Origin of the sequence: Pseudotenacibaculum sp. MALMAid0570, from assembly GCF_040151415.1 — a bacterium.
In the GTDB taxonomy this organism is placed as follows: domain Bacteria; phylum Bacteroidota; class Bacteroidia; order Flavobacteriales; family Flavobacteriaceae; genus Polaribacter.
This window is the reverse complement of sequence record NZ_JBDKWF010000043.1, coordinates 1-115,343: the sequence shown is the minus strand read 5'-3', so window position 1 is coordinate 115,343 and position 115,343 is coordinate 1. Positions and strand designations below refer to the sequence as shown.

Annotated in this window: 86 protein-coding genes and 1 tRNA gene (1 of these 87 running past the window's edge); 48 read left to right on the top strand and 39 right to left on the bottom strand. The window is 32.6% G+C overall.

Annotated elements, in window-relative coordinates; translation table 11 throughout:
* The 13 genes from AAON49_RS01955 to AAON49_RS01895 all read left to right on the top strand — a co-directional run.
* Window positions 1-818 carry the 3' portion of a carboxypeptidase-like regulatory domain-containing protein gene (locus AAON49_RS01955; protein ID WP_349552238.1) on the top strand. Its footprint begins 49 nt before the window's first position, so only the last 818 of its 867 coding nucleotides appear in the window; its start codon lies off the left edge, out of view; its stop codon occupies window positions 816-818.
* A gap of 98 nt (window positions 819-916) precedes the next feature.
* On the top strand, window positions 917-2,962 hold the full coding sequence (locus AAON49_RS01950; protein ID WP_349552236.1) for a TonB-dependent receptor domain-containing protein: 2,046 nt from the start codon (window positions 917-919) through the stop codon (window positions 2,960-2,962).
* 10 nt (window positions 2,963-2,972) lie between these two features.
* Window positions 2,973-4,559, top strand: a complete 1,587-nt coding sequence (locus tag AAON49_RS01945) for a RagB/SusD family nutrient uptake outer membrane protein (RefSeq protein WP_349552234.1) — start codon at window positions 2,973-2,975, stop codon at window positions 4,557-4,559.
* Window positions 4,560-4,668: 109 nt separating this feature from the next.
* Window positions 4,669-6,615 (top strand): glucosamine-6-phosphate deaminase, encoded by a 1,947-nt coding sequence (gene nagB, locus AAON49_RS01940; RefSeq protein ID WP_502942882.1) that lies wholly within the window; start codon window positions 4,669-4,671, stop codon window positions 6,613-6,615.
* 3 nt (window positions 6,616-6,618) lie between these two features.
* On the top strand, window positions 6,619-8,661 hold the full coding sequence (locus AAON49_RS01935; protein WP_349552233.1) for a beta-N-acetylhexosaminidase: 2,043 nt from the start codon (window positions 6,619-6,621) through the stop codon (window positions 8,659-8,661).
* Window positions 8,662-8,676: 15 nt separating this feature from the next.
* Window positions 8,677-9,240, top strand: a complete 564-nt coding sequence (locus AAON49_RS01930; protein WP_349552232.1) for a LacI family DNA-binding transcriptional regulator — start codon at window positions 8,677-8,679, stop codon at window positions 9,238-9,240.
* 31 nt (window positions 9,241-9,271) lie between these two features.
* Window positions 9,272-12,544 carry a VCBS repeat-containing protein gene (locus AAON49_RS01925; RefSeq protein ID WP_349552231.1) on the top strand — a complete coding sequence of 1,091 codons (3,273 nt, stop codon included), beginning with the start codon at window positions 9,272-9,274 and terminating at the stop codon, window positions 12,542-12,544.
* A 548-nt stretch (window positions 12,545-13,092) separates the two neighbouring features.
* Window positions 13,093-14,550: a type III PLP-dependent enzyme domain-containing protein gene (locus AAON49_RS01920; protein ID WP_349552230.1), complete on the top strand. Its 1,458-nt coding sequence runs from the start codon at window positions 13,093-13,095 to the stop codon at window positions 14,548-14,550.
* Between the two features lie 14 nt (window positions 14,551-14,564).
* Window positions 14,565-15,503 (top strand): agmatinase, encoded by a 939-nt coding sequence (gene speB / locus AAON49_RS01915; protein ID WP_349552228.1) that lies wholly within the window; start codon window positions 14,565-14,567, stop codon window positions 15,501-15,503.
* The gene (locus tag AAON49_RS01910; RefSeq protein WP_349552226.1) at window positions 15,490-16,470 is read left to right on the top strand and encodes a deoxyhypusine synthase family protein; all 981 of its coding nucleotides are present in this window, start codon (window positions 15,490-15,492) and stop codon (window positions 16,468-16,470) included. Before speB ends, AAON49_RS01910 begins: the two co-directional genes overlap by 14 nt.
* A 4-nt stretch (window positions 16,471-16,474) precedes the next feature.
* The gene (locus AAON49_RS01905) at window positions 16,475-16,762 is read left to right on the top strand and encodes a hypothetical protein (RefSeq protein WP_349552225.1); all 288 of its coding nucleotides are present in this window, start codon (window positions 16,475-16,477) and stop codon (window positions 16,760-16,762) included.
* Between the two features lie 18 nt (window positions 16,763-16,780).
* Window positions 16,781-17,194, top strand: coding sequence for a VOC family protein (locus tag AAON49_RS01900; RefSeq protein ID WP_349552224.1), 414 nt, complete (start codon window positions 16,781-16,783; stop codon window positions 17,192-17,194).
* Between the two features lie 26 nt (window positions 17,195-17,220).
* The gene (locus tag AAON49_RS01895) at window positions 17,221-17,481 is read left to right on the top strand and encodes a hypothetical protein (protein ID WP_349552223.1); all 261 of its coding nucleotides are present in this window, start codon (window positions 17,221-17,223) and stop codon (window positions 17,479-17,481) included.
* A 187-nt stretch (window positions 17,482-17,668) separates the two neighbouring features.
* Here the strand turns inward: AAON49_RS01895 and AAON49_RS01890 are convergent.
* A tRNA-Met gene (locus AAON49_RS01890) sits at window positions 17,669-17,742 on the bottom strand.
* Between the two features lie 142 nt (window positions 17,743-17,884).
* Between AAON49_RS01890 and AAON49_RS01885 the strand changes: the two genes are divergently transcribed.
* Both AAON49_RS01885 and AAON49_RS01880 read left to right on the top strand, forming a co-directional pair.
* Window positions 17,885-18,265, top strand: a complete 381-nt coding sequence (locus AAON49_RS01885; RefSeq protein WP_349552222.1) for an START-like domain-containing protein — start codon at window positions 17,885-17,887, stop codon at window positions 18,263-18,265.
* Window positions 18,266-18,361: 96 nt separating this feature from the next.
* Entirely contained in the window at window positions 18,362-19,195 is an 834-nt protein-coding gene (locus tag AAON49_RS01880) for an aminotransferase class IV (protein WP_349552221.1), read from the top strand.
* Here the strand turns inward: AAON49_RS01880 and AAON49_RS01875 are convergent, their stop codons facing one another.
* From AAON49_RS01875 to AAON49_RS01855, 5 genes are all read right to left on the bottom strand, one after another.
* Window positions 19,196-19,753, bottom strand: coding sequence for a YqgE/AlgH family protein (locus tag AAON49_RS01875; RefSeq protein ID WP_349552220.1), 558 nt, complete (start codon window positions 19,751-19,753; stop codon window positions 19,196-19,198). It abuts the gene before it with no gap.
* 87 nt (window positions 19,754-19,840) lie between these two features.
* A complete protein-coding gene (locus tag AAON49_RS01870) occupies window positions 19,841-20,113 on the bottom strand; it encodes an HU family DNA-binding protein (RefSeq protein WP_349552219.1) in 273 nt (90 codons plus the stop codon).
* A 186-nt stretch (window positions 20,114-20,299) separates the two neighbouring features.
* The gene (gene fmt / locus AAON49_RS01865; protein WP_349552218.1) at window positions 20,300-21,244 is read right to left on the bottom strand and encodes a methionyl-tRNA formyltransferase; all 945 of its coding nucleotides are present in this window, start codon (window positions 21,242-21,244) and stop codon (window positions 20,300-20,302) included.
* Window positions 21,241-23,130, bottom strand: a complete 1,890-nt coding sequence (locus tag AAON49_RS01860) for a RecQ family ATP-dependent DNA helicase (protein WP_349552217.1) — start codon at window positions 23,128-23,130, stop codon at window positions 21,241-21,243. Before AAON49_RS01860 ends, fmt begins: the two co-directional genes overlap by 4 nt.
* Window positions 23,127-23,669 (bottom strand): AAA family ATPase, encoded by a 543-nt coding sequence (locus AAON49_RS01855; protein ID WP_349552216.1) that lies wholly within the window; start codon window positions 23,667-23,669, stop codon window positions 23,127-23,129. The genes AAON49_RS01860 and AAON49_RS01855 overlap by 4 nt, the downstream gene beginning before the upstream one ends.
* Window positions 23,670-23,756: 87 nt before the next feature.
* On the opposite strand from AAON49_RS01855, the gene AAON49_RS01850 reads away from it, so the two are divergent.
* Genes AAON49_RS01850 through AAON49_RS01830 form a run of 5 tightly spaced genes read left to right on the top strand, consistent with a single transcriptional unit; the run spans window position 23,757 to window position 28,790 of the window.
* Entirely contained in the window at window positions 23,757-24,038 is a 282-nt protein-coding gene (locus tag AAON49_RS01850; protein ID WP_349552215.1) for a DUF493 family protein, read from the top strand.
* Between the two features lie 4 nt (window positions 24,039-24,042).
* Complete coding sequence (locus AAON49_RS01845) at window positions 24,043-25,656, top strand: peptidylprolyl isomerase (protein ID WP_349552213.1); 1,614 nt, start codon at window positions 24,043-24,045, stop codon at window positions 25,654-25,656.
* Entirely contained in the window at window positions 25,653-26,498 is an 846-nt protein-coding gene (locus AAON49_RS01840) for a hypothetical protein (RefSeq protein WP_349552211.1), read from the top strand. The genes AAON49_RS01845 and AAON49_RS01840 overlap by 4 nt, the downstream gene beginning before the upstream one ends.
* Before the next feature lie 49 nt (window positions 26,499-26,547).
* Entirely contained in the window at window positions 26,548-27,837 is a 1,290-nt protein-coding gene (locus tag AAON49_RS01835) for a peptidylprolyl isomerase (RefSeq protein WP_349552210.1), read from the top strand.
* Window positions 27,837-28,790, top strand: a complete 954-nt coding sequence (locus AAON49_RS01830) for an AAA family ATPase (RefSeq protein ID WP_349552209.1) — start codon at window positions 27,837-27,839, stop codon at window positions 28,788-28,790. The genes AAON49_RS01835 and AAON49_RS01830 overlap by 1 nt, the downstream gene beginning before the upstream one ends.
* On the opposite strand, the gene AAON49_RS01825 is transcribed toward AAON49_RS01830, so the two are convergent.
* Genes AAON49_RS01825 through AAON49_RS01815 form a run of 3 tightly spaced genes read right to left on the bottom strand, consistent with a single transcriptional unit; the run spans window position 28,787 to window position 30,856 of the window.
* Window positions 28,787-29,326 carry an RsmD family RNA methyltransferase gene (locus AAON49_RS01825; RefSeq protein ID WP_349552207.1) on the bottom strand — a complete coding sequence of 180 codons (540 nt, stop codon included), beginning with the start codon at window positions 29,324-29,326 and terminating at the stop codon, window positions 28,787-28,789. The genes AAON49_RS01830 and AAON49_RS01825 overlap by 4 nt on opposite strands.
* Window positions 29,323-30,138: a DUF3822 family protein gene (locus tag AAON49_RS01820; protein WP_349552206.1), complete on the bottom strand. Its 816-nt coding sequence runs from the start codon at window positions 30,136-30,138 to the stop codon at window positions 29,323-29,325. Before AAON49_RS01820 ends, AAON49_RS01825 begins: the two co-directional genes overlap by 4 nt.
* Window positions 30,116-30,856, bottom strand: coding sequence for a hypothetical protein (locus AAON49_RS01815; RefSeq protein WP_349552204.1), 741 nt, complete (start codon window positions 30,854-30,856; stop codon window positions 30,116-30,118). The genes AAON49_RS01820 and AAON49_RS01815 overlap by 23 nt, the downstream gene beginning before the upstream one ends.
* A gap of 105 nt (window positions 30,857-30,961) precedes the next feature.
* Here AAON49_RS01815 and AAON49_RS01810 point away from each other — a divergent pair, with 105 nt between their 5' ends.
* Window positions 30,962-32,386, top strand: a complete 1,425-nt coding sequence (locus tag AAON49_RS01810; RefSeq protein WP_349552202.1) for an ATP-dependent DNA helicase — start codon at window positions 30,962-30,964, stop codon at window positions 32,384-32,386.
* Here the strand turns inward: AAON49_RS01810 and AAON49_RS01805 are convergent.
* The gene (locus AAON49_RS01805; protein WP_349552201.1) at window positions 32,383-33,330 is read right to left on the bottom strand and encodes a lipid A deacylase LpxR family protein; all 948 of its coding nucleotides are present in this window, start codon (window positions 33,328-33,330) and stop codon (window positions 32,383-32,385) included. The genes AAON49_RS01810 and AAON49_RS01805 overlap by 4 nt on opposite strands.
* Window positions 33,331-33,439: 109 nt before the next feature.
* On the opposite strand from AAON49_RS01805, the gene ppk2 (AAON49_RS01800) reads away from it, so the two are divergent.
* Complete coding sequence (ppk2, locus tag AAON49_RS01800; RefSeq protein WP_502942884.1) at window positions 33,440-34,282, top strand: polyphosphate kinase 2; 843 nt, start codon at window positions 33,440-33,442, stop codon at window positions 34,280-34,282.
* A gap of 1 nt (window position 34,283) precedes the next feature.
* Window positions 34,284-35,069 (top strand): polyphosphate kinase 2, encoded by a 786-nt coding sequence (gene ppk2 / locus AAON49_RS01795; protein WP_349552198.1) that lies wholly within the window; start codon window positions 34,284-34,286, stop codon window positions 35,067-35,069.
* Here the strand turns inward: ppk2 (AAON49_RS01795) and AAON49_RS01790 are convergent.
* On the bottom strand, window positions 35,066-35,701 hold the full coding sequence (locus AAON49_RS01790; RefSeq protein ID WP_349552197.1) for a low molecular weight phosphatase family protein: 636 nt from the start codon (window positions 35,699-35,701) through the stop codon (window positions 35,066-35,068). The two genes, ppk2 (AAON49_RS01795) and AAON49_RS01790, sit on opposite strands and share 4 nt — an antisense overlap.
* 64 nt (window positions 35,702-35,765) lie before the next feature.
* Between AAON49_RS01790 and AAON49_RS01785 the strand changes: the two genes are divergently transcribed.
* Window positions 35,766-36,314, top strand: a complete 549-nt coding sequence (locus AAON49_RS01785; RefSeq protein ID WP_349552195.1) for a DUF8465 domain-containing protein — start codon at window positions 35,766-35,768, stop codon at window positions 36,312-36,314.
* A 16-nt stretch (window positions 36,315-36,330) separates the two neighbouring features.
* Window positions 36,331-37,464, top strand: a complete 1,134-nt coding sequence (locus AAON49_RS01780; protein WP_349552193.1) for a cysteine desulfurase family protein — start codon at window positions 36,331-36,333, stop codon at window positions 37,462-37,464.
* 37 nt (window positions 37,465-37,501) lie between these two features.
* Here the strand turns inward: AAON49_RS01780 and AAON49_RS01775 are convergent, their stop codons facing one another.
* Window positions 37,502-43,843: a DUF8202 domain-containing protein gene (locus tag AAON49_RS01775; RefSeq protein ID WP_349552192.1), complete on the bottom strand. Its 6,342-nt coding sequence runs from the start codon at window positions 43,841-43,843 to the stop codon at window positions 37,502-37,504.
* 89 nt (window positions 43,844-43,932) lie between these two features.
* Between AAON49_RS01775 and AAON49_RS01770 the strand changes: the two genes are divergently transcribed.
* The 16 genes from AAON49_RS01770 (at window position 43,933) to AAON49_RS01695 (ending at window position 65,779) form a co-directional block, all read left to right on the top strand.
* A complete protein-coding gene (locus AAON49_RS01770; RefSeq protein ID WP_349552190.1) occupies window positions 43,933-46,587 on the top strand; it encodes an alpha-2-macroglobulin family protein in 2,655 nt (884 codons plus the stop codon).
* A 69-nt stretch (window positions 46,588-46,656) separates the two neighbouring features.
* Window positions 46,657-49,005 carry a penicillin-binding protein 1C gene (gene pbpC, locus AAON49_RS01765; RefSeq protein WP_349552189.1) on the top strand — a complete coding sequence of 783 codons (2,349 nt, stop codon included), beginning with the start codon at window positions 46,657-46,659 and terminating at the stop codon, window positions 49,003-49,005.
* Between the two features lie 415 nt (window positions 49,006-49,420).
* Complete coding sequence (locus AAON49_RS01760) at window positions 49,421-50,998, top strand: NADP-dependent glyceraldehyde-3-phosphate dehydrogenase (protein ID WP_349552187.1); 1,578 nt, start codon at window positions 49,421-49,423, stop codon at window positions 50,996-50,998.
* 414 nt (window positions 50,999-51,412) lie between these two features.
* On the top strand, window positions 51,413-52,033 hold the full coding sequence (locus tag AAON49_RS01755; RefSeq protein ID WP_349552186.1) for a GNAT family N-acetyltransferase: 621 nt from the start codon (window positions 51,413-51,415) through the stop codon (window positions 52,031-52,033).
* Complete coding sequence (locus AAON49_RS01750) at window positions 52,030-53,211, top strand: argininosuccinate synthase (RefSeq protein ID WP_349552184.1); 1,182 nt, start codon at window positions 52,030-52,032, stop codon at window positions 53,209-53,211. Before AAON49_RS01755 ends, AAON49_RS01750 begins: the two co-directional genes overlap by 4 nt.
* On the top strand, window positions 53,208-54,188 hold the full coding sequence (gene argC / locus AAON49_RS01745; protein ID WP_349552182.1) for an N-acetyl-gamma-glutamyl-phosphate reductase: 981 nt from the start codon (window positions 53,208-53,210) through the stop codon (window positions 54,186-54,188). The genes AAON49_RS01750 and argC overlap by 4 nt, the downstream gene beginning before the upstream one ends.
* A gap of 11 nt (window positions 54,189-54,199) precedes the next feature.
* A complete protein-coding gene (gene proC / locus AAON49_RS01740) occupies window positions 54,200-55,000 on the top strand; it encodes a pyrroline-5-carboxylate reductase (protein WP_349552180.1) in 801 nt (266 codons plus the stop codon).
* Window positions 54,997-56,124 (top strand): aspartate aminotransferase family protein, encoded by a 1,128-nt coding sequence (locus AAON49_RS01735; protein WP_349552179.1) that lies wholly within the window; start codon window positions 54,997-54,999, stop codon window positions 56,122-56,124. Before proC ends, AAON49_RS01735 begins: the two co-directional genes overlap by 4 nt.
* The gene (locus AAON49_RS01730; protein ID WP_349552178.1) at window positions 56,121-57,074 is read left to right on the top strand and encodes a Rossmann-fold NAD(P)-binding domain-containing protein; all 954 of its coding nucleotides are present in this window, start codon (window positions 56,121-56,123) and stop codon (window positions 57,072-57,074) included. The genes AAON49_RS01735 and AAON49_RS01730 overlap by 4 nt, the downstream gene beginning before the upstream one ends.
* On the top strand, window positions 57,067-57,849 hold the full coding sequence (argB, locus tag AAON49_RS01725) for an acetylglutamate kinase (RefSeq protein WP_349552177.1): 783 nt from the start codon (window positions 57,067-57,069) through the stop codon (window positions 57,847-57,849). Before AAON49_RS01730 ends, argB begins: the two co-directional genes overlap by 8 nt.
* Window positions 57,846-58,913 carry a M20 family metallo-hydrolase gene (locus tag AAON49_RS01720; RefSeq protein ID WP_349552176.1) on the top strand — a complete coding sequence of 356 codons (1,068 nt, stop codon included), beginning with the start codon at window positions 57,846-57,848 and terminating at the stop codon, window positions 58,911-58,913. Before argB ends, AAON49_RS01720 begins: the two co-directional genes overlap by 4 nt.
* Window positions 58,914-58,928: 15 nt before the next feature.
* Window positions 58,929-60,203, top strand: a complete 1,275-nt coding sequence (gene argH, locus AAON49_RS01715) for an argininosuccinate lyase (protein WP_349552175.1) — start codon at window positions 58,929-58,931, stop codon at window positions 60,201-60,203.
* 353 nt (window positions 60,204-60,556) lie between these two features.
* Window positions 60,557-62,998, top strand: a complete 2,442-nt coding sequence (gene thrA / locus AAON49_RS01710) for a bifunctional aspartate kinase/homoserine dehydrogenase I (protein ID WP_349552174.1) — start codon at window positions 60,557-60,559, stop codon at window positions 62,996-62,998.
* A gap of 10 nt (window positions 62,999-63,008) precedes the next feature.
* On the top strand, window positions 63,009-63,929 hold the full coding sequence (locus tag AAON49_RS01705; protein ID WP_349552172.1) for a homoserine kinase: 921 nt from the start codon (window positions 63,009-63,011) through the stop codon (window positions 63,927-63,929).
* A gap of 166 nt (window positions 63,930-64,095) precedes the next feature.
* Window positions 64,096-65,382, top strand: coding sequence for a threonine synthase (gene thrC, locus AAON49_RS01700; RefSeq protein ID WP_349552171.1), 1,287 nt, complete (start codon window positions 64,096-64,098; stop codon window positions 65,380-65,382).
* 124 nt (window positions 65,383-65,506) lie between these two features.
* Window positions 65,507-65,779 carry an STAS domain-containing protein gene (locus tag AAON49_RS01695; protein WP_349552170.1) on the top strand — a complete coding sequence of 91 codons (273 nt, stop codon included), beginning with the start codon at window positions 65,507-65,509 and terminating at the stop codon, window positions 65,777-65,779.
* Here the strand turns inward: AAON49_RS01695 and AAON49_RS01690 are convergent.
* The 4 genes from AAON49_RS01690 to AAON49_RS01675 form a co-directional block, all read right to left on the bottom strand.
* The gene (locus tag AAON49_RS01690; RefSeq protein WP_349552169.1) at window positions 65,776-66,822 is read right to left on the bottom strand and encodes a nucleoid-associated protein; all 1,047 of its coding nucleotides are present in this window, start codon (window positions 66,820-66,822) and stop codon (window positions 65,776-65,778) included. The genes AAON49_RS01695 and AAON49_RS01690 overlap by 4 nt on opposite strands.
* Window positions 66,823-66,916: 94 nt before the next feature.
* On the bottom strand, window positions 66,917-68,257 hold the full coding sequence (locus AAON49_RS01685; RefSeq protein ID WP_349552168.1) for a phosphatidylserine decarboxylase: 1,341 nt from the start codon (window positions 68,255-68,257) through the stop codon (window positions 66,917-66,919).
* A 427-nt stretch (window positions 68,258-68,684) separates the two neighbouring features.
* Window positions 68,685-70,406 (bottom strand): helix-turn-helix transcriptional regulator, encoded by a 1,722-nt coding sequence (locus AAON49_RS01680; RefSeq protein ID WP_349552167.1) that lies wholly within the window; start codon window positions 70,404-70,406, stop codon window positions 68,685-68,687.
* Window positions 70,407-70,471: 65 nt separating this feature from the next.
* On the bottom strand, window positions 70,472-73,576 hold the full coding sequence (locus tag AAON49_RS01675) for a M60 family metallopeptidase (protein ID WP_349552165.1): 3,105 nt from the start codon (window positions 73,574-73,576) through the stop codon (window positions 70,472-70,474).
* Between the two features lie 249 nt (window positions 73,577-73,825).
* On the opposite strand from AAON49_RS01675, the gene AAON49_RS01670 reads away from it, so the two are divergent.
* Together AAON49_RS01670 and AAON49_RS01665 are read left to right on the top strand one after the other, a co-directional pair.
* Window positions 73,826-76,147 (top strand): T9SS type A sorting domain-containing protein, encoded by a 2,322-nt coding sequence (locus AAON49_RS01670; protein WP_349552163.1) that lies wholly within the window; start codon window positions 73,826-73,828, stop codon window positions 76,145-76,147.
* Window positions 76,144-78,108 (top strand): amidohydrolase family protein, encoded by a 1,965-nt coding sequence (locus AAON49_RS01665; protein ID WP_349552162.1) that lies wholly within the window; start codon window positions 76,144-76,146, stop codon window positions 78,106-78,108. The genes AAON49_RS01670 and AAON49_RS01665 overlap by 4 nt, the downstream gene beginning before the upstream one ends.
* Before the next feature lie 229 nt (window positions 78,109-78,337).
* Here the strand turns inward: AAON49_RS01665 and mnmE are convergent, their stop codons facing one another.
* On the bottom strand, window positions 78,338-79,729 hold the full coding sequence (gene mnmE / locus AAON49_RS01660) for a tRNA uridine-5-carboxymethylaminomethyl(34) synthesis GTPase MnmE (protein WP_349552161.1): 1,392 nt from the start codon (window positions 79,727-79,729) through the stop codon (window positions 78,338-78,340).
* Between the two features lie 97 nt (window positions 79,730-79,826).
* Here mnmE and AAON49_RS01655 point away from each other — a divergent pair, with 97 nt between their 5' ends.
* Complete coding sequence (locus AAON49_RS01655; protein WP_349552160.1) at window positions 79,827-80,162, top strand: DUF4870 domain-containing protein; 336 nt, start codon at window positions 79,827-79,829, stop codon at window positions 80,160-80,162.
* 47 nt (window positions 80,163-80,209) lie between these two features.
* Here AAON49_RS01655 and AAON49_RS01650 read toward each other — a convergent pair whose 3' ends face one another.
* Window positions 80,210-80,647, bottom strand: a complete 438-nt coding sequence (locus AAON49_RS01650) for a DUF4268 domain-containing protein (RefSeq protein ID WP_349552158.1) — start codon at window positions 80,645-80,647, stop codon at window positions 80,210-80,212.
* A complete protein-coding gene (locus AAON49_RS01645; protein WP_349552157.1) occupies window positions 80,647-81,228 on the bottom strand; it encodes a MiaE family protein in 582 nt (193 codons plus the stop codon). Before AAON49_RS01645 ends, AAON49_RS01650 begins: the two co-directional genes overlap by 1 nt.
* Window positions 81,229-81,359: 131 nt before the next feature.
* Between AAON49_RS01645 and AAON49_RS01640 the strand changes: the two genes are divergently transcribed.
* Window positions 81,360-83,177, top strand: coding sequence for a cation:proton antiporter (locus tag AAON49_RS01640; RefSeq protein ID WP_349552155.1), 1,818 nt, complete (start codon window positions 81,360-81,362; stop codon window positions 83,175-83,177).
* A 1-nt stretch (window position 83,178) separates the two neighbouring features.
* On the opposite strand, the gene dnaX is transcribed toward AAON49_RS01640, so the two are convergent.
* Window positions 83,179-84,870 (bottom strand): DNA polymerase III subunit gamma/tau, encoded by a 1,692-nt coding sequence (gene dnaX, locus AAON49_RS01635; protein ID WP_349552154.1) that lies wholly within the window; start codon window positions 84,868-84,870, stop codon window positions 83,179-83,181.
* A gap of 141 nt (window positions 84,871-85,011) precedes the next feature.
* Here dnaX and msrA point away from each other — a divergent pair, with 141 nt between their 5' ends.
* Window positions 85,012-85,662 (top strand): peptide-methionine (S)-S-oxide reductase MsrA, encoded by a 651-nt coding sequence (gene msrA / locus AAON49_RS01630; RefSeq protein ID WP_349552153.1) that lies wholly within the window; start codon window positions 85,012-85,014, stop codon window positions 85,660-85,662.
* 197 nt (window positions 85,663-85,859) lie between these two features.
* Here msrA and AAON49_RS01625 read toward each other — a convergent pair whose 3' ends face one another.
* The 7 genes from AAON49_RS01625 to purL form a co-directional block, all read right to left on the bottom strand.
* Window positions 85,860-86,549 (bottom strand): nitroreductase family protein, encoded by a 690-nt coding sequence (locus AAON49_RS01625; RefSeq protein WP_349552152.1) that lies wholly within the window; start codon window positions 86,547-86,549, stop codon window positions 85,860-85,862.
* Between the two features lie 153 nt (window positions 86,550-86,702).
* Complete coding sequence (locus AAON49_RS01620; RefSeq protein WP_349552151.1) at window positions 86,703-87,530, bottom strand: hypothetical protein; 828 nt, start codon at window positions 87,528-87,530, stop codon at window positions 86,703-86,705.
* A gap of 204 nt (window positions 87,531-87,734) precedes the next feature.
* On the bottom strand, window positions 87,735-88,745 hold the full coding sequence (locus tag AAON49_RS01615) for an alpha/beta hydrolase (RefSeq protein ID WP_349552150.1): 1,011 nt from the start codon (window positions 88,743-88,745) through the stop codon (window positions 87,735-87,737).
* Window positions 88,746-89,025: 280 nt separating this feature from the next.
* Window positions 89,026-90,801, bottom strand: coding sequence for an AMP-dependent synthetase/ligase (locus tag AAON49_RS01610; RefSeq protein ID WP_349552148.1), 1,776 nt, complete (start codon window positions 90,799-90,801; stop codon window positions 89,026-89,028).
* 85 nt (window positions 90,802-90,886) lie between these two features.
* Entirely contained in the window at window positions 90,887-92,647 is a 1,761-nt protein-coding gene (locus AAON49_RS01605) for an AMP-dependent synthetase/ligase (protein ID WP_349552147.1), read from the bottom strand.
* 159 nt (window positions 92,648-92,806) lie between these two features.
* A complete protein-coding gene (locus tag AAON49_RS01600; protein WP_349552145.1) occupies window positions 92,807-93,595 on the bottom strand; it encodes a pentapeptide repeat-containing protein in 789 nt (262 codons plus the stop codon).
* A gap of 91 nt (window positions 93,596-93,686) precedes the next feature.
* Window positions 93,687-97,349: a phosphoribosylformylglycinamidine synthase gene (gene purL, locus AAON49_RS01595; RefSeq protein ID WP_349552144.1), complete on the bottom strand. Its 3,663-nt coding sequence runs from the start codon at window positions 97,347-97,349 to the stop codon at window positions 93,687-93,689.
* A gap of 184 nt (window positions 97,350-97,533) precedes the next feature.
* On the opposite strand from purL, the gene AAON49_RS01590 reads away from it, so the two are divergent.
* Window positions 97,534-98,952, top strand: a complete 1,419-nt coding sequence (locus tag AAON49_RS01590; RefSeq protein ID WP_349552143.1) for a cytochrome c peroxidase — start codon at window positions 97,534-97,536, stop codon at window positions 98,950-98,952.
* A 30-nt stretch (window positions 98,953-98,982) separates the two neighbouring features.
* Here the strand turns inward: AAON49_RS01590 and AAON49_RS01585 are convergent, their stop codons facing one another.
* The 7 genes from AAON49_RS01585 to AAON49_RS01555 form a co-directional block, all read right to left on the bottom strand.
* On the bottom strand, window positions 98,983-101,115 hold the full coding sequence (locus tag AAON49_RS01585; RefSeq protein WP_349552141.1) for an endonuclease: 2,133 nt from the start codon (window positions 101,113-101,115) through the stop codon (window positions 98,983-98,985).
* A 116-nt stretch (window positions 101,116-101,231) separates the two neighbouring features.
* Window positions 101,232-102,443 carry an RsmB/NOP family class I SAM-dependent RNA methyltransferase gene (locus tag AAON49_RS01580; protein ID WP_349552140.1) on the bottom strand — a complete coding sequence of 404 codons (1,212 nt, stop codon included), beginning with the start codon at window positions 102,441-102,443 and terminating at the stop codon, window positions 101,232-101,234.
* Between the two features lie 50 nt (window positions 102,444-102,493).
* Complete coding sequence (locus AAON49_RS01575; protein ID WP_349552139.1) at window positions 102,494-105,481, bottom strand: hypothetical protein; 2,988 nt, start codon at window positions 105,479-105,481, stop codon at window positions 102,494-102,496.
* A gap of 3 nt (window positions 105,482-105,484) precedes the next feature.
* On the bottom strand, window positions 105,485-106,105 hold the full coding sequence (locus AAON49_RS01570; protein ID WP_349552138.1) for a hypothetical protein: 621 nt from the start codon (window positions 106,103-106,105) through the stop codon (window positions 105,485-105,487).
* Window positions 106,106-106,180: 75 nt separating this feature from the next.
* Window positions 106,181-106,966 carry a hypothetical protein gene (locus AAON49_RS01565; RefSeq protein WP_349552137.1) on the bottom strand — a complete coding sequence of 262 codons (786 nt, stop codon included), beginning with the start codon at window positions 106,964-106,966 and terminating at the stop codon, window positions 106,181-106,183.
* Between the two features lie 35 nt (window positions 106,967-107,001).
* On the bottom strand, window positions 107,002-107,442 hold the full coding sequence (locus AAON49_RS01560; protein WP_349552136.1) for a hypothetical protein: 441 nt from the start codon (window positions 107,440-107,442) through the stop codon (window positions 107,002-107,004).
* Window positions 107,443-107,592: 150 nt separating this feature from the next.
* Window positions 107,593-107,868: a hypothetical protein gene (locus AAON49_RS01555; protein ID WP_349552135.1), complete on the bottom strand. Its 276-nt coding sequence runs from the start codon at window positions 107,866-107,868 to the stop codon at window positions 107,593-107,595.
* A 112-nt stretch (window positions 107,869-107,980) separates the two neighbouring features.
* Here AAON49_RS01555 and recG point away from each other — a divergent pair, with 112 nt between their 5' ends.
* The gene (recG, locus tag AAON49_RS01550) at window positions 107,981-110,077 is read left to right on the top strand and encodes an ATP-dependent DNA helicase RecG (protein WP_349552133.1); all 2,097 of its coding nucleotides are present in this window, start codon (window positions 107,981-107,983) and stop codon (window positions 110,075-110,077) included.
* On the opposite strand, the gene AAON49_RS01545 is transcribed toward recG, so the two are convergent.
* The 5 genes from AAON49_RS01545 to AAON49_RS01525 all read right to left on the bottom strand — a co-directional run.
* Window positions 110,074-110,502, bottom strand: coding sequence for a hypothetical protein (locus AAON49_RS01545; protein WP_349552132.1), 429 nt, complete (start codon window positions 110,500-110,502; stop codon window positions 110,074-110,076). The genes recG and AAON49_RS01545 overlap by 4 nt on opposite strands.
* An 11-nt stretch (window positions 110,503-110,513) precedes the next feature.
* Window positions 110,514-111,062, bottom strand: a complete 549-nt coding sequence (locus tag AAON49_RS01540; protein ID WP_349552275.1) for a DNA-3-methyladenine glycosylase I — start codon at window positions 111,060-111,062, stop codon at window positions 110,514-110,516.
* Between the two features lie 111 nt (window positions 111,063-111,173).
* Window positions 111,174-112,277: a DUF2911 domain-containing protein gene (locus AAON49_RS01535; protein WP_349552131.1), complete on the bottom strand. Its 1,104-nt coding sequence runs from the start codon at window positions 112,275-112,277 to the stop codon at window positions 111,174-111,176.
* Between the two features lie 100 nt (window positions 112,278-112,377).
* Window positions 112,378-113,583 carry a TlpA family protein disulfide reductase gene (locus AAON49_RS01530; RefSeq protein ID WP_349552129.1) on the bottom strand — a complete coding sequence of 402 codons (1,206 nt, stop codon included), beginning with the start codon at window positions 113,581-113,583 and terminating at the stop codon, window positions 112,378-112,380.
* A 101-nt stretch (window positions 113,584-113,684) separates the two neighbouring features.
* A partial coding sequence (locus AAON49_RS01525) for a fibronectin type III domain-containing protein (protein ID WP_349552128.1) occupies window positions 113,685-115,343 on the bottom strand: 1,659 nt, incomplete at its 5' end.

The window sequence follows — 115,343 nt, the reverse complement described above, 5'->3', positions numbered from 1 at the left end:
CATTTAACGGAATAGCTCAGGAGAAAAGCATTTCAGGTACAGTAACATCCAAATCGGATGGAGAAACTTTACCTGGTGTTACTGTTTCTGTACAAGGTACAAAGAGAGGAACACAGACAGATTTTGATGGTAAATATACAATTAAGGCATCTGAAGGTGAAGTCTTAGTTTTTTCATTTGTTGGTATGAAAACAGTATCTATTACTGTTGGAAATTCTAATACTATAGATGTAGCATTAGAAGAAGACGCAGAAAGACTAGACGAAATTGTTGTGACTGCACTTGGTATTAGAAAAACAAGAAAGTCGCTTACCTATGCAGCCCAAGATATTGACTCAGACGAAATCAATAAAGTAAAACAAACCAATCCACTAAACAGTTTATCAGGTAAGGTTTCTGGGGTAGTTATCAATAGAAGTGCTTCTGGAGCTGGAGGTTCTGTGAAAGTTACTTTAAGAGGAAACAACTCTTTTGGAAACAACCAACCTTTATATGTTGTAGACGGAGTGCCATTATCTAACCCAACTGCAGGACAACCTACAGATACTTTCGGAAGTATTAGTGGAGGAAATGTAGATGGTGGTGATGCATTATCACTTATCAACCCTGATGATGTAGAAAGCATTACAGTATTAAAAGGAGCTTCTGCTTCTGCATTATATGGTAGTGCAGGTTTAAATGGTGTAATCTTAATTACAACAAAAAGGGGAAGAGAAGGAAACTTTAAAGTAAACTTTTCTTCTAACCTAACTGTAGACAGTGCAGCATACTATTTAGATTTAAATAGTGAGCTCAGCAGAATGTTGATGATTTCCTAGATTCAGGAGTTACCAACATCAATTCACTGTCATTATCAGGAGGAACAGACAAAGCACAAACGTATTTTTCATACTCGAACAGCTTTGCAAGCGGTATCATGCCAACAAATAAGTTAAATCAACACACAATCAACTTGAGAGAAACTGCACAATTTTTTGATGACAGATTAAAAGTAAATGCAAGTGTGATGGCATCAACTCAGAAGATTGAAAACAGACCAGTATCTGGATTGTACTTCAATCCATTAGTTGGTATTTACGGATTTGATTCGCCAGGTGAAACTTTATCTGACTACTCAGTTTTTGAAGAGTTAGACCTTAATAGAAATATTATGAGTCAAAGATGGTACAGAGCAACTTCTGATATCGAGCAAAACCCATACTGGATTCTAAATCGTAACCCGAACGAAACAACCAATAGAAAGTTAGTAGCTTCATTAAACTTGAATTTCAAAGTAAATGATTGGTTATCTATTCAAACTAGAGGAACTTACGATCAATCATTCTTAGGGTTTGAGAGTAAAATATATGCAACTACCGAAGCTACATTAGCGCCTTTAAATGGTAGATATATTGTAAATGAGCAAGATATCACACAATTATATGGAGATATTATTGCAACAATTAACAAAGATTTCTCTGAAGAAATTTCTTTCAATGCAAATATTGGAGCAAGTGTAACTAGAAACAATGCAGAATTATTTAACGCAGATTCTGGAACAAATGGAGGATTGCAATTTGCAAACGTATTCTCATATCAAAACTTTAACGCAAACGCATCTGTAGCATTTACTCAATCTAGTTTAAAGAACAGAACAAACTCTTTATTCTTTAGCGCTACTGTTGGATTTAATGATAAGTTTTTTGTTGATGTTACTGCTCGTAATGACTGGACATCAACATTACCAGAAGGTAATAATTCATTCTTTTATCCATCTATTGGTGTAACAGGAATGTTAAGCGAATTATTAGAATTAGGAGACAATGTTTCTTTTGCTAAGGTAAGAGCTTCTTACGCAGAGGTAGGAAACGGATTTGCTTCTGATGCTATAGCTCCAAACAGACAGATTTTATTTGGAGGAGGAATTAGCCCAACAGATCCTATTAGACCTTTCCCAGGAACTATTCCAGAACCAGAAAGACAACGCTCTTTTGAAATTGGAACAGAATGGAAATTCTTAGATAATAGAATAGGGTTCGACTTTGGATACTATCGTACAAGTACAATCAATCAATACTTCCCTTTCCCAACATCAGCAGCTATTATTGGAGCATCTAGTGCAGGGCTTAATTCAGGAGATATTGTAAATAGTGGTATTGAAGGAACAATCTTTGCGATTCCAGTTCAAAAAGATGATTTCAAATGGACTACCAATGTAAACTTTGCAGCAAACAGTAACAAAATTGAAAGTATCTATAACGGTACTGTAGCAGACGGATTGATAGAACCTTCTTTCTTTGTTGTTTCTGCGAAAGGAGTAAATACATTTGGATCATACTTAGTTGAAGGCGGTTCATTTGGAGATATTTATGCACAAGTAGTTAGAAGAAATGATGCTGGATTGCCAATAGTTGATGGAGGAGCGCTTTTACAAGACGATACTAATTTAGTAGATGGATTAACAAAAGTTGGAAACGCTAACCCAGACTTTACAATTGGTTGGAATAACTCTTTTGAATACAAGAACTTTACATTAGACTTCCTAATTGATGGTAAGTTTGGTGGAAAAACAGTAAGCATGACAGAAGGAATTGTAGAAGGATTAAGTAACAATACAGCTAGAGAAACAGCAAATGGTTCTATTTCGGTTGTAGATTTATCAGGAAATCCTTCAACATTAACTGCTCAAGAATATTATGGTTTAGCAGGAGGTAGAAACGGATTTACCGGAGAATATGTATATAGTGCAACAAATATACGTTTGGCAGAAATAGCTTTAGGATATAGGTTTCCATTATCGGAAAATTCATTCTTCTCGTCTGTTAGCGCTTCTTTAGTAGGAAGTAATTTATTTTTCTTCTATAAAGACGCCCCACACGATCCTAATATTGCATTAAGTACAGGAAATGCATTGCAAGGTGTAGATGTTTTAGGTCTTCCTTCTACAAGAAGCACTGGATTGAATATCAAATTAACATTCTAAAAATTTATTCATGAAAAATATTAATAAGATAATCACATATTTAATCGTAATAGGATTAGTAAGTTCATCTTGTAGTAATGGATTAGACGACTTAAATAATAATACAAGAAATATTACACAAGATCAGTTAGAAGTAGATTTTCAACATGTAGGATCTTTATATAAACCTATTTTTGAAAGTATTTATCAATATTCGCCAGCATGGTCATATCAGCTACAACAGAATTTAAATGCTGATGTATACTCAGGGTATTTAACAAACCCTAGACCTTTTATTGCAGGAGCAAATAATACAACTTACAATTTAGTAAGTGGATGGAATAACTTCATTTGGTCTGTACCTTACTCTAACGTGATGAATAATGTAAAATCTATCACAGATTTAACAGGAACAGATTTCCCAACATTAAATGCAGTTGCTTTAATCTTAAAAGTTTCAGCAATGCACAGAGTTTCAGATGTTTTCGGACCTATAGTTTATACAAACTTTGGAGACCTTTCTAATGCAGGAGTTTATGACTCACAACAAGCTGCTTATGATGCATTCTTTGCAGATTTAGATACAGCAGTTGATGCATTAATGGCCGACATCAATAGTCAAAGATTTACTGCTTTTGATTTGTCTTACGGAGGAAACTATACCAAATGGGTACGACTAGCAAACTCATTACGTTTACGCTTAGCAATTAGAATTTCTAAAGTAGATCCAGCGAAAGCAAAATTAGAAGGAGAAAAAGCATTGTCTCAATCTTTAGGAGTTATGACTGCTAATGACGATGGTTTCTTTGTAAATGGTTCTTTAGATCATCCATTACAAACCATTGATAACTCATGGGGTGATATTAGAATGAATGCCTCTATGGAATCTATTCTAGTTGGATATTCTGACCCTAGAGGAAGTGTATTCTTTGACAATTCTAGTGCAACTGGAGATTTGAAAGGAGTTAGAAATGGATTGCCATTATTACCTGGATATTCAGATGAGTTAGCGCAAAAAGCAGATTATATTAATTATTCTGCATTAAATGATGGAATTCACACTCCAAGAGTTCAACTAATGACAGCCTCTGAAGTTGCATTCTTAAAAGCAGAAGCTGCCTTAAGAGGATGGGCTGGCGCTGGAGGTGCACAAGCAAATTATGAACAAGGAATTATGTTATCATTTGATCAACACGGTGCTAGTGGAGCTGCAGCTTACATTGCAGACAATACTTCAACACCAAATGATTATATAGATACATTTAACCCAGCAAACAATATTGTAGCAGCTAGTAACATTACAATTGCTTGGGATGCTGCCGCTACTAATGAAGAAAAATTAGAAAGAATCATTACGCAAAAATGGATTGCAATGTTCCCAGAAGGACAAGAAGCATGGAGTGAATTTAGACGTACTGGTTACCCTAAAATCTTTCCAGTAGTTAGCAATCAAAGTGGAGGTACAATAGATACCAACATTCAAATTAGAAGAATACCTTTTGTAGATAGTGAACTTTCAACCAACGCTGCAGGAGTTGCTGGAGCAGTCAGTTTACTTGGAGGTCCAGATAATGGTGGAACGCGTGTATGGTGGGATACTGGAGGACCTAACTTCTAAAAAGAAGAAAATAAAATAGATTAAATTTTTTGTAGTGTAGTTTTTGAGTTATTAAAATAAACGAGAAATGTAAAAGTTTCTCGTTTATTTCACCAAACCCTAAAGATAAATGAGTGTCGCATTAAAATCAAGTAATATCATTACTATGAATACTAGGAATATTGCCTATAGTCCAGCAGGAAAATTCGAAGAAACTAGGTTTGAAAAGATACATAATGTCATCTTTAAAAGTTCAAACGAAGCCTCTATAATCGTAGCACATGAAATAGCAGAACTAATTCAATTAAAACAACAGGAAGATAAGTTTTGCGTGCTAGGTTTAGCAACAGGATCTTCGCCAATCAAGGTATATGAAGAATTGGTAAGATTACACAAAGAGGAAGGTTTAAGTTTCGAGAATGTGATTAGCTTCAATTTAGATGAATATTTACCTATGCAAAAGGAAAATATTCAGAGTTATCATTACTTCATGCATGAACATCTTTTCAATCATATTGATATCCTTCCTGAAAATATTCATATTCCAGATGGTACAATTGAAAATGAAGATGTATATCAATATTGTGTAGACTATGAATTACAAATAAAAGAAGCAGGAGGCTTAGATTTTCAACTTTTAGGTATTGGTAGAACTGGCCATGTAGGATTTAATGAACCTGGATCTCACCTTAACTCAGGTACTCGAAGTATTACATTAGACCATCTTACAAGAGCAGATGCTGCTCCTTCGTTCTTAGGAATTGAAAATGTCCCAAGGAAAGCAATTACTATGGGAGTGGCGACAGTAATGTCTGCTAAAAGAATAGTATTGTTAGGATGGGGCCAACATAAAGCTCAAATTATTAAAGAAACTATAGAAGGAGAAATCTCCTCTCTAGTTCCCGCTACATATCTTCAATATCACAAAAACACAACTTTTATTCTAGACAACGAAGCAGGTTCAGAGTTAACTAGAAATAAAACACCATGGTTAGTTGGACCCTGCATTTGGACTAAGGAGTTAAAAAGCAAAGCAATTGTTTGGTTATGTGAACTGACTAAAAAATCTATCCTTAAACTAACAGATAAAGATTATAACGATAATGGAATGTCTAGCTTGTTAGCACAAGAGGGAAGAGCTTATGACTTAAATATAGAAATGTTTAATAAACTACAGCATACAATTACAGGTTGGCCAGGAGGAAAACCTAATGCTGACGATGAGAACAGACCCGAAAGAGCAGAGCCAGCTAGAAAAAGAGTTATCATTTTTAGTCCTCATCCGGATGATGATGTTATATCTATGGGAGGTACTTTTGATCGATTAGTAGAGCAAGGTCACGAAGTTCATATCGCTTACCAAACCTCTGGAAATATTGCTGTTTCAGACGAAGAAGCTTTAAAATTCGCAGAAGTAAATAGTCAACTTAATTGTTCCGATTCTATAGAAAAGATTATTAAAGACCTTAAAAACAAAGAAAAAAATAGTGTTGATACTCTAGAGGTTAGAAAATTAAAAGGGTTGATAAGAAGAAGTGAGTCTTTTGCAGCAACAAGATATTTTAATGTACCCGATAATCGTGTGCACTTTTTAGACCTACCATTTTACGAAACAGGAACTATAAAGAAAAATAAGCTTTCAGAGAAAGATGTTGAAATTATGTGTGACTTGATAGAAACAATAAAACCCCATCAAGTATATGCTGCTGGAGATTTAGCAGATCCACATGGTACTCATAAAGTATGTTTAGATGCTCTTTTTGCAGGACTTGAAAAACTTAAAAATGAGTCTTATATGGACGATTGTTGGGTTTGGTTATACAGAGGAGCTTGGCATGAGTGGGAAACTTACGAAATAGAAATGGCAGTTCCTATGAGTCCAGATCAAGTACTCAAGAAAAGACACGCTATTTTTTATCACCAATCTCAAAAAGACGGAGTGATGTTTCAAGGAGATGATAACAGAGAATTTTGGGTAAGAGCTGAAGATAGAAATAGATTAACAGCTGAAAAATACAACAAATTAGGCTTAGCAGATTATGCTGCAATTGAAGCTTTTAAACGTCACCACTTTTAATTTATGACATTGATTAAAAAAACTTTTTTAACGGTATTGCTTTTTATTTCTTGCTCAATTTTGGCACAGTCCAATCTTAAGGAGAAATATAATTTAATGCCTTGGCCACAAGAGATTAAAGAAAATCAAGAAAAATTTAAGATTACTCCAGATTTTACAATCTCTGTTGAAGGAAAAAGTAAAAGAGTAATCAATGCAACAACTAATTTCTTGAGAAGATTATCTGGAAGAACCGGTGTTTTTATTGATGAAGGTTTTGCCTTTGAAAAAGGACAGATAAAATCTCCATCATTAGAAATAAAATTCGATAAAGAAATAAAATTAGGGCTTAACAAAGACGAGTCTTATAGCCTTGATATAACCAACCAAAAGATATCTATTACAGCAAAGACAGATGTTGGAGCTTTAAGAGCTTTAGAAACACTACTCCAATTAGTAGATTATAATACAGAGAGCTTTTATTTTTCTGGTGTACTTATAAAAGACAATCCAAGATTTGTTTGGAGAGGTTTAATGATTGACGTAGCCAGACATTTTCAACCCATTGCAGTAATTAAAAGAAACCTTGATGCGATGGCATCGGTAAAAATGAATGTTTTTCATTGGCATTTAACAGACGATCAAGGATTCAGAATCTACTCAAAAACCTATCCTAATTTGCACAAATTAGGATCAGATGGTTTGTACTATACTCATGCTCAGATTAAAGATGTTATAGAATATGCAAATCTTAGAGGAATTAGAGTAATCCCAGAAATAGATGTACCCGGGCATGCTTCTGCTTTTTTAACGGCGTACCCTGAAATTGGTAGTAAAGAAACTTCTTATCAAATAGAACGTTATGCAGGAATTTTCGATCCAACTTTAGATCCAACAAACGACAAAACCTATGAATTCTTAGACAATTTGTTTAAAGAAATAACACCCTTATTTCCAGATGAATATTTTCATATTGGTGGTGATGAAAATGAAGGAAAACATTGGGATGCAAATCAAAAAATTCAAGAATTTAAGAAACAACACAACTTAAAAACTAATCACGATTTACAAACCTACTTTAATATCAAGTTAGAAAAGATTTTAAAGAAGTATAATAAAAAATTAATGGGTTGGGATGAAATTATGACACCCAATATGCCTACAACAGCTGTTATCCATTCTTGGAGAGGAGAAAATGAAGGACTATCTAAAGGAGGAACACTTATTGAAGCAGCAAGAAAAGGATACAACACTGTTTTATCTAATGGTTTTTATATCGATAGAATGCAACCTGTAGAAGAGCATTATTTAGTAGAACCCATTGGAGATGAAAAACTTTCTAAAGAAGAAAGAAAAAGGATCTTAGGAGGTGAAGCTACTATGTGGAGTGAACTTGTAACGCCGCTTACAATAGATTCTAGAATTTGGCCACGAACTGCGGCTATTGCCGAAAGGTTTTGGTCTTCAAAAAATGTGAGAGATGTTAACAACATGCAAAAAAGACTCAAAGTTGTAAGCTATCAATTAGAAGAGTTAGGCATTACTCATTTAAAAAATAAAGATGCAATTCTAAGAAATATCACAAGAAATCAAAATACAAACGCCCTAAAAATATTATCTAATATTAGCGAACCTTTAAAGATTTATACCAGAAACAAAGGCGGAACAGAATATAAATCATTTTCTCCTTTTACACTTTTTGCAGATGCATGTACTTCAGATGCAGAAGATGGAATAAGCTTTAAAAAAGTTGTAGACAGATATATAAAAGATCAAAATAGCAAGAGTAAAGAAGAATTGATTCTTTATTTCAACAAATGGAAGGAGGGTTTTAAAGAGTTTAAGAAACTTGATATGTCCCCTGTTCTTACACAAATAGAACCTTCCTATTCCTATCTGGCTGAATTTTCTAAAATAATTAGTTTAGTTCTAGAAGACGGTTATTCTAAAAGCAAAGAAGCTTCTCTAAATAAGATAGTAAAGAAGTTACAAGAACCTTTTGTAGATGTAGAATTAATAATTGTATCAGATTTAGACAGATTATTAGAGTTTTTTAGAAAGAAATAATAGATTAAGTGTACAATGACTTTAAAGGAGCTATCAAAAATATCTGGATATTCAATTTCAACGATTTCAAAAGCAATTAATGATAGCTATGAAATAAGCTCTTCTACTAAGAAGAAAATTCTTAGAATAGTAAAAAAGCACAATTATAAACCCAATTTTTTTGCCTTAAACCTTAAGAAGAAAGAGAACTTTATAATCGGAGTTATTCTGCCAGATTTTAAAGATGAATACTTTTTAAACGCTCTTATTGGAATTACTGAAGAATCGTCAAGATTGAATCATAGAATTATGGTTTATCAATCCTGTAATGATTCTGCTAAAGAAAAAGAATACATCAAACTTCTGTACAATAATGTTGTAGACGGATTAATCTTCTCGCCAATAGATTATAAAAGCGATTTTAATAAAAATAAGAATCTGTCTATACTTCATAAAAACGATTATCCAATTATAACCATCAACAAAAGAGAGCTCGGGTCCAGTAATGAACAGCTGAAAGGACACTATACAGGAAGAAATTCGGTGCAGGAACTCTTGGAGAAAATAAATAATAAAAACTCAGCTCTTTTGGCTTCATAATTATTGCTTATATTCAAAAACTGTACTATTTATGATGAGATATTTTACAATAGCAATTTTTATAGGAATGTTTTTGTCTTGTAAGTCAGATGAAACAATTCAATCTAAAAAACCAGTACAATTATTTTCTTCAATACAAAGCTCTTACTCTAATATTCATTTTAAAAATGAAGTCAAAGAAGATCTTTACTTCAATTTTCTAAATTATCCATACATCTATAATGGAGGAGGAGTAGCCGTAGGTGATATCAATAATGATGGGTTAGAAGATATTTATTTCACTGCCAACCAAGGAAACAATAAGTTATATATAAACAAAGGAAATTTTCAGTTTGAAGATATCACAGATTCAGCCGCAGTAAACGACGCACAAGGTTGGTCTACTGGAGTTACAATCATAGACATCAATAATGATGGCTGGTTAGATATTTATGTATGTAAATCAGGATCATTACAAAGTCATGAACAACGTAAAAATAAGCTGTATATCAATCAAAAGAACAATACTTTTAAAGAAAGTGCTAAAGAATACGGATTAGATTTTTACGGTTTTTCTATTCAGTCATACTTTTTTGATATGGATAATGATGGCGATTTAGACCTTTATTTAGTGAATCACAGAGTAGACTTTAGAAATAACATCACTTTAGACCTCGATAGAGATAAAAAAATAGAAGATTACGGATCAGATCAGTTGTATCGAAACGACTCAGGAAAGTATACCAATATTACTAATGCTTCAGGGGTAGCAAATAAAGCTTGGGGATTATCAGCTTCTATTGGAGATTTTAACAATGATGGGTGGCAAGATATTTTTGTTGCTAACGATTTCTTTCATGGCGATTTTTTATACATCAATCAAAAAGACGGAACCTTTAAAGATCAATCATTACAGTCATTTAAACATTTATCTAACAGTAGTATGGGCTCAGATTATGAAGATGTAAATAATGACCTTCAACCCGATTTGATTGTATTAGATATGCTAGCTGAAGACCATATTAGAGCTAAAAATAACATGGCAGCTATGAATACCAATAGTTTTAATATGATGGTAGATGCTGGATATCATTATCAATACATGTCTAATATGCTGCAATTGAATAATGGAGACGGAACGTATAGCGAAATAGGACAATTAGCAGGAATAGCTAAAACCGATTGGAGTTGGGCTCCTTTGATTGCCGATTTTGATAATGATGGTCACAAAGATGTTTTTATTACCAACGGTATAGAACACGATCTTTCCAATCAAGATTTTAGAAATCAAATGCGAGCTAACATTATGAATCGTAAAAAAGTGACTCTGGAAGAAGCCATTAAAATGATGCCTTCAACTAAGCTTAGCAATTATATTTTTAAGAATAATCAAGATTTAACCTTTACAAACACTACCAAAGAATGGGGGTTGGATAGAAAAGTGAATTCTAATGGAACAGCCTATGCCGATTTAGACAACGATGGCGATTTAGATTTGATTGTAAATAATCAATCAGAAAAAGCTAGTGTATATAAAAATAATGCTAAAAACAATACACTTTCTATTTCTTTAAAAGGACCAAGCTCTAATGTTGGAGGAATAGGAACAAAAGTTTATGTATATACAAAAGGAACCCAACAATTTAAAGAGTTTCATTTAGGTAGAGGATATCAATCTTCTGTAACACACAAACTTCATTTTGGATTAGGAACAAATCAAACCGTTGATAGTATTAAAGTTGTTTGGCCAGATCTTCGAATTGAACAACTAGAAAATAGTAAGGCTAATGCAACAATTGTTTTCAATTACAAAAACTCTTATGCTAAGAAGAGTACGATAGCAAAAACCACATCCTTTTTTAAAGAGATAGTACCCAAAAGTTTGGGAATTTCATACAAGCAAAAAGAAAATGAGTTCAACGATTTTGATTTACAACTTCTTTTGCCTCAAAAACAATCGGAAATAACTTCTGCTATTGCAGTGGCAGATATTAATAATGATGGATTAGATGATTTCTTTGCGGGAAATGCAAAGAATGCAAGAGCATCATTATATGTACAAAAACCAAATGGAACATTTGTTGAAACCAATCAGAAACTTTTCGAAAAAGAAAAGAAATATGAAGATACAAATGCATTGTTTTTTGATGCAGATGGCGATTCAGATATCGATTTGTTTGTAAGCTCCGGAGGTTATGAAGTTACTAAAGATGATTCGTTATTAGAAGACAGGATTTATATTAATGACGGAAAAGGAAACTTCACGAGGTCAAACAAATTTCCTAAGATATATTCTAACACAAAAGCAGTAGCAGTAACTGATTACGACAAAGACGGAGACATAGATATATTTATTGGAGGTAGAGTTACACACGGAAAATATCCATTAAATGACCCATCTTTTTTATTAGAGAATCAGAACGGAAAATTTATAAACGTAACTAGAGAAAATATAAATGGAATAGAAGATGTAAATCTAATCAATGATGCTGTTTTTTCAGATTATGATAATGATGGAGATGATGATTTACTTGTAGTTGGAGAATGGATGCCTTTAAATGTTTTTGAGAATATCAATGGAAAATTCATCAAAAAAGAAGTGTCTAAAGATCAAGAATACGGATGGTATCAAACAATAAAAGAAATAGATATAGATAATGATGGAGATAAGGATTATCTTTTAGGAAACTGGGGAACAAATAATAAATTTCATCCTACGAAGAAAAAACCATTACATGTATATGCAGATTATTTAGATCAAAACAATTCCTACGATATTGTTTTAAGTAAAGTTTCTAAAACAGGAAGTTTAATTCCAGTTAGAGGAAAACAATGTTCTTCAGAGCAAACACCTTTTCTAAAGAATAAAATAGGCACCTATAACGAATTTGCAACATCTACATTAAAGGATATTTATGGAGAAGATAAGTTGAAAAATGCGAATCATTTTATTGCAACTGACTTTACTACAGTAGTTAAAGAGAATTTAGGAAACGGACAGTTTAAAACTATTACACTTCCAAACCAAGCACAATTGAGTCCAACTTTAGCATTTGAGACATATGATTTTAATAACGATGGATTGCAAGATATTTTTGGAGTAGGTAACATATACGATGCAGAAGTAGAAACAATTCGCTATGACGCTTCTAAAGGATATGTTCTTTTCAATGGAGAAAACAAAGCATTTACCTTTTTAAATGACAAAAATTACTTTAATAATGCTGAAGCAAAAGCTATTAAAAAGATACAAATAGGAAGCAAAACTCATTTCATCATCTTAAATAAAAACAGTGAGTTGAAGATTTTAAAGACAAACTATTAAGAACGATTTAGGATAAAAAATAGATTTCAAGTTCTTTAATGTTATAACATGCGCAATTGATTTTTATAGAGCTATTTACTTATTATAATATATCCTAAATTAAAAAAGCAGAGTTTAAAACTCTGCTTTTCTTTTGTATCGAAGTAGTGATTTGTTTGGTTTATGAACTTGTTTTTTTCTATTAAATCATAAATGACTGATAATAAGATTTTAATGAAATAGAAAAAAGTCATTCAGAATTCACAAAAAAACTTTTTGTATTTAAAAATACATTACATTTGATTTATTGTTAAGTAAGTAAAATGTTATGTTTTTCTTATTTCGTTAGCAAATATCTTTGGAAGAGTGGTATTTGTGAAGTATTTGGGAAATACGCCGAAAAAATTAAGTTTTCTTCCAATACACATTTATCTAGTGTACTCCAGATCATACGACTTCGAGGAGTATACTTAGAATTACGCATTTAGTTTTTATTTCATTATCAATGATTTAGGATAACACATGATGTTAGCCTAAAAGTTACTATATCTAGTTTTAAATAAAATGAAATGAACACTAAATACATTGACTTGATTCATCAGACGTTTGATTTTCCACAAAAAGAATTTCAGACAAAGAATCACACGTTATGGTTTCATGGAGTTGATCTCATGAAGCTAGTTTATGAGTATGGAACTCCCTTGAAGTTTACATACTTGCCAAAAATATCTGAAAACATAGAAAGAGCTAAAAAGTGGTTTTCTTCTGCATTTGAAAAACACAGTTATGAGGGAAAATATTTTTATAGTTACTGCACTAAAAGCTCACATTTTAAATATGTATTGAATGAAGCTTTAAAGAATGATATTCAAATTGAAACATCTTCTGCGTTTGACTTAGATATTGTAAGCACTCTTATAAAATCTGGAAAAATAAAAGATTCAGATTATATATTGTGCAACGGATTTAAAAAAGAAGATTATTTAAGTCGTATCACAAAAATCATAAATTCTGGCCATAAAAATTGCATACCAATACTAGATAACTATCAAGAACTTGGACTACTAAAATCTGTTATCAATGATGAGTTTCAAATAGGAATCCGTATTGCCTCGGAAGAAGAACCAAAGTTTGAATTTTACACCAGCAGATTAGGAATTGGGTATAAAAACATTCTTTCTTACTATCAAAGAGAAATCCATGATAATGAAAAAGTGAAACTAAAGATGTTACATTTTTTTATCAATACAGGAATAAGGGATAATGCATACTACTGGAATGAGCTTACGAAATGCTTGAATGTATATGTACAGCTGAAGAAAATTTGTCCAACATTAGATAGCTTGAATATAGGAGGTGGATTTCCTATTAAAACAACGCTAGGATTTGATTATGATTATCAATACATGATTAATGAAATAACTGGTCTTATTAAAAAGAAATGTGTAGAAGCCAAAGTTCCTGTTCCTAATATTTTTACTGAGTTTGGAAGCTTTACGGTAGGTGAAGCTGGTGGTGCTATCTATAAGGTACTATATCAAAAAGAGCAAAATGATAGAGAACGATGGAATATGATTGATTCATCTTTTATTACAACACTTCCTGATACCTGGGCTATTAATAAACGTTTCATTATGCTTCCTATTAATCGTTGGGAAGATGAATATGAGCGAGTTTTATTAGGAGGACTTACTTGCGATAGTGATGACTACTATAATTCTGAACAACATGTAAATGCTATTTATTTGCCCAAATACAGTAATCAAAAACCTTTATATATAGGTTTTTTTAATACAGGTGCTTATCAAGAAACTATTGGTGGTTATGGAGGGTTACAACATTGTTTAATCCCAAATCCAAAACATATTTTAATACAAAAAAATAAACAAGGAGAAATTACAACTAGACTATTTAAAGAACAACAAACAAGTGAGGAATTACTCTCAATATTAGGATATGAAATGAGCCAAGAAGATTTTATCGATATAAATTCTGTTAGGCGAATTTCAACTGATTTAAACAAGTAATAAATTATTGACAGATGAAAACAACAAAAACCTTTGCTGGAGTATCTCAGGATTACGCGAGGAAAGATCAATCTAAGATAGTATTAATCCCAGTGCCTTTTGATCAAACCACTACATGGCAAAAAGGAACAGATTATGGACCAACTGCATTTTTAAAAGCAGCCGAAAATATGGAATTGTATGATATCGAAACAAATTCGGAGGTATACAAAAATGGAATCTTTATAGCAGAATCTATTGAGGAAGATACCTCAATAGATATGATTAATACAGTTCACTCCAAGGTTAAGAATTTTATTAATAAAAAGAAGTTTGTCACCTTATTTGGAGGAGAACATTCGATCTCAATAGGAAGCATTAGAGCTTTCAATGAATGCTTCGAAAATTTGAGTGTTTTACAAATAGATGCTCATGCAGATTTAAGAAAAGAATATGAAGGAAATCCGTATAGTCATGCTTGTGCAATGCATGATGCCAACCAAACAACTAACTTGGTTCAGGTTGGTATTCGCAGTATGGATATTTCTGAGCGTGACGAAATGAATGAAGATAACGTCTTTTTTGCTCATGAAATGGCAACAAATGAATATTGGATGGATGATGTTTTAGAACAGTTAACCGATACTGTTTATATCACATTTGATTTAGATGCTTTAGATCCGTCAATAATGCCATCAACAGGCACTCCAGAACCAGGAGGCTTGTTTTATTATGAAACCTTAGAGTTTTTGAAAAAAGTATTTGAGAATAAAAATGTAGTTGGGTTTGATATAGTAGAATTATGTCCGAATAAATTAGACAAATCTTCTGATTTTTTAGCTGCTAAACTGTATTACAAAATGTTGAGCTATAAATTTCTTTTGCAAGATGAAGTTGAAGAAATAGAAGAAGAAATAGAAAGCCCGTTTAGCAAGTTGTCAAAATTTAAAGATTACGATCATGGTGAATACTAATCAAAAGCCTATATCAGAGTTTTTAGAAAAACACTTTCTTCATTTTAATGCTGCTAGTTTATTGGACGCTGCTAAAGGATATGAAAATCAGTTGGATAAAGGAGCTAAAATGTTGATATCAATGGCTGGGGCTATGAGTACAGCTGAAATAGGAAAAACCTTTGCAGAAATCATAAGAAAAGATATGGTGCATATTATTTCATGCACTGGAGCAAATCTTGAAGAAGACATTATGAATCTCGTTGCTCATTCTCATTATAAGAGAATTCCCAATTATAGAGATTTAACCCCTTCAGATGAGTGGGAATTACTTTTAAAAGGGTTAAACAGAGTAACTGATACTTGCATTCCAGAAGAAGAAGCTTTTAGGAGATTGCAAAAGCATATTTATAAAATTTGGAAGAATGCTGAGGAAAATGGAGAGAGGTTATTTCCTCATGAATTTATGTATCGTCTGTTATTATCAGGAGTGTTAGAACAATACTATGAAATAGATATTAAAAACTCTTGGATGTATGCTGCTGCTCGGAAAAATTTACCGATGGTAGTTCCAGGTTGGGAAGATAGCACAATGGGTAACATATTTGCTTCTTATGTGATTAAGGGACAATTGAAAGCAAATACCATGAAATCAGGAATAGAATACATGACATTCTTAGCAGATTGGTATAATAATAATTCTGATAATGGAATTGGATTCTTTCAAATTGGAGGAGGAATTGCAGGAGATTTTCCAATATGTGTGGTTCCAATGTTATATCAAGATTTAGAACAAACCGAAACTCCATTTTGGAGTTATTTCTGTCAAATTTCAGATTCAACAACAAGTTATGGTTCATATTCTGGGGCAGTACCTAATGAAAAAATTACTTGGGGTAAACTCGATATTGATACTCCTAAATATATTATAGAGAGCGATGCAACAATTGTTGCACCGTTGATTTTTGCTTACTTATTAAATATGTAAAAAGATGAAAAGAGTTATAGTAGATTACCAAAAATTGACTACAGAAGTACTAGACTTGCTGGTGGAAAAGTTCCCTCATGGATATGATTATGATGATATCATGACTTTTCAAAACACTAAAGGAGAAACTGTTAAAGCCGTTGAAGTAAGAACAGATGATACAATCTATTTGGTGAAAATAGGTTTGAAATTAGAACAAAAAATGGAAGATTATTCTGATGAAGAAATAGATGACGATGACTCCGTTACTAAAGAAATTTCCAATGACGATGGTTTTCCAGATGAATATTAATAATAAAATAATTGAAAGATGAATCCAGTTTTCCACTTATCACTTCCATGCAAAGATATGGAGGCAACCAAAAAATTTTATATTGATGACCTAGGATTTAAGCATGGGAGAAACTCTTCTCAATGGCTTGATGTAGATGTGTTCAATCACCAAATAACCTTTGTTTTATTTGATAAATTTTGGATGAACAGTCCTACTTATAAATTAGACGCGAGTATTCTTCCAATGTTCCATTATGGAATTATCCTTGAAGAAGAAGCTTGGGAAGAGATGTATGATAAAGTCAATCATTGGACATTAGATATTACTCCTAAAAAAACATTCTTTAAAGACAAAAATGGTGAGCATCACTCTTTTTTTATCAAAGACCCAAATGATTATACATTAGAGTTTAAAACATTTGTAGATAATGATTCTGTCTTTTTGATCTGAAGATTTATGAATTAAAAAAATCAATTATGAGATATTTTGAATCTAGAGAACGGGTAACTACTGAAGGAACTTTTATTACATATGCGTATGGTTATTATAGTTTTGAGATTGATGATGGAGAAATATTAGCATTTGATGAGATTGATAAGTTACTTTTAGATAAGTATGATTTAAAATCAGATCAGTTAAATGGTCAGAAATTTGAGATATTTTACAGTATCATCATAGATGATATGGATGATGAAGATTTTGTAATTCTTCGATTAGATGATTTAATCATTAAATAATCTCTAGAATTACAATTATTAATCAATTTGTTCGTGCCCGATAGTATTAATACTGTCGGGTTTTGTTTGTATTAAACTAACAATAAGATGTTCTTTAGTTGCTAAAATTTTTTTTAGCTTCTGCTGCCTAATAAAATTATTGTCTTTGAATAAAAAAAGCAGAGTTTAAAACTCTGCTTTTCTTTTGTAGCGAAGGGGGGACTTGAACCCCCGACCTCAGGGTTATGAATCCTGCGCTCTAACCACCTGAGCTACCTCGCCGTGATTAAGGCTGCAAATATAACCCATTTTTACAGTTTAACAAGTTGAGAGTTTAATTTTTTTTAACTGGAATTATTACCTATATTGTGAGAATTAAGTCAAAGGATAAAACCGGCTTTATTCAACACTAACCAAAGAAAAAATGGATAAGATTAAGTTTGAAATAGAATTCCCAATTCACGCTTCTCCCAGTATGCTATATCAATATTTTGCAACTCCTTCAGGATTAGAAGAATGGTTTGCAGATAGAGTTAATTCTAGAGGTAAAGTAATATCTTTTTTATGGGACGATTCTGAAGAAGAAGCTACTATTTTGGTGAGAAAAAATGATGAAAAAGCTCGTTATAAATGGTTGGAAAGCGAAGATGATGAAAGCTATTTTGAATTTAGAATTCAAGTAGATGACATTACCAAAGATGTATCTCTTATAATAACAGACTTTGCAGAAGAAGATGAGGTTGAAGAATCTAAAATGTTGTGGGAGAATCAAATAGATACTCTTAAACATCGTATAGGAGCATAATATAAAAATAGAAAACAAAAAGCCTTAGGATTATCCTAAGGCTTTTTTGTTTTTATTCATTTCTTTTCCAGTAAATTTGCTCATATTTTATCACTTATGTTAAACTATAATGGAGAATTACTTGCTTTTAATGAGGTAAAGATCACACCTAATAACAGAGCATTTAATTATGGAGATTCTATTTTTGAGACTATAAAGATTCTCAACGGAAAAGTTGTTTTTTGGGAAGATCATTATTTTAGATTAATGGCTTCTATGAGAATGCTAAGAATGAAAATCCCTATCGAATTTACTTTAGAGTTCTTAGAAAAAGAAATTGTAAAAACAATAGAATCATTAGAGCAAAAAAATAACTTAAGAGCTAGACTTACCATTTTTAGAAAAGATGGAGGTTTTTATACACCTAACTCTAATGAAGTAGATTATCTAATAGAGGTAAAAGAAATCAAAAGTCAATTAAAAGATAGCTACAGTTTAGATCTGTATAAAGATTTCTATGTAAACTCTGGTTATTTATCTACAGTAAAATCTAATAATAAGTTGATCAATACTTTAGCAAGTATTTATGCCAATGAGAACGACTTAGATAATTGTATTCTTTTAAATGAAAGAAAAGGAGTAGTGGAGGTAACCAATGCAAATATTTTCTTAATAAAAGACGATGTAGTAAAAACTCCTTCACTTGAAGAAGGATGCTTAAGAGGCATTATGAGGAAAAAGGTTATTGAAATGTTATCTAAAAATGAAGAGTTTACTCTTGAAGAAACCTCAATTACACCTTTTGAAATTCAGAAAGCCGATGAAGTTTTTATTACGAATTCTATTCTAGGTATACAACCAGTTACCAACTATAGAAAAAAAGTTTTTAAAACTGATATTTCTATGAAATTACAAGCTAGCCTAAAAATAATGGAAATTACTGGAAAGTAGTTAGTTTAAGTGAATATCACTAGGTGCGTTAGCCCAAATTTTGTATTCACCACCTTTTTGCATCAATTTATTTTTCCAAAGCGATTCGTTGTCTACAGAAAAAATGTTTTCAAAATCATTTTCTGAAACAAACCATGAATTATTTAATAATTCACCTTCAAGTTGATTGGTTCCCCATCCTGAGTACCCAAGAAAAAATCGAATGTCAGTACTGTGAATTTTGTTCTCTGTAAGTAAAACTTTTAGAGAATCAAAGTTTCCTCCCCAATAAATATTATCACTTACTTGAATACTGTCGGGAATTAATTCAGGAATCTTATGAATAAAATACAAATTGTCTTGTTCAACAGGTCCTCCTTGATATACGGTGAAAGAACAATCAATTTCAGGAATAATATCTTTAATGGTAAATTTCAAAGGTCTGTTCAATATAAAACCTACAGAGCTATTCGTATTATGTTCAGTTAATAATATGATAGATCTGTTAAAAGAGTCATCATTCAAAATAGATGGCTCAGCTATTAATAAGCTTCCTTTATATGGCTTCAACTCAGACAATTAATTTTTTTATTAAATGTATAGTAAATTTTGGAAATAAAAAAACTCCCTGAAAAGGGAGCTTTTTATATTCTGTTTGGATTAGTTTTAGTTTACAGCATTGCTTAATCCAGCTCCAGCTTTAAACTTTGCTACATTTTTAGCAGCAATCTTAATTTCTGCACCAGTCTGTGGATTTCTACCGCTTCTAGCAGCTCTCTTAGATACAGAGAAAGTACCCCATCCTACTAAAGCAACTTTACCACCTTTCTTTAAAGTAGAAGTTACGTTTGAAGTAAATGATTCTAAAGCCGCTTTTGCTGCTGCTTTTGAAATTCCTGCGTCTGCAGCCATAGCATCGATTAAATCTGATTTGTTCATAATAAAATAGAATTTTAAATTAATTGATATTTTTTTTGCTTAAAAGCTTAACAAATATAGACGGATTAAGGGTTCATGCAAGTTTGACCCTCTAAAAAAGACCTATTTGTTAATAAAACACATCAAATTGTTAATAAAGCCAGTGTTTTTTTATTGAAAACTGCCAATCCTTTACTATCAAAGGCTTCAGAGCATTTTTGCTTCAGGTTGAAAAGTATAACCATTTAGCAAGCTTCTTGCATCCATTTTTTTCTTCCCAGAAAGCTTCAATTCTTCTAAATAAATGTAACCACCATTTACAGCAACTTTTATTTCTCTTTTAGAAGTAATAATGCTTTTAATACTATCTCTATGGGTAATTATTTCTTTTCTAATGGCATAAATTTTTAACGAAACTTTTTCGTTTCCATTAATCATTTCTGACCAAGCCGCAGGAAATGGATTCAAACCTCTTATATGATTGTAGATATGATCTATTGAATCTTCCCAGTTAATCTTACAATTCTCTGAGTTTAATTTTGGAGCTATTTTGGTTTCAGACTCAGGTTGTTTTATGGTAGTAACTACACCTTTATTAATAAGAGAAATGGTTTCTGATACAGTTTCTGCTCCAAGCATCATTAAAGTATCGTGAAGTTCACCAACAGTTTCATCTTCTCTTATAGTTACTTCTTTCTTCATAATTATCTCTCCAGTATCTATTTTCTCATCAATAAAGAAGGTGGTAACTCCTGTTTTCTTTTCTCCTTTAATAATAGCCCAATGTATAGGAGCTGCTCCTCTATAATCTGGTAGTAAAGAAGCATGAAGATTAAAAGTTCCATATTTTGGAAGACTCCAAACTACTTTAGGCAGCATTCTAAAAGCAACTACCACTTGAAGGTTGGCATTTAAAGATTGTAACTCATTAATAAAATGACTGTCTTTTAGGTTTGTGGGTTGCATAACGTGCAAACCTTTAGTAATAGCATATTTTTTTACAGCAGACTCGTTTAATTTTCTTCCTCTTCCCGCTGGTTTGTCTGGTGCAGTAATTACTCCAACTACATTATAGCCATCTTCAACTATTCTTTCTAAGATTGCTACAGCAAAATCAGGCGTTCCCATAAAAACAATGCGCAAATCTTTCATTTTAAAAATAGTTTATTGTCATTAGTAATCCCTAAAACATCTTTGTGTAAAAGATTTCGCAAATGTATTAAAATCGCATCTTCATTAGCTTCTAAATGTTCCATAATTTCTAATTGAGATAATTCTTTAGATTCATTTAATAATTGAACAATTTCTTTTGAAAAATCTTTAGAAGCTGTTTTTTTTCGTTGAAGACAAACATCACATATTCCACATTCTTTACCCGAAGCTTCATCAAAATAGGCTAGAATTTGTTGACTTCTACATATCTGATCATTTTGTACAAAACGAATCAAATCCTCAGCTTTTTTTATTTGCTGCTCAAGATACATTTTAATGCTTTTTGCATATCTATTAATAGTTGTGTCATCTTCCCTAGGCATGAGAAAAAATAGTTCTTGATTTTTACTAACGCCTTTGTATTTGATAATTTCTTGGGAATTTAAATCTGACAAAACTTTCTTTATATTGTTAGATGTAGTCCCTAGTTTTTTTGCCAGAATAAATTCACTTACCTTAACTTCTTGATGAAAAATATTACCATGGCTTCTTAATAAAAGTTCAATAAGAGATTGAGTCAGTTGATGCGAACTCTTATAGGATATTAATTGTTTACTGGAAATAATAATCTGTATGGTAGATTTATGATCGAATTGTTGAGTTACGTCTATAATACCATGATTCTTTAGAATATGTAAAATTCGAGTTGTTTTTCTAGACTGTAGTTTATAGCGTTCACAAAACTCTTGAAAATTAAAATCGAAAGAAGTTTCAACGAGTTCACCTTTAGCTATTTGAAAAAATTGAAACAGATTTTTATGAACCCGCTTTATTTCTTTCAAGTTAGGAATATTATCAACAGTTGTTCTTTTAAAAGCTAGTACATCATTTTCGTTTTGCAAAACAACCGAGAAAGCTTTTTTACCATCTCTACCGCCTCTTCCAGCTTCTTGTATATAATTTTCAATACTATAAGGGAGATCCATATGAACAACAACTCTAACATTAGGTTTGTCAATACCCATACCAAATGCATTGGTAGCAACCATAATTGGTTTTTGTTCACTCATCCAAGAATTGAAGGAATTTAATTTGTCTTCTGTAGACATTCCTCCATGATACCATGTGCTTTGATATCCTTTTTCATTTAATTGATTGGACAGGTCTTCGGTTTTTCTCCTAGAACTTACGTATATAATAATAGGAGAAGTATTTTTTTTTAAAATTTGTTCAAGCCTTAACAACTTGTTTTCTTTTGTAAATATTTGGTAGGCTAGATGATTTCTAAAAAACGATTTTTTAAAAACCGCAGTCTCTTTTAGATCTAGGTTATTAATAATGTCATCAATAACTTTATTTGTAGCAGTAGCAGTTAAAGCAATTATAGGTGTATCAGGAAAATAACTTCTAATATTTTTTATTTTTCTATAAGAAGGCCTAAAGTCATGGCCCCATTCTGAAATGCAGTGAGCTTCATCAACAGCTATGCAACTAATATCTAATTCTTGAATCTTTTGTAAGATGATAGAAGATTCTAAACGCTCGGGTGATACATACAAGAATTTACTTTTTCCATATTTTAAATTATCAAACAAAGAAACGATTTCATCATGCTCTAGTTTGTTTTGTAATGCAATAGCATTAATTCCTTTTTTCTTCAGACTCTCAACCTGATCTCCCATTAAAGAGATTAAAGGAGAAATAACTAAACAAATACCTTTACTAATGATACCAGGTATTTGGTAGCAAAGAGATTTTCCGCCACCAGTTGGTAGCAAAGCAATAGTATCTTTCTTACTTAAAACAGAATGAATAATTGCTTCTTGCGGGTCTCTAAAAGAGTCATATCCCCAATATTCTTTTAAAATATCTTTGAGGTTGTTCATACATTCAATTTAAGCCAATTGAGAATGAAGTTAACTCGTTCATCAACAGATCCGAAAGGAACACTTACAATAGTATAACCAAGTTCTCGATATGCATTCTGTAAGAACAAATCGATTTTTGTAGACTCTTCAAAACTTTCATATCGTTCATTGTCTGAGGTATAAATTTCTCTCCAAGGACTAAATAGAAAAACATGATCATATTTGTATTGTAGACATTTTTCTTTAAAATATTCTGGATAGGCTTCTTTAGTATATTCCATATACGCATATACATCAGGTAATCCTCTGTCAAAGAATACTTGTTGAGTATTTATTTTCTCTGCTTCAAGATATTGTCTTTCTCTACCTTCTAACAACATTTTACTAAAAAGAATAGGTTCTGTTAAAAAAAGTTGTTGAATTCCTTTTTTTTGAGCCTCTATGGTGACTTCTCTAGATACTTCAGGCATACAATGAAACCCTCTTTTCTCGAGTTCATTTAAAACAGTAGACTTTCCAGTTCCTGGACCTCCAATAAGAACAATTTTTTTCTGCATGAAACAAAAATATACTATTAATTTATTATAAAAATATAATGACGTAATTTTGTAGCCATTTCAAAATTAATCTTCTAAAAGACAAGAATGAAAGATAGAGAAGGTTTTTACAAAAAACTTAAATTGCAATTAGATGAAACAACAAAATTTCCAGCAGATTATTTGTATAAGTTTATTGTTTCTTCTGAAGGAAATAAAGTAGAGGAAGTTCAAGCTATATTTGATAACAAAGGAGCTGTTATCAATACAAAAAAATCAAAAACTGGAAAATATATAAGTATTTCAATAGTTATTAAATTATCTAGTTCTGATGAGGTTATTTCTTATTATAAGGAAGCTGAAAAAGTAGAAGGAATTATATCATTATAAGCATATGAAAAAACAGGTTTTATTTTTTTTAATACTCATTGTTACTGTCAATGTATTTGGTCAAAAAGATGATCAAACATTGGTAACAATTAATGGAGAAAAAGTAACAGTAGCGGATTTTAAAAAAGTTTATGAGAAAAATTTAAACGCCATTGATAATGAAGAAGGAAAAGATGTTTCTAATAACCTTGAATTATATATAAGTTATAAGTTAAAAGTTAATGAAGCTTATAAGCTTAAACTAGATACTTTAAAGTCCTATAAAAGAGAAATTCAAACCTATAGAAATCAATTAACAGCTCCATATTTACAAGATAAAGAGTTTTTAGATGAGCTGATTAAAGAAGCTTATTATCGTACTAAAAACGAAATAAGAGCAAGCCACATCTTAGTAAGATTACCAAGGTCTTATAAACCAGAAGATACGCTTAAAGCTTATAATACAATTATAGAAGCCAGAAAAAGAATTCTTAATGGAGAACCTTTTGAGAAAGTTGCAAAAGAAATATCTGATGATAAATCTGCTTTAACCAATGGAGGAGATTTAGGGTATTTCTATGCATTTAGAATGATATATGATTTTGAAGATGTTGCTTACAATACAAAGCTTGGAGAGATATCTATGCCTTTTAAAACCCAATATGGGTATCACATCGTTAAAAAAACAGAAACTAGACTTTCTAAAGGAGAAAGAGAAGTTGCTCATATATTAATTAATGATACTACTTCTGTAGGTAAAAAGAAGATAGATGAAGTTTATTCTAAGTTAAAAGAAGGGAAGAGTTTCAAGGATTTAGCAAAAGAATATTCTGATGACAGAAACTCAAAGAATAAAGGTGGAGTTTTATCTAAATTTGGAACAGGAAGAATGGTAAAACCTTTTGATGAAGCTTCTTTCGGATTGGCTAAAGTAAATGATTTCAGCAAGCCTTTTAAAACCAGATTTGGATGGCATATTGTAAAGCTGATTAAAGAATACCCAATACTTTCTTATGAAGAAATGGAAAAAGAAATAAGAGATAAAGTAAAAAGAAATGGCAGGGTAAAACTTTCAGATAGAGCAGTAGTAAATCGTTTGAGGTCAGAATATAAAATAGTAGAGGTTGAAGAAGCTAAGAACATCTTAAATCGAAAAGATATAAGATTAATGCCGAAAGATTCTTTACAAGAAACCATTCTAAAAATCAACGAAAAATCTATAAAACAAGAAGAGTTTGTGTCCTATACAATGAATAGAAGGCATTTATCTCTACAGGCACTTTTTGAAAACTTTATTGATCAAGAAGTTTTAACCTACTTTAAAGATAATTTAAAGAACACAAATCCAGAATTTGCATCAGTTTTAAAAGAATATGAAGATGGCTTGTTGTTGTTTGAATTAATGGAAAGAAAAATTTGGAAGAAATCAAACGATACAATAGCTCTCAAAGAGTATTTTGATAAGAATAAAGAAAAATACGAAGCTAAAGATCTAACCAAGGTGAAAGGAAAAGTAATGAATGATTATCAGAACTTCCTAGAAAAAGAATGGATTGATAAGTTAAGAAGTGAAAGCACTGTTAAGATTCATAAAAAAGTTTTGAAAAAACTGATTAAATATTATAGAAAAGAATCTTGAAAAAGTATCTAGTAATATTATCAATATTCCTGCTAGTTTCTTGTGAGTATCTTGGATTAGAAAAAAAAGAAGATACAACTAGGAAACCCATAGCTAGTGTATACAATCAGAATTTATATAAAGAAGATATCATAGATCTTTTACCTAAGAGTATTGCAAAAGAAGATAGCTTAGTTCTAGTTAGAAGCATCATTAATAGTTGGGCTACTAAACAACTATTGCTCAGAAGAGCAGAAGAAAACAATTCTAAAAATGATAATTCTGAGATAAATAAATTAGTAAAAGAGTATAGACAAGCATTGCTTATAAACGGCTATAAAGAAAGATTGGTAAAACAACAATTAGATACCGTTGTAAATGACCAAGAGATTACAGATTATTACGCAATAAATAATAATAATTTCAAGCTCAATGAAGAATTAATAAAGCTAAGATATATTCATTTTTCTAGCGACTTAATAGATAAAAAAGATATTGTTAAATTGTTTAGAAATGGATCTTTAGAGGATTTAGAAGAGTTAGAAACAAAGCAGTTAAGTTTTAAATCGATGATGCTAAACGATTCTATTTGGACTCCTTTAGAAAATGTTTTGTTAAAAACTACATTTTCAAGAGAAAATTTGTTAAAAAAAACAAAATTCCTCCAAAAAGAAGATTCATTAGGGTTATATTTGGTCGCGGTAAAAGATGTTTTAAAAAGGAACGATATTGCTCCTAAGAGTTATATAGAACCTACAATAAAACAAATGATTTTACACCAGAGAAAACTTCAATTGATAAGAGATATAGAAAAAATAATAGTAAAAGATGCAGTTCAGAATAAAAGTTTTAAGATTCATTAGTATAACATTGTTCGCTTTGTTATCAACCTTTTCGATTCAAGCTCAGAAAGTGAAAATCGACGGAGTAGGAGTAGTTGTTGGTAAGAATATAGTATTAGACTCTGATATAGCTAAGTTTAAGCTTGAATTAGAGAATAGTAGTGAAGGAAAAATTAAAATTTCAGATTGCGAAATGTTAGAGCAATTGATGTTGCAAAAATTATTAGCACATCATGCTGTTATTGATAGTGTTGTTGTTTCTGATGCTGAGGTAAACGGACAAGTTGAAAGAAACATTCAATATTTTAGTCAAGAATATGGCGGACAAGATAAAGTTGTTGAGGCATACGGTTTTAACGATATTGACGATCTTAAGAAAGAGTTGTTTAAAATAGAAAAAGAGAATGCGCTTATTCGTAGAGAACAACAAAAAATCACTGAAAATATAGATGTAACTCCAGAAGAGGTTAGGATTTACTACAATGGCTTAAAAGAAAAAGGAGAACTTCCTGAGTTTCCAGCTGAAATTCAATTAGCACAATTAATTATTTATGCAGAGCCAGATCAAAAAGAAATTGATAGGATTGTAAACAAGCTAAATCAAATCAAAAAAGAAATTGAAGAAGGAGCTAGTTTCAGAATGAAAGCCATCATCAATTCAGATGATCCAGGAGTAACACAAAACGGAGGAAAATACACAGTAACAAAGAATAGCAACTTTATCAAAGAATTTAAAGAAGTAGCTTTCTCATTGGATGTTGGGCAAGTTTCTGAACCTTTCAAATCTATTTTTGGATATCATATTATTCAATTACATGAAATAAGAGGAGAACAAAGAGTAGCTTCACATGTATTGATGCAACCTGTAATTCCTCAAGAAAAACTAGACGCTACTAAGAGAAAGTTACAGCAAATCAAAGATGAAATTACATTAGGAAAGATGACTTTTGAAGAAGCTGTAAAGAAACATTCAGAAGATAAAGATACCAAGAACAATGGTGGTTTATTAGTGAATGAATTTACAGGAGAATCTACCTTCGATCTAACAAGAATGGATCCTGCTTTGTATGCAAGAGTTAGTAATTTACAAAAAGGAGAAATCACCGATATTTTCTATGACGAAACTAGAGAAGGAGAGAAGATGTACAAGATGATTTTAATGAAGGAAAGAACTAATACTCACATTGCAGATTTAGTTGATGACTACGTAAAAGTTCAAAGCCTAGCTTTACAAAAGAAAAAACAAGAGACTATTGCAAAATGGTCTAAAGAAAAAATAGGAGATACTTATATTAAAATTAGCAAGGATTTTCAAAAATGTACTTTTGAAAAAAATTGGAAAAAAGATAGTTCTAACTAATGTCTGATGTTGCTGCAATAGACAACATGGTTGTCAAATTTCAAAGTTTAAAATCAGAAATAGCGAAAGTTATTATAGGGCAAGAACAAGCCGTTAACTATGTTTTACTTTCTGTTTTTTGTGGAGGACATTCTTTGTTAATTGGTGTGCCAGGCTTAGCAAAAACACTTCTTGTAAATACTGTATCTGATGCTTTAGGTCTCAACTTTAAGAGAATTCAGTTTACTCCAGATCTAATGCCTTCTGATATTTTGGGAAGTGAAATATTAGATAAAGAGCGACAATTTACTTTTATCAAAGGACCTATTTTTTCTAATATTATTCTTGCAGACGAAATCAATAGAACACCACCAAAAACACAGGCGGCTTTACTAGAGGCAATGCAGGAAAAATCTGTAACTATTGCTGGTCATCTCTACAAATTAGATGCGCCATTTTTGGTTTTGGCTACTCAAAACCCAATTGAACAAGAAGGAACCTATCCTTTGCCTGAGGCTCAATTAGATAGATTTATGTTTTCTATCAATCTTGAGTATCCTAGTTTTCAAGAAGAAGTTGAGGTTGTAAAGAGTACAACTTCTAATGAATTAGCAAAAGCTAATGCTATTTTTTCAGCAAATGATATTCTAGAAATTCAACAATTAATTCGAAAAGTACCTGTTGCTGATAACGTAATCGAATACGCAGTAAACCTAGTAGGAAATACAAGGCCTAAGAATCCTAAGTCTCCAGAAATGGTACAAAAATACTTAGATTGGGGTGCAGGACCGAGAGCTTCTCAGAACTTAATTTTAGGAGCGAAAGCACATGCAGCTATTCACGGAAAATATTCACCAGATATTGAGGATGTAAAAGCAGTAGCTATTCCTATTCTATCTCACAGAATTGTAAAGAATTACAAAGCTGAAGCAGAAAACATAACTGTTTCAGATATTATTACTTCGTTACTTTAAGGGGCTTCAAAAAAACTAAAGGTACTTCCACCATACTTTTTAGCATAACTAAACTGTTCGTGTTCGGATAAATCCATGTGTTTAGAATGCTCTATAATGAGTATCCCATCATCATTCAATAGTCCTTTTTCAAAAGTAAGATTCACAATTTTTAAAAAATCTTCTACTTCCAGTCCGTAAGGAGGATCTGCAAAGATTACATCGGCTGTTAAATTGGTTTTCTCTAAGAATTTATATACATCACTTTTGTATGGATGAATAGGTAAATCTAGCTCTTTAGCGGTTTTATGAATGAATTTAACACAACCAAAATTACCATCAATAGCATAGATATCTTGAGTTCCTCTAGAGGCAAATTCATATGCTATATTTCCAGTTCCAGAAAAAAGGTCGATGACAGAAATAGCGTCAAAATAATACAGATTGTTTAAGATATTGAAAAGAGATTCTTTAGCCATATCTGTTGTAGGTCTTACAGGTAGATTTTTAGGAGCAGTAATTCTCCTTCCTTTTAATTTTCCTGAAATAATTCTCATCCTAGCAATATGAAATTTGAATGATTTTCTATCTCTTTACCATCTGCTATTAAAGAGTTGGTAGTTATAAAGTTTAGATTTCTTACGTATTTATAAACAATTTTGTAGAGATCAGATTCTTTGTTGATGTTTCCCATAAAAGTAATAGGAGTCTTATCTGGGTCTAGTTTTAATTGTTCAAAAGCAAATAAGATATAGTAAATAAAATCTTCTTTGCTATTGTATTCGTAAGAGTTGTAAAGAACAAGTTTTTTGTTCTCCACAACAACTAGGTCAAATGAACTCTTACCTACATTGATGTAAAAATTAAAGCCCTCTTTACCAGAAGTTTTAAGAAGTTTTTCAACTAAAATAGTTGTATGATGCTTGTATTCAAAAGAACCAAAATTTTGAAAGAGAAAGTTGTTGATGTTTACATACGGCACATATACATTTTTTATGTGCTGCTGTTCTAAATCATCAAAAGCAACAAAGTCGGTTCTAATTGTTTTAATATTAAATTTAAGGTAGTCTTTTAAGGCTTCTTCTTTAAAATATTCATTAGGAACAAAGCTATTTAAGTTATTCTCATGAATAACTAAAACAGATTCAAAATCGTCTTGTAAATCCGCGTTACTTTCAAAAATATGTTGAATTTTTTCTAGAATAATTTCTGGAGAAGATAGCTTTTCTTCAAAATCATAGGAAGAGAAATGATAAATCTTATCCTCATAATTAGAAATACAAAAAGAAAATCCATCCAAACTGAATTGGATGGATAATTTTCTTTTAGAAATATTGTCTATAGATCTAGTTATCTTTTTTTGCTGCATTCCCTTTATCGTAAGAAGGAGGCCAGTTACCACCAGTTGTAACTTCTGTTAAAGATCCTACAGAGATGTATTCTCCTTTAATCTCATCAGTAGTTACGGCTTCTAATTCTTGTTTTATTAATGAAGCATCCATTCCTTTTAAAATATCAGCTTTCCCTGTCTTAGCTTCAAATACTGGAACTTCTAATCCTTGAACTTTTTCTACTTTACCAATTTCAAGTTCAAATTCTTTTCCATCAACTCCAGGAACAATAAACATGTTCTTATAGTCTCTATCTTTAAAATCGTCTAAAATTGGTTCATAACCAATAGTGTCTTTTACTCGTTTTTCTACGTCAACCATAACAGGTTGCCATTTAGAACCTTTATTTACTTTCACTACAGTATCACGAGTTTCTACGATGGCTCTTTGAGCAGTATCAATAAAACGAATTAAGGCTGCTTTATCTTTAGTATAATCACCATTTACTTCATAATATGCTACTTCAGCATCTCTGATGATTTTTAAATTTTTAATAACCTGAGCAAAACGCTTAGTTTTCTTCTTATCAAAATTAATTGGCTTCATTACACCGTCATAAATTTTATAAACTAAGAAAACAGCTGCAATTAACAACACTAGCGAAGCTACCCATCTTAACTTAAGAGGTAAAAATTTAACTATTACATAAGATAGAGCAATTGCTACTACTATGGCTAAAAGAATAAGTACGATCATTTTTTATATTTATATAATTCTACACTTCTCGCAAATCTACAATTTTTTTTTAACGATAAAAATTTTTGAATACAATTCGGTGTATCTTTAACGTTTTAATTTTTTATGCTTAAAAACGCAACTGATTTTCACAAGGAATTAATCCAAAAGTTCCCATACGATCCTACTTCAAAACAGCAAGAATTATTCCATTTGTTGGTAGACTTTATTTTTTCTAAAGACAACCAATCTATTTTCTTATTAAAGGGATATGCCGGTACAGGAAAAACTACCACTATTAGTACCTTAGTGAACAATCTTTGGAGAACCGGAAAAAAAGCCGTTTTATTAGCCCCTACAGGTAGGGCAGCAAAAGTAATCTCAGGCTACTCAAAGAGGCAAGCATTAACAATTCATAAGAAAATTTATTTCCCTAAAAAGCAACAGAATGGTTCTGTAGATTTTGTTTTACAACCTAATAAGCATACAAATACAATCTTTATTGTAGATGAAGCTTCTATGATTCCGGATAGACCACAGAACTCTAAGCTATTTGAAAACGGTTCTTTGTTAGACGATTTAATTTCTTACGTATACTCAGGTCATCAGTGTAAGTTGGTTTTGATTGGAGATACAGCACAATTACCTCCAGTAAAATTATCGGTTAGTCCAGCTCTTGAGCAAGATCGTCTTGAGATAGATTATCATAAGAACGTAAAAGAAATCGAATTGAATGAGGTTACTCGTCAACATGAAAACTCAGGAATATTAGCCAATGCTACTTTGTTAAGAATGTTGATAGAGAATGATGCTAATCATTTTCAATTTCATCTCGATTTCCCAGATGTTGTTAGACTTATTGACGGCTACGATATTCAAGACGCAATTACAACTTCTTATGATAATGATGGAGTAGAGGATACCGCGTTTATAGTAAGATCTAATAAACGAGCAAACCAATACAATCAACAGATAAGAACTAAAATAAGAGGTCAGGAAAATGAAATCTCTACAGGCGATTATGTAATGATTGTTAAGAATAATTACTATTGGTTAAAAGATTCCTCTGCTGCAGGTTTTATTGCTAATGGCGATACTTGCGAGGTGATGCGGATTTATGCGATTAAAGAACTATACGGATTTCGTTTTGCTGAAGTTCAAATTAGAATGATTGATTATCCAGATCAAAAACCATTTGATACTGTTCTTATTTTAGATACGCTTACCAGTGAAACTCCTTCGTTAAGTTATGAAGAGTCTAACAAACTTTATGAAGCTGTTAAAGAAGATTATGCTGATGAGAAATCTAAATACAAGCAATTACTTGCCATCAAAAAGAATAAATACTTTAATGCGCTTCAAGTAAAGTTTTCTTATGCAATTACTTGTCACAAGTCACAAGGAGGTCAGTGGAATACTATTTTTATTGAACAACCTTATTTACCAGAAGGAGTCTCTAAAGAATATTTGCGATGGCTATATACAGCTGTTACCAGAGCTAAAGAAAGATTATACTTAATAGGTTTTAAAGATGAGTATTTTGAAAGCTAGTTAAACAAATAGCTAAAGAAAATTTGCCCATAATCATTTCCTTTGTCTCTTCTTAGATTATTGAGTTTGTTGCTATGATAGTGGTATGCATATCCAAAATTACATCTATTGGATGTAAACTTCAATCCCAATTCTAAATCAAAACGTAAAGATTTAGGTTTATAAGTTACTGGGCTATTTGAATTAAATAGACTTCCTTGAATTGTAGCATCGTATGCCACAATAGTAAGAGAAGTTTTATAGTACAAAAAAGATTCTATACCTCGTTGAAAAGAAGTTTGATCGTTATTAAGATGTGTATTAAAAGCCAGAGAATTATCTATAGGCTGTAATTCTTTAAACCCTATACGCCCAATAAAACCACCAGTAACCTCGTTGAAAATAGTTCCTATTCTCAGTTTACTCATGAAATTGATGTCGTAATGTTTCGAATCATCAATATCTAGAGCCTTTATATATTCTGTATCAAAATTAAGCGCCAAGGTATTTCTAATCTGATATTTCCATCCAAAAGGTCTTCTGAAGTTATAAATATCATGAATGAAGTTTTGTAAGTTTTCACCTAAAGCATCTTCTCCTAAAACTCCTAACTGAAGATTTGTTTTTAAGATAGATTGAGTTTTATAAGCTCTAATAACTCCAATATTAGCATACAAATAACCAGCAAATGGCCTATCATGTTCGGCAAGTGTTGTTACCGTAGATTTATAAGGAGTATATATCTCATGACCTATCTGTATTTCAAATATCTTTTTGCTAAGCTCACCTTTATTAGATGATAAATATCTGTAAGTTAGAAATAAACCATTAGTATAGTATTGGTCTTTTACAGTTGAGACATAAAGGTCATTATCTGTTACTAAACTAAATTCTTTTGAGAATTTTTGTTGTGAGATTAAAGAAGAAGTAACAAAGAAAAATAGCAGAAATATTTTTACCCTCATAGTCAGCAAATATAGGATATGTTAATAAAACAAGAAGTTGTAAAATGTGTTAAAAAAAAGTAATATTTTTAAGCCTCTCTTAAATTTAAAAATGACCAACTCAAAACCTATGTTAAATTCCGATGATTTTTTAAACTCATCAACAGATAGCGATCTGATTTCTATCTTACAGAAAAAAGGAATTCCACATCAAAAGATTGTAGATACTTTAGCCTATGAGAAACAGTTAAGGCATTTGCAAATCGAGCTTGTTAAACTTCAGCAATGGGTTTTAAAAGAGAACAAAAGAGTTGCTATTATTTTTGAAGGGAGAGATGCCGCTGGTAAAGGAGGAAATATCCGAAGGTTTATGGAACATCTAAACCCAAGATCTTCAAGGTTAGTAGCTTTAAATAAACCAACAAACGTAGAAAGGGGACAATGGTATTTTCAACGATATATCAAAGAATTGCCTAATCCAGGTGAAATTGTGTTTTTTGATAGAAGTTGGTACAATAGAGCTGTTGTAGAACCAGTTATGGGATTTTGCACCGACAAAGAATATAAAGAATTCTTAGTTCAAGTTCCAGAATTTGAGCACATGCTTTATGAAGATGGTTTGATTATCATTAAGTTTTGGCTTTCCATCTCTAAAGAAGAACAATTAAGAAGATTTGATGCTAGAAACGCCAACCCATTAAAACGATGGAAGTTTAGTCCAGTTGATAAAAAAGGACAGGAACTTTGGGATAAATACACACACTATAAAGAAGAGATGTTTAGTAAAACTCACACATCTTATTGTCCTTGGATGATTATCAAAACCAATAATAAGAAAGTTGCGAGATTAGAAGCTATGCGATACGTATTGTCTAAGTTTAATTACGAAGGAAAGAACGAGGCATTAACAACATTAACACCAGACCCTAATGTAGTAATGCGTTATTACAGATCTGCATTTCAGATAGATTAATATGGATAGAGAACTAACACCTTTAGAGCTTAAAAAACTTAACTCTAACAAAGCATTAATAGCCTTACTTTCTAGAAAGCAATTGAATGTAGAGAGAGCTTTGCGTTATATAGATTATGAGCGTAAGCTTAAAAAATTGCAAACTGAAGTTATTAAGTTACAAACATGGGCTATTGAAAATAATGAACGTATTGTAATCATTTTTGAAGGGAGAGATGCAGCTGGAAAAGGAGGAGCAATACGAAGAATTACAGAAAGAATTAACCCACGACATATAAGAATTGTTGCACTTCCAAAACCTAGTGAAGATGAACAAACTCAATGGTATTTTCAGCGTTATATTCAACAATTACCTAAAGCAGGAGAAATAGTGTTCTTTAATCGTAGCTGGTATAATAGAGCTGTTGTAGAACCCGTAAATGGATTTTGTACTCAAGAGGAATATGAAATATTTATGACTCAAGTAAACGATTTTGAACGAATGATTCTTGATTCTGGAATTCATTTAGTTAAAATATACATGTCTATCTCCAAAAAAGAGCAAGCAAAACGTTTCGATGAAATTAAAAATGATCCTCTAAAACAATGGAAAATGTCTCCTGTAGATGAAAAAGCTCAAGAGCTTTGGGATGAGTATACCAAATACAAAGACAGTATGTTTGAAAAAACAAATACAGAAAATTCACCTTGGAAAGTTATCAAAGCCAATAGAAAAACAGAAGCAAGAGTGAACGCTATAAATCACATCTTGAAGAGAATACCTTATAATAAGGATATTGAAATCTAACTTATCAAAGATTTAACTCTATCAAAAATAAAATAGATCTCAGAAGCTACTTCTTTATTAGTCTTTAAATAAGCATCGTCTTGTTCTAAAGTATTATCAGCATATTTTGGGTCTGTATAAGGAAGATGAAACCTATGAATAGCCTCTGCTATAAAAGGACAATTCTCATCCGCACTATTACAAGTAGTAACTGCTATATAAGGAGCTTTATTTGTAGGATTATCAAAGATTTTAGAAAACCCTAGAATACAATCTTGCGCTTTGTCAAAATAAATTTCATAAACAGGATTTTGATGAGAAAACTCTTTCACATTAAAAATAAACCCAGTTTGTTTTAGTGTTTGTACCGTATTTCTATGAAAAGCGGTTACCTCAGTTCCACCAGAGTAGGCGTTTATATTTAAATCAAAGTATTTAGAAGCAAAGTACGTCCAAACTTGCCCCAATTGACTTCTTCTGGAATTGTGTGTGCAAATAAAATTCACACTTACATTCTGATTACTAGATTGATAAACTTCTGCAATTTTATCAGCAATATTTATCAATAAATCTTTTCTATCTTCATTTAATGAAAGTTTCTTATGACTACTTTCAAAGAAATCTTGAACCTTCGTGGGATCAGTTTTGATCATCTTATTACTTTTGTTGCAAAGTTATAACTTAGTTATAAATTAAGATATTAAGTAAAGGTTAAGAATGCGTTTTGAGATTGGAGCTAAAGTAGCAGTTATTGATGATGTTTTAAAAGGAATCGTAACGTCTGTTAATGGCGATACTATTTATGTGAAAGATTCTGAAGGAATGATTTATCAATTCCACTCTGATGAATTGGTGATGATTAAAGAAGATCAAAGAGAACTAACAAAGTATTCAGATATTAACAACCCTCTTTTTAAAGATAAAAAAAGCGAGAGAAAAAAAGAAAAGACGCACTTTAAAAAACAAAATAGTAACGTTGTTTTTGAAGTAGATTTACATATCAATCAACTGGTTGATAATGTAAAAGGAATGGATAATTATAGCATGCTTTCTTTACAAATTGAAACTGCTAAACGAAAACTAGAATATGCAATAGCCAATAGATTTTCAAAAGTGATCTTTATTCATGGAGTAGGAGAAGGAGTTTTGAAAAGTGAATTGCAATACTTATTAAAGAAATACCCTGTTGATTTTTATGATGCTTCATATCAAAAATACGGGCTAGGAGCAACTGAAGTTTATATTTTCCAAAATTCTAAGTCTTAATTAATACTTTTGCAAGATGAAAAATGTTTATTTAGACAATGCAGCAACAACACCTATAGATCCTGAAGTGATTCAGGTGATGCATGAGTCTATGCAAGAAAATTTTGGAAACCCGTCTTCAACACATCAGTTTGGAAGAAAGGCTAAGAATACTGTTGAAAACGCCAGAAAGAATATTGCTAAAATATTTAATGTAACTGCTTCAGAAATCATTTTTACTGCTGGAGGTACTGAGGCTGATAATTTAATTCTTCACAATGCAGTAGTTAATTTAGATGTAACTAGAATTATTACGTCTAAAATAGAACATCATGCTGTAATTCATACTGCTGAATTTCTTGAAAAAGAATACAACGTAGAAATTGATTATGTAGATGTAGATAATTGTGGTACACCTAACTTACATCATTTAAAACAGCTGTTACAAAGTTCAGAGAAAAAAACGTTGGTTAGCTTAATGTATATCAACAATGAAATTGGCACAATTTTACCTTTAGGAGAAGTTTCAAAAATCTGCATAGAACATAATGCATTATTTCACTCAGATACTGTTCAAGCTATAGGACATTATGAAATTGATTTACAATTAACTCCTGTAGACTTTATAACTGCAAGCGCACATAAGTTTCATGGCCCCAAAGGAGTAGGTTTTGCTTATTTTAAGAAAGGGTACGGCATTCAGCCAATGTTGCATGGAGGAGATCAAGAAAAAGGAGCTAGGTCAAGTACAGAAAATGTACATAGCATTTTAGGGATGGAAAAAGCGTTGTTATTAGCTTCAGCCTCTCTTGAAGAAGATAAAAAATACATGAATGAGCTTAAGAGTTATTTTATGATTGAACTCAATAAAATAAATTCTAAAATTCGATTTAATGGTAAATCATCTAATCTAGATGAAAGTAGTTGTACTATTTTAAATGTGTTACTACCTATAAAAAATGAAATGCTATTATTTAGTTTAGATCTACATGGAATAGCAGTTTCAGGAGGAAGTGCTTGCCAAAGTGGAAGCAATGTAGGCTCACATGTTTTGCATGAAATTCTCAGTGATGAAGATCAAGAATTTACTTCAGTTCGTTTTTCTTTTAGTAGAAAAACATCAAAAGAAGAAATAGACTATACACTACAAAAATTAAAAGAGTTGCTATAAGCAACTCTTTTAATTTCAAAGTATTTTAATTGTTTATTTAATCTACCACAACTTTCTTAGTTATCTCTCCTTTGTCAGTAGTGACTTTTACAATGTAAATTGCAGTAGGAGCTATTACATCAAGAGTTTGAACAGTACTATTATCAAGGTTATTCCAAGTTTTAATTGGTTGCCCAAGAATGTTAAACAACTCCACTTTTTTGATAACAGAATTATTATTGTTTCGGATAATAATTTGATCTGTAGTATTGTTCATAAACACATTGAAATCTTGTAAGAAAGGAATATCATCATTACTTAAGGCTGTACCTCCAAATAATAAAATGAAACGATCTGTATAGGTTCCTTTAGGAAGATCTAACTCTATAGGATTTTCTAAGTTGTACAATAATCCAGTAACAAGATCGCCAAGATAGATATTGTATCCATCCATATTTTCTTTCTCATCAATCATTATAGAGATAGGATCATCACTTTGTATTTGAATTCCAAGAGGAACTTGTAGTTCAGCACTTAAAGCACCCACACCTGCAATAATAAGGTTAGAATCAATTTCTTCAAAATCCCAGAACATGTCAGTTGGTTGCAAGTCGAAAGTTTGACTATCAAAACCACTTTCATATTCAAATGTGTTTCCTTGTTTAAAGTTGATACCTAATTGTCTATGCACAGCAAAGTTTTCAAATCCAGCAACAGGAGGTAGTAAATTACCATTATCAGGGTCAAAACGTATTCCATTGTCTATATAGTCCATTCCTAGTTTAAAATTAGGAAGAGTGACTTGACTGTTTCTAAAGAATACATTGTTTGTATTAGCCTCCCTTTGAGAGTTTTGGAATGTTAGTGTTCCTCCTTTGTTAGCCGGAGCAGAAACAAAGAATCCTTGTCCTACAGCTATGTATTGAGGAGGAGCCGTATAGGTTCCTTCACCTAGACCTGCAGTTCCATCGGTTACAGAGTTTGCAGCCACACCCATTGCAGAGTTACGTTGAGAATATCCACCAATATATCCAAATCTACCGTGACCTTCTACTTGTGAATCTGTAGTACTTTCACCTTGGTGTTCCCAGAAGTATAATGTTCCGTCAATTACAGCATCATTGTCTGTAATGAATTGCTGTGTATTTATCACACTAGGATATGGATTTCCAAGTAGTGAAGTAGTACCAGGGGTTAACACTTTGGTGTAGTCTCCGTCATTTGGAGACCCCATAAATGTAAAGTTCTGAGGAGCTCTTCCTGTACTTTTCATGATAAATCCTTCTGCAATATTTACATTTCCTGTACTTAATCTTTGCGACCAGTCATTTCTATCTACACCATTAAAGTATGCATATATCCACCAAGTAGCAATGGTAATAGGATTTGTAGGAGCACTATTCAAAGAAGAAATTGCACCGTTCCAGTTTTGCCAATTAATTGCTTGAGTTGTTGAATTTTCAGAAGTAGGTGTTGTTCCATCAAACATTACCGTTGAGGTAGAGTAGGTGGTGTTTCCTAAAGCTGCTACTACAGGAGAAGACCAATAACTATATCTATAGACGCTTGGTACATTACTTTCTTGATCTCTGTAGATAACCCCATTTCCTTGCACATTAGAAAGTCCTGTGTGTGATTGTACTAATTGAGCATCACCAATCAATCTGATTTCACCATCTAAGATAAAGTCTTGATTGAATTCGATAAATAGATCATTGTTGATAACAAGCTTCGAATTCGCTTTTACCCATAAACACTCTACATTAGCACTAGCAGTCATTACTGCATTAGTTCCTGAAGTTTCAGCATCAATTACCAATACCTTACCGCCATCAATTCCACCACCAATTGCATCTATAGCAGGGGCGTTTGAGGTTCCAGCACCACCAGTCCAAGCATTAGCATCACCATTCCAGAAGATTCCCAGCACTTCAGAATAGGTGAAGTATTTAGTACCATCAAAATCAAAAGTAGCTACATAATGAGCAACGCCATTGATAGTTCTAGTAGATACAGGAATGTGTTTTACATTGGATGTAAAGTCTGCATCGTCTGCAATTTTAAGGACAATTACTTCAGTAGTAGGAGTAGTTAGAGCTGCATCAATTGTCGACTGCACAGCTGCAATTTCAACAGAACCTACAGAACCTGTTTCCACAATTTTCCATTCTCTATCGAGTTGTAGTTCACTTTCACAAAGTAATGTTACTGCAGAAGTATTTGTATTGTTAACAGTAACTCCATTATGACCCCACATTAAGAATGAGGCGTCACCATTAAAGCTATTGCTATTACTTCCGTTATTAGCAGCAATAGAGCTTAATCCAATAGTTACCACAGAACTAGAATTGATAGAACGAGATTGTTTTTGATTTAAGAACTTTCCATCATCACGACCAATACCGGCTACATCATTATGATAGGTACTATTGTCAGATTCATTCCAAACAATTACATCTGGAGAACCATCAATTACATAATCACCTTCATCAATGGTAGCATCATTATCAGTTTGATTAAGAGTAATACCATACTTGATTGCTAAATACGATTGTATTTTTTGTTGCTCTGCACTGGTGGGTGCTGTATTAAAGACCATGATCTCAGCAATCTGACCGTCAAAGAAATTAGCACCAGAAGCATCAGAACCAATAAAAGAAGAACTATTGTTAGATGTAAACTGAACGCCAGCTCCTGTATTGTTGGTTGCTAATTGCAATCCATCTCTATAGATGGCTTTGTTGGTTCCTGATGGAGTAGAGGTTCCAGAAGAAGAACCACCATTCCAAATATTGAATACGTTTGCTGTACCTCCCCAAGCAGTTGTTAAGGTAGTACCAGTGGCATTATCCAATGAGAGTAAACTACCAGTAGTAGGAACTTCTAACTCTACATTTCCACCAGTTACAGCATTGGAAAATGCATGAGATGCATTTGTTGCCGAGTTAGATTCTGTTACAGCATAAATCCATATATGATCATAATTTGTAGCATTACCTAGAACACCACCACCAGTAATTTCAAGATCTTGACTTGAAGCTTCGGTAAACTGGATGGTAGGATTAAAGTTTAATCCATCTGTAGCTACGCCATCACCTAATTTGGCAGGCCCCGTACCTGTATTAGTGGCATTGAATCCACTTCCAGATTGATCGGCCCAGTTGGTTACTTCTGCGACTCCAGTCACACCAATATCTGCACGTAACCAAAGAATGTTTCCAGAAACTGAAGGAGGAGATCTATCATCATCGATATCACGATAGTCAACATCATTATATCCAGCTGCATCTGGCTGAACACTATCTGCAATGTTTACATCAGTATCAATATCTGGAAGATCTGTAGCTGGATTATTGACATCATCATTTACATCAGCGTCATTTAAGACACCTTCAAAAGCATCATCATATCCATCACCATCCGTATCGGTTCCTGTAAGAGTATTTGCATTTCCATTTTCGTTGATATCTAGAGTTCCATCACCATCCGAATCTGTATCTAAATAATCTGGATTTGCATCTGTATTGTTTCCAGTAATATTATCTGTATTCACAGCCACTAATCCAACAGAAGCTCCTGTAGAGATATCACTAGTATTACTGTCATAGTTGTCGTCTAATCCATCGCCATCGGCATCTGTAATTCCAGCACCAGAACCAGAAGGGGCAATATACCCAACAGTTAATTGCGCTTCTACGTTATCTGGAATACCATCATCGTCGGAATCAATATCTAATCGGTTAGGTATACCATCAAAATCACCGTCTCCTACTGCATCTTCATTGATATCGAGAATTCCATCGTTATCATCATCAATATCTACATCATCACCAACACCATCGCCATCGGTATCAATAAATATGACATCATCTCTATAGTCTACATCGCCAGTAGTAGCACCATCTCCATCCGCATCTAAGAGATCGCTAACGGGCGTGTTAATTTCGTCGTTTACATCGTAGGCTTCTCCTGCCGTAGCATCAGAACCTTCCCAATTGTCTAATAAACCATCACCATCGGCATCAGCAGCTCCACCACCGTTTTGGGTAATACCGTTTTCATCAGCATCATTGGTTGTGTCGTTGTCTGAATCAGTGTCTCTATAATCTGGTTCGTCTGTTCCGTCATGGTTATTTGGAGTTAAACCAACTGCGGTAAATGTATCATTGTTTTCGTATTCAGTATCTACACCATTCAACCCAACCGTTCCAGATGGAGCGGTATATCCTGTTGTAGTTTGTGCTTCTACATTATCTGGAATGCCATCATCATCTGTATCAATGTCTAAATAATCTGGAGTGGTATCTGTTGCTGTGGTTACATGAGGAGTTAGTCCTGTAGCGCTAGGAGTATCGTTATTTTCATAAATACTAAATAATCCATTTGCCCCAACTGCGGCTGCAATTCCAGTTGTTGGAGGTGCTTGGAAAGAACCAGTAGCTTGTGCCTCTACATTGTCTAAAATTCCATCACCGTCTGAATCCATGTCCAGTGAGTTAGGAATTCCATCGCCATCAAAATCGGCTACTTCTCCTTCTACAGTATCTAAGATTCCATCATTATCATCATCAATATCTATGGTGTCTACAATTCCATCACCGTCAGTATCGGTTCCTGCAAGTGTATCTCTATAATCTACATCCCCAGTTGTGGTAGCATCCGCATCCGCATCAATTAATCCAGAAGTAGAAGGTGAGGTAATTCCGTCATTAACAACAAAACCATCATTATTTGTTCCTCCTTCATAGCCATCATCTAATCCATCACCATCAGTATCTGTTCCAACCCAAGTAGGGACTCCTGTTCTACCTTCGGCATCATCATTGGTTCCATCTCCATCGGCATCTGTATCTCTATAGTCAGGTTCAGCATCACCATCAGTATTGATGAGTGTAGTAGATAAACCAGTATTAGCAAAAGAGTCATTAAAATCATATGCACTATCTAAACCATTGGCTCCAGGAACTCCGTTAGGAGCAGTATATCCTGTTGTGGTTTGCGCTTCTATATTATCTGGGATTCCGTCATTATCAGAATCGATATCTAAATGATCTGGAATGGTATCTGAATTGGTTAAACTTCCATCAGTATTAATCCATTCTGATTGCAATATTCCATTTGAGTTCGCTGCTCCTCCTAAATCATCATCATAAGCGTCATCTAAACCATCACCATCAGAGTCAGTTCCTAATTTTGCTACATAACCAGCAGTTGATTGAGCTTCGTAATTATCAATAATTCCATCATTATCTGAATCGATGTCTAAATAATCTGGAATACCATCACTATCTGTATCTGTATTTACAAAATCACAGGTACTAAAGGCAGCATACTCAAGGTAATCCATATTAATTCTACCACCAGCTCTTGTAGGCATACTAATTCTGATATGAGTTGCATCAGTTGCTAGAGTATATGTTACTGTGTGAATTGTAACATTTCCACTTCCTGTAAAATCTTGATCTCCTGCAGGAGTCATGTTATAGGTTACATTCCAGTCATTAGAAGTATTATTACCAGAAGCATCAGATTGTTGGAAAAGAAGTTGCTTATCGGCAGTATTTGAAGCTGTAGTTGTTACAGTAATTACTGTTCCTGCTGGTACAATAGCGTCTCCAGCTCTTAACTGAAGTACTAAGACATCATTTGTGTTATTCATTCTAGCACCATTTCCACCATTTTGAATTCCATCCAAAATTTCTGTTTCTCTATTCACACCTACATCAACAGTAATTGCATTGGCACCACCTGCTGGGGTATTGACTGAATTACATTCTTCTGTGTCTATAATTCCATCATCATCATCATCTATATCTACAGTGTCAGGGATTTTATCTCCATCAGAATCCAACCCTGTTACATCATCTCTGAAGTCTACGTCACCTCCAGAATTCACATCAGCATCAACATCAGGAAGATCTGTAGAAGGAGTATTTATATTATCATTAACATCATAATTTACATTGTCTGCATCAAAGTTATTATCCAATCCATCACCATCAGTATCTGAACCACTTAACACATTTCCTTCACCGTTTTCTTCAATATCAGGAGTTCCATCATTATCAGAATCACTATCTCGGTAGTCAGGTTCATCTGTTATGTCTGTATTGGTAATCGTAATTCCAGTAGGTGTATATGTATCTACATTTTCATAGGCAGAGTCTACACCGTTTTCACCTACATTTCCAGTAGGAGTTGTATAACCTAGAGTAGTTTGTGCTTCTACATTGTCTGGGATTCCGTCATTATCTGAATCGATATCTAAGTAATCTGCGCCTCCGTTACTATCAGTGTTTTCAGGGCTATTTGCTGCAACTCCACTATCTGTAGAAGTTTCATAGATATCATAGACCTTATAAAACAAAGACAATTGATACAGGAAATGACGGTAAAGCACATTTTGATATTCAGATTCCTAAAGAAGACAGAGGAAGGTATTTAATTCGTGTTATCGATCCATCAAGTGGTCATGCCACAGGAAGAACATTGTATTTCTATGATAATTGGTGGGAAAACTCACCTACAGATGATAAAGAAGCAGCCAAAATGCTCATCTTTAATTCTGATAAGAAAAGTTATCAAGTTGGAGAAACAGCTAAAATTACCTTTCCATCTGCGCATGTGGCCAAAGCACTAATAAGCTTAGAGAATGTGAGTGAAGTGATTCAGCATCAATGGGTGAATACACAAAAAGGAAAAACAATAGTAGAAATTCCTATTACAAAAAAGATGACACCTAACTTTTTTGTTAATATCTCTTTACTACAACCACATTCCAAAGTAGAGAATGACCTTCCTATACGTTTATACGGAACCATTCCTATAAAGGTTGAAGACCCTAATACCAGATTAGAACCAGTAATCTTAATGCCAAAATCTGTTGAGCCAGAAAAAGAATTTGAGATCATAGTTTCTGAAAAACAAAATAAATCAATGACTTATACACTGGCAATTGTAGAAGAAGGCCTGTTAGATCTCACTAGATTCAAAACTCCTAATCCTTACAATACGTTTTATGCTAGAGAAGCTTTGGGAGTCAGAACTTGGGATATTTATGACGATGTGATCGGAGCATATTCTGGAAGTATAGATCAAGTTTTTGCCATAGGTGGTGACGGTACTTCTTCAGCTGCTAAAAATAGAAAAGCCAATCGATTTAAACCTGTGGTAAAATACTTAGGACCTTTTACACTCAATTCAGGACAAAGAAAGCATAAGGTTACTTTACCTAATTATATAGGAGCAGTAAGAACAATGATAGTTGCTGGAAATGGAACAAAAGAAGCTTATGGTAATGCAGAAAAATCGGTAACTGTGAAAAAACCATTAATGGTATTGGCAACACTACCAAGAAAATTAAGTCCAGGTGAACAGGTAACCTTACCTGTAACAGTTTTTGCAACTGACAATCAAATTAAAAATGTGTCAGTACAATTACAGTTAAGTGACGGAATAGAGATTCTTGGAAAAAAAGAAGCATTGCTCGCATTTAATAAAACGGGAGAGCAAATGGCTTATTTTAAATTAGATGTTAGCAAAGCTAGTGGGATTAAAAACATCAATGTTATTGCCAAATCTGGATTGAAAACAGCTAAATACAATGTAGAAATTGATGTAGAAAACCCAAATCCCATTACTTCAAAGTTGATCAATAAAACGATAGGTTCAAATGAAGAAATTACCATTGACTTTAATACGTTTGGAGTTTCAGGAACTAACAGTGCTATAGTTCAAATAGCGTCAGTTCCGCCAGTAAATTTTGATGGAAGATTAGAATACTTAATACAGTATCCTCATGGATGTGTAGAACAAACTACCTCAAGCGTTTTTCCTCAGTTGTATATGAATGATCTTTTTGACCTTAGTAGTAAGAAAAAAGCTCAAATAGAACGAAATATCAAAAAAGGAGTAGAAAGATTAGGACATTTTCAAAGACCTAATGGTGGCATGAGTTATTGGATTGGTGAAACAGATTCAAATGATTGGGGTTCTAGTTATGCCGGTCATTTCATGATAGAGGCCGAGAAAAAAGGATATGTATTACCATTCTCATTCAAATCTAATTGGGTACGCTATCAAAAAGAAGCAGCAAGAAACTGGAAACCCAGTTATGATGGTTATAGCGACTTAAATCAAGCTTATAGGTTATATACTTTAGCATTATCTGGAAACCCAGATTTAGGTGCAATGAACCGTTTGCGCGAGTATGATAGAATTTCCAATGATGCAAAATGGAGATTGGCGGCAGCTTATGCATTAGTAGGTCAAAAACAAGCAAGCAGACAATTAGCAAATACTGCATCGATAGAATTTCATAATGGAAGTTATTCTTACAGCTATGGTTCTGTAACTAGAAATAAAGCCATGGCATTAGAAACGATGCTCCTTTTAGAAGATGAAAGAACTTTTGATTTTGCCAAATCTATAGCAAAAAATTTATCTTCCAATCAATGGATGAGTACACAAACTACTGCCTATAGTTTATTGTCTATGGGAAAAATGCTGGTGAAAAATGGAGGGAAATCTATTCAAATCGAATACAACTTTAAAGGAAAGAGAGACAAAATAACTTCCTCAAAAACCATAGTTGAAAGAACCTTACAAGTAACTGAAGGGAAAAATCAAATACAACTAAAAAATATTGAAAAAAACACTGTATATGTAAGTGTTGTTAATAAGGGAAAATTACCGCTTGGAAATGAGTTACCAATCAATCGAGGGTTTCGTGCAGAAGTTACTTATGCATTACCTAACGGAATTCCTTTAGATATAACAAAACTAGAACAGGGACAAGATTTTATGGCAACGGTTATCGTTAAAAACCTAAAAGATGAAAGCGTAAAAGATATTGCGCTCACACAGATATTTCCTTCCGGTTGGGAAATTGTCAATACACGATTTACAGATTTTGGAAATACAGTAACCAGTAAAGCAAGATATACAGATATTAGAGATGATCGTGTTAATTTCTATTTCGATTTAGGTCGAAAAGGAACAGGAAACGGACAAAAAACCTTTCAAGTATTGTTAAATGCTTCTTACCTAGGAAAATATTATTTACCTGGATTACAAGTAGAAGCGATGTATGATAACGATTATTTGGTTAGAACTAAAGGAAGTTGGATAGAAGTGAAGAAGTAAAGGAAAAGGATAAAGAACTACGATTGAAGAGAGAAATCTCAACATCGGTTCATCTTAATTGTTGTAATAATGAAAATTAACAAAGCATATATCAAAAAACACAAGATAAAGTTATCAATACTAACCATTGTGTTAATAGTGTATGCTTTTTGTTTGCCAAGTGAACTGTTTAATGAGCCAACTTCAACAGTTGTACTTAGTAGAGAAGATAAACTGTTAGGAGCAAAAATTGCTAAAGATGGACAATGGAGATTTCCAGAAAACAACAGTGTTCCAGAGAAATTCAAAACCTGTTTAATCTTATTTGAAGATGAACACTTTTACAAACATCCAGGATTTAATCCTGTTTCAATATACAAAGCTTTTCAGCAGAATAGAAAAGCAGGTAAAATTGTTAGAGGAGGTAGTACACTCACCCAACAAGTTATTCGTTTGTCTAGAAAAAGAACTCAACGCACCTATTTTGAAAAGTTTAAGGAAATTATTCTTGCCACTCGATTAGAATTAAGAGAAAGTAAAGAAGAAATTCTTTCCTTATGGGCAAACAATGCTCCCTTTGGAGGAAATGTAGTAGGATTAGAAGCGGCTTCTTGGCGATATTTTAATAGAAGCCCCCACAATTTATCATGGGCAGAAGCTGCCACTTTAGCTATTTTACCCAATGCACCAACATTAATCTATCCAGGTAAAAATCAGGAAAAATTATTAAAGAAGAGAAATCGCTTACTCAAAAAACTATTAGAGAAAGAAATTATTGATTCTTTAACTTACAAACTATCTATTCAAGAAGAAATTCCTTCTAAACCTTACGCAATACCACAAATCACTCCTCATCTGTTGCAGAAAATTAGTAAGAAACAAGAAGGACAATTGGTAAAAACTACCATTGCTTATGATTTACAGCAACAGGTAAATAAAGTAGTGAAGTCGCATTACACGCATTTGGCGCAAAACGAAATATATAATGCAGCTATTTTAGTTTTGAATGTAAAAACTCGTGAAGTGTTAACCTATGTTGGAAACACTCCAACAACAAGAGATCATCAGAAAGATGTTGATATAATAGATAAGCCTAGAAGCACAGGAAGTATTTTAAAACCTTTCTTATACGGAGCTATGTTGGATAATGGTGATATTTTACAAGAAACATTGATTCCAGATATTCCTACACAGATAGGAACTTATAAGCCCGAAAATTTTAATCAAGATTATGCAGGGGCAATTCCTGCTAAAAAAGCTTTGTCACGATCTTTGAACATTCCTGCTGTAAAGATGTTACAAACTTTTGGAACAGATAAACTTCATGATTATTTGCAACAAATGAATTTCACTACGATGAAACAATCAGCTAATCATTATGGTTTATCATTAATACTTGGAGGTGCAGAAAGTAATCTATGGGACCTGTGTAAAAATTATGCAGCCTTTGCATCTACAATTAATCATTATGAAGGATCTATGCAATACTTTTCAAATGAGTTTTGTGAACCTATATATGTGTATGGAGAGAAAGTAGATTTTGGGAAAAAACAAGAAGAAAAAAATATACTCAACGCTGCTTCTATGTATTTGACCTTTGAGAGCTTGAAAGAAGTTTACAGACCTGGTGATGATCAGAATTGGCAATACTTTGATTCATCAAAACAAATTGCTTGGAAAACAGGAACAAGTTTTGGGTTTAGAGATGCATGGGCAATTGGTACCACTCAAGATTATGTTGTAGGAGTTTGGGTTGGAAATGCAGATGGTGAAGGAAGACCTGGTTTGGTGGGTGTGCAAACAGCAGCTCCAATTTTATTTGATGTATTTGATAAACTTCCGAAAAGTAAATGGTTTACTGCACCCTATAATGAAATGGTAGATATAGAGGTTTGTACTAAAAGCGGATATAGAGCTACAGGGATTTGTGAAGATAAAAAATCAATGGCTATTGCGGTTACAGGACTTAGATCAGAACCTTGTCCTTATCATAGAATTGTAAATTTGGATCAAACAGAGCAATTTCTAGTAAATACATCTTGTGAAAATGCAGATAAAATTGTTCAAAAATCTTGGTTTGTTTTACCGCCAGTATTAGAACATTATTATCAAGAAAAGCATCCATTGTATAAGAAACTTCCCGATTTTAAAGAATCCTGTATCAATACAAGCGAAGAATCAATAGCTTTTATTTATCCTAAAGAACAGACAAAAATTTATCTTCCTAGAGATTTCAATGGAAAAAAGAACGATGTAATACTAAAAGTGGCGCATACAGATCATGAAGCAACCTTGTTTTGGTATTTAAATGATACTTATCTTGGAAAAACTCAACAGTTTCATGAATTTGCTTTACAACCTAAAGAGGGAAAATATACAATTACCGTTGTAGACGATCATGGAAATGAATTAAAGAAAGTGATAGAAATTAAGACGTAATTAATTTTTTTCTCAAAGAAGATATTAAAAAGTCAAAGAATTATCAATTCTATAAAGCATTGACAAAAAAAAGAGATTCTTCTCATTGAATACTAGGATTTAAACCTTTAAAATATTGATTTCTTAGTAGATGCCTCATTTTGTTATTATCTGTTTTTGAGGAGAAATCGTTTTCGAAAATTCGAATTCATAGTGCAATTTGGTTATAAGCATTTTTTATCTAACATTCGTAGTTGATAAGTCAAAAATGAAAACAAATAAAGTGGTAGAAATTGTCAGAAATAAACAATGATTATTCGAAATAGTAATATTAGAAATATCTATAATTACAACGGAATAATTAACATTTTTCGCATCAATATTTACTAACTTTACACATTCAATTTAATTGAATAGATCAATAACAAAATCAATAATGGGCATACCAGAAGATTATAAAATCACAAACATTGTAGAACAAAAAAACTATTTGGTTAATGGAGAACTGAAAGCTTGGTTTGGAGATACTGCCAATGTTTATTCTACAATATCATCTACAAATGAATATAAACCTACTTTGCTTGGATCTATTCCTCAGTTAGGAGAACAAGAAGCGATGGATGCATTAGATGCAGCCAGCAAAGCTTATGATAGAGGAAAAGGATTATGGCCAACAATGAAGGTTGACGAACGAATCGCATGTTTAGAAAAGTTTACTGAGCAGATGAAAACAAAGCGAGAAGAAGTAGTAAAACTATTAATGTGGGAGATAGGAAAAACACTAGCAGATTCACAAAAAGAGTTTGATAGAACTATTGATTATATCTACGATACAATAGAAGATTACAAGCAAATGGATAGAGATAGTGCTAAGTTTCACAAAGAAGGTGGAATCCATGCACATATCAGAAGAGGTCCTTTAGGAGTTGTTTTATGTTTAGGACCATATAACTACCCTTTAAATGAAGCTTTTTGTCTATTGATCCCTGCTTTAATTATGGGGAATACAACAATCTTTAAGCCGGCTAAATTTGGTGTGCTATTAATGTCTCCTTTGATTGAGATCTTTCAAAACAGCTTTCCAAAAGGTGTTGTTAATATTATCTACGGTAGAGGTAGAGTATTGGCAACTCCAATTTTAAAGTCAGGAAAAGTAGATGTATTGGCTCTAATTGGAAATAGTTCTACAGCTAAAGCCTTACAAATTCTTCACCCTAAGAGTAATCGACTTCGTTTAGTTCTTGGATTGGAAGCAAAAAATCCAGCTATTGTATTACCCGATGCAGATCTTGACCTTACTATTGAAGAATGTTTAACAGGATCACTGTCTTTTAATGGACAACGATGTACAGCCTTAAAGGTTTTATATGTGCATGAAGACATTGTTGATGAATTTAACAAGCGATTTAGTGAACGTGTAGATCAATTGAAATTTGGAAATCCTTGGGAAGAAGGTGTAAAATTAACACCGCTACCAGAGCCAGACAAACCAGCTTATATTCAAGAATTGATTGATGAAGCAACAGAAAAAGGAGCTATTATTTTAAATGAAAAAGGAGGACAGACGACAGATAATTATATTTATCCTGCTGTGATGTATCCTGTAACAAAAGAGATGCGTTTATTCCATGAAGAGCAATTTGGCCCCATTGTTCCTATCGTTCCCTTTAAGGATATCGATAAGCCTCTAGATGATATTGCTGATTCTAATTACGGACAACAAGTAAGTTTATTTGGAAAGAATATAGAAACCTTATCTCCATTAATAGATAGTTTGGTCAACTTAGTATGTAGAGTAAATTTAAACAGCTCATGCCAACGAGGTCCAGATGTTTATCCATTTACAGGAAGAAAAGATTCTGCTGTAAGTACATTAAGTGTGCATGATGCATTACGATCATTTTCCATTAGAACCTTTGTAGCCTCTAAAGACAATGAATATAACAATGCAATTCTTGAAGAATTGTTAGAAAAGAAGACATCTAATTTTATTAGTACTGATTATATTTTATAAAAAGACGGCTGAAAAATTGAAGATTCATAAATTTCAGCCTGCTTTTTTTTCAAGTTGCTAAATCTTTCAAAAAAAATCAATCTACGAGTTGTAAATTCAAATTAATTTATAATTTTACCCCATGATTTTAAGTCAATATAAAATAGTACCCGCGAACCCCGCACGCCGTCGCCGCTAATTCTTCATCAAAAACAGCAACGAAGTATTACTATTTTATTTAAAATCAAATTGAACACAACATTTCACATATTTCCTATTTTATCTCAAGTTATTTTTCAAAATAACTCAAACTGCGTACGTCGCTTTTTCCCGCGTCGCCCGTAAGGGTGTCTTCTATTTTATGGAACTCTAGGTGAGTCCGGTTCTGATTCCAATCATCACATAAGTAAGTTAATAACAAAAAAATCAAGAATAATGGAAATCATTATTGCTGATAAATCACATAGTATCTACGCAGATATTATCTGCAAAACCATTGAAGATTCTGCAAATGTTAGAGGAACTGGTATCGCTAGAAGAACTCCTGAGTATATCATAACCAGAATGAAAAACGGAAATGCAGTAATTGCATTAGATGGAAATAATTTTGTAGGGTTTTGCTACATAGAAAAATGGGATCATGGAAAGTTTGTAGCAAATTCTGGGTTAATTGTCCACCCAAATTATAGAGGCAAAGGTGTTGCTAAACTCATCAAAAAGAAAGTGTTTGAACACTCAAGAACCAAATTTCCAGAAGCTAAGGTTTTTAGTATTACCACAGGATTGCCTGTAATGAAAATGAATAGCGAATTAGGGTACAAGCCTGTTACATTTTCAGAATTAACAAAAGATCAATCCTTTTGGAAAGGCTGTCAAACTTGCAAAAATTATGATGTCTTACAAAGAACTTCACAAAGCATGTGCTTGTGTACAGGAATGCTTTATGATCCAAACTCAGAAGTAAAAAACAAAAAGAAAGTAAAAGAGAATGTGTTTAAAAGATTAAAAAGAATCAAACAAAATACATTTCTAAAAAAGAATAAAAAGAACTCATGAAAAAACTCGTGTTAGCCTATAGTGGCGGATTAGATACTTCATACTGTGCAGTTTATTTCTCTAAAGATTTAGGATATGACGTACATGCAGTAAGTGTGAATACAGGTGGATTTTCCCAAATTGAAATCAATGAAATTGAAAAGAAGGCCTATGCAATGGGGGTATCTACTTATCAGAACATCAATGCAATTGATACCTATTATCAAAAAGTAGTTAAGTATTTGATTTATGGTAATGTCTTAAAGAACAATACGTATCCTTTGTCGGTAAGTGCAGAGAGAATTATTCAAGCTATTAAAATTATAGAGTATGCAAAGAAAATTAATGCTGATTATATAGCGCATGGAAGTACAGGTGCAGGAAACGATCAAGTACGATTCGATTTAATCTTTCAGACCTTAGCTCCAGAAATTGAGATTATTACTCCAATAAGAGATCAAGCGCTAACAAGACAGCAGGAGATTAAATATTTAGAATCAAAAGGAATTAAACTTTCATGGTCTAAGGCAAAATATTCTATCAATAAAGGATTGTGGGGTACAAGCGTTGGAGGAGAAGAAACACTAACATCTTACCAAGCATTACCTGAAGAAGCCTATCCATCACAATTAGAAAAAAAAGGCGAAGAAAAAGTAAAGCTAACTTTTTCAGAAGGTGAATTAGTTGCTGTAAACAATCAAGAGGGGTTACCGCAAGACAATATTGAAAATCTTAACAATCTCGCTTCTAAATACGCTATTGGGAGAGATATTCATGTAGGTGACACTATAGTAGGAATTAAAGGTAGAGTAGGTTTTGAAGCAGCAGCAGCTTCTATTATTATAAAAGCACATCACTTGCTAGAAAAGCATACACTTACAAAATGGCAGCTGCAACACAAAGATTATCTGGCCAATTGGTATGGTACACATTTACACGAAGGATTGTTTCTAGATCCTGTTATGAGAAACTTTGAATCTTTTCTAGAAAGTAGTCAGCTATATGTTTCCGGAGAAGTAACAATTACACTAAAACCATATCATTTCTCTTTAGATGGAATTGTTTCCAAACACGATTTAATGAATGCAGATTTTGGAAGTTACGGAGAAGAAAATAAAGGATGGACTGCAGGTGAAGCCAAAGGGTTTATAAAAATTTACGGTAACCAGAGTAAAATTTATCAAAGTATAAACAAATGAAACTACAAGTAGGAATCATAGGAGGAGCAGGTTATACTGCTGGTGAACTGATTAGAATATTAATCAATCACAAACAAGTGCATATCAATTTTATTTACAGTACCTCCAATGCTGGAAACCAGGTCAGTAATGTGCATCAAGATTTAATAGGCAGTACAGATTTAGTTTTTTCAAGTGAAATAAAACCAGATATAGATGTGTTGTTTTTATGTTTAGGACACGGAAATTCTAAAAGCTTTTTAGAGCAATATTCTTTTTCACCAATAACTAAAATCATTGATTTAAGTAATGACTTTAGATTAAACGCTAATGCTATTTTTCAAGGAAAAGAATTTGTGTATGGACTTCCAGAGTTACAGAAAGATAAAATCAAAAAAGCTACTTATGTAGCAAACCCAGGTTGTTTTGCAACCGCTTTACAATTAGCCATTTTACCATTAGCCTCAAAAGGTTTGTTACAGAATGATGTTCATATCAATGCTGTAACAGGAGCTACAGGAGCAGGTGTGTCGTTGTCTAAAACAACTCATTTTACATGGAGAGACAACAATTTCTCTTACTACAAACCTTTCACACATCAACATTTAGGAGAAATCAATCAAACAGTAAAACAATTGCAAGAAAATTTTGATTTCGATTTAAACTTTATGCCGAACAGAGGAAATTTTTCAAGAGGAATATATGCAACTACTTATACAGAGTATTCAGGAAGTTTAGAAGACGCCAAAAAACTCTATGAAAATTATTACAAAGATTCAGCATTCACATTTGTGTCAGAAAACGAATTGCATTTAAAACAAGTAGTAAATACAAACAAATGTTTGATTCATCTTCATAAGTATCAAAACAAACTATTAATCACTAGCTGTATAGATAACCTGTTAAAAGGAGCATCAGGACAAGCAGTGCAAAACATGAACCTCATGTTTGGGCTAGAAGAAAAAGAAGGATTGAAGTTAAAAGGAACATATTTTTAAAAAGAATTGAAATGAAAATAGTCATTATAGGAACAGGAAATTTAGGTTGTTCAATAGCAAAAGGACTCATTAATACCAATGCAATTACCTCTTTGTATTTAACAAAGAGAAATTTAGAGTCTATACATGAGTTTGAAGGATATAAAAACGTTTACCTCACTACAGATAATAGAACAGCAATTGAAAAATCCGACATCATCATATTTGCTGTACAACCAAGGCATTTAGAAAGCATTCTTCTAAAGAGTAAAGATTTATTTACCAACAAACACGTGTTGATATCTACTATTACTGGATTTTCTATAGATAAGATAGAAGCAATTGTAGGTCAAGATCAATTTATTATTAGAGCGATGCCCAATACAGCAATTGCAGTTGGAAAATCAATGACATGTTTATGTAGTAATGAAAAAGGTTTCGACAGAATTAAAATTGCTGAATCTATTTTTAACAGATTAGGGACTTCAATAACTATTCCTGAAAGTCAGATGCAAGCAGCTACAGTAGTTTGTGCAAGCGGAATTGCTTTTTGGATGCGATTGATAAGAGCTACCACACAAGCAGCTATTCAGTTAGGCTTTGATGCTAAAGAAGCACAAGAACTAGCTATGAATACCTGTGAAGGTGCCGCTAGCTTATTGATTGCAACAGGAAATCATCCAGAACAAGAAATAGATAAAGTAACTACACCAAAAGGCTGTACCATTGAAGGTCTTAATCAGATGGAACACAAAGGTTTAAGTTCATCTCTAATCCAAGGTATGGTAGCATCCTTTCAAAAAATTAACAATATAAAAACCGAACAGTTATGAGTTTATTTGACGTGTATCCGCTTTTTGATATCACTCCAGTAAAAGCAAAAGATGTATATGTGTATGATGAAGATAATACACCATACCTTGATTTATATGGTGGCCACGCAGTTATTTCTATTGGTCATTCACATCCAACATATGTATATAATATTGCCAAACAATTAAATGAGTTAGCTTTTTATAGCAACTCTATTCAAAATCCATTGCAAGAACAATTAGCAGATGAGATTGTGAAAATCTCAGGATGCAAAGATTATCAATTATTCTTATGTAATTCTGGAGCAGAAGCTAACGAAAATGCATTAAAATTGGCCTCTTTTCATATCAATAAGAAGAAAGTAATTGCATTTAAAAATGGTTTTCATGGAAGAACATCTGCAGCCGTTGCTGCTACAGATAATCAGAAAATAATTGCGCCTATCAATGCACAACAAGAAGTTGAGTTGTTTGATTTGGGTGATTTATATGGAGTAGAAAGAGCGTTGCAAAAAGAAGATGTATGCGCTGTTATTGTCGAATGTATTCAAGGAATAGGAGGATTAGATGAAAGTTTTTCTAGCTTTTACAAAGGCTTAGAGAGGCTTTGTAAGAAGTACAGAGCTTTATTCATTGTAGATGAAATTCAAAGTGGTTTTGGGAGAACTGGCGACTTTTTTGCTTTTCAAAAGCATAAAATACAACCAGATATTATATCAATGGCAAAAGGAATGGGAAATGGTTTTCCTATAGGTGGAATTCTTATTCACCCTAACATAAAAGCATCCCACGGTTTGTTAGGAACTACTTTTGGGGGTAATCACTTAGCTTGCGTAGCTTCATTATCGGTTATTGATATTCTTAAGAAACAAAGATTGCTAAAAAACGCTTCAGAAATTTCAACATACTTTGTTAAGAAAGCTAAATCATTACCAAAAGTAAAAGCGATAAAAGGAAGAGGTCTAATGCTTGGGTTAGAATTTGATTTTCCTGTTGCTCAGATGAGAAAAGACCTCATATTCAAACATCACATCTTTACAGGAAGTGCTAAAAACCCAAACGTATTAAGAATTTTACCGCCTTTAACCATTCAAAGAGAACATGTTGATCAGTTTATAGAGGCTTTAAAAGAAGTATTATCATGAAGAATTATATAAATATAAGTGACATTGAAAATATTCCGAAAACCATTAAGGAAGCTATCAAGTTAAAAGAGAATCCTTTTCAAGATAAAACTTTAGGAAAACATAAAACACTGATTATGCTATTCTTTAATTCTAGCTTACGAACTAGGTTAAGCACAGAAAAAGCAGCAAAAAACCTAGGAATGGATGTGATGATATTAAATATTAGCAATGCATGGAGTCTAGAATATGAAGACGGAACTATAATGAATCTAAACACTGCTGAACATGTTAAAGAAGCTGCTAAAGTTATATCTCAATATGGTGATATCATTGCTATAAGAGCTTTTCCCAGCTTAAAAGAGAAAGTGAAAGACGAATCGGAGTATGTTTTGAAAAATTTCCAAAAATATGCAACAGTTCCAGTAATTAATATGGAAAGCGCAACAGCTCACCCTTTACAAGCTCTAGCCGATGCTATAACCATAGAAGAATTGAAAATGGCTGATAATCCAAAAGTAGTGCTATCATGGGCACCACACCCTAAAGCATTGCCTCAAGCGGTAGCAAATTCTTTTGTGAGTATGATGAAAGAATTACAAGTCGATTTTTCAATAACACATCCTAAAGGATATGAGTTAAACTCAGCAGTTACAAAAGATGTTGCAGTTAACTATAATCAACCAGAAGCATTAAAAGATGCTGATTTTGTATATGCTAAGAATTGGAGTAGTTATCAAGAATATGGCCAGGTATTATCTACTGATGAGAATTGGAAGATTACAAGCGAAAAACTCGGAACAGCAAAATTTATGCACTGTTTGCCAGTAAGGAGAAATGTTGTCGTTGAAGATAATGTACTAGATGGTAAAAACTCAATAGTCATAGATCAGGCTAATAATAGAACATTTGCAGCTCAAATTGTATTGAAAAAAATTTTAGAAGAATTAAAGAGTATAGAAAATGGGTAAGAAGAAACTAAAAGTGATAAAAATAGGAGGGAATATTATAGATGACCAAATGAAGTTAAAAGACTTTTTAAAATCTTTTGCGAAATTAAAAGGACCTAAAATACTTGTCCACGGAGGAGGGAAATTAGCTTCAAAAATGGCAAAAAAAATGAATGTTCCTGTAGAAATGATAGAAGGAAGAAGAGTTACAAATGCAGAAACTTTAGACATAATTACGATGGTTTATGCAGGGAAAATCAATAAGAATATTGTTGCTCAATTGCAAGCAAATAACTGTAATACAATTGGCTTTTCCGGAGCAGATGGTAATACTATTATTGCTAAAAAAAGACCGGTAAATGAAATTGACTATGGATTTGTTGGTGATATAGTAAAAGTTGAAGTAAGTGTAATTAAATTATTGTTAATCAACAATTTATCAATTTTATTTTGTGCTATATCTCATGATAGAAAAGGACAGTTATTTAACACCAATGCAGATACAATTGCTTCTGAATTAGCCATAGCTCTTTCAAAAGATTTTGAAGTTGAGTTATACTATTGTTTTGAAAAAAATGGTGTCCTTAAAGATATTCATGATGATAGCTCAGTAATTGAGAAAATAGATCAAAAAAACTACATAACATTCAAAGAGCAAGGTATCATTTCAGATGGGATGATTCCGAAACTCGATAACTGTTTTTATGCATTGGAAAAGAAGGTTAAAAAAATATGCATCGGGAAACCAGAAATGTTATTTGATAAAAATATAAAGTTCACAAAAATTCACAAATGAGAATAGAAAGACTTACAAATGATGCGATTGCATTGTTAAAACAACTAATAGAAATCCCATCTTTTTCATCAGAAGAAGATAAAACAGCATTACAAATAGAAAAGTGGTTTCAAAATTATGAACTCGAATACCAGAGAACGCAAAACAATGTGTGGGCTATAAATAAGTATTTTGACAAAGACAAGCCAACATTGTTATTAAACTCGCATCATGACACTGTTAAGCCCAATAGAGGTTATACTAAAGATCCTTTCAAGGCTTTGGTAGAAGATGGAAAGTTATTTGGCTTGGGGAGTAATGATGCTGGAGGATGCTTGGTTTCTCTGTTGGCAACCTTTGCTTATTTCTATAATCAAAAAGATTTAAAATACAATTTGGTTATAGTAGCATCAGCAGAGGAAGAAAGTAGCGGACAAAATGGACTCAATAGTATGCTATCTGTAATTCCTAAGGTAGATGTTGCTATTGTTGGAGAACCAACTTTGATGCAATTGGCAATAGCAGAAAAGGGCTTGGTTGTATTTGATGCAAAAGTTTCTGGAACTCCAGGACACGCTGCACATCCTAATAACAATAACGCTATATATAATACCATTGAAGTATTGAAATGGTTTGAAAGCTATCAGTTTGAGAAATCATCTGAGAGTTTAGGAGATGTAAAAATGACAGTAACCCAAATCAATGCAGGAAAACAACACAATGCGATTCCTGCTGAAGTTGATCTTGTTATCGATGTAAGAGTTAATGATCAGTACAGCAATCAAGAAATATCAGATATTTTACAACAGGAATCGCCTTGTGCTTCTATAGTGCCAAGAAGTCTACGGTTGAATTCGTCATCAATTCCAGTTTCTCATGAGCTGGTACAGTCAGGAATTTCTCTAGGAAGAAAAACTTATGGATCACCAACTTTATCTGATCAATCGGTATTAAGTTGTCCTTCTTTAAAGTTAGGACCAGGAGACAGTACGAGATCGCACACAGCAGATGAGTTCATATATCTTCAAGAAATAGAAGAAGGAATCGATTTGTATATCAAACTGTTACAACAAGTAATCAAATAAACTGAAAAAAGAATTATGAAACTTTGGGATAAAGGGTTTTCAATAGACCAGCAAATAGAACAATTTACGGTAGGGAATGATAGAGAGATAGATTTATTCATTGCTAAATATGATATACAAGCTTCGATAGCGCATGCTAAAATGTTGGCATCTATCAATATTATAAGTTCAGAAGAGCTACAGCAATTAGAAGAAGGGCTGAAAAAACTAACAGATCAACTAGAAGACGGAAATTTTGTTATAGAAGACCAGTTTGAAGATGTGCATTCAAAAATAGAATTTGAATTAACACAACACTACGGTGAAGTTGGAAAGAAAATTCATACAGCGAGATCAAGAAATGACCAGGTCTTGGTGGCTTTGCATTTATACTACAAAGAGAACTTAACAGAAATAAAGACGTTGGTAAGAACTTTTTTTGATACACTATTAAGTTTATCAGAAGTACATAAAAGTGTCTTATTACCTGGTTATACGCATCTACAAGTGGCAATGCCTTCCTCTTTTGGATTGTGGTTTTCAGCATATGCAGAAACATTAGTTGATGATATTTACTTATTGAATGCAGCCTTACAATCAGTAAATCAAAACCCTTTAGGATCTGCTGCAGGATATGGAAGTTCTTTTCCCATTGATAGAGAATCAACAACACAAGAGTTAGGCTTTGAAACCTTAAAATATAATGTGGTCGCTGCACAAATGAGCAGAGGTAAAAATGAAAGAACTATAGCGGCGGCCCTTGGAGGCATTGCAAATACCTTATCTAGGTTTGCTATGGATATTTGTTTGTACATGAGTCAGAATTTTGGATTTGTTTCTTTTCCAAATGAATTAACAACAGGAAGTAGTATTATGCCACACAAAAAGAATCCTGATGTTTTTGAGTTAATAAGAGGTAAATGCAATAAAATACAAGCACTACAAACAGAAATGATCCTAATTACGAACAATCTACCAAGTGGTTATCACAGAGATTTTCAGTTGTTAAAAGAAAATGTAATCAGTGCCGTTGAAGAGATGAAAAACATTTTGTCAATTTTCAATTATTCAATAAAACAAATACAAGTGAAAGAATTTGATATGAATGATGAAAAGTACAAATACCTATTTACGGTAGATAATATCAATACACTTGTTGAAGAAGGTATGAGTTTTCGAGAAGCTTATCAAAAGATTGGATTAGCGGTAGAAAATGGAAATTATATTCCAGATATGACTAAAAAGCACACTCATATAGGAAGTATTCATAATTTATGTTTAGCTGAGATTGAGAATAAATTCCCCAAATGATGTAATGACTTGTTAATATGAAAATAATAGGGTCTTTACCCTTTATAAAGATAGATAATCATCAAAATCAAGCGCTTATTTTTAGGTTTTCCATAAAAATAGATTCAGAGGTTAAAAAAAGTTTTTCCGACTAAAAATTAATTATACATTTGAACCATGATTTATTCAAAGGGGCATCATAATTTTTCAGACATCACTTCCATGATGCGCTTCCCTTTTGCAATTACTACTACAATCATTACAATTACCCTTTAGGGGGTTGTTTTTCACATATCATATTCAGGTTACATATAGTTTTTCAAAACAGAAAGACTATTTAGAAATAAGATTATAATTCTTTACAAAAAAATAAAATGAAAGTTTTAAAATTTGGCGGAACATCCGTAGCAAATTCAGAAAATATTTTAAAAGTCCTCAATATTGTTTTGGAGACATCTCAAGATCAGAAATTACTAGTAGTAGTTTCAGCTATGGGTAAAACTACAGATGCATTAATTAATGCAGCTAATTTAGCAACTCAAAAAAAGAAAGATTATGAGAAAATTTTAGCATCCTTGCAGGAACATCACTTTGAAACCATCAAAGAGTTAATTCCAATTAAAGAGCAGAGTAGGGTAATAAGTTATGTAAAACAACTATTTAATCAGTTAGAAACTATTTATGAAGGTTGCTATTTATTACAAGAACTTACACCAAAGACTTTAGCTAAAATCACCAGCTTTGGCGAGCTCTTATCGTCATTTATTATAGCCGAAGCTGCTAAAAAGAAGATGAATGCTTCTTATAAAGACAGTAGAGAATTGATTGTTGCTTCTGATGATTACAATAATGCATTAGTCAACTTTAGTAGTACCAATAAAAACTGTAAGGATTTTTTTGAAAATCATCAAGCAACAGTTACTATTTTACCTGGTTTTGTAGCAAGAACAATAGAAGGAAAAACTACAACTTTAGGTAGAGGAGGATCTGATTATTCTGCTGCAATCTACGCAGCTGCTTTAGATGCGAAAGAATTACAAATATGGACTGATGTGAGTGGAATGTTTACTGCCAATCCTAAAATTGTAAAACAAGCTTTTGAAATTCCACATATTTCCTATCAAGAAGCAATGGAGCTCTCTCATTTTGGAGCTAGCGTTATTTATCCGCCAACGATACAACCTGTATTGCAAAAAGAAATACCTATACTTATTAAGAATACGTTTCAGCCAGAAGATAAAGGAACATTGATTACCAAAGAAACGAGTCAAAACAAACCTGTTAAAGGGATTTCACACATAGATAATATTGCTTTGTTAACTCTAGAAGGAATAGGAATGGTTGGAATTCCAGGTTTTTCTAAACGTTTCTTTGAAGCACTTTCTTTACATAAAGTAAACGTAATTCTGATTACACAAGCTTCCTCTGAGTTATCAATTTGTTTAGCAATAAATGAAAGTGATGCAAAGAAAGCCAAAGAGGTTGTTGATGAGGTATTTGCTTATGAAATTCAACTTAAAAAAGTAAAACCTGTTTTGATAGAAGGTGAAATGAGTATTATCGCTCTTGTAGGAGACAATATGAAAAGCCACCAAGGATTAAGTGGAAAAATGTTTAGTTCTCTCGGAAAAAACAATGTCAATATTAGAGCAATTGCGCAAGGAGCTTCAGAAAAGAATATTTCAGCAGTTATAGAGAAAAGCGATACAAAAAAAGCACTGAACACACTTCATGAAAGGTTCTTTGAAGAGCGAATAAAACAACTAAATTTATTTGTAACAGGAGTAGGTAATGTTGGAGAGCGTTTTTTAGCACAACTCCAGCAGCAAAAAGATTATTTAAGAAAGAACTTAAAATTGAATCTTCGAGTAATTGGTATTTCCAATTCAAGAACTATGAATTTTAATGAAGAAGGAATTCAACTAGAAGAATGGAAAGAAGTATTACAAAAAGGAGAAAAAGCTAGCTTGGATGGATTTTTAGAAAAAGCAAAAACAATTAATCTTCGTAATAGTGTCTTTGTAGATAACACAGCTAATGAAAAGGTTTCTCAAATGTACGAGTCTTATTTAAAACATAATATTGCTGTAGTTACTTGTAACAAAATTGCTTGTGCATCAAGTATAGAAAATTATAGAACATTAAAATCTGTTTCCAGAAAGTATAATGCTCCATTTCTTTTTGAAACCAATGTTGGTGCAGGTCTTCCTATTATAGATACTTTAAAAAATTTAATTGCTTCCGGAGATAGAGTTCATAAAATACAAGCTGTTTTATCAGGAAGCTTAAACTTTGTATTCAATAATTTTAATGATCAGGTTACATTTCATGATATAGTTTCAAAAGCTCAAGAAGAAGGATATACAGAACCAGATCCTAAGATCGACTTAAGTGGTGTGGATGTTGCTAGAAAAATTTTAATCTTAGCTAGAGAAAGCGGATACGAATTATCTTTAGAAGATATTCACAACAACTCTTTCTTACCGAAAGATAGTTTAGAAACTAAAGACAATGAATCTTTTTACTCTTCTCTGGAGAAGAATGAACCGCATTTTCAAAACATTTACAAAGAAGCAAATGATAAGAATTGTCGCTTAAAATATGTAGCTGAATTTTCAGAAGGAAAAGCCAATGTAGGATTACAACATATAAATCCTTCTCATCCTTTTTATAACCTTGAAGGAAGTGATAACATTGTGTTATTCTATACAGACAGATATCCTCAACAACCTTTGATTATAAAAGGCGCAGGAGCAGGAGCAGAAGTAACAGCTTCTGGTATCTTTGCTGATGTGATTAGGATAGGGAATGTTTAAAAGAGAAAAGATGGAAGAAATAAAGTTATTTACGCCAGCAACTATTGCAAACGTGTCTTGCGGATTTGATATTCTTGGATTATGCTTAGATACAGTTGGAGATGAAATGGTACTTCGTAAAGTTGCTAAAAAAGGAGTTTGTATTACCAAAATTGTTGGGCAAGATCTTCCTTTAGAAACAGAAAAAAATGTAGCGGGAGTAGCAGTGTTGAGTTTGCTGAAAAACATTGATATTGATTTTGGTTTTGAAATAGAAATCTATAAAAATATTAAGCCTGGAAGCGGAATAGGAAGCAGCGCTGCGAGTGCAGCAGGCGCTGTATTTGGAGTTAATCAATTATTAGGAAATCCATTTTCTTTAAAAGAATTAATTCCATTTGCTATGGATGGAGAAAAATTGGCGAGCGGAACAGCTCATGCAGACAATGTTGCTCCAGCCTTGTTAGGTGGATTTACATTAGTAAAAAGTTACGCTCCATTAGAAGTAATTAAGATCCATTGTCCTGAAGAATTGTATGCAACAGTTATTCATCCACAAATTGAAGTGAAAACTGCAGATTCGAGATCGGTTTTAAAACAGAATGTACCTCTAAAAACTATGGTGAAACAAATGGGTAATTTGGCTGGTTTGATTAGTGGTTTGTATACAGAAGACTACGATTTGATAGGAAGCTCCTTACACGATGTAATTATTGAGCCTCACCGATCTATTTTAATTCCAGAATTTCAGAGATTAAAAGAGGTTTCTAAAAAAGCCGGAGCTCTAGGAAGTGGAATTTCTGGTTCTGGGCCTTCTGTATTTGCCTTAAGTAAGGGAAAAGAAATAGCAAATAAAGTTGCAAAAGCAATGACTCAAGTATATGAAAATATTCAAGTCGATTTTGATATTCATGTTTCTAAAGTCAACCAAAATGGGATGAAAGTTTTATAAAGAGAAAAGAGAAAAGAGAAAAGAAAGATGAATAAAGAATACCGATGAAGAAAAAAATATTTTCACCTAAACACCTAAACACCTAAACACCTAAACACCTAAACACCTAAACACCTAAACACCTAAACACCTAAACACCTAAACACCTAAACACCTAAACACCAAAATGAACTATTACAGTTTACATCATAATTCACCAAAGACTTCTTTTCAAGAGGCAGTTATTAAGGGAATTGCTCCTGATCGAGGTTTGTATTTTCCAGAATCAATTTCACCGATTTCAAAAGAAATTATAGAGAACATTCAAAATTATTCTAATGAAGAAATCGCTTATGAAGCTATGAAACAATTTGTAGGAAACGAAATTCCTGAAGATGTCTTAAAAAAGATTATTAAAGAGACAATTTCGTTTGATTTTCCTGTTGTTCCTATTCATGAAAATACTGCAACGTTAGAATTGTTTCACGGACCAACAATGGCTTTTAAAGACGTAGGAGCCAAGTTCATGGCAAAATGCTTAGAGTACTTTAATCAAAGTTCTGAAGAAGAAGTGACAGTTTTGGTTGCTACTTCTGGAGATACTGGAGGGGCAGTAGCAAACGGATTTTTAAATGCGAAAGGAGTTAAGGTTGTAATTCTTTATCCTAGTGGTAAAGTTAGTGACATTCAAGAAAAACAGCTTACTACCTTAGGAAGCAATATTACAGCTTTAGAGGTTGATGGTGTTTTTGATGATTGTCAGAATATGGTAAAAACAGCATTTTTAGATGATGAAATTTCTAGAAAATTAACATCGGCAAATTCTATTAATGTAGCTCGTTGGCTGCCGCAAATGTTTTATTTCTTTTTTGCTTACAAACAAGTGGCGCATTTAAATAAAGAAATAGTGTTTTCGGTTCCAAGTGGTAATTTTGGGAATATTTGTGCTGGAATTGTTGCCCAAAAACTAGGTTTGCCTATCAAACATTTTATAGCAGCAACTAATGTAAATGATACAGTACCCAACTATTTAGAAGATGGGAATTATAACCCAAAGCCTTCTAAAGCAACCATCTCTAATGCAATGGATGTTGGAGACCCAAGTAATTTTATTCGCATTAAGGAATTGTTTAATAGCGATTTGGAGACCATAAAAAAACATTTTTCCTCCTATAGTTTTTCTGATGAACAGACTAAAGAAGTAATGAAAAAAATATATAATGAAACAAGTTATGTTGCAGACCCACATGGAGCTGTGGGATATCTTGGACTTGAAAAACATGGCCTGTCCAGTAATGAGTTAGGAATCTTTTTAGAAACTGCGCATCCAGTAAAATTTCTTGATGTGGTTGAAGATACTTTATCTGTACAAGTTGAAATACCTAGTCAAATTCAAAAAGTGATGGATAAAGAAAAGAGAGCGATTTCTGTAAAGTCTTATGAGGATCTAAAGCAGTTTTTGAATTTTGGATAGATTTATTATTGAGCTTAAGTTTTAAGTGTTTGGTCTTTAGTTATTTACCATTCATCTAAAAACAGTGAAACGTTCCGTATTCTAAGACGATCTTTAGGCTATAATAACCAACAAAATTTTTATCATGGCTGTACTTATCGAAAATCAAAACAATGTTTTTTATGCAAAAGGAGAAATCAACCAATTGAATGCGAAAATTCTAAAAATGTATATCGAATCGCAATTCCGAAAATTTAATAGAGTGATCCTAAACATCAACGACGTAAGTAAAATTGATAAGAGTGGTATTTCTATTTTAACCTCACTCTACTATACATCAATTTCTAGAGGAAAAAGCTTTTCAATTATAGGATACGGATGCAAAGATATTTATGATGAGTTTTTATTGTCTGCTTAAGTTTCCTCATTGTAGAAAACCTTATAGTAGTGCATTTTGCGCTCTTCATCAAATCCTTTTTCGATGTTGTCTTTTACGGTGTCACCATCACTAATGTCTAGTTTGATTTGAATTTTAGTATCTAAATTAATCTGATTCTTTATTTTCCTTTTCTCTTTTTTAAGTGTAGGAATTGATACGTTAAAATGTTCTTGTAAATCAACATTGTTCTCTTTGTTGTATTGTATTTTAAAATTGTCGTAAGAATCAACAACATCAAAAGGAGAGAGCAGCTCTTGCTCTAATAAATCTTTGGTAATTACCTCATGATCATTAAATAATTGAACACCTTGACTCATAAATTCTTTTTGAACAAACGTATCATTATTTTCAACCATAGTGTTAGAAAACGTAGATAGTAAATTTAAGTGATGCTTTGTTTGATAAGAATCATTCATAACTTCCTCTAAATCTAAAAAGGCTTTTTTCCAATAATTGGCATCATAGCTATTGTTATCAATAGAAATTACTCTATAACCATCAGATTGTTCTGTGTTTAGAATTAGGCAACCTTTATCAACCTTCTGAAGTTTTACTCCTTTACCAATCGTAAAATCTAGATCACCCTCAACCAGATTGAATTTCAAGTAATCAATCTTTTTTTCAATTTTAAAAATACCAATAGCATCAGTTGTAATCTCTTGAAACTGTAGTTCTTGAAAATGAACTACAAATAATTCCCCCGTTTTTATCTGGGGATGATTAGACTTTTCATATAAATGATTCAAGATGTTATTTGAATAGTCTATAAAACTAATCTCTTTATCAAAAAACTTAGTACTACTGTCATAAATCGTATTATAATCTAAACTTACGTGATGTGTAAATTTCATTAAATCTTGACTCGATCTGATTGAGCTTAAAAAGAAGCTTTTCAAAAGAGTTTCTTCATCTTCTGTTAAAGGAATTTCCTCACTAGTACTATAGTTTAACTCTTGACTTAATTTATTTCCTACTCTTTGTAAAGTTGCCCTAGATATGAATGCGTTGGTTGTTTTAAGCATGCCTAAATTTTATAGCCAACAAACATAAAAAAAGCACCACATTTGTAGCGCTTTTGTTTATAATTATTTAAAAAAATATGTAAAGAAAACTCTCTTACTTGACATACACAGACGTTTGCCCGTATTGAAAATGTATAGGATTGTGAGAAGGATCATTTTGGAACATGTATAAATCTTTTGGAGGTTTTTCAAATAGCATGATAATATCTGACCCGCCAAATCTAAATTTCCCAAATTCTTGCCCTTTTACAACATTCTTATTGCTTATGTTAGGAAGAGAAGAATCAGAACCATCATACATCATGACTCCTGAAACTTGACACATTCCTATAGGTAATACAACTACTTTTCCTACTTTATCACCTCCATCAAGAATAATTAATCCGCGAGCTTGGGTGAATTCATATCCTACTTTTGTATCATCAGATTCAGAATTATCTGGTGCATGAAACTGACCACCTCCTGAAACAACATTTAAATAAACTTGTCCATCAATAGGCGTAATTTCTAAAACTTTTCCTGCAATTGGTGTATGAAATCTATGATAGTCAAACGGACTTAAGAAATAATGAATAAATGTTCCTCCGTAAAAGTCTTTGGCATATTCCAAGACTCTTTTCTTTGTTTTCTCATCCATATTATCACCTGTAAGTAATTCATCAACAGTCCCAATACTATGTGTGTGTTTTAATCGCTCTCCGTCTGGTGACATTACATTTCCATCAACAATAGGATAACAAGCTTTGAAAGTACAATCAGCTGGAGAAACAACATTACTATTATCCTTTGGACAAGAAATTGGTCTCAAAGGCGATAATCCTGTTTCAGGATCAGCTCCGTTAAATTCTCTATAAAAGAATTGATTGAAGGTGGTCCAGGTAGATTTGTTTCCATTGTACCATCCCATATTGTACATAGAATCCTTTTCAAAAGAAGCTAGAGTTGCTGGAGTAAGAGATTTTTTTGTATCTAAAAATGCCCCCCATGCTTTTGCAAAGTCAACTAGCCAATCTGCAAACTCAGGATAGCTTTGCATTGTTTTGATGTTATTAGGGTCTTCTGTTAAGTTTTGATCAATAAGCCAATAAGATTGACATAATAAATCGTATACTTTTTGATTATACCCATTTTTGGTCCCATCACTAGTCCAAGCATTAGGATACTCTGGATCTCGAATCTCGTTAGGAATCAATCGAACATAATTGTCTAAATATTCGTAATAAGCTTCTGCTGAAGTAGGCCATCCTTTCCAGCCTAATTCTTTGTCAATAGCTTTGTAAAGTTCTGGATTTAGAGGCTCGATATTATTTTCAGGATCTCCGTTTTTGGAAATTTCTACGGCTTTTTGGAGTGATCTATCTAAGTCACTTTTCATTTCAGGATTTGCATCCATTAGTTTTTTTAATTTCTCTACAACTAACTTGTGTGTTTCCATAATCTTGAGGATAATTTATTTCCTACTCTGTTGAATAATAGGCTTTTCGGAATTCGCCTTTGTTCAAATTTCAGTAGATAATTAGATTTTTACTAGAGTAGAAATACCAAATTAGAAAAACAGTAAATAGTACCTAATAATTAAAAGAAGATAAAAGAGAAGAATAAAATTAAAGAAGGCCTGAGATTAAACAAACTGCTGAGCCACATTGTTGGGGGAAGGGCAATGTGCAGGCCTTCTTTATGAAATAACCAATGGTAAATCTTATTTAGGTAATAGGTTATTTTTGAGATTTAATTATACAAAACTCTAACTTTACTCAAAGTTATGATAAAAGATATTTGCGACAAATCATTTTATTAGGACAAAACATGTACAAAAACGTTTTCGTGCCTCAAAAAGAGGGGTTTAAGAAGAAATTTAGAGATTAAAAGGACTTTAAAAAGATGTTTAAATCCACATTGCTAGGGATGTTTAATTTTTTACGAAGCCTAGTTCTACTTCTATAAACAGAGTCTTTAGAGATATTTTGCATGATAGCAATGTCTTTGTTGTCTAAATTAAGTCTAATTAGAGAACATAACTTTAACTCGGTTTTGGTTAAATTTGGATGAGCTTTGAGCAAATTCTCATAGAATTCACTATTTAAAATGTCTATTCTATTTTGAAAATTCAAATTACTTTGCTCAATTTTAATACGATCTTTAATTTCTATTTCTAGGTCAGCAATTAACTCCTTGTAAGAGGCTTCATCATATTTCTTAGAGCTTTTTATTTTGCTTAGTAGATAACTTCCCCATTTTTGATTTTCAGCAATTGTATTTGCAAATAGAGTTAGATCTTTTCTTTTAAAATCAACTTCTCGCTGTAATAGTTTATTTTTTATTGTAGCAGTTTTTGCTTTTTCTTTTTCTACTAATTTTTCAGCATTTACTTTTTGTATTTTAAATTTATTTCTGGAGAATAAAAGATATAGAATTACTATAGAAACTAGTATGGTTGAAACTAATAACCAAAAATATAACTGTTTGATATTTCCTTCTTTCTCTCTAAGTACTTTTTCATTATCTAAAAGCTTTAAAATACTTTGAATGTTTACTTCATTAAATGCGTTAACTTGACTCTTCAGGAATTGTTTATCAATCAAATTTTGTTCAGAGATCAATTTGTAAGTAATATCGCTATATTTTTCAGCTTTTCTAAAGTCTTTAATCTTCAGGTATAAAGACTCCATTGTTCTTGAAAAGAGAATTTCATTGTGCAATTTGCTACCATATTCCCCTAAAGAATCCATTCTCTTCCTAGATGAAAGAAGTCGCTTTTCGGCCTTTTTATAGAATCCTAGTTCAATTTCTGATTTCCCCCATTGTAAGCTGGATCTAATCCATCGCTCTTTATCTTTATTCTTGTAAAAAACATGATTTTTTTGATACAATTCTTTCGCCATTTGATAGCGACCTTGTTCCATATAAATGAGTGCCACATTATCATTGATACTATGTCTTAGAAATTGAAAATTATCGCTTTCAGGAATTTGGGGAAGATTTCTAGCCTTATCGAAATAATACATAGCTGAATCTTTTTTCTTTAAGACTTCAGAGAAAAAAATTCCAATATTGTTATAACCAGAGAGCATGCTTTCTTCAAAGAGATAATCATTATTCTTTGGGTTTAGATATTTTTGATCAAAACGTGTTTCGTAAAATTTGAGCATTTTACGATTATAAAACAATGCACTGTCAATTTTTCCTTCTGAGATAAAAGCTTGACTAACATGTTCTGTTATGCTCGTAAGATTAAAAGGGTCCTCAAATTTTTCGGCGAAAACTAACGCTTTTTTACCTGTCCTAAGACATTCCTTAAAAACACCTTTTCTCTTAAATAGCCAATTATAATGAGTGTAAAATCCGTATGCCGCGGACTCATTGAAAGTATGAACTAGCTTTAAGTCTTTAAAATACCTTTCAAATTCATGCTCATCTTTTGTTATTTCTTGAAAAGCTAAATTGTTAGATTCACTAGCTTTATTTTGAGTATAACTAAGATGTATTGATAAAATAAACAGTATAGAAACAAGAGTCTCTTTCTCTATCAAGAAATTGATTATTGAGGTTTTATCAATTCTCTTCAGATAGAATAAACATTTCATCATAGTTGGTTTAAGTGATAAAGAGGTATGATACAAAATTACTTTTATATGTAACTAATTAAAATCTATTGTTTTATAAACTTTACAGCTCTACTTGAATCTTTCAAGAGTAATTTAGTAATATAAATACCAGGTACCAAATCACTAATGTTTAACTCTTTGAAAGAATCTGTAAAGTGTTTTACTTGTTGTCCATTTAAATTATAGATTTTAACCTCCTTTAAATTGATTAAATCACCCTTGATTTCAATGATATCATTAGCAGGGTTCGGATACAAAGTGAATAGGCTATTTAATTCCTCTTCATCTACACTTAATGTAGTGTCAACAGTAATTGTCTGTACTTGACAAACATTTGATTCTAAATTATCAGCATTAATTGCGGTTACTTTAAATTGGTATTGCCCAGATTCTGAAGTTATAACGTCATATGTTATAACATCAGCTGCAGTAGTATGTATAATTGCAAAATTTTGATCAGAAGGTCCTTTCATTTTAATTACAAAACCAGTTTCATCTGTTGAATTATCTGTCCAGTTTAAGGTGATAGTACCGTTGTTATTACTTCCTTGAACATTAGTTGGAGCTGCAGATCCAATAAGTCCATAAGTTTGAAGTATTAAATTAAATTGATCTTGAATTTGTTGAGCAAATGTTGCATCAAATTCGTTGATATATTGTTGGTAACGTGGCCATTGATAATCTGATGTTGGCATTATGGTGTTATGATAAGCTAAATAATCATCCATTGTGATAGGAGCTACATTACATTGATATCCTTCAATTAAGGCTTTCACTTCTTGACTCTTTGGCATAGATGCTAACTGGGTTTGTAGACTTGTAGAAGGCTTTAATCCCCAAAAATGCATAAACGGAGCCATGTTTTTTCCTACCGCGTTTGAGGCAGCAACAGTGTACTCATCTCTTCCAACAACAAAAGGTCGATCATTACAAACAGTGCTAGACTGTTGTACACCTGCTTGATAAAAAGCAGCTTGTGTATTTTTTAATCCATCCCAGCCAAATAATTTTACAATGTCTCCATATTTTGCATGTCCTCTAGATTGATATTTAAGCATGTCTTTGTCGCTCATTGGAACAGATAAATCAAAAGTCATAGGTAAATCTTGTCTGAAATTTGTGGTGATAATCCAATCAAAAACAGCTTCATTAAATGTAAAAGGATCCCCACCTAAATTAGCTCGACTAAAACCAAAAGCATCTTCAATAGACATGTTGTAAACTTGACTATTAGCAGCCATAGCTAAAATATGTACATTTGTTTCGGCTTCAATTTGATGACATGCTTCAGTTGTGCTCCCTGTTGCTCCATAATTTGGAGTAGGATATAATTCATTGTGCCCCATTTCATGTAGTAGGGTAAAATGCATTGGATGCTCTAATACTTTCATTGGATTCCATAATTGATTTGGATCGTTCCTCATTTCACTAATTGGAATTATTATAGGATAACCAGCTCCATAAGCTGGAGTTACAAGACGAGTGTCAAAACTGTAATATTCAGCTCGTGGTCTTGTTAAGGGCCTTCCTCCAGCGATGCTAATAGCATCCATGATAGCATCCCATCGTTGCATGATAGCGTCAGGATTATTCACACCTGCTATTTCAGCTACGGGAATAGTAAACATAAATTTGTCAGATTCAAAATCTGCCCAAGGAGCTTTGCTGTTTGCAACTTGATTTAACCAATCTGATACACTAGTTTGATTACCACTTTTATAAGAGAAAAAAGGCATTTTGATCCCATTTCCAATAGTTACATCAAAATTCCCCAAATTAGTTCCTTCAGGAACCTTGATGTAGATACCGCCTCCAAAAGGACTTGCTACAGAAATCGTAGCATTACTAGTCAATGAATATTCTGCTGAGATATCTTCAAAACGATTTATTTTTCCAATATAGGAGGGAACCATATTTCTAAAGTGAGATCCAACAATAACGGTTACTCCAGAATTTAGAACATTATTAGGAACAGTAATAGTAACAACATCTCCCGGTCTTACATAGTATCCAGTTGGACGCACCACTCTTGATTGATCATTTAATTCTGCAGCAATATCTTTATTGTATGTTCCATTTATAGATACAGTTGCAGAAGCAATATTTACTGCTGAAGGATCAACAGAACCCGGTATTACTTCATGATGTTCAAAAACTACACCTCCCATATTCTGAGCATTCCCATCTACAAATTGTGTTGCAAACACATAAGATTGAGAAAATAAAAGCGCTCGAGAATGTGTTGGTAATTCATCTTCATTATATGTTATACCATCTTGATATAGAGGAGGGTTATTGGCCTCATATGCAGAAGTAAAAGCAAATAAGTTTGTGCTTATAGAAGAGTAATCTGCAAAATATAAATTGCTTTTGATTGTTGTTAAATGTGTTAATTTATCATTATCACTTAGCGTAATAGAGCCAGAAATATCATTTGCTAATTGTGTAAAAGCTGTATTAATTTGAGTAGTCATATTTGGAACTTGATCATATATCTTTAAATTATCTAAATCAAAAACTCCATTATTTGTAGTGTTTACAGTATTATTATGACCTCCAATAGTAAAAAGATTACTTTGTATTCCTAATCGAAAGCTATTGGCATCAAACCCAGCGTTTATAGCCTCATTTTTCACTTCTTGTCCGTCTATTTCAACTTTGAAGTGTTTACTTACAAAATCAAACGTAATCTTATAATTTTTCCATTGATTAGCAGTGATATCTCCTATTGCTCCCCAATAATATCCGCCTGAAGATGTTCCGTCATCAAAAGTTAAAAGTATTTTATCAGCCCATTGTAATACAGAAAACCCTGCTTGTTCCCAAAAAGGATTTGCACTTGAACCACTACTAAAAATTATAGCAGTTGAAGTAGTAGAAGTAGTTCTATGGTCAAAAGAGAATTGGAAGTTTCTGTTGGTAATTGTGCTATTGATTGCTATTGGAAAATGAACTAAGCTACTAGAATTTCTTTTGATATATGATTTACCATTTTCAGTAAGGAAATCAATAGTACCTGTTGATGTTCCATTATGACCATTAATTTGGTCTGTTAGATCTGTGTCGAAATTGTACTCAGCAACTTGAGAATAAATGGAAAGGTGAATTAATATCAGTATTACAGATAATGGTGTTTTTAGGCGTTTCATAGTATTAGGTGTTGTTAAAAATCAATTAAGGCTTTTAGCTTAGGCTAAATTACTAAGCGTTGGATGAAAATTGCTTTTTCATATCAGGACAAAGTATGTACAGATAATATCTTTTAATGATTTTTATATAGAGATTATCAAGACATTTTTAAGAGTAGTAAACATGCGAGTAAAGCACAGCATATCTTAAATTATCTTTGATTTAGTAATATTCTTTCTTAAGAAAGAATAGGATTTTATTAAAATTAAATGATTCTAGAGATTATGTATTCAAGTAGAAAAATGGTATTGATTTTACTAATTTGTTTTGTAACCAATTCTTTGTATTCGCAACATGTTTTTGTTTCTCCCAGTGGAGATGATTCTAATAATGGAACTTCAGTCTCAAGTCCGGTAAAGACTTTTCAAAGGGCTGCTGATATTGCTAAATCTCTTGGTTCAAATGGTATTATTGTAGAGTTTTCAGGAGGTGAGTATGTATTTGAATCTACAGTAATCTTAGATGCAACATATAGCGGTATTACTTTTAGAGGTAAAGCAGGAGAGACACCAATATTTAGTTCATTAGAACAGGTAACAGGTTGGACTACTCATAGTGGCAACATCATGGTAGCCGATTTGCCTAATGGAGTAAACCGTGTTAGGTACCTACATGACGTAAGTGAAAATTGGTTAAAAAATTCAAGTACTTCTTTCTTTAGGCCAGATTTTATAGCACCTTGTGGAGGATCTGAGTGTGAGCATTGGGAAGCAGGAGCAGCACAGCAAAGGAAGACATTTGTTTTGTACCCTAATAGCTTTAGTTTACCAGATCCAACAAAGGCTAGTCAATATGATTTACGAGTGCATATGACGGCATGGCATGCTCAAGTATTACCAGTCTCCGCCATTAATACAAGTACTCGAAGAATTGATGTAGCTACACCAAGTCATTATAGCCTTGTTAATGGTGTTGATGATTTATTAACAGAATGTTGGTTGTTAAATTCCATTGAAGGTATAGATGAACCTGGAGAATGGGCTTCTATTGATGGTAAGATTTATTTATACCCTAAAAGCGGTACTTCTGATATTTATATTCCCAAGCTTCAGGAAATGATTAGAATAGATGCTGGTGGTGATGGAAATACATGGACAGGTTCTCCTGTTGAGAATATTGTTTTTGATGGAATAACTTTTACAGGATTAGATTATCGTATGAGCTTAGCAAATGATGTAATGGCACAACATGATTGGGCTATGGTAGATGTTCCAGAAGGGTTTCTTAGATTTAGAAATGCTCAAAATTGTACGGTTAAGAATTGTACTTTTACAAAAAGCGGAGCTGATGCCGTGCGATTTGATCGATATGCACAAAACATGATGGTTGATAATTGTTCGTTTAGTTATTTAGGAAAAAATGGAGTCTTGATGTCGGGTAGAGGACCTGGTTATGGTGATGTTAATAAGAACAATACAGTACAGAATAGTCATTTTAAGCAAACCTCACGAATTAAATGGGATGCTGCATCTATTCATGTAGATCAATCTTCTAGTAACATTATAAAACAGAATTATATTGAAGATACGCCATTGTCTGCAATAATTATGAGTGGAAATAGAACAGATAATATTGCAGAAATAGAAGCAAATCCAATTAATAGAGATTTCCATTTTGCTGAGGTGAGACCCGATTTAATTACTAACTGGCAGACTTCAGCTACTGAATTTTATGAGTATAATAATCTAGTAGAAGAAAACACATTTAGAGCTGTACATATTGGTACACCTGAATTAATACCAGCTGTAAGTTCCAGTGCTCCAGGTTTTACAAATGGAATGATTTATACTACAGGAAGAAAAAGTGGAGAAACTTCTACAATTCGCAAGAATTATTTTTATGATGTAGATGCATTGCCAACTTATTCTCATACTTGGGTAATATTAGGTGATGGTCACGAAGATTTTTTAGATTTTCATCAGAATATGGGATATAATCTCAATCAAATAAATGGATATGAAGACCCTCCTTTTTTTAGTAATAATTGTAATCTTCCAAATGGATGTAGAGCAAATTCTAATGTAAAGCTTAATAGTCCATATAGTGAAATGGAATGTTCTGTTTGCCAGAATCCAAGTTATTCAGGAACTATTGATTTTGATAATTCTAGTCCTAGCGGTTCTGCTTCAAGTTTGAACGATTATATTGAGATGTATAGTTTGTTATGTGGAAACTTACCCGGACCAAGTCCTTTGCCAGGTAGTTCTGAATTAAGGACAGCTTTAGCACAAAAGATTCAAGAATTTGGTGGTACAGTACCAAATTGTAGTCTTTCTACAGCAGCGGAAATACATGATACTTCTATCACTATATACCCAAATCCTGTGGACAACTTTATTCTTATTAAAAATGCAACTTCAGATTTGATAACAGATGTTAAAATTGTTTCTATTCTAGGCAAAACTATCCAAACACTAAGTAATAACTCAGGGATTAATTCAATAAACGTTTTAAATCTATCTTCTGGAATATATTTCGTGCAACTAAAATCCAAAAATAGAATAAAGAGTATTAAATTTATAAAAGAATGAAACACAGAATAATTTTTATAGCTATTCTTTCAATTTTTACAATTGAAGTTTACTCCCAGGTAGCAGATACAGTTTATAGAGATGCAAAAATTTATACAGCTAATTCTAATGATGATTTTGCAGAGGCTATGGCTATCAAAGATGGTAAAATCATTTTCATTGGTAGTAATGCCAATGTGTCTAGCCATATTGGTACTGGAACAGTTGTTTTGGGAGTTAATGGAGATTTAATTTTGCCAGGTATTCACGATGTTCATAATCACATCTTAGAGGCAAGTTCATCCATATCTAGTAGTTGTACATTAAGTAATACGGAAACAGATCCAGAAAACTTTATTTCTGTAATGCAGGCTTGTAATAACAGCACGCCTAATAATAATGGTTGGATTTTAGGCTCTGGGCATTCTATTTATACTCTTTTAGATGCAACTAGAGACCCAAAGTTAATTCTAGACGATGTATATCCGAATACACCGGCAGCTTATATGGAAGAAACTTCGCATTCCTTTTGGGTAAATACAGCAGCATTACAAGCGCTAGGGATTACTTCTTCAACTCCAGATCCTACAGGAGGACATATTGTGAAAAATCAGAATGGACAACCCAACGGAATTTTATTAGATGGAGCAGGAGATTTAATTTGGGATTTAGCATTAGCACCCAACACCGCTAATGATGATGCAAATTATTTTGGATTAAGAGATACTGGACTTCCATTATTAGCAGAAAATGGAATTACTTCTTTGGTTGAAGGTAGAACCTATTGGAAACGTAATTTTATCTCAACTTGGCAAAGATTAAAAGACAATAATGAATTAACTGTTAGAGTAGTTTTAGCACCTTGGGTATACCCAGAAGATAATGATAATACTCAAATAACTCAATTACAAAATTTATACAATACAGGTGATGATTTGTTAAAGGTCACTCAAATAAAGTTGTACAGTGATGGGATAACTATTAATGCTACTGCTGCGTTACATGACCCTTATAATGATAATTTGGGATTCCCTTTTACTACAGGATTAAACTATATAACTCAGGCAAGAATGACCAATCTAATTACTTCTTTAGAAACAGTAGGATATGATTTTTTCATCCATGTAATTGGAGATAGAGGTACTACAGAATCTTTAAATGCAATTGAGTCTGCTAGAAATACAAATGGAGATATTGGTGCAAGACACCGATTAACACATTTAGAAATTGTAAGAGCTTCCGATTTCCCAAGATTCAACACTTTAAACGTTACTGCCGACATGCAAGTAGCTGGTGATTTCACAAATCCTTCTAATTGGAATGAAATTGAGTTCTTAGTTGGGGCTTCGAGAGCCGATAATTTAATTCCATTAAAATCTTTAAACAATGCAAATGCAAGAATAACATTAAGTAGTGATTACGATGTTAGCGCGTTAAATCCATTTGTGGGAATGCAGAATGCTTTAACTAGATCTCCACAAGAATTACCAGATGTACAAACGGTAGTGAAAGCTTATACTATAAACGGAGCATACTCAATGAGAAGAGAAACAGTGACAGGTAGTTTGGAGGTAAACAAATATGCTGACTTTATTGTAGTAGATAGAGACATATTTACAATTCCTGCCAATCAAGTTGCTCAAACTAATGTTTTACTAACTGTTCTAGGTAATCAAGAAATTTATAGAGAGAATGGATACACTTTGAGCAATGAAGATATAAGTGAGGCGGGTGTTAAATTAAATGTATATCCTACAATAGTAAATGATTCATTGAATGTTAAAATCTCTAATTCTAATGATACTTACAACTTGAAAATATTTAGTTTGAAAGGAGACTTAGTAAAACAAAAAAGATTAGGTGATGATAATACATTAACAATAGATGTTTCTAAGTTTAGCGAAGGGGTATACATTGTTAAAGTAATATCTGAAAGTAAAAAAACTACGCTGAAAACAAAAAAAATAATTGTGAGTAGGTAGACTTTATTAAATCACTGAAGAATAAAAAACCGTAATTAAAATAGAAAAACCGAGATTTAATCTCGGTTTTTCTTTCATAGCAATTTTTTACCTCTTTAGTGAATCAGTGAATCTGCTTAAATTATTGGGTATATATAAACTTTTAAAGGACTAGCAAATTCACAACTCTAATGTACGGCAAACTAAATGAAAAATAGCCCTAAGCTATTAGGATAAAATATAGACAAACTTACTTTCCGATACAAAAGTTAGAAAAAATATGACCTAGAATGTCTTTGTCTACATCGTATTCACCAGTAATGTTTCCTAGATGGCGCAAACACTCACGAATATCAATAGCAAAAAGATCAGAAGATATTTCGGCTTCAATTCCATTTTTTACAGATAATATACTTTCTAAAGCATTGTTTAAGGCTTCAAAATGACGAGAATTGGTCACAATAGTTTCGTTATTGCTTAAGGCACCTTTGTTAACTAGAGAAGTTAGTTCATTAGTAAGCGTATCAATTCCAATTTTTTGTTTCGCAGAAAGTAAAAGAATATCCTCTATAGAAGAACTAATACTGTTCTTTTGTGAGTCAGAAAGTGCATCAATTTTATTGGCAATTACAAGTAATCTCTTATTTGGAAAACGTTTTTCAATCGTTGCTATTTCCTCTAAAAAAGCTTCTTTATTCTTTTCAAATTTATTGGCATCAATCAAAAAGATAATTAATTGAGCTTTTTCAGCTTTCTCATAAGCTTTTTGAATACCAATATTTTCAACTACATCATCAGTTTCTCTAATTCCAGCAGTGTCTATAAAGCGAAAAGCAACCCCCTCAATAATTAACTCATCTTCTATCGCATCACGTGTTGTTCCTGCAATATCAGAGACTATGGCTTTCTCTTCATTTAATAAGGCATTTAGTAATGTAGATTTCCCAACATTGGGTTCACCTATAATTGCTACTGGTATTCCATTCTTCATTGCGTTTCCAAAAGCAAAACTATCAATCAACCTTTTTAAAACTGAAGAAATTGTATGAACTAGTTCTTTAAATTTTGTTCTATCAGCAAATTCAACATCCTCACCGGAAAAATCTAGTTCCAATTCTATCAATGCAGCAAAATCTAACAATTGTCCTCTTAATTCTTTTAATTCATTGGTAATTCCTCCTCGCATTTGTTGAATAGCCATTTGGTGTGATGCAGCAGAATTAGAAGCAATTACATCGGCAACGGCTTCAGCTTGCGATAAATCCATTTTACCATTTAAAAAGGCGCGCATGGTAAACTCACCGTTATCTGCCATTCTACAACCATTCTTTAGGAAGAGTTGAAGAATTTCTTGTTGAATATAACTGGAGCCATGACAAGAAATCTCTACAATATTTTCACCAGTGTAGGAGTGAGGATTCTTAAAAATAGAAACCAAAACTTCATCGATTATCTGACCATTGTTTACAATATGCCCTAAGTGTATAGTATGCGTCTTTTGCTCTTGAAGAGCTTTTCCTCGTATCGATTTAAAAAACTGTGAAGCTATTGAAATTGATTCTTCGCCTGAAAGGCGAATAACAGAAATAGCACCAATACCACTTGGAGTTGCTAAAGCTATGATAGTATCGTTTGAAATCATAGGGCAAATATACATCGCTAAATCGAGTTACAAAGCGAGAAAATTGTAACAAGTTTAATTCTTTTGCGTCTTTTATATAGAACCAACTGTTAAGAAGATGAAAAAAGACAAACAATTATTAGTATTAACACATTTAAGTCAATTAATCGACTTTGTTACCGGAATAGGAGGGTTTATAGTACCCCTAATTCTATGGCTAGTAAAAAAAGATGATGTAATTGATATGGATAAACATGGAAGAGCTATTTTAAACTTTAGAATAAGTATGTTTATCTATTTGTTAATCTGTATCCCTGCCATTCTCTTTTTTGGATTAGGATTGTTAGGGTTTTTAGTAATAGGAATTTTTTATTTAATATTTCCGATTATTAATGCAATTAGAGCGAGCAACGAAGAGGAACCGAGTTATCCGTTAAGTATTCAGTTTCTTTAAATATATTTTTTGAATTAATAGTAAAAGCGCCTTGTTAGGCGCTTTTTTTATAGAGCACTTTTTATGTAATCTTCATATTCATAGAAGAATAGCTCAAATTTCGGCATGGTTTCTACAAAAAACTCGTAACAATCTCTCCAAGTATTTTTGTTATGAATGCTAAACTTTTTTTCATGATTTACATAAATTCTACGAATTTTTTTTCCGTTCTCTAATTCGTAAGAATTATCATAAATGATTTCCGGCAAATATTCTTCGGTGAGTATAGTTTTTAAGGAAAGAAGCTGATCAAACAACACTTCGTTAAAAATTTCATCTGGATGTTCTAAATCTAAACAAACCATTGCTTTTTTACGATCGGCAACAAATTTGAAAGAAAACCCTTTGATTTTTGTATTATACAATAACCATTTCTTAGGAAAAGATTTTCCAAAACTAGTCCAAAATTCTTGTCGTAATCTAGCAGATTCTTCTTTGCTAAACATTATCCATGAACTTTCGCGATTGTTCCTCTAGATTTCATCATATCGGCTTCAAACTCTAAGAGGCTTTGCCATTTTTGATCAACAATCTCTCTATCCATATATTTTCTTGCATACCCAAGAAATAATGTATAGTGATTGGCTTCAGAAACCATTAAGTCTTTGTAGAACTTAGAAAGTTCATCATCATTCATGTTTTCCGAAAACACTTTAAATCGTTCACAGCTTCTGGCTTCAATTAATGCGGCTACCAAAAGTCTATGAACTAATGCTTCTGTTCTATTATTTGTATGTGGAAAGAATTTTTGGAGACGTAAAGCATAATCATTCTTGGTGGCTTTACCTAAAACCATATCTCTATCTACCATTAAATTATGAACCATTCTAAAATGCTCCATTTCTTCAATAGCAATGTCACTCATATCTTTAACCAATTCAGTTTCTTCAGAATAATTAATTATAATAGAAACTGCGTTTGAAGCTGCTTTCTGTTCAGCAAAAGCATGATCGGTTAAGAGTTGTTCTAACCCATTTTCGGCAACTTCTACCCAAGAAGTCTCTGTTTCAAATTTCAATCCTAACATTCAATTTCTTTGATGATTTCAAGAGCAAAATTAATTGAAACCTATCAAACTAAAGAAAGTTCTGGATAAAGTTTTCTAGAAATTGATACGAATTGGGTATTTTTTGTATTTTCGATTTTCAACTTAGTAAAATGTTAGAACTCGCAGGGATTATCATATTTGGAATATTGGCGCAATGGGTAGCGTGGAGATTTAAGATTCCGGCGATTTTACCATTGATCTTAATTGGACTATTGGTTGGACCAATAGCAGCTGAATTTTTAACTGAAGATGGTTCTAAGTACATTGAGCCGGTTTGGAATGGCAAAAAGGGATTGTTCCCAGGTGAGGGATTGTATTATTTTGTTTCCTTAGCCATTAGTATTATTCTTTTTGAAGGAGGATTAACACTGAAGCGTAACGAAATTAAAAATGTAGGACCGGTTATTACTAAATTAATCACCCTAGGCTCTGCTGTAACCTTTTTTGGTGCTGGGGTATTGGCACACTACATTTTTGGATTAAGGTGGGATCTTTCTTTCTTATTTTCAGGATTGATTATTGTAACAGGTCCTACAGTAATAACACCTATCTTAAGAAATATTCCTTTGAAGAAAGATGTTTCTGCCGTTCTAAAATGGGAAGGAATTTTAATTGACCCAATTGGAGCTCTTGTAGCTGTTTTAGTTTTTGAATTTATAAGTGTAGGAGGAGATAGCGGGTTTACCAAAACGGCTTTAATAGAGTTTGGTAAGATTCTCTTATTTGGTACTTCATTTGGTTTTACGTTTGCACATGCTTTAGCTTTTGTAATTAATAAAAAATGGATTCCTCATTATCTAATGAATGTGGTTTCGCTATCTACAGTTTTATTAGTATTTGTTGAATCTGAGATTTTTGCCCATGAATCAGGTTTATTAGCTGTAGTTGTTATGGGAATGGTATTAGGAAATGGTAAACTGAAAAATTTAAAAGAACTGTTATACTTTAAAGAGTCTTTAAGTGTCTTATTAATTTCAATTTTATTCATCTTGTTAGCTGCTAATATCAACATGAGTGATTTAATGTTGTTATACACTTGGGATACTGCCATACTTTTCGCTTTGGTAGTATTTGTGATAAGACCTCTAGCAGTATTTATTAGCACTTATGGATCTAACTTAAAATTAAATGAACGTTTATTTATAAGTTGGGTAGGACCTAGAGGTATTGTTGCTGCGGGTATTGCATCTCTTTTTGGAAGTAAATTATTAAAGGAAGGAGTTGAAGGAGCCGAATATATTACTCCTTTGGTTTTTATGGTTGTACTCGGAACCGTTTTGTTGAATGCTACAACAGCTAGACTATTTGCTAGAGTTGTTGGAGTGTTTTTGAAAAACTCAGATGGGATTTTAATTGTAGGAGCCTCTAAAGCATCTAGGCTAATTGCCGATTATTTGCAAAAATTCGGGAAGAGAGTAGTATTAATTGATTCAAATAAGACTTTTATTGAACAAGCTAATAAGCAAGGTTTAGAAGCATTTGAATTTAATATTTATGACGACGATCTTACAGATAATATTGAATTGAATGATATTGGTTATTTAATAGCTATGACTGGAAGTGATGCTGTTAATCAATACGCTTTAAATAACTTGTCAAAAGAGTTTGGAGAGCATGGCGCATTTCGCTTGGCAACAGCTGATGAAGTTAAAAACAAGAATTTTGATGAAAAGAATGTCTTTTTTTCACCTGAAGATGATTATATCAATTTAAGTGAAACTGTTAGAGATCATCCAACTATTTATGAAATCTCAGTTAACTCTAAAGAAGAATACTATTCAAATTTAGAAAAAATCCATGGTCAACTAGAAACAGTTCCTTTATTTGTTATTACAAAAGATAAAAACATTTATTTACTATCTGAATTTGAATCCAAAGAATTAACTTTAGAAAACGCTAAGCTGATTTATGTTGGTAATAAGATTTAAGTTATAAGTCTAGTTGAAAAGTATCTTTCAATTTTTCAATCATTGGATTTTTTTCTTTCAACTTGTTGTACTTCTCTAGAGGAGTGTATGCAAATTTCTTCTCAACTGTTTCATTAACAATTATTTCTACTTGAATTCCGTAGTTATTGAGAGATTCTCTAAGATGCTTTAAAAGCTTAGGTTTGGCATGTTTTAATTGATCTTCCATCAAGCGATTTGGAATAGAAAAATGAATCTTAAATTCTTCTTTTAAAACAGGCTCATCAGCAGCTAATATAGCAGCAATGCTTTTTTCACCTTTCTTTTGAAGCTTGTTGTGATATTCTTTCCACGTTTTTGTTAAAGAATCTTGAGAGAAGGGATCTTTTGGATGATTGTCAAAATTTTCTTCTTCAACTTTTTTGCTTTCAGTTTTCTTTTGATGTACACTTTTTAAAGAAAATGCTGATGCTCTTCTTTGAATGTTTTTTAAAACCGGAGGAGGTTTAGGAACTTCTTTTTTGCTTTCTTCTACTTGTGAAGTTTGGGTTGTACTGGAAACTTTTTCCTTTGGTTTTGAAATTTCTTTCGCAGCAGGAGAGAGTGCTGTAAAAAAAGTAGCTGGAATTATGTAGTTAGCTGACTTTTTTTTTTCTCCATCAAAAGTGATAGAGGCAATTTGCATCAATGTTAGTTCAACTAATAAACGTTGATTTTTACTAGCTCTATAATTTAAATCGCATTCATTCGCTTTGTCAATAGCTTGAATTAAGAAAGTAATACTAGCCTTAGAAGATTGATCTATGTATTTTTTCTTTGCATTGTCTCCAACTTCTAGCAATTCAACAGTTGCATTATCTTTAGCTACCAATAAATCTCTAAAATGAGAAGCCAAGCCATTGATAAAATGATGACCTTCAAAACCTTTAGAAAGTATAGTATTGAAATGATTTAAAACCTCTGGTATTTTATTGTCCAGTAAAAGTCCTGTCATTTCAAAATAAGTATCATAATCAAGTACATTTAAATTTTGAGTTACAGCTTCACGAGTTAAATTGCTTCCTGAAAAACTAATAACTCTATCAAAAATAGACAAAGCATCACGCATGGCTCCATCAGCTTTTTGAGCTATAATATGTAAAGCATCATCATCAGCGATAATGTTTTCCTTCTCACATATTGTTTTGAGATAATTTTTAGCATCAAGAACAGTAATTCTCTTAAAATCGAAAATTTGACAACGTGATAAGATTGTAGGTATAATCTTATGTTTTTCTGTAGTTGCTAAAATAAAAATAGCATGAGCTGGAGGTTCTTCTAATGTCTTTAAAAAAGCATTGAAAGCTGCTTGAGATAACATATGAACCTCGTCTATAATATAAACCTTGTATTTTCCTGTCTGAGGAGGAATGCGAACTTGGTCTGTTAAGTTTCTAATATCATCAACAGAATTATTAGAAGCAGCATCTAATTCAAAAATATTAAAAGCAAAATCTTCATCAGATGAAGTTGAATCTTCTTGATTGATTCTTTTTGCTAAGATTCTAGCACATGATGTTTTCCCTACACCTCTCGGACCAGTAAATAATAAAGCTTGAGCCAGATGGTTGTTTTTAATAGCATTTTCAAGCGTGTTTGTAATAGCTTGCTGACCAACAACATCTGTGAAATTTTGTGGTCTGTATTTACGTGCAGAAACGATAAAATGCTCCATCTACTAATGCTTATCTTTACTAAAACAAATGTAAGTATCTGCAAGAGGATTTACAATATGGTTTCTTAACAAAATAATAAAGTTGTAAACAATTGTAGGGTTTTAATTTTTTTGGAGACTTAAGTACAAAATAGAATTATCATGAAAATTTTCAAGTTGTTATTTGTTGTCATGCTTACAACCTATATTTCTGTATCATTTGCATTTTCAGTTAAAAATCATCATAAGAAAATTCAAAAAACTACTATTCTACAAAAACAAGAAGTAGCTTATTTTGCTAGCGGATGTTTTTGGTGTGTAGAAGCTATTTTTGAAAGTGTAGATGGTGTAAGTGAGGCTGTTTCTGGTTATGCAGGAGGTCATACAGATGATCCAACATATCGTTCTATTGGAACAGGAAGAACTGGTCATGCTGAAACAGTTGCTGTTTATTATAACCCTAAGAAAGTGAGTTTTAAAACCTTGGTAGATGTTTTCTTTGGGTCACATAATCCAACAACAAAGAATGGACAACATCCTGATTATGGGAGTCAATATAGATCGATAGCGTTTTATAGTAATGATGATGAAAAAAAGATCATTAATTCTGCTATTAAAAAACTAAATAAAGAAAAATACAAAGGGAAGATAGTTACTGAGGTTACCAAGCATAAAAAATTCTACAAGGCCGAAGACTATCATCAAAATTTTGAGAGGAGAAATCCTAATAATAGTTATGTGAAAAATGTATCGATTCCAAGATTGAATCGATTCAAGAAGAAATTTCCAGACTTATTAAAAAAAGAACATTAATCTTTTTGTATGCAAAAGCCCCATTGCTGGGGCCTGCTTTCAAAGCACTCAAGTATTTCCTACCAAACAGGGAGATAGTAAGATATAAACAAGAGTTTGAGTTTGGTTAATTGGAACAGCAAGTTACTTAAAAGACTAAGGATAAGAATGCATAAAACCACATCTAAAAATGCGGATTTATGTATTTTATAAAGTATTTACTCATAAAATACAGAAACTTTTTCTAAAGATTTTCTTTTTAAATGAGGTACATAAGCAGGCTCTTTTGGGTAGCCAACTGGAAGCAAAAGATAAGCTCTTTCGTTTTTAGGTCTTTTTAAAATTTTTGATAGAAAGTTCATCGGACTAGGAGTATGAGTAAGGGTAACCAATCCAGCATTATGAATAGCAGAAATTAACATTCCAGAAGCAATTCCTATAGACTCATTCACATAATAATTATTGTGTTTATTCCCCTCTTCATCAAATTCATAAACTCTTTTAAAAGCAACAATCAACCAAGGTGCAGTTTCTAGAAAAGGCTTATGCATATCTGTAGCTAAAGGTTCAAGATCTTTTTTCCAACGCTCACTCATTCTATTCTCATAGTTTTCTTTTTCTTCTATTTCAGCAGCTTTTCTAATCTGGGTTTTCAAAAGAGGATTAGAAATGGCGCAAAAAGTCCAAGGTTGTTTATGAGCTCCAGAAGGAGCTGTAGAAGCACTCTTTATTAAATTCTCAATTATTTCTTTTGGAACTGATCTTGAAGAAAATTCTCTTACTGACCTTCTGGTATCTAACCATTCAAAAAATGAGTTACTATTTGTCAAAGATTCTTCTTCAGATTTTTCTTTAGAAGTATAGATAACATGTGTGTAACCATTAATTTGAATAGAATCAGAATGCATGACGATTAATTTTATGAATAATGCTTAAATATAAAAAATAAAGCGCTGCATACTATGCAGCGCCTTACAATCCTTAATATATATTTATGCCACACGAAAGAATCGTGTAGTACTATCAAGTACACTTACGTGTATTGATGTTTTGATACGTTTTTATTGATCTTCTAATAAAACGTATTGAACGTTCATTGTATAAACTCCTGGTTCTGCATAAGCAGAATTTCCGTTGCCAGCTGCCCCTCCCACTAAGATAGAACTGGCATTGGCAGATGACACGATATTTTCAGCTACAGTTGCATCAGCACTAAAGGCATTTGGGAAAATAGCTGGAAATCCAGGAAGTATTCTGTAATCCATAATAAATTCAAAATTGGTTCCAATACCATTATCAGAAACATAACTTCCTGCTGGCATATATCCGTTTATAATATCATCAGATATCCCACTATGACCAGCAATGTATTTTCCTAATTTGTTAGGTGGAGTAGGAGTACCATTATTGCTAACATATAAGCTGTTAGCAGCGCTTGGCCTAAATGCATCTACAAAGTCTTGACTATAATCTGGGTAAGTAGCAGTATTATTTGCAGTACCATTATTTATTTGTCTTTGTCTGAGTTCTACCATACTCATAGGAATATCAGCTATTGAGTTAACTGTAGATCCAAAGCTTTCTTCTTGATCCCAAAATGTTTTTCCGTTTGGACTTTTTCCTTTTGACCTTCCAACTGCATAAAGATCCCATTTTACTGTAGATGTAACTTTTATTACAGTAGCAGCATTATGAGTAATACCTTTGTAGTATTTACTTTTTTTATCAAAAATAAAATTGATTATCTCCGGAGCAGACATGTCGATTTGAAGTATCGGTTGTAAATCCATTCCGATAGAAACTCCTTGTTGTTGACTCTTTTGTGCATGAGTCAATGAAGTAACACAGACTAAGGCTGTAATTACCAAAAATTTAAAAATAGTTTTCATAATATATATTAATTAAGGATTAACATTATTCATTTGTTTGTAACAGGCTAAACCACAAGGGTTTAACCTGAACAAACACTTATAAATCTGGGGACTATGTGTTTTGTATTGAAACTTTCTGAAACTCAATACAACATCACATCTTTAGGAGGTTATGTGATTTTCTTATAATGAACTTTTATAAACCTGTTTAGGAGGTAGGTTTTAGATTTTTTGTATCCAGTTCAAAATTGTATCAGTAGCGCTTTTGTCAATGTTGTATAAAACATTAGCATTAAGTGTTCCTGATGTTAGGTAATGATTTAAATCTTTCATCACCTTAATTGTAATTAGAGGGTTTTTGATTTGTTTTAAACGATTAACTTCCGAAATGGGGTTTACATATTTGTCATTGCTTCCAATGAGATAAATAGTCGGAACTTGAATTTGCTTGTAAGCATCTTCATAATCATGTTTGTATAAATCTATGTGTGCGTAGCTCCAGAATTTAATGTCTTGTAACTCAAAACCTTTCTTTTTAATGGCTTGAATTCCTTTTTCTCTTAGAGCGATATCACTGATGTTAGAAAACTTATTCTTGTTAGTGATATAAACGAGGGTATCTAGTAATTGAACAAGTTCTTTTTTTGACTTGTTTTTTACTTGATAATTAGGGAGAGTTTGTATTTGATACCTTGAAGCATCAGAAAAACTTTTTACAGGAGAAGCGATTTGAATTAAAAAATCTACTTCATCTTTAGCTTTACTGATGATTTGATGTGATACAATAGAAGCCATACCACCAAGACTGTGGCCTAATACTCCTATTTGTTTGTCTTTTAATTTGGGAAGAGATCTTAAGTGTTTGATAGCGTAAGCAAGATCGTAAGTTAATCCAGATATAGCAGTTGTAAACTTTCCTTGCGATTTTCCAACACCACGCTCATCAAAACGATACACAGCAATATTGCTTTTCAGAAACTCTTCTGCAAGCTTATAGTGTGAATTCCTAGTATCTTTTCCAGATCCAGGAAGTATAATGATAACTTTTTTATAAGCTGTCTTTGGGGCAATTAAAGTCCCTGACAACTTTAAATTATCACTAAGATTCATAAAGTCGATCTCACTAAAGACATAGTTGTCTTTATCGCTAATTTCTCTTTCGTGAGAGAAACTATTTTGAGCATAACTTAACGGAGCTATAAACAATAGCACCATTAGCATCATGTTCTTCATTTCTATTAAATATAATTAAGCATAACACTACCTTATATCTAATTTTAGGGTTGTTCTTTTGGGAGTTTGTTCTTTTTATACTCAGTAAACTAAGGGGCGCCTACCTAAAATTTTCCCGGGGACGAAGAACACAAAATATAGTGCCTTCAGGAAATTTTGTGCAAATGTAAATAAAAATCACTTGAGGACAATACGTATTTTTACTTAAAACACGATTTAATGATTTCTTAACATTGGACTAATGTAATAAAAAAACGCCACTAACAGTGACGTTCTTATTTTATCCTCTATAAATTCGTTCGTATAAGTCTTTATAGATTTCTTTAATTATTTTTCGTTTCATCTTCATAGTTGGGGTAAGTTGACCTCCATCTATAGACCATTCTTCTGGTGTGAGTTCGAATTTTTTGATTTGTTCCCATTTTCCAAAACCTTTATTGCATTCATCTACTTCTCTTTGAATTCGATCAATTACAATTTGAGAAGTAGCGATTTCTTCACATGACTTTCCTATTGCATGCTCTTTTCTATCGATCCAGTCTTGAATAAAGACAAAATTTGGTTGGATAATAGCAGCTGGCATTTTTTCTCCTTCACCCACAACCATTACTTGTTCTATAAAGCGAGATTGTTTTAATTCTCCTTCTAATAATGGAGGAACTACATATTTACCACCAGAAGTTTTAAACATTTCTTTTGTTCTTCCTGTAATCTTTAAGAATCCATCTTTGCAAATTTCTCCTTTATCTCCAGTATGAAAATAACCATCTTTAATTACTTCAGCAGTTTTTTCTGGATCTTTATAATAACCCATCATAATATTTGGACCTTTGGCTAAAATTTCTCCATCTTCTGCTATTTTAACTTCAACACCGTCTATAACTCTACCAACAGTTCCTATTCTAAATCCTTTATTTCTTTGATCATTTACAGATAGTACGGGCGATGTTTCTGTTAAACCATAGCCTTCCATAATGGGCATTTCTGCGGCAGCAAAAAATCTGGTAAGTCTAGGTTGTAGAGCAGCACTTCCAGAAACCATTAAATCTAAACGACCTCCTAAGCCAGCTTTTATTTTTGAAAAGATTAGTTTCCTAGCGATAGCTAGTTTACGCTCATACCACCAACCATTTACTTTATATGGTTCGTATTGTAAAGCAACTTCTATAGCCCAATAGAAAAGCTTTTGTTTAATGCCAGATAATTCTTCGCCTCTTCCATAAATTTTATCAAATACTTTTTCGTAAAGTCTAGGAACAGCAGTCATTACATGCGGACGAACTTCTTTTAAATTGTCACTCATTTGATCGATAGATTCGGCAAAATGAATTTCTACACCACAATACTGGTATAAGTATAAAATCATTCTTTCAAAAATGTGACAAACAGGTAAGAAACTTAAAGCGATGGCTTTTCCAAAATCAAGAGGAACTCTTTTTTCACTAGCAATTACATTAGAGACTATGTTCCAATGTGAAAGCATAACTCCCTTGGGACGTCCTGTGGTTCCTGATGTGTAAATTAAAGTGGCAAGATCATCTTTTTTAACAGCATTTTTCCTTTCTTCTACTTCATTCTGATTACTGTTATCTTCTCCTAATTCTAAAACTTCTTTCCAATTTTTTTCTCCAGATATTTCATCAAAGGTATAAACTTCTTTAAGTTGAGTATTTCCTTTAATCTGATTTAGTTTTTCAACAATCTCTGTGTCAGAAACAAAACAATAAACAGATTCTGAATGATTAAGGACATATTCATAGTCTTCTTTTGATATTGTAGGATATATAGGAACGTTTTGTGCTCCTACTTGTAAAATACCAATATCCATTACATTCCATTCTGTTCTGTTGTTGGATGAAATCACAGCAATCTTATCATTAGCTTTTACCCCTAATCGAAGTAAAGCTCTACTAATTTTATTGGCTTGAGCAATATACTCTTCATTAGAAGTTGCTACCCAATCCTGCCCATATTTTGTTACAAAAGCTTTGTTTAAATTGAATTTTTTTTGAGCATAGTAAGGGAAGTCGAATAATCGAGTGATTTCTGTTGACATATAATTCTGTGTGTGTAAAATTTGTTGAATGCCAAATTACAAAAAAGCATCAGATTTCACAAAACGAGATTATTTGTTGTGATTTCTATAGGTTGTAGATTTTATTAAAGAGATCTATGTGTTTTTCAAGTATAATTTTCCTTCTCATTTTCATAGTAGGAGTGAGGTGCCCAGATTCTGTAGTCCATTCTTCTTTTGTAATTTCAAAATCTTTGATTTGCTCCCATTTTCCAAAACCTTTATTGTATTTATTGATTTCTTTTTGAAGTCTATTCCTTAATCTTTGATCAGAACTAATATCTTTTATCTGATATTCTTTTCTTTTTGCCCATTCCTCTATAAATTCAAAATTGATTTGTACTAAAGCTGCTGGCATTTTTTGAGCTTCTCCAATAACCATTACTTGCTCTATAAATCTAGATTTTTTTAGTTCACTTTCTAAGACAGCTAATGCAATATATTTCCCTCCAGAGGTTTTAAAGATTTCTTTTTTACGATCTGTAATTTTTAAAAAACCATCGGAATCTATTTCACCAATGTCTCCTGTATGCAAATAACCATTTTTAATAGTATCAGCAGTTAAATCTCCTCTTTTGTAATAACCTTGCATTACACAATGTCCTTTCATTAAAATCTCTCCATCATCAGCAATTTTAATTTCAATACCATCTAACGCTTTCCCTACTGTACCAATTTTCAAACCATTATTTCTCAAGTCATTTAAGGTTGCTCCTGGAGAAGATTCGGTCATTCCATAACCTTCGTACACAGGAATTCCAGCTGCAGTAAAGATGCGAATTAATCTTGGCTGAAGAGGAGCACTTCCTGACAACATGAATTCTAAATGATTACCAAGGGCTTCTTGCCATTTACTAAAAATTAATTTTCTAGCTATACCTAGTTTGAAATGGTACCATCTTCCGTTTTGACGATAAGGTTTATATTGTTCACCTAATTCTAAAGCCCAAAAGAACAATCGCTTTTTAATTCCTGTTAATTGACTTCCTTTGTCTACTATTTTATCAAATATTTTTTCCAATAGTCTAGGAACTACAGCTAGCATATGAGGTTTTACTTCTCTTATATTGTCACCTAATTGATCGATGCTTTCGGCAAAATAAACTGAAAAACCCATAATTGTCGAATAGTAAGAAGCGGCTCTTTCAAAAACATGGCTTACTGGCAAGTAACTAACAACTCTTTTTCCAGCTCCTTCAATATCAAGTCTTTTTCCAGTAACTCTGATATTTTGAACGATATTATCATGAGATAACATTACTCCCTTTGGAGTACCTGTTGTTCCTGATGTATAAATAATAGTGGCTATATCTTCAGGTTTAATACTGTTCTTTATTTGATCTACTTGTTCTTGTAGTTTCAAATTGTCTCCTAATTTTAAAAAAGAATTCCAGCCAATTTCAGAATCACTATCAAATCTATATACTTCTTTAATCTTTGTTTTCGATTGTATAGCTTTTACTTTCTGATAAATTTCTTCACCAGCAACAAAACAGTAAATAGAATCGGAATGATTTAAAACATATTCGTAATCTTTTTCTGATAATGTAGCGTATAAAGGAACATTTTGTGCTCCTATTTGAAGTACGCCAATATCTAGAAAATTCCATTTAGGTTGATTGACAGGAACAATAACAGCTACCTTATCATTTGCCTTAACGTTAAGATGCAAAAGAGCTCTACTTACTTTATTAGAGATATCTATATAATCTTGAGTAGAATAGCTTTTCCACGTATTATTTTCCTTATAAAGGAAACAGTTTTCTTGAGGGAAGTGATCGTTTTGAAAATAGGGACAATCAAAAAGACGAGAGACTTGTTTGATCATGTTAGTTAATTGTACTACAATATATAAAAAAATAGGTCTCTATAATAGAGACCTATTTATTGGATCGATATGGTTGTCCCCTGAAACAATATCAACCAAATTTTCGGTTGTAAAGTTAGTAAAGGGAAATATACTGGGTATAGGTGCTTATACCTATTTTTAGTTTCTATTTAATAAATATCTTGAAAAGCTTTTACCATTGATTTTAGTGTATTTAGAATCAATATCATAAGCGACTTTCATTCCAGAGATGTCAAACTTTCCGTGTACTTCAGTATACTTAATATTTAAATCTTCTTCAAATCTTACATCTTTGAAAGAAACACCGTCATTAAATTTAGTGTACTTAAAAGTTGTTGTTTCTTTAAATGTAGAGTTAGCAAAACTTATGAAGTTAGCAAAATTGGCATATTTAAATGTAGCTCCATTTTCAAAATTTGTATTCTTAAAGCTTGCAGTTTTCTTAAATTTAGAATATTTAAAAGTAGTATCGTCTTGAAAATCTGCGTTTTCAAATGATGATTCATTTTCAAAGTATGAATATTTAAACATAGCTTTTCTTTGAAAAACACAGTCTTTAAATATAGCGTCATCTTCAAAACTAGCAACGAAGGTATAACCACTATCATCACTATCAGGAATATATGCTAATACATCATCTTTGAAAGTACAGTTGACAAAAGAAATTTTAGTTTCAATCAAATTTTTAACCTTGTTGTCTCCATTATTTCCTTTCCACCATCTTTTTTTTCTTTTTGGAAGATCTTCTAATTTTTCATCCATATAAGTAAAATCTAGAACTCCTTCGATAATGGCATTATTTATTGAAACATCTTTTCCGGCTTTGATGTCTTTTATGATATCACTAGCATTTACAGTTTTTTGAGAGAAACCAACAAAACTTACTAGAGTAAAAATAAGTGTTAATAGAGTAATTTTATTTTTCATGATCTAAGTTTTAATACACTCTAAAGACAAAGATGTCATTTTTTTGTGACAGTTTTATCGAGAAAATAAAATTGAAGAAACAAATTTTAGGTTATGCATCTTTTTTCTCAATCCATTTTCTAGCATTCACAAAAGCTTCCAACCAAGGAGAAACTTCATCTTTTCTTCCATTTGGATAATTAGCCCAGTTCCATTGGAATGTAGAACGTTCTATATGTGGCATAGTTACTAAATGACGTCCAGTTTTATCACACATCATTGCTGTATTAAAGTCAGATCCATTTGGATTGTGAGGATATCCTTCATAAGCATATTTAGCAACGATGTCATATTTGTCTTCCGAATAGGGTAAGTTAAATTTTCCTTCACCATGAGAAATCCAAACTCCTAAGGTAGTGCCAGCTAACGTTGAAAGCATTATAGAATTGTTCTCCTGAACTTTCACAGATGTAAAGGAACTTTCGTGTTTGCCTGAATCATTATAGGTCATTTTTCCGTGAACTTCATGGTCTGGATTGATTAAATCTAATTCCATCCATAATTGACAACCATTACAAATACCCACACTTAATGTATCTTCTCGATTAAAAAAGTTTTTTAGCGCTTTGTTTGCTTTTTCGTTGTATAGAAATGCACCTGCCCAACCTTTGGCCGAACCTAATACATCTGAGTTAGAGAAACCACCAACTGCTCCAATAAATTGAATATCTTCTAAAGTTTCACGACCTGAAATAAGATCAGTCATGTGTACGTCCTTCACGTCAAATCCTGCTAAATACATAGCATTTGCCATCTCACGTTCAGAATTACTTCCTTTTTCTCTTATTATAGCGGCTTTGGGCTTAGGTTTTGAAGCATCTATTTTAGGTAATTTTCCAGTAAAGCTCTCTGGAAAGACATACTGTAAAGGTTGATTTTTATAGTTATTATATCGATCTTTTGCTAAGTTATTAGCTGTTTGTTTTTGATCAAGTAAGAAAGAAGTTTTGTACCAAACATCTCTTAATTCAGATATAGATAGAGAGTATTTTGTATCACCATTTTGGATATTTAAACGATCTCCATTGGTTACAGAACCAATTTTTATTGCATCTATATTATTTTCGGTAAATATTTTTTCAATAGAATTGTCCTTTGATTGTATAACAATTCCTACATTTTCAGAGAATAATAACTGTATCGTATCGTTTTCTCCTATTGAAGAGAAATCTAAGTCTGCTCCAGTATCTACATTAGCAAAACATAATTCCAGCAAAGTTGTTATTAAACCTCCAGAAGCAATATCGTGTCCTGCAACAATTTGCTCATCACGTATTAAATCTTGGATAGTATTGAATACATTTTTTACATAAGCAGCACTCTTTACTGTTGGAGCTTCATTACCAATTGAATTGACAATTTGAGCAAAAGAGCTTCCTCCAAGTTTGTGTTCATCTTGTGATATATTGATATAATAAATAGAACCTCCTTGCTTTTTGAAAACGGGTTCTACAACTTTGGTAATATCATTACAGTTTGCGGCTGCTGAAATAATCACAGTTCCAGGAGAAATAACATCTTCATTAGGATATTTTTGTTTCATAGACAAAGAATCCTTTCCTGTAGGAACATTAATGCCTAAATCTATAGAAAATTCTGAAACTGCTTTTACAGCTTCATACAGTCTAGCATCTTCACCTTCATTTTTGCAAGGCCACATCCAATTTGCAGATAATGAAACGGATTGTAAACCATCTTTTAAAGGAGCCCATATAATGTTTGTTAACGATTCTGTAATTGAATTTCTACTTCCAGCAATCGGATTGATTAATCCAGAAATAGGAGAGTGGCCAATAGAAGTTGCAATACCTTCTTTACCTTTATAGTCTAGAGCCATTACACCTACATTGTTTAAAGGTATTTGTAATTGACCAACACATTGTTGTTTGGCTACTTTTCCACCAACACAACGATCTACTTTATTGGTTAACCAATCTTTACAAGCTACAGCTTCAAGTTGTAATACTTGAGATAGATAAGATTCAAACTCAGAAGAATTATAAGTAATATCTTTATATTCTCTATGAATTGTAGTATCATCCATAATGGTTTTAGGCGAAGAACCAAACATGTCTTCAAGCGCTAAATCCATTGGTTTGTTTCCTGTTTTAGATTCAAATGTAAATCTATGGTCACCAGTAACATTTCCAACCTGATACATTGGAGATCTTTCTCTCTCAGCAATATTTTGTAAAGTAGCGATATGATCTTCTCCAATAACAAGTCCCATTCGTTCTTGAGACTCATTACCAATAATTTCTTTATTTGAAAGTGTTGGATCTCCAACAGGAAGCTCATCTAAGTCTATTTTTCCACCAGTATCTTCAACTAATTCAGAAAGACAATTCAAATGACCTCCAGCTCCATGATCATGGATAGAAACAATAAAATTCTCATCACTTTCTACCATTCCTCTTACGGCATTAGCAGCGCGTTTTTGCATTTCAGGATTTGAACGTTGTACAGCATTGAGTTCTATACCAGATGAAAATTCTCCAGTATCTGCAGATGATACCGCAGCTCCACCCATACCAATTCTATAATTGTCACCACCAAGAATTACAATTTTATCTCCTTCTTTGGGAGTATCTTTTATTGCCTGATCTCTTTTTCCATATCCAATTCCACCTGCCAACATTATTACTTTGTCAAAACCTAGCTTACGAGCTTCTTCTTCATGTTCAAAAGTTAAAACAGATCCTGTAATTAATGGTTGACCAAATTTATTTCCAAAATCTGAAGCTCCATTAGAAGCTTTGATTAGAATATCCATTGGAGTTTGATATAGCCATTTTCTTTCATCCATATTTTCCCAAGGGCGATTTTCTTCTAATCGGGAATATGAAGTCATATATACAGCAGTTCCAGCTAATGGAATAGAACCTTTACCACCAGCAAGTCGATCTCTAATTTCACCTCCAGATCCTGTAGCGGCACCATTAAAAGGTTCTACAGTGGTAGGGAAATTGTGAGTCTCTGCTTTGATGGAAATTACAGAATCAAAATCTTGAGTTTGATAGAAATCAGGTACATCAGCTCTTTTAGGTGCAAATTGTTCAACTTTCGGACCTTTTATGAAAGCTACATTATCTTTGTATGCAGAAACAATATCATTTGGATTTTGTTTGGATGTTTCTTTAATCATTTTAAAGAGTGATGTAGGTTGCTTTTCACCATCAATTACAAATGTTCCGTTAAATATTTTATGTCTACAATGCTCAGAATTTACTTGTGAAAAACCAAAAACTTCTGAGTCAGTTAGTTTTCTTCCTATCTTTTCAGAAAGTTGATTAAGATATTGAATTTCTTCATTACTTAATGCCAATCCTTCTTTTTCATTGTAGGCAGCTATGTCTTCAATTTCAAATATAGGTTCAGGCTGAATGTCGATTGTAAATGTTTCTTGGTGTAAGCCATTAAACTTCTGTAGAATCATAGGGTCGAAATCTGAAAAATCCTCAGAAACAGCCTTAAATTCTTCAATTCTTAAGATTCCAGAGATACCCATATTTTGAGTTATCTCAACGGCATTCGTGCTCCAAGGAGTTATCATTGCTGCCCTTGGGCCAATAAAAAAGGCGTCAAGAGACGCCGCATTGAGTTTATGTTGGTTGCCAAAAAGCCAAGTTAATTTTGAAATGTTTTTAGCAGATAATTCTTCCGTTGTTTGGACAGCAAATACTTTACTGTTTTGGTTTCCAAAGAAGTGGATCATTCTTTATGAATTTGTGTTGTTGTGTTGAAGCCACAAATTTAAAATTTTCGATTGTATTATTTACACTAGAAATCTTGTTTTTTTTCTTTTTATGAAGCTTTTATTAACAATGAATAATTTTATGCGCAAGTTTTTTTTAGAACTAGCATCTAAAACTCATCAACTAATTTATAAATTCATATACATGAAGAAAAAACTACCTCAATTCATTACATTTTTGTGCCTAGGATTTCTGTTTATCAGCGGAACAATTGATTTGGATAATCTTTTTAATTATGCCAATCAAACAATTCCTAACTACATTACAAAAGACAATACTCCTAATACAAATCCTATTGATGATAAGATTGCAACTCTTGGAAGAGTATTGTTTTATGACAAAAATTTATCAGATAATAATACGATAGCATGTGCCAGTTGTCATCAGCAAGCTTTTGCATTTGGAGATCCTGATGTAACTAGTACAGGTTTGGACGGTGGTCAAACAGGAAGACATTCTATGCGTTTAATTAATTCAAGATTTGCAGATGAAGTTCAGTTTTTCTGGGATGAAAGAGCAGCTACTCTTGAAGATCAGGTTACTCAACCTATCCAAGATCACGTTGAAATGGGTTTCAGTGGCACAAATGGAGATCCAGATATTAATGATTTAATTACAAAGCTATCAGCAATAGATTACTATCAAACATTATTTGAATTTGCTTTTGGAGATGCTACAATTACTGAAGAAAGAATGCAATTGGCTCTAGGACAATTTGTGAGAAGTATTCAATCTTTTGATTCAAAGTTTGATGTTGGTTTAGTTCAAGCTGGAGGAAATTTGAATGCAAACTTCCCTAATTTTACAGCTCAAGAGAATGAAGGAAAACAACTTTTCTTGGCTCCACCCCCAGGAGGTCCAGGAGGAGGAGGGAATGGCGCTGGTTGTGCAGGATGCCACAGACCACCTGAGTTTGATATTGATCCTAATTCATTAAATAACGGTTTGATAACTGTAGCAGGTAGTTCTGCAATAGACTTGACAAATACAAGATCTCCTAGTTTGAGAGATTTGGTTAATCCAGATAATAGTTTAAATGGGCCATTAATGCACGATGGTAGTTTAAGTACTTTATTAGATGTAGTTAACCACTACAACAGTATTCCTAACAATCCAGCTAATACAAATTTAGATAATAGATTGTCTAGACCTGGAGGACAAACACAACAATTGAATTTAACTGAGGATGAGAAAAATGCTTTAGTAGCATTTTTAGGGACTTTAACTGGAACAGATGTATATACAAATGAAATTTGGTCAGACCCTTTTGATGTATCTGGCAATATAACGCTCACAGGAGGTATTTTATCTACCAATGAAGAATCTTTTGGCAAATCTGTTACTGTATATCCTAACCCTGTAGTAACTGATTTAAAGCTACGAATTGAATCTGGTAACTATCGTATTTTTGTTTATACTATTATGGGCCAGAAGAATTTAGAAATAAATATTACTGAAAATACTGATTTAGATTTAAGTTCCTTATCTAAAGGAATTTATATTTTGAGAATAAAAGATATTCAGACAAATAAGGTCTTTAGGAAAAAGTTTATAAAGCAATAAAAAAGGCGTCTTATGACGCCTTTTTTATTGTTATCTTTTAATAATCTTTCTTGTTGTGGTGTTTTTCCCATCTGAAATTTTTAACAGATAAATACCATTTGAAAGATTGGACAAATCTAATCTTTGATTGGAGTTTGAAATTGTTTGTTGTTTTATTCTTTTCCCTAAGATATTAAATACTTGAACATTCAGGCTTTCATTATTTTTAATGAAGATATAATTCAGAGAAGTTGGATTTGGATATATGTGTAACTCATTCCATTCAAAATTAGTTGTACTAAGAGTAGATGTGTGAGAACCAATATCATCAAATGTGTCTTGAGGGAAAGAGTTCCATTCATTTACTTCATCAAAAGTAGTATTAGGCTCTATTACAGAAGGTTTTCTTCTTAATGTAACATCTTTAGCAAAATTTCCACTTCCTCCATCAAAAACCCCTATGATATCTATTAAAGTTTCATCTTTAAAAAGCCCAACAGGATCATTTCCATTAAAGTTTAAAGGCTCACCAAAATTAGTTCCTGCGTTATTAGGCACTGTTATATCGGCTTCAGCAAGTAAGGTTGGATCAGAAGCGCTTCCATTGATAACAACAACAACTTCTCCTGAATTTAATATTCCTGAGAGATCAAATCTTGTTGACCAAGCACCAGCTCCATTTGCTTGCCTTCTAAGGTTATAATCAGACAAATCAATAGCGTTTTGAGTAACATTCACAATTTCTATAGCTTTATTATTACTAGATCCTTCTACATATTCAGAAATGAAAATTTCTGTTGCTCCGCCAGTTCCGCCATCGGTTGTTGTGGCATTTACAGGAGTACTTTGAGCAGAAGAGTTACCAGCAGCATCTTTAGCTAATACTGTAACAGAGTATGTAGTAGATGCTGTTAAACTATTTACAGTATACGTAGTATTTGATGTAGTTGAATTAAAAACTCCACCTAAATACACATCATATGCAGACACGCCAGTATCGTCTGTAGAAGCATCCCATGTTACTTTGAAAGAAACATTTGTTTCGTTACTAATTACAATATTCATTGGAACTGTGGGTGCTTGATTATCTTCTAAGGTCATTGCATTTAATGGTGCACTGGGTGAAGACTCATTCTCAGCAATATCTTTTGCTACTACTGTTAAGCTAAATGATGTATTAGAAGCTAGGTTAGAAATTGTATAATTTGTATTGGAAGTTGAACCGTTTAAGTTACCATCAACATAAATATCGTAACTAGAAACTCCCACATTATCAGTAGATGCATCCCAAGATAAGTCTATAGATGTTGTTGTTATGTTAGATGTCATAAGGTTTGCAGGAATAGAAGGAGCTTGATTATCTGTGCTTGTGTAAATTCCCCAAATATCTTCTGCTTCGGGTCCTCCCCATATTCTAGTTGCTAACCTTGGATTATCAATAAATGGATTCCTGTTTCCTTGGGCAAAGGCATTAGAATCATTTCCGTGATAGTTATTTCTTTGCACTTCTATATCAGAAACTGGATCTTCAGCATTCCATTCTAAAAATAAATCGATCATATCGTCAGGAGTGGCTGAATTATCTCCAATTCCAACGTTACTTGGTAAACAACGCGTGTCATAACGTAAATACATATACATCATCATACGTGCTACATCACCTTTCCATTCATCACCAGGATACCAACCAGTACTTACAGCTCCGGAATTTCCAGAGCCATCAATAAATAATTTATTTCCACGAGAAGAGTTTCTTTGTGTGTCACATGGTCTTAAATTATGTGCATCTGCATATGGAGGTCCATCTTGTCCACCTTGATCTAAATCTGGTGTTGCTAAAGAGTTAGCATATACATGTTCTCTGTTCCAATCTCCAACGGCACCTCCATTTTGATTGATTCCTCTCTCACGATCGTTAGTTCCATCTCCATCTGTACCGTTTTCCCAACCATATATTAACAATACTTCAGCACTATTCATAGGATTAACATCTGTAATCATGCTAGAGTCCCATACATTAGAATAAGTTAGATTATTGGTATGAGTGGTAGTAATTTTTGTGATTAAAGCGTTTTTAAGGCTGATTCCAGTTAGATTTAAGTTTACATCGTTGTAATAACTCTGTTGGGCTAATACAACTAATGAGTAAAGGAAAAAGAAATAAAAAAGTAACTGTTTTTTCATTGAGTTTTAATTAAATATTAATACCTCATCATTGAGATGAGGGTAACTACACAAAAACTTTTTCAGCAACTTTTTTGATTTCATCACCACAGATAATCATCTGTGATTTGAAATTTCTATTTTCTTTCTAATAGCGCCATGTAAAATCCGTCGAAACCAGATTGATGCGCTAGTACTTTATGATCTTTAACAAAAGTAAACTCTTTTCCTTCATCTGAAGCTAAGAATTTATCAACTTGTAGTTGATTTTCTGAAGGTAAAACAGAACACGTAGCATAAACCAATTTTCCTCCTGATTTTACCATTTTAGAGTATTGTTGTAAAATATCCTGTTGTACTTTTCTGATTTCATCTAAAAACTGTGGTTGTAGTTTCCACTTAGAGTCTGGGTTTCTTCTTAATACACCAATTCCTGAACATGGAGCATCAATTAAAACTCTATCAGCTTTGTTATATAATTTTTTTACAGGTTTTGTTGAGTCGATAACTCTAGTATCTATGTTATGAACTTTGTTTCGCTTGGCTCTTACCTTAAGCTTTCTAAGCTTGCTTTCATAAATATCCATAGCAATAATCTGTCCCTTGTTTTTCATTAAAGAGGCAATATGCAATGTTTTACCTCCAGCACCTGCGCAAGTATCTACTACTTTCATTCCGGGGGTAACGTCTAAATATTCTGCTACTAATTGAGATGATGCATCTTGAACTTCAAAATATCCTTTCTTAAAAGCTTCTGTTTTAAATACATTAGCTCTTTCTACAAGTTTTAAGGCACTTTCATAACCTTTTATAGGTTGAGCATCTATATTCTCTTTAGAAAGCTGATTTTGGAGATCTTGTTTCGAAATATTCAACGTATTTGTTCTCAGAATTACTTCAGCTTGTTTGTTTAATGCCGCAATTTCTTTAGTCCAAAGATCTTCTCCTAATTCTTGAACACTAATTTCATCCATCCAGTCAGGAATTGACTCACGTATTTTTCTTGTTTTAGAAAATTCGTCAAACTTTCCTTTAATTCGTCGAGTAGGAGTGGGCTCTATTTGTTTCCAGTCTGGAAGTTGTATTCCTCTTAAAACACACCAAACACTAAACAAGCGCCATAAATTTGGTCTGCTAAATGGTTCTTTCACATCAGCAATAGCAGCATATAAGCGTTTCCATCGTACAATATCGTAGATAGTTTCTGCTACAAACTTTCGATCTCTACTTCCCCAACGTTTATCTCTCTTTAATGCCTTTTCTACAGCCTTATCTGCATATACATTTTCATTAAAGATATCATGGATACTGTCTATAACAGTAAATACTAAGTTTCTATGAAGCCTCACTTTAAAAAATTTAAGCCTACAAAGATAGGAATAGACTTTGATTAAAGAAGCTATTCGTTTTTCTTTTTTGTGAAGTCTTTGAAAATTACTTTACGCCTTTTTTCAACAATATAGAAAGAGACATACACACCATCTTGATTATTTCTTAATCTGACGGATAAATTATTTCGTGTAATTCTAAATCGATCACCTAAAATTCCTTCATCCATTGTAATAGTATATTGCCCGAATGGGAGATAAAATTCAAAACGTCCGTCACTGTTTGTTAATGTATTATATATCTTATCTCCTTTAACAGCACTTATTTTAATACGTGATAAGTCTAATGGCTTTTCGTCTGTTACTGCTATTTTTTGACGATCAACAATAACATCACCATATACTTTGATACCTCGTACAAACGGAATATAGTTGATGCCATCTTGATTAATTACAATTGAATCTTGTACATTGGCAAACCAACCATTTAAATCTTCCAAAGCAATTGTTTCTAGTTTGTATTTATCTAGTTTTAAATTTTTAATTGTTGCTTCTCCTTCAAAGTTGGTAATTACTTCATTTTTGTTCAACTTAACAACAACATTTTGCACACTCACTTCATCTTTTTCTTTGATGCCATTTCCATTTACATCTAAGAATGAAACAAATTTTGTAGTTGCAGCAATTTTCTTGGTGAAAGGAATTGGAATTCCAAATTCTTTTCTAAGGTTAAAATTCAGATTTAAATTACTGTTAGTGGTTGGTCCAATATTTTGTTGATTAGGAATGTTAGGATCATTGATGTCAAATACAGAGCTAAAGTCACTTGTAGTAAACACGTAATTAGCACTAATTCCAAACCTCCATCCTGAATTTGAGAAATAATATGCTTGTGGAAAAATACCTAAGGTATGATTTTTAAAAACATTGTTGAAACTGTAAATCAAACTTGATTCTAAAGCAAAATGTCTATTTGCAAACAAATGCTGATTTTGAACAGATAATCTCAGAGATTGAGGGGTTACTAGGTCATTCTGATTTTGTTGCGATGTAATAGAAGAGAAGGTTCCTAAATTGTATCGAACGGTAGCATTCCATGTTCTATAGCGAAACAATCCGCTTACTTCTAAACTAAAGTATTCTTTTGTATCAGCTTGATTTCGAGGCTTAGCATATCCAGCTCTTGTAAAAATTGATGATAAGAAATTTTGATCCAAACTAAAAGCTGAATAGCGAAAGTTTAAACCTCTAAGAGCAAATGAATTGTTAGGGAAATTTCTGTACTCGAAGAAAGCACCTGGTTGATAAGATCCGGTTTCTGTCTTTTTAGAAAATATCACATTAGTAAAAAGTGTTTCTAAAGTGTATAAAAACTGATCTGTATTTCTATTGAAAATATTGGTTTTCTGGTAATTACCTGAAAATATAGTCAACCAATCTTTTGATAATTCGTATGTTACTCTTTGATTAAAAAAGATTCTTTCACTTGTACCACTACTAAAGTTTCTATCATTATAACGAACACTGAAATTCGATTTTAATTTTCGATTGAATAAAGAAGAAGAATAATTTGTTCCCAAAATAACTCCGTTAGTGCTAACAGATGTGTTGTTTTGTTCAAATTCTTGTAAACTATAGCCTCCTAATAAGGAAATTGTATGTTTATTTAAAAAACGAACACTGGGTTGTAATGTTGCTACTGTTGTTGTTCTATTAATAAACTTATTATTACTTCTACCAGCCCTAGCAGATACACGAATATCTTCGTTATATTTCAAATTGTACCATCCTCCATAGCTTATAATAGCATTGTTGGTATCAAAGAAGCCAGCAGAATTTGTAAAAAAAGCACCAGCTGTATGTCTATCTGTAAAACGATAAGAAGCCTTAATCCCTTTTCCTGCTGCTGATGTTCCAATTAAATCGCCACTTACTTGTCCGATTTCAATCGATTTTTTATCATCAAAGTACCCCACATACCAAGGAGCATTTCTAAATACATTATTGGTAAAGAAACTATTACTATAATTGAATTGCGTAAAATAAATAAGACTTGCAGTTGAGTTCAATTGTTTAAAACCTTGAAGGTTTAAGGATAGAAAACTACGATCGTCCAGTACATTTTGTGCATTTAAATCTACAATTAATGGTAAATACGGATACCCATAAGGATTTGCTTCTATTTGATTAGGTAATTTGATGAAATTTAGTTTTGTTTTTTTCTGCAAACCTCCTTTTGTGATTTTCGGCTCACTACTATTTAAAACTAAAGTTCTTGTGACTCTTTCTGTATTTGTAATAGGAGAGAAGTTATTTATAGAAATTCTCTTTTTATTTCTCTCATTAAAAGATGTGGCTACTGCTTTGTAAGCAAACTCTTTGGATTCTCCTGGTTTTAAGGTGAAAGTTCTGTTTGGGTCTTTAATCTCGTTTGCAAGTGTGTCAGCTAATACTAAATCTTTTCTTGGAATAGTATAACTAATAAATACATCTTGATCATAATTACCATCATTATTTACAGAAAAACTAAAATTCTTTTCATTTTCATCGTTTTTAAAGTAATAATTGGTATTGTTTTGAAGTCCAACACTCCATGCTATTTTCTTTTTTGTAGTAAGGGTGAAAAAATTATTTCCTATTTGTTGTCCGTCTTGAGCAATTACAAAAGCGTTGATGATGATCTCTGTATTTCCATTCACTAATTTTGTTGGGGTTATAATGAGAGGAACTATAACAGTATCCTTTGCTCTTGCAGTATATATTTTTGTGGCATCATCTATTCTAGTCCAACCTCCGGGGAAAAGAGCATCTACAGTAAAACGAATAGCTTTTGTGTCATGATTAACAACTTTAAGGACGTTAGAGATGATGCTTCCTTTTTTTAATTCAAAAGAAGGTTTGATAAATTTTGTTGAGATATTTCCAAAACGTATAAAAGGAACCGTATCCTTTTGTTGATTGGATGCTGTGTTTTGAGAATATAGGGCTTGATTAGTTAAAAAAGTAACTAGTAGCGTAGAGAAAAGTAAAAATTTATAAGAGGGCGAAAAACTTTTCAATGGTTATAAGTTTTCTTCTAGTCGAAAACGAATATTTAGGTTAAAAATTCCAGGATTATATTGAAAACCAGGGTTGATTCTTATATCGATATCAAAACTAAATTCATCATAATTTGTTAAATAGCTACCAGGGCCGTTTACATTTTGAGTACAACTTCCAGCAGGTGTTACTGGCAACATTTGAGCTATGATATCTAAAATATCTGCCGTGGTGTTAAAAGATTGGAATGTATTATCAGCAGGAGATGTTGCACATGCATTTCTCACACGAATTTGAAGTGCACTTATTTGTGGATTGTTACCACTTCCACTTCCATAAGTAGTCAATTCTTCCCATTCATCAACAGGAGTACCTGCACCAGAGTTATTTTCAATAAACATTCGTAAACTCCAAGAACATAAGGGGTCTGGTACTGTTTGATCTTCTACAGTAACTCTAATTCTAGCCACACTATTAATCGTAACACCAGAATTGTACTTTGTAAAGTCATCAAAAACAACAACTTGATTTACAGAACTATTGGGAACAATAGCTACAGAACCACAATGTACTTGAGAATTGGTTTTAGTTGCAAAAAATGCTCCAATAAGAAAAAGTAAAAAAGATTTGAATTTGATATTCACAATGTGATTTTAATTAAAAGGGATGTAGTTCAAAAAAGAACCACATCCCAAATATAATTATTAATTACTAAAAGCCTATTGATCTTCTAATAATACATATTGTACATACATAGTGTATACTCCTGGCTCAGCATAGGTTCCTGCAGTATTGTTTGTTACAATGTCTTGAGCAGTTGTACCATCTGCACTACCAGCATTTGGGAAAATAGCAGGTAAACCTGGTAAAATTCTATAGTCAATTGCATAATAGTAATCAGAAGTAATACCAGTTTGAGTTAAGTAAGACCCACCTGGCATGAAATCTTGACCAGCAGTACCAGAAGTACCAGCATGACCTGCAATGTACTTATCTGTAGTAGCAGGAGGAGTAATAGCACCACCATTTACATACAAACTGTTAGCACGACTTATAGTTCCGTTTGCAGAGAATGCAGCACTATAATCAGTAAAAGTACCTGTTGCAGCACCATCACCACTATTAGGTTGAGATTGTCTCAATTCTAATAAACTTAAAGGTAATTGATCAATTGCATTTGGGTTGTTGTTTCCGTAATCAATTTGTTGATCCCAGAATCCAGCAGCAGTAGCTCCAGAAGATCTACCTACAGCATATAAATCCCAACTTACAGTAGAACTTACTTTTAAAATAGTAGCAGCATATTGTGTAATACCTGCATAGTATTCGTTGATGTCATCGAATACAAACTCCAACTGATTCGCAGTTGTCATGTCTAATTGTAATACTGGTTGTAAATCCAGAGTTACAGTTACGTCTTTTTCGTCAATTAACTGTGCATTTGCAGTAGATACAAGACCTACTAACGCTAACATAGTTAAAAGTAATTTTGATTGTTTCCTCATAATAAATCGATTTTTAAGGGGGTTAATATTTAAGTTTAATTAATTTCAAATTCCATTCTAGCTGCTTGAATTTCTTCAGAGCTTTCATAATCGAGAACTCCAACTGCTAGATATTTTCCTTTGGGTAAATTGTTGGGTAGGTTAAAGTTAAAATCTCTAATAAGTTCTGGAACTATCGTGAAATTTTTAACTTTTAATCGTTGTTGCTCACCTGTATCTAAATTCGTTAAATCTATATAAGATGTGCAATATGCTATTCCGTCACCTTGATTTTGCACTTCTAAATACAAGGCTTTTCCGGTTTTTGAATCTTTTAATTGAAAATCTGTAAACTCAACTTTATTAACCAATACGTTTGGAGGGTTTTGATATGCAAAAACTCCAAAAGCAAAAGTTGGTACTATACCTAATGCTATAGTATTACCATCTCTAGTTGTGTTTAATAAGTTATTTCTTGGTGCTTGTTGTTCTATCATTAATATAGACCACGCTGCTTTTCTACCAGAATCATCAGAGGGTACACTAACAGTAATTTTTACTTTTTTATTCTCAAAAGGTTTTAATTGTATAAAAGTAGGAGAAATGTTTACCCACTTCGCTAATGAGAATTTTCCTTTTCCAGCAGGTTAAAAACTACTCTTACCTTTTCCATTCATGTCAAAATCGTAAATATTTACATTAAACTCTTTAGGAGTAGATGTGCTATTCTTTACAGTAATGTCATAGGTTTTTACTTCGCCTTGTTTTTGACTAAAATGAAAATGTGATGGAGATACAGAAACACCCACTGTTCTTTGGGGGTTCTTTCCTTGGTTGGACTTGTTTTGTGCTCTTAAATTTGGAGCAAAACCAACCAACAAAATCAATAACGTTAGTGTATGAAGTTTAGTCTTAGGGGACATTGATTCATTATATATGTTTGCCAAATAAAGCAAAAAAAGTCTTACCAACCAAAAAAAGGAGTGAAAAAATGTATGATTTAATCATTAAATTCGCTTAAAATTTTAGAAATAAATGAACCTAAATAGCCCATTAACTTATATAAAAGGTATTAGTAATGCTAGAGCAGCTAGCCTTTCTGCTGAGTTAGGGTTACATAGATTACATGATTTACTGCATTATTTTCCTTTTAGATATATAGATCGCACAAAATTCTACAAAATTACTGAGCTTATTGATAATAGCTCTGATGTTCAAGTGATTGGAAAGGTTTTGGATTTGAAAACTGTAAAACAAAAAAGAGGTTCAAGACTAGTAGCTCGGTTTCAAGATGAAACTGGGATTATGGAATTAGTTTGGTTTAAAGGTCATAAATGGATCAAAGAATCAATTAAAATTAATACACCTTATATAATATACGGTAAGCTTAATTTCTTTAATGGAACTTTTTCTATGGTTCATCCAGAAATGGACTTAGTTGAAGATTATAAGAGAAAAAAGCAAACTAAACTGCAACCTGTTTATTCTTCTACAGAAAAATTAATCAATACTGGAGTTAGTAACAAAGTATTTAAAGGATACGTACAAAATCTATTGATGCAAGTTTTTGAGAACATTCAAGAAACGTTATCAGATGATTTTCGAAAAACATATCAATTGCTAGATAAAAAGCAAGCACTGTTAAACATTCATTTTCCTAATTCACCAGAACTGCTTGCTAAAGCTCAATACAGATTGAAATTTGAAGAGTTGTTCTTTATTCAGCTACAACTCCTGAGGAAAAAACTAATTAGAAAGAATAAAATTAAAGGATATGTTTTTGAGCATGTTGGCAATCACTTTAATGAATTTTACAATAATCATTTGCCATTTGATCTAACCAATGCACAAAAAAGAGTATTAAAAGAAATTCGTAAAGATGTCGCTTCACATGCACATATGAATCGATTGTTACAAGGCGATGTTGGTTCTGGTAAAACAATTGTTGCATTGTTATCGATGTTATTAGCCATAGATAATGGATTTCAAGCAACAATTATGGCTCCAACAGAGATTTTAGCTACACAACACTATAATGCGATCAATGAGCTTTTAAAAGACATGAATATGTCTGTAGAACTGTTAACAGGATCTACAAAAACCAAAAAAAGAAAAGAGATTCATACTTCTTTAGAAAATGGAGAACTAAAAATATTAATAGGCACGCATGCATTGTTAGAAGACAAGGTGCAGTTTCAAAATCTTGGAATTGCAATTATTGATGAACAACATCGATTTGGAGTAGCACAGCGATCTAAAATGTGGAAGAAGAATGATTTACCTCCTCATATTTTGGTGATGACAGCTACACCAATTCCTAGAACTCTTGCAATGAGTGTGTATGGTGATTTGGACATTTCTGTTATTGATGAGTTGCCTCCTGGGAGGAAAGAAGTAAAAACGGTTCATAGGTATGATAGTAATCGTTTATCAGTTTTTAAATTCATGAAACAAGAGATTGCTAAAGGAAGACAAGTATATGTTGTATATCCATTAATCCAAGAATCTGAAGCAATGGATTACAAAGATTTAATGGATGGTTATGAAAGTATTTCCAGAGAATTTCCAACTCCCTCCTATCAAATTAGTATTGTGCATGGAAAGATGAAAGCTGATGATAAAGAATTTGAAATGCAACGCTTTGTAAAAGGAGAAACTCAAATTATGGTAGCTACAACTGTAATTGAAGTAGGAGTGAACGTACCTAATGCAAGTGTTATGGTTATAGAAAGTGCAGAACGATTCGGATTAAGTCAATTGCATCAGTTGAGAGGTAGAGTTGGTCGTGGAGCAGATCAAAGTTATTGTGTTTTACTATCTAGTTTTAAATTGTCTTCTGAAGCAAAAACAAGACTGCAAACTATGGTAGAGACTTCAGACGGATTTAAAATAGCAGAAGTAGATCTTAAACTTCGTGGTCCTGGAAATATTATGGGCACTCAACAAAGTGGAGTACTCAACCTAAAAATTGCTGATGTTGTAAAAGATACACCAATTTTAACGAAAGCTAGAAATGCTGCCATTGAGTTATTACAGGACGATTCTAATTTATCAAAACCAGAAAATGCAGCAATTCAAAGAACTTATTCAGAATTAGCTAAAAGAACAGGAGCTTGGTCTAATATTAGTTAAAACACCCACCTCACATTTAGTCCAAAACTGTTTACTCCTATGTCTGTATTATCTATAATTCGAAAGTAAGGTCGCCAATCTGCTCCAATAACTAATGGAAATTCATTAAAGCGATATTCAAGACCAATTTCTCCTACGGCACCTAAGGCAAAAGGATCGCCTAAAAAAGCATAAGGCCCTAAACCAGCATACCAATGTAAATCTTCTCCTCCTAAGGGTTCATATATAAAATCCCAAAGAAGGTCTATACCTACACCATTTCCAAAAGAAACATCTGCATGTATTCTTGTAGTTTCTCCCATAGATAGTATGGCATCAATAGCTACATTACCTCCAGTAACGTCCCCAAAACGCACACCAAGTTCTTGAGCATTAATTTGTGAAAATGAGATTGTAAATAGTAAAGTGATTAAGATTTTTTTCATCATAGAGTTTTTTATTGATTCCATTTAGGATTTGTTTTTAGTATTTTTTTATAGATGTGGCAGCTTTCACTATGAGATCCTTTTAAATAACCAGAACTCATTAGAAATTCATTGGTAATTTCACCACCAGTAAACTTAAATGTTTTTTTGAATAGTTTTACCCATTCATCTTTGGTTTTCGGATGATGAGCATCTAGCCAATTTTGAAAAGAACCATGTTCTTTTTGAAGTTCTAAAATAACATTGGCATTATGAATGGCAGCATTTACCTTCAACTTATTTCTAATAATACCAGCATCAGATAACAAACGTGCTCTTTCATTCTCATCATAATTAGCAATTGTTTTGATGTCGAAGTTAGAATATGCTTTTCGAAAATTTTCTTGTTTCTTCAAAATAGTATCCCAAGATAATCCGGCTTGATTGATTTCTAAAATCAACCTACCAAACAATTCATTATCTGAATCTATTGGAAAACCATACTGGGTATCATGATAGATTTTATGAACATTTTCTTCGTCTAAATTTTTTGTGTATTCACAATACGTATTGGTAGCCATTGTATCTGGTTCTTTCTCTAACAAAATTACGAAATCTACTCAGTTTTATTGTGTACAAATAAAAAAAGGTCTGTGAATACAGACCTTCTTCCTAACCAAGCAGTAAACATCTTAATTGATGTCTTCTCCTTTTTCCAACTTAGCAATATTTGCTTGAACTCTTCCTTTACTAGCAGCATTTGGTGCATTAGCTAAAGCTTTCTTTAAATGTTTTAATGCCGATTTAAAATCCCCTTTAGCTGAATAACCTCTTGCCAAACCATAATGAACAGGCCAAGTATCTTTATTCTTTTTAGCATTCATTTTAAATACTTCCAAAGCTTTGTCTTTTAAACCAAAATTAATAAGTTGTCTTCCGTATTGATGTACTTCAAAAATGGTTGCTTTGGGCATATAACTGTCTAAAGCGGCAAGAGCTTCGTCTCTTTTGCCCATTTTATTTAAAATTCCTGCTTTAATATTGGTGTTGTTGAATGTTTGCTGACTAAAAAATTTCCCTGAAATAGCTCCATTAATCCATGTTAAAGCTTCATTAAGGTCTCCGCCATTATTCAATGCAAAATTAGCCGCTTGCTCCCAAGATTGTCTATTGAATCCTGGCTGATTTTGAAGCTTTCTACGGATGTCAGATAATACAACATTGGTAACATCTACTTCTATTTTAAATGGAAACTGTTTCTTTTCCCAATTTAGTGAAGCTACAGCTGAATTTCCTGTTACTTCATTAAATTCAAACGTTAATTGTTCTTTGTGTGGAATTGATTTCGTTTTGATATCAACTTTCAAAGCATCCTCACTTGGTTCATAAAAGAAGCTTCCCCAAGCAGTATGATTTTTATTAAATATAAGAGTAGCAGTATCGTCTTGGTTTACAATGATGTGAAAACCATATTTACCCGCTTTGATTTCTTTTCCTTCAATTTTTACATCACTAGTAAATTTAATAATAGTGTTCTCATTAGCACCAGCTCTCCAAGGAGCAGCTGTAGAGGTTCCAAAACCTAGATTGTTTAATCCGTAAGGAACTAATTTTCCCCAAATTTCTCTTTTGTTTACGTTAGGTCTTGAGTACTTGATGTAAACATCTGTAATTCCAATTTGTTGTGAAACAGATGCCATTTGACTTCCTCTCGGTAAATTTAATTGTGAAAAAGCATGGAAGCTTACAGTCATAAATAGACACAAGCAAAGTCGAGTTAGGTTGATTTTTTTCATTGATGTAAAGGTTTAAATTGATTCACTTTCAATTTATTTACATCTTAAATCCAACTCTGTTAAGTTCTTGTTAAACGTATTTTTTTTGGGAATGAATTAACTATTCTTTAAGAAGTAAGTCGATAAAACTTTCAAATTCATTTTTAAAATCGATATACTTTTGACCGGTTGCAGGCCCGTTAAACCCAGTATGTATTTTCCTTACCTTTCCTTTTTTGTCAATAAAAATGCTAGTTGGATATGAGAGAACATGGTTTAACATTGGTAACTTTTCATTAGCTAACAATTTACTATCACTTCCATATTGAGCTAGCAAAATGGGATAGGGAATTTGAAGGCGTTCTTTAAGTCGATCTATTCTTTGAAAAGCTTTTTCTTTTGTCTTAGCTACTTCAAATGCTAAAGAGACAAACTGTACTTCTGAATGTTCTTTTGCATATTGAGTATAATACTTGCTTTCGTCCAAACAATTAGGACACCAAGTACCCATAATTTGTACTACAACTACTTTATTTTGAAAGCGTTCGTCTTTTAAAGAAACTAAATTGCCTTCTTTATCTGGAAAGGAAAAATTGAAGGAATCATATCCTTCTTTGATATAAGTTAGATCATGTTCATCAGGTAGTTGATATTTTGGATTCCTTTTTGCAACAAAAGGTTCTTTCCAATGATCACCAGAATAGAAATTGCCTGTGAGTGTTGAGTCATTTACTTTTCCTGTGAATAAAAAAGCATGAGCACCATCAAATGTTGAAAGTCTAAAAGAATCACCATCAACAACACCTTCTAGATAACGATAATCACCTGTAGTAGTTCTAAAAGTTCCCGTTAATTGATGACCAATTTGTTCAAAAATTCCTTTAGCAATATATCTATCAGTATTGCTATCAGGACTAAATACAGTTTCCCAAACTCCAGACATATTAGTAGGCTTTTGATCGCTTTTAATTTCAAATCGTACTTCGTTATTTTTTTTAGCTTTTACTGGAACAATTCTATCCAAACTTTCTTTAATGAAGCTTCCTTCAAAACCTGAATTTGTTATTTTGGCAGCTATATATCCCTCAAAAACTGGTGTTTGAATAAATACAGAATCATTACTATACCTTATTTCATCTACTTGAATTACTTCATCTGCGTTGTAAATCTCTAAGGAAAATGGATTATTAACATTCATCACAAAAGGCAATTCTTCATTATCCTGAATACCTAATACAACTCTATAGAACCCTTCATCAAGGGTGGAAGTTTCTTGGTTACAAGCTGTCAAAAAAACAATAAAGAGTACAATGATAGCTTTTTTCATATTGAAAGTATTGAAAATTTAGTACGAAGAAACAATTAAATGCTTACATAAAAAAAAGCCTTGAAATTTCTCTCAAGGCTTTTTACAGATTTTCAAACGAATTATTTCTTAACGAATTTCTTAACGAGTTTTTCGTCATCAACAAATAGTTCAAGTAAGTAAACTCCAGATTTTAATTGATTAATTCTGAGACTAGAATCAGAAACAATTCCTGTTTTTAGCACTTGACCAAGTAAAGAAACTACTCGGTATTTTACAGGTTTATTTTCCTCATCATTTAATTCAATATTTAGTATGTTTCCGTCTACAGGATTTGGATACAAGATGAAAGTGTCTAAATCAGTATTCAAAGTCCTTAAGAGAGTTAAGTTTTGATTAGAAACAGGTCCTCTAGATGCAACACCAGTTTTCCCAGTAATTGTTACTTGATCTATATAAATATGATCTGCGTTTCCAGATGCATCATTTTGAAATCTAAATTGAGCATTATTTGCAAACGTGTAAGTAGCTGAATCTAGCGTTACAGTTGCAGAGTAGAAGTTATTATTTTCAATACCAGATCCTCTTACCCAAGTTTGTACTGTTTGCCACGAAGAACCATCATAGTAACGCAACCAGAAGTCCTCACCATTTTCCATGCTATATACATAAAAGTAGAATTCAACTTCTACAGTGTCATAGGATGTGATATCATATGTTGGAGAAGTCATAGAAGATGCTGTACCTGAATTATCTCTTAATCGTATAGAATAACTTCCTTCCCATGAACGAGATCCTGAGTAACGAGCACAATCACTACCACCGTCACTCCAATTATCCCAACCTGATTCAAAGTAAGATTGAGAAAGTATCGTAGTCGTATTTGTTGGCGGATCATCCGTAGTAATGTTTACACTATTACTATCACCAGAAACATTACCCGCAGCGTCTTTTGCTCTTACAGTAAAAGAATAAGCTGTACTAGCAGTAAGTCCTGTCACATTGTAAGAAGTTCCAGCAGTATTTCCTAACAAAGTAGCTCCTTGATAAACATCATAACCAGTTACAGCTACATTATCTGAAGAAGCCGACCATGAAAGATCTACTGTTGTTTCAGTAACATTAGCACTTGCTAATGAAGTAGGAGCAGAAGGAGCTGTAGTATCTACAGTAGTTGCATTAGCAATATTACTGTCACCAGAAACATTACCAGCAGCATCTTTTGCTCTTACAGTAAAAGAATAAGCTGTACTAGCAGTAAGTCCTGTGACATTATAAGAAGTTCCAGCAGTAGTACCTAACAAAGAAGCTCCTTGATATACATCATACCCTGTTACAGCAACATTATCGGTAGCCGCATTCCAAGACAAATCAAGAGTTGTTTCATTAATGTTAGAAGCACTAAGAGATGATGGGGCCGAAGGAGCTTGCGTGTCAGCAGCACCATCTAAAGAATGACTTCCAAGTCCATCAGAAGTATCTGTAGCATAGGAATCCCACTCAGCAACAGTATATGTTGCATTCGGGCTATTCACAGATGATTTTCTTCTTAAGGTTGTGTTTTGAGCAAAGTTAGCAGTGTTATTAGGGTCACCAATAACATCAATTAGAGTTCCGTTTTTAAATAGTGCTACAGCATCATTTCCGTTAAAGGTAACAATACCTGAACCAGTAGTTACATCAGCTACACTTGTAATTGCAGCAATAGCACTGCTATTAGCAATAACAAAAACATCACCATTAGCTAAAGTACCGGATAATTGATAGGTACTTCCCCAAGA

Bases quoted from the DNA above. Each gene is read 5' to 3' on its own strand.
- AAON49_RS01860 (WP_349552217.1), bottom strand. From the start codon at position 23,130: ATGAACAACCTCAAAGATATTTTAAAAGAATATTGGGGATATGACTCT.
- AAON49_RS01930 (WP_349552232.1), top strand. From the start codon at position 8,677: ATGACTTTAAAGGAGCTATCAAAAATATCTGGATATTCAATTTCAACG.
- AAON49_RS01815 (WP_349552204.1), bottom strand. From the start codon at position 30,856: ATGATCGTACTTATTCTTTTAGCCATAGTAGTAGCAATTGCTCTATCT.
- AAON49_RS01855 (WP_349552216.1), bottom strand. From the start codon at position 23,669: ATGCAGAAAAAAATTGTTCTTATTGGAGGTCCAGGAACTGGAAAGTCT.
- speB (WP_349552228.1), top strand. From the start codon at position 14,565: ATGAAAACAACAAAAACCTTTGCTGGAGTATCTCAGGATTACGCGAGG.
- ppk2 (WP_349552198.1), top strand. From the start codon at position 34,284: ATGGATAGAGAACTAACACCTTTAGAGCTTAAAAAACTTAACTCTAAC.
- thrC (WP_349552171.1), top strand. From the start codon at position 64,096: ATGAACTATTACAGTTTACATCATAATTCACCAAAGACTTCTTTTCAA.
- AAON49_RS01690 (WP_349552169.1), bottom strand. From the start codon at position 66,822: ATGCTTAAAACAACCAACGCATTCATATCTAGGGCAACTTTACAAAGA.
- AAON49_RS01845 (WP_349552213.1), top strand. From the start codon at position 24,043: ATGAAAAAACAGGTTTTATTTTTTTTAATACTCATTGTTACTGTCAAT.
- AAON49_RS01535 (WP_349552131.1), bottom strand. From the start codon at position 112,277: ATGAAAAAAATCAACCTAACTCGACTTTGCTTGTGTCTATTTATGACT.
- AAON49_RS01705 (WP_349552172.1), top strand. From the start codon at position 63,009: ATGGAAGAAATAAAGTTATTTACGCCAGCAACTATTGCAAACGTGTCT.
- AAON49_RS01850 (WP_349552215.1), top strand. From the start codon at position 23,757: ATGAAAGATAGAGAAGGTTTTTACAAAAAACTTAAATTGCAATTAGAT.
- AAON49_RS01760 (WP_349552187.1), top strand. From the start codon at position 49,421: ATGGGCATACCAGAAGATTATAAAATCACAAACATTGTAGAACAAAAA.
- purL (WP_349552144.1), bottom strand. From the start codon at position 97,349: ATGATCCACTTCTTTGGAAACCAAAACAGTAAAGTATTTGCTGTCCAA.
- AAON49_RS01530 (WP_349552129.1), bottom strand. From the start codon at position 113,583: ATGAAAAAAGCTATCATTGTACTCTTTATTGTTTTTTTGACAGCTTGT.
- AAON49_RS01950 (WP_349552236.1), top strand. From the start codon at position 917: ATGCCAACAAATAAGTTAAATCAACACACAATCAACTTGAGAGAAACT.
- AAON49_RS01680 (WP_349552167.1), bottom strand. From the start codon at position 70,406: ATGAAATGTTTATTCTATCTGAAGAGAATTGATAAAACCTCAATAATC.
- AAON49_RS01720 (WP_349552176.1), top strand. From the start codon at position 57,846: ATGAGAATAGAAAGACTTACAAATGATGCGATTGCATTGTTAAAACAA.
- AAON49_RS01590 (WP_349552143.1), top strand. From the start codon at position 97,534: ATGAAGAAAAAACTACCTCAATTCATTACATTTTTGTGCCTAGGATTT.
- AAON49_RS01730 (WP_349552178.1), top strand. From the start codon at position 56,121: ATGAAGAATTATATAAATATAAGTGACATTGAAAATATTCCGAAAACC.
- argH (WP_349552175.1), top strand. From the start codon at position 58,929: ATGAAACTTTGGGATAAAGGGTTTTCAATAGACCAGCAAATAGAACAA.
- AAON49_RS01910 (WP_349552226.1), top strand. From the start codon at position 15,490: ATGGTGAATACTAATCAAAAGCCTATATCAGAGTTTTTAGAAAAACAC.
- argC (WP_349552182.1), top strand. From the start codon at position 53,208: ATGAAACTACAAGTAGGAATCATAGGAGGAGCAGGTTATACTGCTGGT.
- AAON49_RS01825 (WP_349552207.1), bottom strand. From the start codon at position 29,326: ATGAGAATTATTTCAGGAAAATTAAAAGGAAGGAGAATTACTGCTCCT.
- AAON49_RS01695 (WP_349552170.1), top strand. From the start codon at position 65,507: ATGGCTGTACTTATCGAAAATCAAAACAATGTTTTTTATGCAAAAGGA.
- AAON49_RS01810 (WP_349552202.1), top strand. From the start codon at position 30,962: ATGCTTAAAAACGCAACTGATTTTCACAAGGAATTAATCCAAAAGTTC.
- AAON49_RS01675 (WP_349552165.1), bottom strand. From the start codon at position 73,576: ATGAAACGCCTAAAAACACCATTATCTGTAATACTGATATTAATTCAC.
- AAON49_RS01540 (WP_349552275.1), bottom strand. From the start codon at position 111,062: ATGGCTACCAATACGTATTGTGAATACACAAAAAATTTAGACGAAGAA.
- AAON49_RS01565 (WP_349552137.1), bottom strand. From the start codon at position 106,966: ATGAGGAAACAATCAAAATTACTTTTAACTATGTTAGCGTTAGTAGGT.
- AAON49_RS01645 (WP_349552157.1), bottom strand. From the start codon at position 81,228: ATGTTAGGATTGAAATTTGAAACAGAGACTTCTTGGGTAGAAGTTGCC.
- AAON49_RS01820 (WP_349552206.1), bottom strand. From the start codon at position 30,138: ATGCAGCAAAAAAAGATAACTAGATCTATAGACAATATTTCTAAAAGA.
- AAON49_RS01670 (WP_349552163.1), top strand. From the start codon at position 73,826: ATGATTCTAGAGATTATGTATTCAAGTAGAAAAATGGTATTGATTTTA.
- fmt (WP_349552218.1), bottom strand. From the start codon at position 21,244: ATGAAAGATTTGCGCATTGTTTTTATGGGAACGCCTGATTTTGCTGTA.
- AAON49_RS01735 (WP_349552179.1), top strand. From the start codon at position 54,997: ATGAGTTTATTTGACGTGTATCCGCTTTTTGATATCACTCCAGTAAAA.
- msrA (WP_349552153.1), top strand. From the start codon at position 85,012: ATGAAAATTTTCAAGTTGTTATTTGTTGTCATGCTTACAACCTATATT.
- proC (WP_349552180.1), top strand. From the start codon at position 54,200: ATGAAAATAGTCATTATAGGAACAGGAAATTTAGGTTGTTCAATAGCA.
- AAON49_RS01900 (WP_349552224.1), top strand. From the start codon at position 16,781: ATGAATCCAGTTTTCCACTTATCACTTCCATGCAAAGATATGGAGGCA.
- argB (WP_349552177.1), top strand. From the start codon at position 57,067: ATGGGTAAGAAGAAACTAAAAGTGATAAAAATAGGAGGGAATATTATA.
- AAON49_RS01585 (WP_349552141.1), bottom strand. From the start codon at position 101,115: ATGAAAAAACAGTTACTTTTTTATTTCTTTTTCCTTTACTCATTAGTT.
- AAON49_RS01560 (WP_349552136.1), bottom strand. From the start codon at position 107,442: ATGATAGAACAACAAGCACCAAGAAATAACTTATTAAACACAACTAGA.
- AAON49_RS01920 (WP_349552230.1), top strand. From the start codon at position 13,093: ATGAACACTAAATACATTGACTTGATTCATCAGACGTTTGATTTTCCA.
- AAON49_RS01615 (WP_349552150.1), bottom strand. From the start codon at position 88,745: ATGAAGAACATGATGCTAATGGTGCTATTGTTTATAGCTCCGTTAAGT.
- recG (WP_349552133.1), top strand. From the start codon at position 107,981: ATGAACCTAAATAGCCCATTAACTTATATAAAAGGTATTAGTAATGCT.
- mnmE (WP_349552161.1), bottom strand. From the start codon at position 79,729: ATGATTTCAAACGATACTATCATAGCTTTAGCAACTCCAAGTGGTATT.
- AAON49_RS01885 (WP_349552222.1), top strand. From the start codon at position 17,885: ATGGATAAGATTAAGTTTGAAATAGAATTCCCAATTCACGCTTCTCCC.
- AAON49_RS01620 (WP_349552151.1), bottom strand. From the start codon at position 87,530: ATGAAAACTATTTTTAAATTTTTGGTAATTACAGCCTTAGTCTGTGTT.
- AAON49_RS01905 (WP_349552225.1), top strand. From the start codon at position 16,475: ATGAAAAGAGTTATAGTAGATTACCAAAAATTGACTACAGAAGTACTA.
- AAON49_RS01870 (WP_349552219.1), bottom strand. From the start codon at position 20,113: ATGAACAAATCAGATTTAATCGATGCTATGGCTGCAGACGCAGGAATT.
- ppk2 (WP_502942884.1), top strand. From the start codon at position 33,440: ATGTTAAATTCCGATGATTTTTTAAACTCATCAACAGATAGCGATCTG.
- AAON49_RS01785 (WP_349552195.1), top strand. From the start codon at position 35,766: ATGCGTTTTGAGATTGGAGCTAAAGTAGCAGTTATTGATGATGTTTTA.
- AAON49_RS01925 (WP_349552231.1), top strand. From the start codon at position 9,272: ATGATGAGATATTTTACAATAGCAATTTTTATAGGAATGTTTTTGTCT.
- nagB (WP_502942882.1), top strand. From the start codon at position 4,669: ATGAGTGTCGCATTAAAATCAAGTAATATCATTACTATGAATACTAGG.
- AAON49_RS01655 (WP_349552160.1), top strand. From the start codon at position 79,827: ATGAAAAAAGACAAACAATTATTAGTATTAACACATTTAAGTCAATTA.
- AAON49_RS01880 (WP_349552221.1), top strand. From the start codon at position 18,362: ATGTTAAACTATAATGGAGAATTACTTGCTTTTAATGAGGTAAAGATC.
- AAON49_RS01555 (WP_349552135.1), bottom strand. From the start codon at position 107,868: ATGTCCCCTAAGACTAAACTTCATACACTAACGTTATTGATTTTGTTG.
- AAON49_RS01665 (WP_349552162.1), top strand. From the start codon at position 76,144: ATGAAACACAGAATAATTTTTATAGCTATTCTTTCAATTTTTACAATT.
- pbpC (WP_349552189.1), top strand. From the start codon at position 46,657: ATGAAAATTAACAAAGCATATATCAAAAAACACAAGATAAAGTTATCA.
- AAON49_RS01895 (WP_349552223.1), top strand. From the start codon at position 17,221: ATGAGATATTTTGAATCTAGAGAACGGGTAACTACTGAAGGAACTTTT.
- AAON49_RS01750 (WP_349552184.1), top strand. From the start codon at position 52,030: ATGAAAAAACTCGTGTTAGCCTATAGTGGCGGATTAGATACTTCATAC.
- AAON49_RS01600 (WP_349552145.1), bottom strand. From the start codon at position 93,595: ATGAAAAATAAAATTACTCTATTAACACTTATTTTTACTCTAGTAAGT.
- AAON49_RS01685 (WP_349552168.1), bottom strand. From the start codon at position 68,257: ATGGAAACACACAAGTTAGTTGTAGAGAAATTAAAAAAACTAATGGAT.
- AAON49_RS01640 (WP_349552155.1), top strand. From the start codon at position 81,360: ATGTTAGAACTCGCAGGGATTATCATATTTGGAATATTGGCGCAATGG.
- AAON49_RS01945 (WP_349552234.1), top strand. From the start codon at position 2,973: ATGAAAAATATTAATAAGATAATCACATATTTAATCGTAATAGGATTA.
- dnaX (WP_349552154.1), bottom strand. From the start codon at position 84,870: ATGGAGCATTTTATCGTTTCTGCACGTAAATACAGACCACAAAATTTC.
- AAON49_RS01605 (WP_349552147.1), bottom strand. From the start codon at position 92,647: ATGATCAAACAAGTCTCTCGTCTTTTTGATTGTCCCTATTTTCAAAAC.
- AAON49_RS01935 (WP_349552233.1), top strand. From the start codon at position 6,619: ATGACATTGATTAAAAAAACTTTTTTAACGGTATTGCTTTTTATTTCT.
- AAON49_RS01625 (WP_349552152.1), bottom strand. From the start codon at position 86,549: ATGCATTCTGATTCTATTCAAATTAATGGTTACACACATGTTATCTAT.
- AAON49_RS01650 (WP_349552158.1), bottom strand. From the start codon at position 80,647: ATGTTTAGCAAAGAAGAATCTGCTAGATTACGACAAGAATTTTGGACT.
- AAON49_RS01805 (WP_349552201.1), bottom strand. From the start codon at position 33,330: ATGAGGGTAAAAATATTTCTGCTATTTTTCTTTGTTACTTCTTCTTTA.
- thrA (WP_349552174.1), top strand. From the start codon at position 60,557: ATGAAAGTTTTAAAATTTGGCGGAACATCCGTAGCAAATTCAGAAAAT.
- AAON49_RS01780 (WP_349552193.1), top strand. From the start codon at position 36,331: ATGAAAAATGTTTATTTAGACAATGCAGCAACAACACCTATAGATCCT.
- AAON49_RS01610 (WP_349552148.1), bottom strand. From the start codon at position 90,801: ATGTCAACAGAAATCACTCGATTATTCGACTTCCCTTACTATGCTCAA.
- AAON49_RS01755 (WP_349552186.1), top strand. From the start codon at position 51,413: ATGGAAATCATTATTGCTGATAAATCACATAGTATCTACGCAGATATT.
- AAON49_RS01545 (WP_349552132.1), bottom strand. From the start codon at position 110,502: ATGAAAAAAATCTTAATCACTTTACTATTTACAATCTCATTTTCACAA.
- AAON49_RS01830 (WP_349552209.1), top strand. From the start codon at position 27,837: ATGTCTGATGTTGCTGCAATAGACAACATGGTTGTCAAATTTCAAAGT.
- AAON49_RS01790 (WP_349552197.1), bottom strand. From the start codon at position 35,701: ATGATCAAAACTGATCCCACGAAGGTTCAAGATTTCTTTGAAAGTAGT.